Origin of the sequence: Escherichia sp. E14S1 (genome assembly GCF_004211995.1) — a bacterium.
Lineage (GTDB): Bacteria > Pseudomonadota > Gammaproteobacteria > Enterobacterales > Enterobacteriaceae > Escherichia.
Window position 1 is genome coordinate 1 of sequence record NZ_RHJQ01000023.1, and the last position, 115,343, is coordinate 115,343.

A 115,343-nucleotide genomic window follows, 5' to 3' on the forward strand; every position below is an offset into this window, starting at 1 on the left:
CTGCCAGGCATCAAATAAAACAAAAGGCTCAGTCGAAAGACTGGGCCTTTTGTTTTGTCTGTTGTTTGTCGGTGAACGCTCTCCTGAGCAGGACAAATCCGCCGGGAGCGGATTTGAACGTTGCGAAGCAACGGCCCGGAGGGTGGCGGGCAGGATGCCCCGCCATAAACGGCCAGGCATCAAATTGAGCGAAAGGAGACTGATGGCAAACGCAAAAACTGCCTGATGCGCTACGCTTATCAGGCTACATGGTTTATGCAATGTATTGAATTTGCATGATTTTGTAGGCCGGATAAGGCGTTCACGCCGCATCCGGCATGAACAAAGCGCACTTTGTCAGCAATCTGAAGGCCATCCACCAGGATGGCCTTTTTGCGTTGGTGCAGAAAAAAATGCCGGATGCGACGCTGGCGCGTCTTATCCGGCCTACTTTTGCATCCACTCCACCACAAAATCAGCCAGCCCCTCAATATCATTAATATCCAGTAACGCGACATCAAGATTAAGCGGCACATCACTGGCTACAGCAATAACATGTCTGTCTATCACTAATTCTTCTGGTCGATGTCCGGCACCATCGCGAAACAGCACAATCTTCGCGATCTCTTCATGCTTGAACCCTTCAACCAGAATCAGATCCAGCTTTGAGGTATCCATGCGACTTGCAAGAAAATTCAGATCCAACGCTTCTTCGTCTGGCGTCTCCGTTATTAGCGCCCAACGCTGCTGGCTGGCAACGATGGTTTGCGCCGCGCCAGCCTTGCGCAGCTCATAGCTATCTTTGCCCGGTTTATCGACATCCATATCATGATGCGTATGTTTAATCAGCCCCGGGCGGATCCCTCTGGCGCATAATACCGGGATAAGTTTTTTCAACAGCGTCGTTTTTCCGGTGCCGCTCCACGCGGCAAAGGCGAGTAGCGGTATCATTGTTTTTCCTGCCATCGGGCAAGCTCCTCTGGCGTATTCACGTTCACAAATGCTTCTTTACGGTCGCTAAAATCAACCGCGTGACCGCCAGCAAGATTCATAAATGCCATTACCCGGCGTTCTCCTGCTTGCAGATATTCCTGCAACAACGGCTCAATAGCGCGATTTACCAGAGCAATAGTTGGATGATCGCGTTCACCGTCATGGACCCACACAACAGGTGCATCTTTGCGCTGATGATTAAGCCGGGAGACTAAATCCTGGGGAATATAAGGCGTATCGCACGGACAAAACAGAAACCACTCACCTGCTTCCTGCTGCATTACCGAAAGCATTCCCGCCAGCGGGCCAGGATAATCCGCCAGTGAATCCGCTATTACTTTCAGACCACTTGCCTGATAGATTTCCTGATGACGATTGGCATTAACCACGACGTGAGACAGCTGCGTCATAAGCGCGTCAGCGACATGTTGCCATAATGGTTTGCCGTTTAATTCAAGCAATCCTTTATCTACGCCGCCCATTCGTCTGGCTTTACCGCCCGCCAGTATAACGCCTGTTATCGTCGTCATCAGATTCACCGATATCGCCTCTTTTATTGTGGGATTGACCCTGCTAACGTGTCTGTCTCAAGAGTAAGGAGCATTACTATGAAATGTAAACGTCTGAATGAAGTTATTGAACTCCTCCAGCCAGCCTGGCAAAGAGAGCCAGACCTTAACCTGCTGCAATTTTTGCAGAAACTGGCGAAAGAGTCAGGTTTTGACGGCGATCTGGCGGATTTGACGGATGACATTCTGATCTATCACCTGAAAATGCGCGATTCCGCGAAAGATGCGGTGATCCCAGGGCTGCAGAAAGATTATGAAGAAGATTTCAAAACGGCGCTATTACGTGCGCGTGGCGTAATTAAAGAGTAAAAGCTTGTAAGCGCTACCAACAAAATCATTGTGAAATGATATCCTTCATCATTCGTAATGTTTTCCGGATGATGGGATGAACAACAGCGCTTTTACTTTCCAGACACTACACCCGGATACCATCATGGACGCTCTGTTTGAGCATGGGATCCGGGTGGATTCCGGTCTTACCCCGCTTAACAGCTATGAAAACCGTGTCTATCAATTTCAGGACGAAGATCGTCGGCGTTTTGTCGTCAAATTTTATCGCCCTGAACGTTGGACAGCAGATCAAATCCTCGAAGAGCATCAATTTGCGCTGCAACTGGTAAACGACGAAGTTCCTGTCGCGGCCCCTTTGGCTTTTAACGGCCAGAACTTATTGATTCATCAGGGATTTTATTTCGCCGTTTTCCCAAGCGTCGGTGGTCGTCAGTTCGAAGCCGATAATATTGATCAGATGGAAGCGGTTGGGCGCTATTTAGGGCGCATGCACCAGACGGGGCGCAAACAGCTTTTTATCCATCGCCCGACCATCGGTCTGAATGAATATCTCATTGAACCACGCAAGCTGTTTGAAAATGCTACGCTGATACCTTCTGGGCTGAAAGCGGCCTTCCTTAAGGCAACGGATGAGCTTATTACCGCCGTTACAGCACACTGGCGGGAGGACTTCACCGTTCTGCGATTACATGGTGACTGCCATGCCGGAAATATTCTCTGGCGCGATGGTCCAATGTTTGTCGATCTGGATGATGCGCGTAATGGCCCTGCAATTCAGGACCTGTGGATGTTGCTGAATGGCGATAAAGCTGAGCAGCGGATGCAGTTAGAAACTATTATTGAAGCTTATGAAGAATTTAGCGAGTTCGACACCGCTGAAATCGGACTGATTGAACCTTTACGCGCCATGCGTTTGGTTTATTATCTTGCTTGGCTAATGCGGCGTTGGGCTGATCCCGCGTTCCCGAAAAATTTCCCGTGGTTAACCGGGGAAGATTACTGGCTGCGACAGACGGCGACTTTTATAGAACAGGCAAAAGTTCTACAAGAACCCCCTTTGCAATTAACACCTATGTATTAATCGGAGAGAGTAGATCATGAAAAAGATTTGGCTGGCGCTGGCTGGTTTGGTTTTAGCGTTTAGCGCATCGGCGGCGCAGTATGAAGATGGTAAACAATACACCACGCTGGAAAAGCCGGTTGCTGGCGCGCCGCAAGTGCTGGAGTTTTTCTCTTTCTTCTGCCCACACTGCTATCAGTTTGAAGAAGTTCTGCATATTTCTGAGAATGTGAAGAAAAAACTGCCGGAAGGTGTGAAGATGACTAAATACCACGTCAACTTCATGGGCGGGGAGCTGGGGCAATCTCTGACACAAGCGTGGGCTGTGGCGATGGCGCTGGGCGTAGAAGATAAAGTGACTGTACCACTGTTTGAAGGCGTACAGAAAACACAGACCATTCGCTCTACGGCCGACATTCGTGATGTCTTCATCAACGCAGGTATTAAAGGCGAAGAGTATGATGCAGCATGGAACAGCTTTGTTGTTAAATCTCTGGTCGCACAGCAAGAAAAAGCGGCTGCAGATGTACAATTGCGTGGCGTTCCAGCGATGTTTGTTAACGGTAAATATCAGCTGAATCCGCAGGGTATGGATACCAGCAATATGGATGTTTTTGTTCAGCAGTATGCCGATACAGTAAAATATCTGTCTGAGAAAAAATAATTTATTGTAATTTACATAAGGCCCGTGAATATTCACGGGCTTTTTTGTTGTTTAATCAATATAAATACTTTCTGATAATTCACCTCGTTTCTGGACATTTTAATATCAAGCGCGGATATTAAAAGTTTTGCTGTTTTATCAGGGAATAATAGAAATGATACGTAAGTCAGCCACAGGTGTTATTGTTGCATTAGCCATTATCTGGGGCGGTGGAACATGGTATGAAGGGACTCAAATCCAGTCTGGCGTCGAAAAATTTATTAAAGATTTTAACGACAGTAAAAAGAAGGGAGAGCATGCCTATGATATGACCGCCAGCTATAAAAACTTTGACAAAGGTTTTTTTAGCTCTCATTTTCAAATGCTTATTACCTTTGATAAAGGTGCGCCAGATCTCAATATCAAGCCAGGACAAGGTATTGCATTTGATGTGGATGTCGATCATGGCCCCTTGCCCCTATCAATGTTAAAAAGTGGCAATATCTTACCTGCTATGGCGGCAGCAAAAGTTAAATTAGTCAATAATGAACTGACACAACCGCTATTTATTGCCGCAAAAGATAGAGCGCCCGTCGAAGCAACATTGCGATTCGCCTTTGGCGGTTCTTTCTCTACAACTCTGGACGTTGCCCCAGCAGAGTATGGAAAACTCTCCTTTGGTGAAGGTCAGTTTACTTTTAATGGTGATGACAGTTCATTGTCTAATCTCGATGTTGAAGGCAAAGTCGAAGATATTGTTCTGGAATTATCGCCAATGAATAAAGTCACGGCGAAAAGTTTTACCATTAATTCTCTAATGCGATTAGAAGAAAAGAAATTTCCGGTTGGTGAAAGCGAGTCGAAATTTAATCAGATTAGCATTGTCAATCACGGTAACGAAGTTGCCAAACTCGACGCTTTCGTCGCGAAAACCACACTAGAGCGCGTAAAAGATAAAGATCATATCAATGTCAATCTGAGTTACGAAATTGATAAGTTAACAAAAGGGAATCAGCAACTCGGTAGCGGTCAATGGTCATTGATTGCTGAATCTATTGATCCCTTAGCAGTTCGCCAGTTTATCATCCAGTACAACATTGCGACGCAGAAGCAACTTGCAGCACACCCTGAGTTAGCAAATGATGAAGATGCACTGGAAGCAATGAATACTGCATTGTTCAAAGAGTATTTACCGTTATTACAAAAAAGTGAGCCGATCATTAAACTACCTGTAAGCTGGAAGAACGCTGTCGGTGAACTAAATGCTAATCTGGATATTAGTATTGCCGAACCAGCCCAATCGTCATCATCCACAAACAAAGATATTAAATCTTTCAATCTGGATATGAATGTACCGATTAATGTCGTCACTGAAATAGCTAAACAGCTTAATTTATCTGAAGGAATGGATGCTGAAAAAGCTCAAAAGCTGGCTGATAAACAAATCGGCGGAATGGCAACATTAGGTAAGATGTTTCAGTTAATCACAATTGACAACAATATCGCCTCGCTGCAACTGCATTATTTGCCAGGTAAAGTTGTTTTTAACGGGCAGGAGATGAGCGAAGAAGAGTTTATGTCTCGTGCCGGACGTTTAGTGCATTAAAATGATAACTCGCCTCTGCTAATACGGAGGCGAGTTATAGCTACTTATCATGATGCTGTGATGACATCAGTGAAGTCAGAAGTCGGTCTTTTTCCTGCCACAGTGTGTTCAGCCACTGCTGAAAATGACGTTTGAAGCTTTTGTCATTGATATAGTCGCCATGCAACTCTTCAGCAATAGGTTGTAAATCCACATGCACGACAATCCGCGTCAGTTTGCCACTTAACATATCGAAGAATGGCTGGCGGTTATTGTCCGGATAACACAGCGTAACATTGAGTAGTTTATCGAATTGTTTACCCAGCACATTCAGCGTCATCGCGATACCGGCGGCTTTGGGAGGCAGGAGATTTTTAAATGTCGAGTGGGTTTGCTGGTGTTTCTGTTCAGTAAAACGGGAGCCTTCAACAAAATTCACAATCGTGGTGGGATGCAGGCGAAACTTTTCGCAAGACCGACGAGTGGTTTCAACATCTTTACCGCGCCGTTCCGGATGACGTATCAAATAAGCGCGGGAATAGCGCTTCATAAATGGCATATCCAGCGCCCAGCACGCCAGGCCCAGGAAAGGCACCCAGGCCAGTTGCTGCTTGAGAAAATATTTGTTCATTGGAATATGCTTACGAAACAACACGCATAGTACAACAATATCAGCCCAACTGCGGTGGTTACAAATAAGCAGATACCAGTTCTTCTTACTTAGCCCTTCCAGTCCGCGAACTTCCCATTGCAGGTGTGGGTTAAGGTGCAGTAATAGCGCTAATCCTTCACACCAGCAATACATCATAAAATCACAAAAAAGCGATACCTTTCGCCAAATCACTGGCACAGGTAACAATAGTTTTACGATCCCGGCAATGATGATCGGGACAGAACAAAAAATGGTGACCAAAATGGTCAATACGATACTCACCAAAAGTGTTATCGCAGCGAGTATTCTCGTCATAATTAAATTATTCAAAAGGTTAGCCATAGACAGTGCGCTAAAGAAGCGCAAGGCGCAGATTTTAGCAGAAAACGGCCCAAATAACGGATGATCCTTAAATAGAAAAATAATTCATATCTATCCACATTAGAAAAAATCCCTATTACTCAATCACCAGCAATGCTTTTATTTTTAACTTTATGAAAAACAACAACAAACCTAATGCTGTAACAAGCATGATAATAAATTAAAAGTGATGTAAATAATTTATACACAAAGTTATCCACATGACGATTTGCGAGCGATCCACAAGATCTACAAAAGATTTTCACGAAAAGCGGTGAAAAACTCATGTTTTCATCCTGTCTGTGGCATCCTTTACCCATAATCTGATAAACAGGCACGGACATTATGGTTCAGATCCCCCAAAACCCACTTATCCTTGTAGATGGTTCATCTTATCTTTATCGCGCATATCACGCGTTTCCGCCGCTGACTAACAGCGCAGGCGAGCCAACCGGTGCGATGTACGGTGTCCTCAACATGCTGCGTAGTCTGATCATGCAATACCAACCGACGCATGCAGCGGTGGTCTTTGACGCCAAGGGAAAAACCTTTCGTGATGAACTGTTTGAACATTACAAATCACATCGCCCGCCAATGCCGGACGATTTGCGCGCGCAGATCGAACCCCTGCACACAATGGTAAAAGCGATGGGGCTGCCTCTGCTGGCCGTTTCTGGCGTAGAAGCAGACGACGTTATCGGTACTCTGGCGCGCGAAGCCGAAAAAGCCGGGCGTCCGGTATTGATCAGCACCGGTGATAAAGATATGGCGCAGCTGGTGACGCCAAATATTACGCTTATCAATACCATGACGAATACCATCCTCGGCCCGGAAGAGGTGGTGAATAAGTACGGCGTACCGCCAGAACTGATCATCGACTTCCTCGCGCTGATGGGCGACTCCTCTGATAACATTCCTGGCGTACCGGGCGTCGGCGAAAAAACCGCGCAGGCACTGCTACAAGGTCTTGGAGGCCTGGATACGCTGTATGCCGAGCCGGAAAAAATTGCTGGATTGAGCTTCCGCGGCGCGAAAACAATGGCGGCGAAGCTTGAGCAAAATAAAGAGGTGGCCTATCTCTCTTACCAGCTGGCGACGATTAAAACCGACGTTGAACTGGAACTGACCTGCGAACAACTGGAAGTACAACAACCGGCGGCTGAAGAGTTGTTGGGGCTGTTCAAAAAGTATGAGTTCAAGCGTTGGACTGCTGATGTCGAAGCAGGCAAATGGTTACAGGCCAAAGGGGCAAAACCAGCCGCGAAGCCGCAGGAAACCATTGTTGTCGACGAAACACCCGAAGTGACTGCAACAGCGATTTCTTACGATAACTACGTCACTATTCTGGACGAAGAAACTCTAAAAGCATGGATTACGAAGCTGGAAAAAGCGCCTGTATTTGCGTTTGATACCGAAACCGACAGCCTCGATAACATCTCTGCCAACCTGGTAGGGCTTTCTTTTGCTATCGAACCTGGCGTAGCGGCCTATATTCCGGTTGCTCATGATTATCTTGATGCGCCCGATCAGATCTCCCGCGAGCGCGCACTCGAGCTGCTAAAACCGCTGCTGGAAGATGAAAAGGCGCTGAAGGTCGGGCAAAACCTGAAATACGATCGCGGTATTCTGGCGAATTACGGCATTGAGCTGCGGGGGATTGCGTTTGATACCATGCTCGAGTCCTACATTCTCAACAGCGTTGCCGGTCGTCACGATATGGACAGCCTCGCGGAACGTTGGTTGAAGCACAAAACCATCACTTTTGAAGAGATTGCTGGTAAAGGCAAAAATCAACTGACCTTTAACCAGATTGCCCTGGAAGAGGCCGGACGTTACGCCGCTGAAGATGCAGATGTCACCTTGCAGCTGCATCTGAAAATGTGGCCGGATCTGCAAAAACACAAAGGGCCACTGAACGTCTTCGAAAACATCGAAATGCCGCTGGTGCCGGTGCTTTCACGCATCGAACGCAACGGTGTGAAGATCGACCCGAAAGTTCTGCACAATCATTCTGAAGAGCTCACCTTGCGTCTGGCTGAGCTGGAAAAGAAAGCGCATGAAATTGCAGGTGAAGAATTTAACCTTTCTTCCACCAAGCAACTGCAAACTATTCTTTTTGAAAAACAGGGTATTAAGCCGCTGAAGAAAACGCCGGGTGGTGCGCCGTCAACGTCAGAAGAGGTACTGGAAGAGCTGGCGCTGGACTACCCGCTGCCAAAAGTGATTCTGGAGTACCGTGGCCTGGCGAAGCTGAAATCGACCTACACCGACAAGCTGCCGCTGATGATCAACCCGAAAACCGGGCGCGTGCATACTTCCTATCACCAGGCAGTAACTGCGACGGGGCGTTTATCCTCAACCGATCCTAACCTACAAAACATTCCGGTGCGTAACGAAGAAGGCCGCCGTATCCGCCAGGCGTTTATTGCGCCGCAGGATTATGTGATTGTCTCGGCGGACTACTCGCAGATTGAACTGCGCATCATGGCGCATCTTTCACGAGACAAAGGCTTGCTGACTGCATTTGCAGAAGGAAAAGATATCCACCGGGCAACGGCGGCAGAAGTGTTTGGTTTGCCACTGGAAACCGTCACCAGCGAACAACGCCGTAGCGCGAAAGCGATCAACTTTGGTCTGATTTATGGCATGAGTGCTTTCGGTCTGGCACGGCAATTGAACATTCCACGTAAAGAAGCACAGAAGTACATGGACCTTTACTTCGAACGCTACCCAGGCGTACTGGAGTATATGGAACGCACTCGCGCGCAGGCGAAAGAGCAGGGATACGTTGAAACCCTGGACGGACGTCGCCTCTATCTGCCGGATATCAAATCCAGCAACGGTGCACGTCGTGCTGCGGCTGAACGTGCAGCCATTAACGCACCAATGCAGGGAACCGCAGCGGATATCATCAAACGGGCGATGATTGCCGTTGATGCCTGGCTACAGGAAGAGCAACCGCGCGTGCGTATGATCATGCAGGTACACGATGAACTGGTGTTTGAAGTTCATAAAGATGATGTCGATGCGGTAGCGAAGAAGATCCATCAGTTGATGGAAAACTGTACCCGCCTGGATGTGCCGTTGCTGGTGGAAGTGGGTAGTGGCGAAAACTGGGATCAGGCGCACTAAGATTTGCCTTAACAAGCCTTTTTTTCGTAACTAAGCAACATAACCAGCCACGATTTGTGATGGGTATTAGAAATTCCTATGCAACAACTGAAAAAAAATTACAAAAAGTGCTTTCTGAACTGAACAAAAAAGAGTAAAGTTAGTCGCGTAGGGTACAGAGGTAAGATGTTCTATCTTTCAGACCTTTTACTTCACGTAATCGGATTTGGCTGAATTTTTTAGCCGCCCCAGTCAGTAATGACTGGGGCGTTTTTTATTGTGCGAAAGAAAAGATCCGTATTGCCGGATACATTGTGCTTAACAGGCCTACGGTAGAAAATAGCTCATTGAATTTGCATGATTTTATGTGCCAGATACGCGATATCCGGCACATGCATAAGGGCTAGAAAATTATTCGCCGTCCTGCGTTTCTTCTACAGGCTGCATCTCGCTGAACCAGGTATCCAGTTTCTGGCGAAGCTTATCCACGCCTTGCTTCTTCAGAGAAGAGAATGTCTCTACCTGCACATCACCGTTAAACGCCAGCACTGCTTCACGCACCATATTCAATTGCGCTTTACGTGCACCGCTCGCCAGTTTGTCCGCTTTGGTCAGCAACACCAGTACGGCGATATTGCTGTCCACCGCCCACTCAATCATCTGCTGGTCGAGATCTTTCAGCGGATGGCGAATATCCATCAGCACGACCAGGCCTTGTAGACTCTGACGTTTTTCGAGGTACTCACCGAGCGCGCGCTGCCATTTGCGCTTCATCTCTTCAGGAACTTCCGCGTAGCCATAGCCAGGCAAGTCGACCAGACGTTTGCCCTCAGCCACTTCAAACAGGTTGATAAGCTGGGTACGTCCTGGTGTTTTCGAGGTACGCGCCAGGCTTTTCTGGTTAGTCAGCGTGTTCAGCGCGCTGGATTTACCTGCGTTGGAACGGCCTGCAAAAGCCACTTCGATCCCGGTATCGGAAGGTAAGTGGCGAATATCAGGCGCACTCATCACAAAATGCGTCTGTTGATAATTCAAATTAGTCAAAGCGGTCGTCTCCGTCAGTCAAAGCTTTGTGGCGATTATACCTGAACCACAATAAAAGACGGATTTTTCGGCGTGAACGGTGTAAGTAAATACCATGTACTTTGTGAGACATTGCCGATTGTTTTTATGCGAAATCGAAGAGAAATTTCTGCGACACATGTCAAATAGGCTAAATAAATCATGTGATTAGTTTTATACAATAATCTGAAAATGAGTAAATACTGATGATAGTTTATTGTTTGTTTAACACAGAAGCGTAAAGTAGCACCCATAGAGCGAGGACGCTAACAGGAACAATGACTCAGGATGAGGGTCAGGAGCGCCAGGAGGCGAAGACAGAGGATTGTCAGGAAGACAAACGTCCGGAGACGTCACTAAAGGGAAATGGAATCAACACGGAATGTTCCGGCTAATGGAAAAACAGGGTGTGTTGGCGGCCTGCAAGGATTGTAAGACCCGTTAAGGGTTGTGAGTCAGGAAAAAAGGCGACAGAGTAATCTGTCGCCTTTTTTCTTTGCTTGCTTTCTGTTAGATTCCGCCGCAAATCTATACTAAATAAAACGGCTAAAAGACGAATTGATATGAAACCATCATCTTCAAACTCACGCAGCAAGGGTCATGCAAAAGCGCGTCGTAAAACCCGCGAAGAGCTGAATCAGGAAGCTCGTGATCGCAAGCGCCAGAAAAAACGCCGTGGTCATGCACCAGGCAGCCGCGCAGCGGGCGGTAGCGCTACTTCGGGTAGCAAGGGCCAGAATGCACCGAAAGATCCACGTATTGGCAGTAAAACCCCTATTCCATTGGGCGTGACTGAAAAAGTCACCAAACAGCACAAACCGAAGAGTGAGAAACCTATGCTTTCACCGCAGGCGGAGTTGGAGTTACTGGAAACAGATGAGCGTCTGGATGCGCTGCTGGAACGTCTGGAAGCAGGCGAAACCCTGAGTGCCGAAGAGCAATCCTGGGTAGATGCCAAGCTGGATCGTATTGATGAGCTGATGCAGAAACTTGGCCTCTCTTATGACGACGACGAAGAAGAGGAAGAAGACGAGAAGCAAGAAGACATGATGCGTCTGCTGCGGGGCAACTAACGGATTGCCTGCGTGGGCCTTCCCGTTCTGCTGATAACCCTTCCGGTTATATGTTATCTGGTGTGGTTATTCGTTAAACTACAGCGGTTGTCGCGGCGACAAAAGTGGCTGCGCAACCGGCTGATGACCCGAAACGGGCATCCGCCGGTACGCCGTAGCCGCCAGAGACGCCATCGGAAGGAGTGAGCATGTCTGTACAGCAAATCGACTGGGACCTGGCCCTGATCCAGAAATATAACTATTCCGGGCCACGATACACCTCGTACCCGACCGCGCTGGAGTTTTCAGAAGACTTCGGCGAACAGGCGTTTTTACAAGCCGTGGCGCGCTACCCTGAGCGTCCCTTATCTCTCTACGTACATATTCCGTTCTGCCATAAACTTTGCTACTTCTGCGGTTGCAACAAGATTGTGACTCGTCAGCAGCACAAGGCCGACCAGTATCTGGACGTGCTTGAGCAAGAAATCGTCCATCGTGCACCGCTTTTTGCCGGGCGCAAGGTGAGCCAGCTGCACTGGGGCGGTGGAACGCCAACATACCTGAATAAAGCGCAAATCAGCCGCCTGATGAAGCTGTTGCGCGAAAACTTCCAGTTCAATGCCGATGCGGAAATCTCGATCGAAGTCGATCCGCGCGAAATCGAACTGGATGTACTGGATCATTTACGCGCGGAAGGCTTTAACCGCCTGAGCATGGGCGTGCAGGACTTCAACAAAGAAGTACAGCGTCTGGTTAACCGCGAGCAGGATGAAGAGTTCATCTTTGCGCTGCTTAACCATGCGCGTGAGATTGGCTTTACCTCCACCAACATTGACCTGATTTACGGCCTGCCGAAACAGACGCCGGAGAGTTTCGCCTTTACCCTGAAACGCGTGGCGGAACTGAACCCTGACCGTCTGAGCGTCTTTAACTACGCGCATCTGCCAACTATTTTTGCCGCCCAGCGCAAAATCAAAGATGCTGACTTGCCGAGTCCGCAACAAAAACTCGATATTCTGCAGGAAACCATCGCCTTCTTGACACAATCGGGCTATCAGTTTATCGGTATGGATCACTTTGCCCGCCCGGATGACGAGCTGGCGGTGGCCCAACGTGAAGGCGTGCTGCATCGTAACTTCCAGGGCTACACCACCCAGGGCGATACCGATCTGCTTGGGATGGGCGTTTCCGCCATCAGCATGATTGGTGACTGCTACGCGCAGAACCAGAAAGAGTTGAAGCAGTACTATCAGCAAGTGGATGAACAAGGCAATGCGCTGTGGCGTGGTATTGCGCTAACGCGCGATGACTGTATTCGCCGCGATGTGATTAAGTCGCTCATCTGCAACTTCCGTCTGGATTACGCCCCCATTGAGCAACAGTGGGATTTGCACTTCGCTGATTACTTTGCGGAAGATCTCAAGCTGCTCGCCCCATTAGCAGAAGACGGGCTGGTGGATGTGGATGAGAAGGGAATTCAGGTGACGGCGAAAGGTCGCTTGCTGATCCGCAACATTTGCATGTGCTTTGATACTTATCTGCGCCAGAAAGCGCGAATGCAGCAGTTCTCACGGGTGATTTAAATAGTGAATGGCGCTTCGTTTACTACGGTGATAAACGAAAGCGCCATCAATACACTGAGAACAAGGTTGCCTGATGCGCTACGCTTATCAGGCCTGCAAAACCTGTTGAAATTATTGCTTTTGTAGGCCGGATAAGGCGTTCACGCCGCATCCGGCATGAACAAAGAGCACTTCATCAGCAATCTGAAACTCAGCTAAACAGCCCAATCATCGCGGCACACAGCACGGCAGCAACGGCAGTTTGCGGCGTGTGGCTGTTAACTGCGCCACTTGATAGCAGATTAATTATTGATTCCAGCATAATGACACTCCCCCCGTTTTTCGGGCATGATCATACTGAACTTACCGGAACAGTAAAGCGCAAAATAACAGCAATTTGCGCTCAATAATCAATCTTTACATGGCGAGCCTGAATCACTCCATTCCAAGCTCTTTTAACTTACGCGTCAGGGTGTTACGCCCCCAGCCAAGTAAGCGCGCTGCTTCCTGTTTATGTCCCTGCGTATGTCGCAACGCGGTAGTCAGTAATGTCCGCTCCAACTCTGGTTGCGCTTCAGACAGCAAGTTTTGATGACCGGAACGTAGCGCCCGATCTGCCCACTGTGCTAACAGCGTTGCCCAACTGTCCGGCTGCATTTGTGAAGTGCTTTCCGGTACGGTTGATTCAAACAGTTCGCCAGGCAAATCCTGAATCAGCACTTCCTGTCCGGCAGCCATTACCGTTAGCCAGCGGCAGGTGTTTTCCAGCTGGCGCACGTTGCCTGGCCACGCCAGACGCGTCAGAGCGGCTTCAGTTTCCGGATGCAGCAACTTTGCTTCTACGCCCAGCTCGCGAGCGGCAACTTGTAAAAAATGGCGTGCCAGACGGGGAATATCTTCCCGACGCTCACGCAGCGGCGGCAGATGAACACGGATAACGTTCAGGCGGTGGAACAAATCCTCACGGAACTTGCCTTCCTGCACCCGCTGTTCGAGATTCTGGTGGGTCGCAGCGATAATCCGCACATCCACTTTCACCGGCGCATAGCCGCCAACGCGATAAAACTGACCGTCTGCTAGCACGCGCAGCAAACGCGTCTGCACATCCAGCGGCATATCGCCAATTTCATCGAGGAATAATGTGCCGCCATCGGCCTGTTCAAAACGCCCCTGACGAATGGTATTCGCGCCGGTAAACGCGCCTTTTTCGTGACCGAACAGTTCTGATTCGATCAAATCCTTCGGGATAGCCGCCATATTGAGCGCGATAAACGGCGCTTTGGCGCGCGGGCTGTGGCGATGCAGGGCATGAGCGACCAGTTCTTTACCGGTGCCGGATTCGCCGTTGATCAGCACGCTAATCGAAGAACGCGAAAGCCGACCGATAATACGGAACACGTCCTGCATGGCTGGCGCCTCGCCGATGATATCGGTCGTTGGGCCGTTAAGCTGAACATTACGCGGCTGCTGCTGTTCCTGGTAATGACTGATGGCGCGCTCAACCAGCGCCACGGCTTCGTCGATATCAAACGGTTTAGGCAGATAATCAAACGCCCCTTGCTGATAGGCGCTAACGGCGGCATCCAGATCGGAATGTGCGGTCATAATGATGACCGGAAGCATCGGATGGCGCTGTTTAATCTGCTTGAGCAGCGCCAGCCCATCCATTCCCGGCATACGGATATCCGACAGCAGCACATCCGGCGTTTTGCTCGCCAGTGCTTCCAGCACTTCTGCGCCGTTCTCAAACGTCGTACAGGTTAAACCCGCCCCAGCGAGCGCACGTTCAAGCACCCAACGGATGGAACTATCGTCATCGACTACCCAGACTATCCCTCGTTGCATAAACGTCACCTTTATTTCCTGATAGGCAGGTAAACCGAGAACTCGGTATGACCTGGCCAACTGGTAAATTCAATTTTGCCTGAATGCTGATCAATCAAATTACGGGCGATGGATAAGCCAAGCCCGGTGCCACCTTCGCGGCCGCTGACCATCGGGTAAAATAGCGTATCCTGCAAATGAGGCGGAATGCCCGGCCCGTTATCTTCCACATCAATTCGCGCCGCCAGCCGATAGCGCTCGCCGTGTAAGGTCAGTTGAAACGCGGTGCGGGTACGCAGAATGATTTCACCCCCCTCCGGCCCCAGCGCCTGTAGCGCATTGCGCACAATATTCAGCAGCACTTGCTCAATTTGATCCGGGTCGTGCGCCAGTTCCGGCAGGCTGGGGTCGTAATCACGAATCAACCGCACGTTGTCCGGCAGTTCCATCGACACCAGCGTCACCACGCGTTCAGCCACTTTGTGAATACTTTCGGTGACGCGTGTGCCAGGCAGCTGCGGCCCCAACAGACGGTCGACCAGATTTCGCAGCCGGTCCGCCTGTTCGATAATCACTTTGGTATATTCCAGCAGTGACGGGTCAGGTAATGCTTTGCTGAGCAGCTGTGCCGCGCCACGTAAACCGCCAAGCGGATTTTTAATCTCATGCGCAAGGCCGCGCACTAAATCACGGGCAGCAACCTGCTGGGCGTGTTGTAGCTGTTCCTGACTTAAGCGGCGCTGGTTATCCATCGGTGCCATCTCCAGCAGGATCATGCCGTCTGGCATGCGCTGAGCCGTCACAGAAAGGATATGCGAGCGACCGTCGATGACCAGCGTCACTTCGTTATCGGTAAAACCTTGCCCCGCCTCCAGACTTTCTTGCATCAGCTCGATATTTAATGAGAAGTAGCTCAACAGTTCCGGTAACGGTGTACCAAACAATTTGCGGGAGCTTTGGGCGAGCAGTTGTTGCGCGGCGGGGTTGGCGTAATGGATCGCCAGATTGTCATCAATTAACAAAATACTGTTAATCAGCGAGTTGAGGATCTGCCCAGCATCGGGCTGCGTGCCTGTTGCCATAAAGCAGTCTCCTGAACAGGTTGCACCATTTTAGTGCATTATAGCTTTTTACGGATAAAAAGCGCGAAGCATCACAGAAGTTACGGAGAAAAAAGCCCATGCAGAGATGGGCTACAGATAGCTGACAAACTTCACGTTGAAGAGCGACTTCACCTGCTCCGGCCTACCACATCATCACCGTGTAGGCCGGATAAGACGCATTTGCGTCGCATCCGGCGTGATGTGCTTGCCATCGATCCCAAGCCTGCCAGAGACAGGCGAAAAGTTTCCACGGCAACTAAAACACTTAGACGCTGTAGTACAGCTCAAACTCTACCGGATGCGGAGTCATACGCACGCGGTCATCTTCTTCGCGACGCAGAGCGATGTACGCATCGATCGCTTCATCAGTGAACACGCCACCGGCTTTCAGGAACTCGCGGTCCAGATCCAGTTCGTTCAGTGCTTCTTCCAGAGAGCCTGCAACCTGTGGGATCTCTTTCGCTTCTTCTGGCGGCAGGTCATACAGGTTTTTGTCCATGGCTTCGCCCGGATGGATCTTGTTTTTGATGCCATCAAGACCGGCCATCAGCAGGGCAGCAAAGCACAGGTACGGGTTAGCCGCCGGGTCCGGGAAACGGACTTCGATACGACGTGCTTTCGGAGAAGAAACCACCGGAATACGGATAGACGCAGAACGGTTACGCGCAGAGTAAGCCAGCATGACCGGTGCTTCGTAGCCCGGGACCAGACGCTTATAAGAGTTGGTGGTCGGGTTTGCCAGGGCGTTAATCGCTTTAGCGTGTTTGATTACGCCGCCAATGTAGTACAGCGCCTGTTCAGACAGACCTGCATATTTGTCGCCCGCGAACAGGTTAACGCCGTTTTTAGACAGCGACATGTGGCAGTGCATACCGGAGCCGTTATCACCGAACATCGGTTTTGGCATAAAGGTCGCGGTTTTACCGAAGCGGTGCGCCACGTTGTGCACGACATATTTGTAGATCTGAATTTCGTCGGCTTTTTTGGTCATAGTATTGAAGCGGGTAGCCACTTCGTTCTGACCAGCAGTCGCTACTTCGTGGTGATGGGCTTCAACCACCAGACCCATCTGTTCCATCACCAGACACATTTCAGAACGGATATCCTGAGCAGAGTCTACCGGAGGCACCGGGAAGTAACCGCCTTTCACTGCCGGACGGTGACCTTTGTTACCACCTTCGTATTGGGTGGAGGAGTTCCATGCACCTTCGATATCGTCGATAGCAACGTGAGAACCGGAGATAGATGATCCGAAACGGATGTCATCGAACAGGAAGAATTCTGGTTCTGGCCCGAACAGTACGGTGTCGGCAATGCCAGTAGAACGCAGGTAATCTTCGGCGCGCTTCGCAATAGAGCGCGGGTCACGGTCATAGCCTTGCAGGGTGCCAGGTTCAAGGATGTCGCAACGGATAATCAGGGTAGAGTCGGCGAAGAACGGGTCAATCACTGCGGTGGATGCGTCTGGCATCAGCACCATGTCGGATTCGTTAATGCCTTTCCAGCCACCAATCGAGGAGCCGTCAAACATTTTGCCTTCTTCGAAGAATTCAGCATTCACCTGATGAGCAGGGATAGTGACGTGCTGTTCTTTACCTTTGGTATCGGTGAAGCGCAAATCAACAAACTTCACTTCGTGCTCGTTCAGCATCGTCAGTACGTGTTCAGCGGACATACTTTAACTCTCCTGGATTGGTCATTGTCGTCGTGGTAACGAAATCTGCAATTATTTTGGCCGTGTCGCCGTAAAAAAGATAAAGCGAAATCTGTGCCAACTTTTAAATTGCCCCTAAAAGGCGTTATCATGCTTAACATCGTGCAAAAGGGCTGCACCATGATGTGAATGTTGCACCAATATAGTGCTTCAATGGAAACATTAAGCACCATGTTGGTGCAATGACCTTTGGATAACCCTTTTTATGCTCCGTGAAAGCGATCACAAAGGGACTCTGCAATACTTGTTTGCGGAGGATGTTTGTGATCCTGTTTTGTAGTGCGATTAATCCGTGTACAATAACGCGCTATTTCTAATGCCTGAGGCAAAGTTGTGATCGAAAAATTGCGTAATATCGCCATCATCGCGCACGTCGACCATGGTAAAACCACCCTGGTAGACAAGCTGCTCCAACAATCCGGTACGTTCGACTCTCGTGCCGAAACCCAAGAGCGCGTGATGGACTCCAACGATTTGGAGAAAGAGCGTGGGATTACCATCCTCGCGAAAAACACCGCTATCAAATGGAATGATTACCGTATCAATATCGTTGATACCCCGGGGCACGCCGACTTCGGTGGTGAAGTTGAACGTGTAATGTCCATGGTAGACTCAGTGCTGCTGGTGGTTGACGCATTTGACGGCCCGATGCCGCAAACGCGCTTCGTAACCAAAAAAGCGTTTGCTTACGGCCTGAAGCCGATTGTTGTTATCAACAAGGTTGACCGCCCTGGCGCGCGTCCTGACTGGGTTGTGGATCAGGTATTCGACCTGTTCGTTAACCTCGACGCGACCGACGAGCAGCTGGACTTCCCGATCGTTTACGCTTCTGCGCTGAACGGTATCGCGGGTCTGGACCACGAAGATATGGCGGAAGACATGACCCCGCTGTATCAGGCGATTATTGACCACGTTCCTGCACCGGACGTAGACCTTGACGGTCCGTTCCAGATGCAGATTTCTCAGCTCGATTACAACAGCTATGTTGGCGTTATCGGCATTGGCCGCATCAAGCGCGGTAAAGTGAAGCCGAACCAGCAGGTCACTATCATCGATAGCGAAGGCAAAACCCGCAACGCGAAAGTCGGTAAAGTGCTGGGCCACCTCGGTCTGGAACGTATCGAAACCGATCTGGCGGAAGCTGGCGATATCGTGGCGATCACGGGCCTTGGCGAACTGAACATTTCTGACACCGTTTGCGACACGCAAAACGTTGAAGCGCTGCCGGCACTCTCCGTTGATGAGCCGACCGTTTCTATGTTCTTCTGCGTTAACACCTCGCCGTTCTGCGGTAAAGAAGGTAAGTTCGTAACGTCTCGTCAGATCCTGGACCGTCTGAACAAAGAACTGGTACACAACGTTGCGCTGCGCGTAGAAGAAACCGAAGACGCCGATGCGTTCCGCGTTTCTGGTCGTGGCGAACTGCACCTGTCTGTTCTGATCGAAAACATGCGTCGTGAAGGTTTCGAACTGGCGGTATCCCGTCCGAAAGTTATCTTCCGTGAAATCGACGGTCGTAAACAAGAGCCGTATGAAAACGTGACTCTGGACGTTGAAGAACAGCATCAGGGTTCTGTAATGCAGGCGCTGGGCGAACGTAAAGGCGACCTGAAAAACATGAATCCAGACGGTAAAGGCCGCGTACGTCTCGACTACGTGATCCCAAGCCGTGGTCTGATCGGCTTCCGTTCTGAGTTCATGACCATGACTTCCGGTACAGGTCTGCTGTACTCCACCTTCAGCCACTACGACGACGTTCGTCCGGGTGAAGTAGGTCAGCGTCAGAACGGCGTACTGATCTCTAACGGTCAGGGTAAAGCGGTTGCGTTCGCGCTGTTCGGTCTGCAGGATCGCGGTAAGCTGTTCCTCGGTCACGGTGCAGAAGTTTACGAAGGTCAGATTATCGGTATTCACAGCCGCTCTAACGACCTGACTGTAAACTGCCTGACCGGTAAGAAACTGACCAACATGCGTGCTTCCGGTACTGACGAAGCCGTTGTTCTGGTTCCGCCTATCCGCATGACTCTGGAACAAGCTCTGGAGTTCATCGATGATGACGAACTGGTAGAAGTGACTCCGACCTCTATCCGTATTCGTAAACGTCACCTGACGGAAAACGATCGTCGTCGCGCTAACCGCGCACCGAAAGACGATTAATTTCGCTTTTCAGTCATAAAAAACCTGCCAGCGATGGCAGGTTTTTTTTTGCCTGTCGTGAGCGCTCACCAATGCGAGTATCTCCCTTATAAGTCTGTGGTTACGTCAATAGAGAGCTTTGTCACAATTATCTGCAAAGTCATACGCCGTTAATTGCTTTCTTTTTTGGCGTAAGCGTAAGATGCCTCATCTGGTTTAAACCAAAAGGATTAAACAATGACGGGAAATCAATCCACCGTAGAAAATGCAAAAGAGAAACTGGATCGGTGGTTAAAAGATGGCATCACTACGCCGGGTGGAAAACTCCCTTCAGAAAGAGAGCTGGGAGAGCTACTGGGCATTAAACGTATGACGCTGCGCCAGGCGTTGCTGAACCTCGAGGCAGAATCCAAAATCTTCCGTAAGGATCGTAAAGGTTGGTTCGTGACTCAGCCGCGATTTAATTACAGCCCGGAGCTGTCGGCGAGCTTTCAGCGGGCCGCTATTGAACAAGGGCGGGAACCTTCCTGGGGATTTACTGAGAAAAAACGTACCCGCGACATTCCTGAAACGCTCATGCCACTGATTGCAGTGACGCCGTCAACCGAACTCTACCGCATTACCGGCTGGGGGGCGCTGGAAGGACATAAAGTTTTCTATCACGAAACGTATATTAATCCTGAAGTTGCCCCTGGTTTTATTGAACAACTTGAAAACCACTCATTTTCTGCAGTCTGGGAAAAGTGCTACCAAAAAGAGACGGTAGTAAAAAAATTGATTTTCAAACCCGTCAGAATGCCGGGCGATATCAGCAAGTATCTTGGCGGTTCTGCGGGTATGCCTGCGATCTTAATTGAAAAGCATCGCGCCGACCAGCAAGGCAATATTGTCCAGATAGATATTGAATATTGGCGATTTGAGGCCGTAGACCTCATCATTAATCTGTAGGTGTTTTATGGTGACAATAAATAACGCAAGAAAGATTCTACAACGTGTCGATACTCTTCCTCTTTATTTACATGCCTATGCCTTTCATTTAAATATGCGGCTGGAAAGAGTGTTGCCTGCTGATTTACTTGATATCGCGAGTGAAAATAATCTGCGGGGCGTCAAAATTCATGTTCTGGATGGCGAGCGTTTTTCTCTTGGCAATATGGACGATAAAGAACTCTCTGCCTTTGGTGATAAAGCCCGCCGTCTGGACCTTGATATTCATATTGAAACTAGCGCCTCAGATAAGGCATCTATTGACGAAGCTGTCGCCATCGCGTTGAAAACCGGGGCATCGTCCGTACGTTTTTATCCACGTTATGAAGGTAATTTGCGCGACGTATTATCGATCATCGCTAACGATATTGCCTATGTACGGGAAACGTATCAGGACAGCGGCCTGACTTTTACGATCGAGCAGCATGAAGATTTAAAAAGCCATGAGCTGGTGTCGCTGGTCAAAGAAAGTGAGATGGAATCTCTTTCCTTACTGTTTGATTTTGCGAACATGATCAATGCAAATGAGCATCCCATGGACGCTTTAAAAACGATGGCGCCGCATATTACCCAGGTGCATATCAAAGATGCATTGATTGTTAAAGAACAGGGTGGTCTGGGCCATAAAGCCTGTATTTCAGGTCAGGGAGATATGCCATTCAAAGCGTTATTAACACACCTTATCTGCCTGGGCGATGATGAGCCGCAGGTGACGGCATATGGCCTGGAAGAAGAGGTTGATTATTATGCTCCGGCGTTCCGCTTTGAAGACGAAGATGATAATCCGTGGATCCCTTATCGCCAGATGAGTGAAACACCGTTGCCAGAAAAACATTTACTGGATGCGCGGTTACGTAAAGAAAAAGATGATGCAATTAATCAGATAAATCATGTGCGTAACGTACTACAACAAATCAAACAAGAGGCAAGCCATCTTCTGAACCACTAATAAGTTTTAACTCATACGCAGTTAATAAAACCATTCCATAAGAATGGTCGATATCTTATTGCCTTTAAAACAGTGATTTTAAAAATCGCTTAGGGGATGTTATGCTCACGAAAAAGAAATGGGCGTTATTTAGTCTATTAACACTGTGTGGCGGTACAATTTATAAATTACCGTCGCTGAAAGATGCGTTTTATATCCCGATGCAGGAATATTTCCATTTGACTAATGGTCAAATTGGTAATGCTATGTCGGTAAACTCATTTGTCACCACAGTGGGCTTTTTTCTGTCTATTTATTTTGCCGATAAACTACCGCGCAGATACACCATGTCATTCTCCCTCATTGCGACGGGATTACTGGGTGTTTATTTGACGACAATGCCAGGTTATTGGGGCATCCTCTTTGTCTGGGCGCTATTTGGCGTTACCTGCGACATGATGAACTGGCCTGTCTTGCTCAAGTCGGTAAGTCGATTGGGCAATAGCGAACAACAAGGTCGTTTGTTTGGCTTCTTCGAAACAGGGCGTGGCATTGTCGATACTGTGGTGGCATTTTCTGCGTTGGCAGTATTTACCTGGTTTGGCAGTGGCTTGTTGGGCTTTAAAGCGGGTATCTGGTTCTATTCCCTTATTGTGATTGCCGTGGGCGTTATCATTTTCTTTGTACTGAATGACAAAGAAGAGGCACCGTCCGTGGAGGTGAAAAAAGAAGACGAAGCATCGCAAAACACCAGTATGACCTCGGTGCTGAAAGACAAAACCATTTGGCTTATCGCTTTCAACGTCTTCTTCGTTTACGCGGTTTACTGTGGCCTGACATTCTTCATTCCATTCCTGAAAAACATCTATCTGCTACCCGTTGCGCTGGTGGGGGCTTACGGCATCATTAACCAATACTGTCTGAAAATGATCGGTGGACCGATTGGTGGCATGATTTCAGATAAGATCCTGAAATCACCGAGTAAATATCTATGCTACACCTTTATCATCAGTACCGCTGCGCTCGTACTGTTGATTATGCTGCCGCACGAAAGCATGCCGGTCTATTTAGGGATGGCGTGTACGCTGGGCTTTGGCGCGATTGTCTTTACGCAGCGCGCCGTATTCTTTGCACCTATCGGCGAAGCAAAAATTGCTGAAAATAAAACAGGCGCGGCGATGGCGTTGGGTAGCTTTATCGGTTACGCCCCGGCGATGTTCTGCTTCAGTCTGTATGGCTACATTCTGGATTTAAATCCGGGGATTATTGGCTACAAAATCGTGTTTGGCATTATGGCCTGCTTCGCATTCTGTGGTGCGGTGGTTTCCGTAATGCTGGTTAAGCGAATTAGTCAACGTAAGAAAGAGATGCTGGCGGCTGAAGCTTGATTAATGGCCGGATGTGCTTAATCCGGCCAACGAAAACAATACCAGCCTTATCAACCGTAGCCCGTATCCAGCAAAACAAAATTTTTTGCACCAGACTGATTGAGCTGGCCCTTGGGACGACTGTTTTGTCTTTTATGACGGGGTGAAGGTTAAGTTACGGTGGCTTGGTTAACTCGCGATGACCATGACCTCTTCTGCAAACAGTCTGGTGGTATTTGATAAACAGCCTGATGCCACCTGTGTTAATCCACTTACCCAGGCAACTAACGCCGGAATTAGCGGCACCAGAAAAGCCGCTGGTCATCGAAACTCGTTGGCAATTTATGCCTGAATCTTAACCATTCATCTATTGCGAAAAAGCCAGTGAAATTACTCTGCTTTTTCGCAATCAGCATCACAAGATTACCCTTATTGTCACATAGCCAAACCCATCCTTTCCCGCTACAGTTAATTTCTTGTGGCGAGAAAGGAGGCAAAAATGCTCTATATCTTTGATTTAGGTAATGTGATTGTCGATATCGACTTTAACCGTGTGCTGGGAACCTGGAGCGATTTAACGCGTATTCCGCTGGCATCGCTTAAGAAGAGTTTTCATATGGGGGAGGCGTTTCATCAGCATGAGCGCGGGGAAATTAGCGACGAAGCGTTCGCAGAGGCGATGTGCCATGAGATGGCTCTACCGCTAAGCTACGAGCAGTTCTCCCACGGCTGGCAGGCGGTGTTTGTCGCGCTGCGCCCGGAAGTGATCGCCATCATGCATAAACTGCGTGAGCAGGGGCATCGCGTGGTGGTGCTTTCCAATACCAACCGCCTGCATACCACCTTCTGGCCGGAGGAATACCCGGAAATCCGTGATGCTGCTGACCATATCTATCTTTCGCAAGATCTGGGCATGCGCAAACCTGAAGCACGAATTTACCAGCATGTTTTACAGGTGGAAGGTTTTTCACCCAGCGATACAGTCTTTTTCGACGATAACGCCGATAATATAGAAGGAGCAAATCAGCTAGGCATTACCAGTATTCTGGTGAAAGATAAAACCACCATCCCGGACTATTTCGCGAAGGTGTTATGCTAAAAACCATCCATGAAAAAGCCAGGTATCGTACCCGTCCGCTATGGGCCTGGCTGAAACTACTCTGGCAACGCATTAATGAGGACAACATGACCACCCTGGCAGGTAATCTTGCCTATGTGTCGTTGCTCTCATTAGTGCCGCTGGTTGCCGTTGTTTTTGCGCTTTTCGCCGCTTTTCCCATGTTTTCCGACGTCAGCATTCAGTTGCGTCACTTTATTTTTGCCAACTTTCTGCCTGCCACTGGCGACGTTATCCAGCAATATATTGAACAGTTTGTTGCCAATTCCAACAAGATGACCGCCGTCGGGGCATGCGGCCTGATCGTCACGGCGTTATTGTTGATGTATTCCATTGATAGCGCATTGAATGCCATCTGGCGAAGTAAACGGGTACGGCCAAAAATTTACTCTTTTGCTGTGTACTGGATGATCCTGACGTTAGGGCCGCTGCTGGCAGGGGCCAGTCTGGCGATCAGTTCCTATCTGCTCTCCCTGCGCTGGGCGAGCGATCTCAATACTGTCATCGACAATGTGCTGCGTATTTTTCCGCTGCTGTTGTCGTGGATCTCCTTTTGGTTGCTTTACAGCATCGTTCCCACCATCCGCGTACCGAATCGCGACGCGATTGTCGGCGCGTTTGTCGCCGCACTCCTGTTCGAAGCAGGAAAGAAAGGTTTCGCGCTTTATATCACCATGTTCCCGTCATATCAGCTCATTTACGGCGTGCTGGCGGTGATCCCCATTCTCTTTGTCTGGGTCTACTGGACATGGTGTATCGTCTTGCTTGGCGCGGAAATTACTGTCACTCTCGGGGAATACCGCAAACTAAAACAAGCAGCTGAACAAGAAGAAGACGACGAACCATGATTGCATTAATTCAACGCGTAACCCGTGCCAGCGTCACCGTGGAGGGAGAAGTGACGGGCGAAATTGGCGCGGGACTTTTGGTGTTATTGGGTGTCGAAAAGGATGACGACGAACAGAAAGCAAACCGTCTGTGCGAGCGTGTGCTCGGCTATCGCATTTTTAGCGATGCCGAAGGCAAGATGAATCTCAACGTGCAACAGGCGGGCGGCAGTGTGCTGGTAGTTTCCCAGTTTACCCTTGCCGCAGATACCGAACGAGGGATGCGCCCAAGCTTCTCCAAAGGCGCATCACCGGATCGCGCAGAGGCGTTATATGACTATTTCGTCGAACGCTGCCGTCAGCAGGAGATGAACACGCAAACAGGACGCTTCGCTGCGGATATGCAGGTATCGCTGGTCAATGATGGTCCCGTGACATTCTGGTTGCAGGTATGAGCCAGCTTCCAGGGGTGTCACGGGAAACAAGAGAGAGTATCGCTATGTATCACCTTCGGGTTCCACAAACAGAAGAAGAATTAGAGCGCTACTATCAGTTCCGCTGGGAGATGTTGCGTAAACCCCTGCATCAACCAAAAGGTTCGGAACGCGACGCGTGGGATGCGATGGCGCATCACCAGATGGTCGTCGACGAGCAGGGTAATCTGGTGGCAGTAGGGCGGCTGTATATTAATGCCGATAACGAAGCGTCCATTCGCTTTATGGCCGTTCATCCTGACGTGCAGGACAAAGGGCTGGGAACGCTGATGGCGATGACACTGGAGTCTGTAGCGCGCCAGGAAGGCGTTAAGCGCGTGACCTGTAGCGCCCGTGAAGACGCGGTAGAGTTTTTTGCCAAGCTGGGGTTTGTTAATCAGGGAGAAATCACCACGCCAACCACCACGCCAATCCGCCATTTTTTGATGATTAAACCCGTCGCCACTCTGGATGACATTCTGCATCGCGGCGACTGGTGCGCGCAGTTGCAACAAGCGTGGTACGAACATATCCCGCTGAGTGAAAAAATGGGCGTGCGCATTCAGCAATATACCGGGCAAAAATTTATCACCACCATGCCGGAAACCGGCAATCAGAATCCGCACCACACGCTGTTTGCCGGGAGTTTATTCTCGCTGGCTACGCTCACCGGTTGGGGGCTTATCTGGTTGATGCTGCGCGAACGCCATCTCGGCGGAACGATTATTCTTGCCGATGCGCATATCCGCTACAGCAAGCCGATTAGCGGCAAACCCCATGCGGTAGCCGACCTTGGTGCGTTAAGCGGCGATCTTGACCGTCTGGCGCGCGGACGAAAAGCGCGCGTGCAGATGCAGGTCGAAATCTTTGGCGATGAGACGCCGGGTGCAGTGTTTGAAGGCACGTATATCGTTCTGCCCGCGAAGCCATTTGGCCCGTATGAAGAGGGCGGGAACGAAGAAGAGTAGGGCGTTTTAATTATCAATAAACGCTTCAGCCGGGAGATTAAAACGCTCGCTTAACGCCTTGATATGACGAACGGTGAGCGCCCGGCGACCATTAAGAATATTACTCACATTGGATTTAGAGCCAAGTTCTTGTGCCAAATCAGCCGCCTTAAGCCCATGTTGATCCATGAGGATCCGTAACAGACTTACGCCGCGTGGGGTCGATGCTAACCGCTGATTGAAATGCTGAAATTCCGGAGCGTTATTTTCATATTTGCGGATCCGCGCGCTGAGCAATTCAAATAAAGGGTTTTCCAGATCGTCACGATCGACTAAAAACTCGATCAGTTTCAGCGCATTATGGTATTCCTCTTGATCTGCTTTAGGGCCACATAATGGGATGCCTTTTACTGCGTGGGCGAAGGTACTGACGAGCGTTTCAAAATTGGCCGAGTCTTCTGCTGGTGTGTGATGTGTTCTCATTTTTATGGCTCCGATACCAGGTGGTGAGTCGGTCGTATTCATTGTGGGTAACAATATGTTTGACAAAACATTTTTGGAGCCTGAAATCTATATAGGCTATAAGTCGTAAATGATTGCCTGCAATATTAATCACCCACCATTTATCTCTGTACTTAAAGTTATCCAGAGAGGAAATATATCTTTTCATCTCACCCGGATCGCTAAACGTTGTTTTTTCAAGAAGATTTAATAAATCAATAAGGGCATCTTCATAAAGTGGAAAACGTTTTATCGCCTCGTTAAAAGGCTTGTGGCTGATAACATGCATGGTGTAATTCCATTACGAGTTTTCAACCTGAAAACACTGTAAGGCAGACCTGTGATGTTTTCAAGTTGAAAATAATTTTTATCTGAATCCGGAGCTACCTTCCCGCTCTCCAGGCCACATCCCGTAGTGCCGATCGCGCGGCCTCACTGATACCACCTAACTGAAAAAATCCGTGGATAACGCCAGGGTAGCGTTGGCAGGTACATTGCACTCCTTGCTCGGTCATGCGGTGATACAACGCTTCGCCTTCATCACAAAGCGGATCATATTCTGCGGTAATGATATGAACAGTCGGCAAGCCATTAAAATCATCGCGCCATAGAGGACTGGCTTCAGGATGCTTGCGATCAATATCTGGCAGGTACATCTCAAAGCCGCTCAGTAGAGTATCGCGTGTAATGATGTAATCGTGACCATTGCGGATATAGCTTTCGAAATGCGCAGTCGCATCAAGCATGGGATAAATTAAAATGAGTTGTGCCGGTTGCCAGTTGCCAGCACGCTTTAATCGCAAAGCGGTCACCAGCGCCAGATGCCCACCTGCGCTGTCGCCTGCAAGGGTTATCCGTTGTTTATCAACGCCGAGTTGTTCGGCGTGCTGCCAGACTAATTCTGCACCTCGTTGCGCATCATCATGGGCGGCGGGGAAAGTATGTTCCGGTGCCAGCCGATACTGGACGGCAATAACCCGACATTGCCCGTAATAGGCTAACTGGCGCAGTTGGTTGTCGTGAGTTGCGAACCCGCCGCTAACAAAACAGCCACCGTAGTAATAAATTATCGTCGGGAGTAATGTCGGGGCATTCAGCGGTGACACTATTCGTAAGGTCATCCCTTCAAGTTCGATAGTCTGAATATCTACCCGCGTTTCTGTCTCACCCGCAAGGACAGCGATGGCGATATAGCCCTCCCTGCGTTGCGCAATACTTTGTTGACGCGATGAGGGGCGACCCGCAGCGATAAACTCTGCGACTAACTCTGCAATTCCTTTTTCCAGTGTCATAGTAGAACTCGTTTTGCTGTATGAATGTACAGCTTTATACGCCCGTTTTTGCTGGATGGATACAGGGAAATTCACGGGCGTGAAAAATCTGGAAAGCGTCTCGCAAAAACAAAACAACATGCAAAAATCCGCTTTTTTTTAATGATTTTCCGGCGTAATTTTCGCACATACATTAATGAGTAATATATGTAAGGTGGTAGCAATGGCGATGAATACGGTTTTTCTTCATTTATCAGAAGAGGCAATTAAACGGCTGAATAAACTCAGGGGCTGGCGTAAGGTTTCACGATCTGCAATTTTACGCGAAGCGGTAGAGCAATATCTGGAGCGGCAGCAATTCCCGGTGCGTAAAGCAAAGGGTGGCAGGCAAAGGTGTGAGACAGTAGGTGTTGATGATCAGTGTAAGGAGCATAAGGAATGACAAAAATTTTTTATTCTTGAATATAAAAAACCAGATGCCCTTATTCTGGTATTAATACAAGATTGTTTTACCTGAACTTATAATAACTGCAACTGTTACATCATATCTGGAAAACGCCTCGCAAAATACGAGAGATTTTGCGGGAATAGCAGGTGTCGTCACACCCTATGAGCTGTAATCCGGGCGACCTGCGCCACCCGGAAAACGTCAGAGATTACTCCCCTTCACCCGGAAACAGGAACGGGTTAATGGAACTGCGGGCGTAGCCTTCTTGCTCCATTCGCGCGTCCAGTACCAGAGAGGCGAGGTCATCTGCCACGGCTTCAACTTTCGGCTCTTTTTCCTGATAAAGAATCTTCAGGTAAGTGCCGCAGTCATCGCAGCTTTCGGCTTTAATCGCGGCCTGTTCGTCATCCAGCGACCAGTAGTGCAGTTTGCCGCTCTGCTCGCAGTTGCTGCATTTTACGCGCACCACGTGCCATTCGGTTTCACACAGGTTGCAGTGCAGGTAACGCAGCCCCTGAGTGGTGCCAATTTGCACCATGCTGGACACCGGCATAGAACCACAAACCGGGCAATATTGACGCTGTTCGCCGTATTCAGCGCGGGCTTTGCCGGGGATCAGATTGGCCATCTGCGCCCAGTAGAGCGACAGTGCAGCCCAGATAAACGGCGCTTTATCGCTGCTGACGGAAGAGAAATCAGAGGCAAACAGTGCGCTGGCCATATCTTCCAGCTCCTGGGTCGATGCCTTCTCCAGATTCTCAATCACCGCCAGCGCCGGGCCGCTCATTTCAGGTTTCAGTTCAGCAATCAGCGCCATCAGCAGTTTTTGCCAGTGCTTATCACGCGGCAGAACGTGAATATCCAGCGGTGGCTTGCCCTGTGCGCTGGCTTCTTTAATGCGCGCGGTCAGATCCATCTCCAGCGGATGGTCGTACAGCACCACTTCCTGGGCGTGGGCGATAAGCGCAGCAAAGCGCAGGTAATCACCCAGCGGATTATTTTCTGCCAGCTCGCGCAGACGCTCGGCGCGGCGGTTGTATAAATTTTTGAGCCGAGGGAACAATAACGGCGGAATCATATCCGCCGTACGTTTCTCGCTCGAACCCAGCTCATCTTGCGGGATTATGCGAATACTCATTCAGCTTTCTTTTCCGTTGTCTTGCGGACCTCACGGTACCAGCGCGGGTGATGTTTCTTCGCCCATGCGCTGGTAACCCATCCTTCCACCATGGCGGTAATCGTGCCTTTCACCCAAAGGGCGGCGTAGATATGCACCATGATAACCACAATTAACGCCACTGCGGCAAATGAATGCAGCATTAACGCGAATCGGATCACCGGGATTGAGAAAGCAGGCGCAAAATAAGGACGCCAGATAATCACACCGCTCACCAGCAGCAGGACCAGGAAAATAATCGCCGCCCAGAAAACGCATTTCTGACCGAAGTTATAACGCCCGGTGTCACCTACTTCCTCGTTGACGACGATCTTACGAATATTCTTCGCCCAAAAGATATCATCCCGATTGATTAGGTTGTGGTGCCAGTAACGGAAAAACATGATGATGAACGAGGCAAACATAACCACGCCGACAAACGGGTGCAGAATGCGCGCCAGCTGCGGTGTGCCCATGATTTGCATCAACCAGTTGAAGGAGGGGAAGAAAAACCCCAGCCCGCTCACCGCCGCCAGGATGAAACAGAAGGCGGTGACCCAGTGGTTGATACGTTCCGGCGCGGTGTAGCGCACGATGGTGTCACGTCGTTTCATTTGCGCTCCTCGTCTTTCTCTTCGTGCAGATTGTTCTCTTCCTCATCCGCACGGTTCGGACCGACACCCACGTAGTGGAAGATACTGGCCGCAAAGGTAGCCGCAAAGCCAACAGCCGCGAGCGGTTTCCAGATGCCTTTCCAGAATTTCACGGTTTGGCTGATTTCCGGGTTCTCCGGCAAGCCATGATACAGATTCGGCTTGTCAGCATGGTGCAGCACGTACATGACGTGTGTACCACCAACGCCAGCCGGATCATACAGACCCGCATTGTCGTAACCACGGGTTTTCAGCTCAGCCACGCGCTCGCTCGCCAGCGTTTTCATCGACTCTTTCGTACCGAAGTGAATCGCACCCGTCGGGCAGGTTTTCACGCAGGCCGGCTCTTGCCCAACCACCACGCGGTCAACGCACAGCGTACATTTGTAGACGCGGTTGTCTTCCGGGTTGAGGCGCGGAATATCGAACGGGCAGCCCGCAATGCAATAACCGCAGCCAATGCACTGCTCGGACTGGAAGTCGACGATACCGTTGGCATACTGAATAATTGCCCCTTCCGCCGGGCACGCTTTCAGGCAGCCTGGATCGGAACAGTGCATACAGCCGTCTTTGCGGATCAGCCATTCCAGTTTGTCGTTCTGCTCCACTTCCGAGAAGCGCATTACCGTCCACGATTTGGCGCTTAAATCATTGGGGTTGTCGTACACCCCAATGTTATTGCCGACGGTATCGCGAATGTCGTTCCACTCTGAACACGCCACCTGACAGGCTTTACAGCCGATGCAGGTGGTGACGTCGATGAGTTTCGCCACTTCTTCCTGGAAGTCCCGCGCCTGAGGCGCGGGGGTCAGACCGTTAGTCGCGGAGCGACGAATAATGTCTTGCGATTGATAAGCCATATGTCGTCTCCGTTATACCTTTTCCACATTCACAAGGAAGGACTTAAACTCCGGCGTCTGCGTGTTCGCATCACCAACGAATGGCGTTAACGTATTGGCAATAAAGCCTTTTTTTGCAACACCTTCATAGCCCCAGTGAATTGGAATACCGATGGTATCGATATCTTTGCCGTTCGCTTTCAGCGTGCGAATACGTTTGGTCACCACCGCTTTGGCTTTGATATAGCCACGGTTGGAGGAGACTTTCACGGTATCGCCCTGGGCAATGCCAAGTTTATTCGCCAGCGACTCACCGATTTCCACAAACTGCTCTGGCTGCAAAATCGCGTTCAACAGCGCGTGTTTGGTCCAGTAGTGGAAGTGCTCGGTCAGACGATAGGTGGTTCCGACATATGGGAACTTATCGGCTTTACCCAGAGCTTCGGCGTCGTCTTTAAAGATACGCGCAGCCGGGTTCGAGATAACGTTTGGATGCAGTGGGTTAGTTCCCAGCGGCGTTTCAAACGGCTCGTAGTGTTCCGGGAACGGACCTTCCGCCATCTTATCGAGGGCAAACAGACGTCCCATGCCTTCCTGCTGCATGATAAACGGCCCGACGCCACTGCCCGGAGGCGCTGCGCTGTAGTCCGGAATATCCCAGCCGGTCCACTTAGTGCCGTCCCATTTCAGCAACTGACGCTTCGGATCCCACGGGTTACCCTGCGGGTCTGCGGAGGCGCGGTTATACAGAATGCGGCGGTTAAGCGGCCATGCCCATGCCCAGCCCAGCGTGTTACCGAGGCCAGACGGATCGGCGTTATCACGACGCGCCATCTGGTTGCCTTCTGGCGTCCAGCTACCGGCGAAAATCCAGCAGCCACAGGAGGTCGTACCGTCATCGCGCAGTTGGGCGAACGAGCTAAGTTGTTGGCCTTTCTTGACGATAACCGCACCGGTTGCCGGATCGGTAATATCGGCCAGCGCCTTACCGTTACTCTCCATCGCCACTTCTTCTGAAGATGGCTCATGCGGAATGGCGTAGTTCCAGGTCATGTTCAGCACCTGGTCCGGGTTCGCGCCACCCTGTTCGGCATACATCTTGCGCAAGCGCAGGAAGATACCGGAGAGGATCTCGCCGTCAGTCAGCGCAATCCCCGGGGCGTCCGCACCTTTCCAGTGCCACTGCAACCAGCGACCGGAGTTAACGATTGAACCGTTCTCTTCCGCGAAGCAGGTCGATGGCAGACGGAACACTTCGGTCTGGATCTTCGACGAGTCAACTTCGTTCAGCTCACCGTGGTTCTGCCAGAAGTTGGAGGTTTCAGTATTCAGTGGGTCGATGGTCACGAGGAACTTCAGTTTCGACAGACAACCGATCACTTTGTTTTTGTTCGGGAATGAGGCAACCGGGTTAAAGCCCTGGCAGATATAGCCATTGACCTTGCCCTCTTTCATCATCTCGAAGTATTGCAGGACGTCGTAGCCTTTATCCCACTTCGGCAACCAGTCAAAGCCCCAGCTATTTTCCGCCGTCGCTTTATCACCAAAGAAGGCCTTCATCATGGAGACGAAGAATTTCGGGTAGTTGCTCCAGTAGTTAACCTGTCCTTCCAGCAGCGGTTTCGGCGTGCTGGCGGCGAGGTAGGTTTGCAGATCAGTCTGCTTCTCGCTTGGCAGCGTCATGTAACCTGGCAGGCTCTGCGACAGCAGCCCCAGGTCCGTCAGCCCCTGAATGTTGGAGTGACCGCGCAGGGCGTTAACGCCGCCGCCTGCCATGCCCATATTGCCGAGTAGCAGCTGGATCATCGCCATCGTACGAATGTTTTGCGCGCCAACGGAGTGTTGCGTCCAGCCGAGCGCGTAGAGGAACGAGGCAGTTTTATCGTGAGCACTGGTTTCGGCGATATATTCGCAGACTTTCAGGAACGCGTCTTTTGGCGTACCACAGATGTTTTCAACCACATCTGGCGTGTAGCGGGAAACGTGCTGTTTCAGCAAGTTCCACACGCAGCGCGGATGTTGCAGCGTGGTATCGCGTTTGGCGAAGCCGTTTTCGTCCAGTTCGTAGGTCCAGCTGGATTTATCGTACTTGCGTTTTTCCGCGTCGTAGCCGGTGAACAGGCCATCTTCAAAGCCGTAATCCTCACGCACGATCAGGCTGGCGTTGGTATAGGCTTCGGTGTATTCGCGGTTGAATTTTTCATTGTTCAGCAGGTACAGCAATACGCCTGACAGGAAAGCAATGTCAGTACCGGAACGAATAGGGGCATAGTAGTCAGCCACCGCCGCCGTACGCGTAAAGCGAGGATCGATCACAATCAGCTTCGCGCCGTTGTGAATTTTGGCTTCCATCGCCCAGCGGAACCCTACCGGGTGAGCTTCAGCGGCGTTACCGCCCATCACCACGACGAGGTTGGCGTTCTTGATGTCGACCCAGTGGTTGGTCATCGCACCGCGACCAAATGTTGGAGCAAGACTTGCTACCGTTGGTCCGTGTCAGACACGCGCCTGGTTGTCGACCGCGAGCATACCCAGCGCGCGGGAGAATTTTTGCGTTAAATAGCCGGTTTCGTTACTCGACGCGGAAGCACACAGCATCCCGGTGGAGAGCCAGCGGTTAACAGTCACGCCTTCGGCGTTTTGCGCAATGTAGTTAGCATCGCGGTCTTCTTTCATCAGTTTGGCGATGCGATCAAACGCCTCTTCCCAACTGATTTGCTGCCATTTATCAGAACCTGGCGCACGATATTCCGGGAACTTCAGACGGCTTTCGGAGTGGATGAAATCCACCAGGCCAGCGCCTTTCGGACAAAGTGCACCGCGGTTGACCGGGTGATCCGGATCGCCTTCGATATGGAAGATAGATGCTTTGGCGTTTTTTGCTCCGTCACCGAGGCTGTACATCAACAGCCCACAGCCTACGGAACAATAGGTGCAGGTATTACGGGTTTCGCGGGTGCGCAGCAGTTTATACTGCCGGGTTTCCGCGAGTGCTACGCTGGGTGCAAAACCCAGTGCCGCTGCCGTGGTGCCTGCCATACCGCCAGCGCAGATCTTAAAGAACTGCCTTCTGCTGACCTGCATGGATTGCTCCTTGTTTCGACATTGTCACGTCCCATTTACATTCGCTTGCTGAGTGTGCAGGGAGTGGGAGTTATTTTTCTTTGCGGAAGGGGCCGCAAAGGTCCAGAATTGGCTCAATTTCCCTCCATCCAGGAAGGGTTTGTAACAGAATACCATAATGTTGGTGTGTGTGTTCTTATCTGGTTAAGAGAAAGTGAAAAAAACACAGCAAAAAGAAACCAAAAATGTGACAAATATCACAGGTGTTCGTCAAATTGAGTTATGGCGGCGTGACGATTTACAACATCCACGGTTAGATGAGGTGGCGGAAGAAGTTCCCGTTGCGCTGGTCTACAACGGTATTTCGCATGTGGTGATGATGGCATCGCCCAAAGACCTTGAACTGTTTGCGCTCGGTTTTTCGCTTTCCGAAGGAATTATCGAAAGCCCACGCGATATCTTCGGCATGGATGTTGTTCCTTCCTGTAATGGTCTGGAAGTGCAAATCGAACTTTCCAGTCGCCGCTTTATGGGGTTGAAAGAGCGTCGTCGGGCGCTGGCGGGGCGCACGGGCTGTGGTGTATGCGGCGTGGAACAGCTTAACGACATCGGTAAACCGGTGCAGCCGCTGCCGTTCACCCAGACGTTTGATCTCAACAAACTGGATGATGCATTACGTCATCTCAATGATTTCCAGCCAGTGGGGCAACTGACTGGTTGTACCCACGCCGCCGCCTGGATGTTGCCATCTGGCGAGCTGGCAGGCGGACATGAAGACGTGGGCCGCCATGTGGCGCTGGATAAACTGTTAGGCCGCCGGGCGCAAGAAGGTGAAAGCTGGCAGCAAGGTGCGGTGCTGGTTTCCAGCCGTGCCAGTTATGAAATGGTGCAAAAGTCGGCGATGTGCGGCGTAGAGATTTTGTTTGCGGTATCTGCCGCGACCACACTGGCCGTAGAAGTGGCTGAACGCTGTAATCTGACGCTGGTGGGCTTTTGTAAACCGGGTCGGGCAACGGTTTATACCCATCCGCAGCGTTTGATTCATAATTAAAGAAATACCGCAATTCTGATTCTGGATTGCGGTTTTATTTTTCTATTAAATCATCCTCAATATATTATTCAGCATTTAAATAATAATTTCACCACAATAAATTATCTCGTTAATTCCGGTTCATATCGATATACTCCAGTCGCATTAATCCTTTAAGAATTAATCATTATTTATATAAAACATTTTGTTTTAATCATCGCGTCAATAAATAAATGTTTCCGATGCGTGAATGAAAATAACAAACCTTGCACCGGTTGTAAAAACAGCAATGTATTTTCAATAGTAGGTGATGGATTATGAGTATTGAAAAATGAGTACATTACAGTTACCTGGCAGTTCATATTCTACAGAAGTTAATTTAAACGGCTTAATTGAGGTGCTCAGTAAGCACCTTTACTCTACCCCCGTGGTTGCCGTGCGCGAGCTGGTGCAGAACGGCCATGATGCGATTGTGCGCCGCAGGATTGAGCAGCCCGATGCGCCAAAGGATAACGCGATTCGTGTGGTGGCAGACGTGGCGAAGTCCACCATCACCATTACCGATACCGGCGCGGGTCTGACAGAAAGCGAAATTCACGGCTTCCTGGCAACAGTGGGCGTGGGTTATACCCGAATGTTGCGCCAGCAGGATGACAACACCGGTTTAATTGGTATGTTCGGCCTTGGTTTCTTGTCTGCATTTGTACTTGCAAAAGAGGTCACGGTGTTGACCACATCCTGGCAAACGCCGGATCAGAGCTGGAAATACCACTCTACTGACGGGCAAAAATATACCGTTACGCCGCATCAGTCCTCGGAAACGGGTACGCAGGTGATTCTGACGCTCAAAGAAGAGTACAGCCATCTGGCGAGTAACAATTTGCTGAACCGCGTTCTTTCCCGCTACTGCATATTGCTGCACGAACCGGTCTATGTCGGCGATGCCAGCGAGCCGGTAAATAAACTTCAACCACCGTGGCGTGAAGTTGCCCCCGAAGGCGTAACCATGCACCGTGCGCTAGTACAGCGTAAAAATCTCGCCTTTGCCGCGCAGTTTGAATCCTCCTTCGAACCGATTTGCACCATTCCGGTGGTGCCCGCGGGAATGAGCGACGCGGTCGGGATTTTATGGATTCAGGATGGCGCGACCTACGGCACCAGCGATAACCGCAACCTGTCGTTGTTTTTGCGCGGTATGTTACTGGATGATGAAGCGCGTGAATTGTTACCGCCCTGGGCCGGATTTATTGGCGGCGTGATTGAGTCATCGAAACTGACGCCGACGGCGAGCCGGGAAGATCTTCAGCGGGACGAAACCTGGGTTGCGGTACAAGAAGCGTTAAAAGAGGCGCTGATCTCTGGTTTGTCCGATCTCGCACAAAATCAGCCAGAAATCTGGCGGCGTGTATTAATGCGCCACAACGAAGCGTTGCTGGGTGCGGCATTGTGTGATGACCGCCTGTTTGATTTGCTCAAAGATCGCTTGCAGGTGCCAACGTCAAAAGGGGCGCTGCTGGCGAAGGATTTACGCGTTAATAACAGTATTCATATTCTGTTAAGTCGCGACGGCGGTTTTGAAGAGATGTTGTTCCATATTCTGCAACGGCCTGTAGCCCGTGGCGATCGCTATGCGGTGGTGCCATTTTTACGCCGTTGGGCGCTGTTATATCACTGCCGGATTATCGAAGTCGGTACACAAACAGGTAATGAGCAGTTGTTCAGCCTGGCAGAATTACCCGAAGAGCAGGTGGCTTATCTGGAAGAGCATCTCTGCGATGGCGAGCAATTAATTATCTCCCGCTTCGAACCCGCTGTTTTACCGCTCGTGGTCACGCCAGACCGCGAAGCAGAATTAAAACAAATACTCGAACAGGATGACGCAGATAAACGTATCAGTACCGCAGCATTAATGCTGGCGCGGCAATTTACCTCGCAAATCCAAAAGACTAAAACCTCAAGTCTGTATATCAATCTTAATAACCCCTGTGTCATGCAACTGGTGACCGCCTTACAACACCATCAACAGCCAGCGGCAGCATTACGGTTATTAAAATCGCTGAAAGTGATTTTGTGCTCCAGCGGTAATAAAGAACAGCAGTGGGATTTACACCAGGCACTGGAAGATTTTACTCAGGTTATTCCTGTCTTAATTAATCAAGGAAAATAAAATGGATACATGGGAGTGGTACAACAAATATAGTCAGGAGTTGCGCGATGCCGGGCAAGAATATATTCCGCAGCTTATTGATGATTTTTCAGAAAGTGTTTTGCACCTGCAAATAGAAAAATGCGATTCGCTATTGCCGGAAATGAAAGCGCTGAATCAAGTAGCCAAAAATCCGTGGCTGGAAATATTTATCGGTCACTGGGAAATGCGTCATCGCCTGACTAACTATGAAGAAGGCGAAAAGGTGCTGCCAGACGTGGTAGCGCTGTTTGAAAAAGCGCATCGGGAAGAGGCGAAAGATTGCCCGCAGTCCATTTGCGTTACCCAGGATTTATCAGCCTGCTACGAAAATATTGATGCACCTGGCTGGGCGAATGAACGCATGGCAGTATGTGAGGAAACCATCGCGCGCATTGATCCGACCTGGAGCTGTTTTCAATGTTTGTCCACCGAATATGCCAGCGCACTGATAGATTCCAAAAGGGTAGAAGAGGCACTGGCGTACCTGGATCGGCAAATCGACGCGGTTAAAGCATCCGGTGATGATGATATTGAAGCATTATTGAATACCCGTGCCGATATTTTGATTGAACTACAGCGTTACGATGAAGCACGTAAATTAATTGATGAACTGGCAAAAGAGAACGATTACTGGGGACGTGATCGCATCAGTTATCACCTCAAAAAACTGTACATCATGGCGTTATGTGGGCAGGACGAAGAGGTCTGGGAGGAATTGCCTCGTTGGTCAGATCTGACCCCCTATTCGTGGGGCATGTGGGTGAAGATAATCACCGTGTTACTTCCCCGTCATCCACAAAGAAACAGCTGGCAGTTGGCGCGCATCATCCAACAAATATTGGAACATCGTTCGCAGGCCGGGGCGCACCGCAAAGCGGTTGATCTGGCGAAACTGCAAATTACCCTGGCGCTGGAGCGTGAATCCGTCTGGATTGCCAAAATGGCGATGAAACAGGCCCAGCGGCACATGCCAAAATTACGCGCGTTACTGGGCGTTGATCGCGAGTTTCTCGAACTTAGCGAAAAAATCGCCGCCAAAGAGGCGGAGTTGCTTGCTCGTCCGGTTGTAGAAGTACCTGAAAATAGCGATGAAGAAACGCAGCCAGATCCAGAAAAAGACGTAGAAACATTCCGTCGCGCTTATCTGAACACGCCAGATGATGCGGAATTGCTGGGCAAACTGGTCAATGCGTTAAACGCCTGTAATGCGATTAATGAGTCGATCGAACTTTTGCAACGCCACGTTGAAAGTCACCTTCAGGAAGATAACGGCCTTTGCTTCGATCTACTGGATCTCTTGCTTAACCGTGGCGATCAGCAAGCGATCGAGCACCTGGCGAAGCTGTATGAACAGGCGGGTCTGCTACATATGGCGCTGTGGTTCCGTGCGCGGGTGATTAACCAACAGGAAGACTGGAGTGAACTGGAGTCGATTGGGCAACAGTTGCTGCAAAACGAAAAAGGGCGTGAGTGGGTCGGCGTTTATCGCATGTGCTCCTGGGCAGCACAAAAACAGGAAGCCTGGGATCGACAGCTCGATTATTTACAACAATTGCAGCAACTGATGATTAGCCGTGAAGAAGATATTCGTAATCTCCAGTGGGATATCATGGCGACCGCCAGCATCCTGCAACAATGGGATCAGGTGCGTGCTATTGCTACTGAACTGGAAATCGAACTCACGGAAGGCGAAGGTTTTATTGATGAAAAATGGGGGCTGTTAAACATCCGCTTCCGGGAAAATTATGAATACCGCTATTACTATGCTCAACGTATTGGGCCGGTAACAGCAAGGATCATTGAGCCAACTTACCGCACCGATTATCCGCAACATGTTGATGAGGTTGTGGTTTTCGATACAGAAATGTTGAACACCCGACCTGAAGACGAAGAAGAGCAGAAGAATTTCACGCCACTTTATGGGTGTCTGAAAACCATTATCCCGACCGAGTACGGCGAGTCCTGGTTCTGCGAAGGTGTCATGCCTGGTGAAGAACAGTTTAATGCCTTCCGTGAGGCGCTCCGTGAACGAAACTGGTACTACTGGAGCAACAGTAATGATGACTATACGTTAACCGATAGTCATCAGGGAGAAGGCGCTGATCCTCTGCCCGCGTTCTATTTTGTTATCAGTGCGCCGCGTTCAGTTTCTAAAGGTGATATCGATAAGACCTTGCACGAATTGACCGCTGGCTGGGAACATCCGTTGTGCTGGTGGCGTCTTGCCAAAGAAGCCGGGGCGAATGAAGAGAAGCATGCCGCTATTGCCGAACGCTACGGGATGTAGTGCGTGATTAATGGCGGGGGGAGATGACACTCCCTCTCGCCAGGGTTGTGCCGTTAATTAAAATGAGTCCTGTGATTTAGAGATTAAATTACAGGACTCATTCATTTTGTGGATATTATAGATTTATTTATAAACAAAACACGCGTAGTGACATTTTCTTTTTTCCTTTATTATATTCACTCTCTTATCTATATATTTATAAGGCAATTAAATGAAAAGGAATTTATTATCTTCAGCTATTATTATCGCTATAATGGCCCTCGGTATCACCGGATGTGATGATAAAAAAACTGAAACAGAAACTCCCCCGCCCGCCAATAGTCAACCTGCCGCACCAGCCCCTGAAGCGAAACCTACTGAAGCTCCCGTTGCAAAAGCAGAAGCTAAACCTGAAACGCCTGCGCAACCGGAGGTGGATGAACAAGCGGTTTTCGATGAAAAAATGGATGTCTATATCAAGTGCTATAACAAGTTACAGATCCCTGTACAGCGCAGTCTGGCGCGTTATGCCGACTGGCTGAAAGATTTTAAACAGGGACCAACGGGTAAAGAGAGTCATGTTTATGGCATCTACGGCATTAGTGAATCCAGTCTTTCTGAGTGTGAAAAAGGCGTGAAAAGTGTTGTGGCGTTAACGCCTGAGCTGCAACCTATTGATGGCGTGGCGTTGAATTATATTAATACCGCAGTCGCGCTGGGGAATACTATTAATGAAATGGACAAATATTACACCCAGGAAAATTATAAAGACGATGCGTTTGCCAAAGGGAAAACGCTGCACCAGACATTCTTAAAAAATCTTGAATCCTTTGAACCTGTAGCAGAATCTTATCATGCGGCAATTCAGGAAATTAATGATAAGCGCCAGCTTGTGGAGCTGAAAAATATTGAACAAAGAGAAGGAAAAACATTTCACTACTACTCTCTGGCTGCCATGATTTCAGCGAAACAAATTAATAACCTGATATCGCAAGAGAAGTTTGATGCAGAAGCGGCAATGAAGAAAGTGGCTGAACTTGAAACGCTGGTGGCGCAAGCCAAAGAAGTGAGTAAAGACAGTATGAATTCTCTCTTCACAGGGGCAGCAGACCGATATCAAATTGCATCTAAAAAATATGTTCGTCGTATCAGAGATAAAGTCCCGTATTCTGACTGGGATAAAAAGAAACTTCAGGACGCAAACACAAGCTGGATGGTCGAGGACTCATATCCGAAATCATTACAAGCTTATAATGAACTGGTCGGTAACTATAATCGCCTGCGTTAAACGTTTCTGATTTTTGTGCGCAATGTAATCGGGAGTATATCAATTCATAGTACCGGGGCGATGAAGCCCCGGCGTGAGAGATTATTGCCCGTAATAAGCATTGGCCCCATGCTTACGCAGGTAGTGCTTATCTAAGAGTTCGTTTTGCATGGCAGGAAGCTGCGGCGCGAGCTGGCGTGAGAACAGGCCCATATAGGCGCATTCTTCCAGCACTACGGCATTATGCACCGCATCGGCGGCGTTTTTACCCCATGCGAACGGACCGTGAGAATGCACCAGCACCGCCGGAATTTGTGCCGGACTCCTGCCACGTTCTTCGAAAGTTTCAATGATCACTTTGCCGGTCTGGTATTCATACTCGCCGTTGATCTCCTCTGCGGTCATCTGGCGTGTGCAGGGGATTGCACCATAAAAATAATCGGCGTGTGTGGTGCCCCAGGCGGGGAGATCCAGCCCGGCCTGTGACCAGATAGTGGCGTGGCGCGAGTGGGTATGCACAATGCCACCGATTTCTGCATATCGACGGTAGAGCGCCAGATGCGTTGGTGTGTCGGACGAGGGCTTTTTGCTGCCTTTCACCACCTTACCGCTGGCGATCTCAACCACTACCATATCGTCAGCGGTCATCACGTCGTACTCGACGCCGGAAGGTTTAATCACCAGCCATTGCCGCGTTTCGTCTACCGCGCTGACATTGCCCCAGGTGAACGTCACCAGATGGTGAGCGGGAAGTGCCAGATTCGCCGCCAGCACGTCGGCTTTCAGTTGCTCTAACATATAAATCCCGCCTCCTGCATACGCGCTTCAATCCAGCGCCGCGCCTGAATAATCTCCAGCACCGGCTCTTTGGCTTTTTCGGTCCACATCTCAATCAGAAATGATCCGCGATAGTTCAGCTCATGCAGCGTTTTGAAGATGCCAACAAAATCGACACAGCCTTCGCCAAACGGCACGTCGCGGAACTGTCCGGGGCTTTGTTCGGTAACGGGTTGAGTGTCTTTCAGGTGGATTGCGGCAATACGGTCAATGCCCAGCTTCAGTTCGGCGGGAACATCATTGCCCCAGGCGCTAAGATTGCCGACGTCCGGGTAGACGGTGAACCACGGCGAGGCGAGCATCTCGTCCCACTTTTTCCATTTGCTGATGGAGTTCATAAACGCGGTGTCCATAATCTCCACCGCCAGCATTACTTGTGATGCCGCTGCCTGTTCTACCGCCCACGCCAGCCCTTCAGCAAAACGTTGCTGCGTGCCGTCGTCATGGTCTTCGTAATAGACGTCGTAACCAGCCAGTTGAATGGTGCGAATGCCGAGATCGCGCGCCAGGCGAATCGCTTTACTCATGATTTCCCGCGCCCGTTCGCGCACCGCCTCGTCCCGGCTGCCAAAAGGAAAGCGACGATGGGCAGACAGACACATTGACGGAATAGCAACGCCCGTTTCGATCATCGCGGTGACCAGTGAGGCACGTTGTGCGGCGCTCCAGTCAAGACGTGAAAGCCGTTCGTCGGTTTCATCCACTGACATTTCGACAAAATCAAAGCCGCAGCTTTTTGCCAGCACCAGCCGCTCCGGCCAGGAGAGATCTTTCGCCAGCGCTTTTTCATAAATCCCTAACGGATGATTACGCACGCGCGCCTCCCCAGATAGCATCGATTTGCGCATGGAAATCGCCAGCCACCTGCGCCGGATTTGCTGCGCCCGCCAGCGCCCGCCCGGCAATAAACGCCTTCACGCGGATATCTTTAAACAGCGGCAGGTCAGCAGGGGTAATCCCGCCAGTAATGGAAAGCTCAAGGCCGATATCGGAAAGCGCTTTCATGCGTGCCAGATCGGCTTCGCCCCATTGTTGCCCGCTGGCCTGTGCATCACGACCACGATGATAAATGGCCTGCCGCACGCCAATACGATGCCAGTCACGGGCGTCGTCCAGTGTCCAGTTACCAAACAGCTCTATCTGGATTTCACCGCCGCAGCGTTGCGCCATCGCGTGGCCTTTTTCTACCGTGGCGAGCGGCGCGGCGCAGATGATGGTCATCCAGTTAGCGCCTGCGCCAAAAGCCTGTTGCGCGAGTGTTTCACCAGCGTCGGCGACCTTCCAGTCAGCAACGATGATTTTGTCCGGGCACTGTTCGCGCAAGGCTTTCACCGCGCCAAGCCCTTCGTTTAAGCAGAGAATGGTACCCGCTTCAACAATATCGACGCTGTCTTTTAACAGCGTCACGTCGCGCTGCGCGGCTTCAAGTGATGAGTGGTCGAGGGCCAGTTGCAGAAGTGGTCGGCTCATAATGTGTGCTCCTTAATGCGGGCGTGATAACCCTGAAGTGCGGCAATGAGATGCTGATAGCGTTGGTATTTTTGTTGGTAAAGCTGATGGGCGGTCATATCCGGCAGCAGGGTGCGTACCGGGTGCTGTAAGTCACGTTGGGCTTCGCTGAAATTGCGATAAACCCCGGTGCCGACGCGGGCGGCAAGTGCTGCGCCAAAACAGCCGGTTTCTTCCACCTGCGGCAGCTCGATACGTAAGCCGCTAACGTCCGCCAGCATTTGCATCCAGACATCGGAGTGCGCCGGGCCGCCAGTCACGCGCAGGGTGTGAATATCGGTAAAACGTTCGCGCATCCGGTTGAGATGGGTCATATGGCTGAACACCACCCCTTCATAGATGGCCTGCAACAGATGCGCGCGGGTGTGAATGGCCTGCATCCCGTAGAAACCGCTGGTCATCTCGAGTCCGGCGTTGCTGCCGTACAGGAACGGCAGGAAAAAGAGATCGCCACCGGCTTTCGGCAAGCTGGCAACCGCCTGGTTGATCTCTGCAAACGAGATTTCTCCCCACTGTGCGGTAAACCATTCGAGGTTGCCGGAAGAGGTGGGGCTGGCTTCGTGAACGATAAATTCACCGTCATTAACGTAGCGGCCATAGACATACGGATGCGCTTCACCGTCACCTAAACCGCTGGTTATGCCGCTGGTCACCGCCCAGGTGCCCATCACCGCATTGAGGGTAAATTCGTCTTCGATCCCGGCGCAGAGTGCGGTAGAAACCACATCAAACAGACCGCCGACAACGGGCGTACCCGCTTTCAGACCGGTCAATGCGGCTGTCTGAGCGGTGATTTCCCCGCAGATTTCGGCAGATCCCACAACAGGCGGCAGGGCGTGGTTGATTTCACCGATCCCCAGCCAGTCGGTGAGACACGGGTCATATTTCCCAAGACTCATGTTGTAAAGATTGGACTCGGAAATATTGCTCTCTTCGCAGCCTTTCACGCCAGTTAAACACCAGCGCAGGTAGTCGTGCGTCATCATCACGCAGCCAATTTGCGTGTAGCGTTCCGGTTCGTGCGCTTTCAACCAGCGTAACAATGACACCGGATGCCCGGTCCATAAGGTCTGTCGGGTCAATGGGTAGAGTTTTTCCGGGATGCCATCTTCCTGCCAGCGACGAACGATTTCCATCGCCCGGCGATCCGAAGACAAAATAGCATTACCGAGCGGCTTGTCGTTTTTATCCAGTAAAAACAAACCTTTTCCCTGAGCGGAGATACCGATGCCAACAATTTGTTCCCCGCTGACGCCGGAATGGGTAAGCAGGGCGCGAATGACAGCAGTGCAGCATTGCCACAGTTCTGCCATATCGCGCTCTGCCCAGCCTGGCTGCGGGCTTAATGCGCATAGCGGCAGGCGCTGCACGCCTGCCTCCCGGCCTTCGCGGTCATACAGCCCGGCTTTCAGCCAGCTACCGCCACAATCTAACCCCAGCCAGTATTGCGTCATGGTTTATTGCACCTCATCCACGGCTTTCAGCAGGTCGGCGCCCTGCGGAACATCTTTAACAAACATGTCGCGAACCTGAGTACCCAGTGCGTCGCTAAAGGCTTTGCGATCGAGATCGGTAATAACTTCAACGCCAGCCGCTTTCATGCCATCGATGATTTTTTGCTGATTTTCGGCGACCAGTTTGCGCTGGTAATTGCCCGCTTCTTGCGCGGATGAGATAAGCACTTGCTGGAACTCCGGGCTTAAGCCATCAAACTTCGCTTTGTTGATTACCACCAGAAGCGGTGAATAGGCGTGGTGTGTCAGAGAAAGATACTTCTGCACTTCATAAAATTTTGCCGACCAGACGACGTTGATCGGATGCTCCTGGGCGTCGATGGTGCGGGTTTCCAGCCCGGTATAGACTTCGGCAAACGGCATCGGGATCGGGTTAGCGCCAAAGACTTTGAATGCTGCGATATTCATCGGGCTATTGTTGGTGCGGATTTTCAGCCCTTTCAGGTCGGCAGGCGTTTTAACCGGTGCGCGCGAGTTGGTGACATCGCGCCAGCCGTTTTCCCAGTAGGCCAGTACTTTCAGTCCTTTACCTTCAAGGGAGGCTTTCAGGTCATCACCGACTTTACCATCAAGCGTTTTATGCGCATGGGCGGTGTCGCGGAACAGGAAAGGAACGTCGAGCAGGTTCATCACCGGCGACAACCCGGCGAAGTTATTCGAGCCGGACATCTCCATATCAATAGTGCCGCCGCGCACGCCGCTAATCATCGCCTGTGCGTTACCGAGAGTGCTGTCCGGGAACAGTTTTAATTTCAGTTCGCCTTTGGTTCTCTCCTGTAATAATTCATTGAATTTTTTCGCCGCAATATGTTGTGAATCGGTTTGTGAGGTTTCATAACCGAAACGTAATGATTGCGCCGCCAGTGAAAATGTACTGAATGCAGCCAGGCCAGCAATGAATAATGCGTAGGTTACAGAGCGTAATTTCATAATATTTTCCTTTTAATTAATCCATTTCGAAGGGAGGATGATGAGATCGGGAATAAAAATAAATGCGGCTAATAAAGAATATAAAACCAATACGTAAGGGAAAACGCCTCTGACTGCATCATCAAATTTTAATCTCGCCACACCTGAAATAACGTTAAGTACATTACCGATGGGGGGTGTAATTAAGCCGATTGAACAGTTGATGATAAACATGACACCGAAATAAATCGGATCAATGCCAGCCTCTTTAACTAAAGGCATTAATACCGGAGTGAGAATTAACACGGTTGGTGTTAAATCCATAACCATGCCGACGATCAAAATTGCCAGCATAATCACGATAAACAACAAACGTGGTGAATCGACCAACGGTTGCAGTAAATCAGAAACCATCATCGGCAGTTCAGCAATGGTAATCAGCCAGGCGGAAACTTGTGCCGAGGCCACCAGAAACATGACCACAGAGGTCGTTTTCGCCGCGCCAATTAGCACATGCCAAAGTGTGGCGAAGGTCATTTCACGGTAAATAACTGTGGCGACAAACAACGCATAGAAAGCAGCAACGGCCCCGGCTTCGGTAGGGGTAAACAGACCGGAGCGAAAACCCCCAATAATGATGACCGGAAGAAACAGCGCCCAGATACCGGAGACAAAAGAGTGCCAGATTTCCTGCATTGTCGCTTTTTGCTGGCGGGGTAAATTAAGACGACTGGCCTGCCACCACCAGGTGAGCATCAGCGTTGCGCCCATCATAATGCCTGGGGCAATTCCTGCCATAAACAGTTTGCTGATGGACAAACCACTGGAAACGCCAAAAATAATAAATGGAATTGAAGGTGGAATAATGGGAGCGATAATCCCGCCTGAGGCAATTAGCCCCGCGGCCCGGTTGACCGGGTAGTTGGCGCTGCGCATCATCGGCACTAATAGCGCGGCAACGGCGGCGGTATCCGCAACGGCAGAACCGGAAAGACTTGCCATAATCATTGCCGCCAGAACACCCACGTAGCCCAACCCGCCAGGTTTATGCCAAACCAGTTTCATCGGCAGGTCAACAATGCGTTTTGACAAGCCGCCCGCATTCATGATTTCACCCGCCAGCACAAAGAATGGTATCGCCAGCAGGGAGAAACTGTCGGCTCCGTTCACCAGCGTTTGTGCCATGATCTGGACATCAAACATCTCCAGCCAGAACATTAACGCTGCGCCACATAACAAAAGTGCCCAGGCAATAGGCAAACCGATAGCAATGCCACCCAACAGGCAGCCCAGAAAAATCAGCACAGCCATGATTAAGCTCCTTGCGGTGGTGGCGTAACAGAATCGCTGCGCGAGATGAGTTGATATAAATGACGCAGTTCAAAGAAAGCGATAACAAGGCTGGTGGGCAGGCAAGCGGCATACATCAGGCCGATGGGCAAACCGAGGATCGGTGAATAATCGCTCCAGTCCTGAATTGTTTTTAGCGTTGCGCCCCAAGCCAGTGCACCACAAATAAATAAGATTAAGGAATGGGTGACCAGAGCGACTCGTCGCTGCCATGCGGGAGAGAGTTTCTCTACCAGAAAGGTGACCTGAACGTGGGCGTTATCCATAAAAGCCACAATTGCGCCAATAAATGTTAACCAGACAAATAAATAACGCGATAATTCATCTACAGATAAAATACTTGTCTGAAAACCATATCTTAAAATAATATTTACAAACACAATACAGGAGAGCACGGCGAGATTAATCGCCAGTATTGCTTCAAGTATTTTCTTCATAGCTATTCCTTTAGGCTATACCCGTCATACTTCAGATTGCATGTGATGCGATTTGAAATATTTAGGGTATATATATTTAGCGCAATGACATTACCTTGTCGTTCTGGCGTAGAAGAGTCTTCGGTTAATCCAGCGCCGTTAATGCAACCTTAACCACAACTTTTCGTATCTCAGAGGCTGCTTCCAGAATACAACCTGGTCGATGAACATCCTGAGGGAAGAAAATAGCGTAACTGCCGGGCGTCATTTGAATAAATGATTCTTTTTCACAATGGTGATAAAAAATAATATCGCGCTGTTCTAATAGGGATTCGCTGACTTTATTATTTCCGGTATCAATAGCAATACCGATTTTCTCTTCGCCCCATGCCAGATATTGAATATCAATATAGCGACGATGTACTTCTGGGCGATTTTTCTCCACCTGGCGCGTCGTTAAGTCGATAATTTGCGCAAAAATATTCTTGCCGTCGATTTCGACAACGCCCGGTTCCAGGGCGTTGAAGTCGGTAGCGCGCAGAAAATCGAGCGCCTTTTCAATGGCAGCGGGTAAACGGCACGGATTAGGCTGCGTGATATGTCCAGATATCATGGTCTATCTCCTTATAACGCCTGAATTTTTGCCCACACGCTGTCATCAACGGTAATACCGTTACGGCGGTTTTCTGCCAGCAAAGTAGTAAATTCGTGTCCGGGTAAACGAATAGCCTGGTTTTCGTCAGCGCGTTCGGCGGTGGTAACGTAATCCATGATGCGTTGCAGCTTGGCGTCGCGGGTGGTGCCTTCGATCAGTTTATCCACTTCAATGGCGATAAAGATTTGCGAAATGCCGTATTCGTCGCTGTTATCCTCGGTGACTTCAGCAACCGATGCGCCATCAGAAAGGAGAGTGGCGATCATATCCAGCACAATCGACATGCCCGAACCTTTCCAGTAGCCCATCGGCAAAATGCGGCGATTTTTCTCGATAACGCCAGGTTCTTTGGTCAAATTGCCCTCATCATCAAAGCCACCATCTACCGGGAGCTGACGACCTGCCAGGCGGTTAACTTCTAACATGCCGTAGGAAAACATCGACATCGACATATCGACCATCGTAATGGGTGAGGAAGGAATGGCTACGATCAGCGGGTTAGTGCCGATGCGACACTCTTTTGCGCCCCACGGCGGCATCACGGCGATGGAGTTGGTCCAGCAAATGCCAATATAGCCTTTTTCCGCCGCCTGCCAGCCGTAGCTGCCGCCGCGCATCCAGTGATTGGCGTTACGTAACGCCACCAGGCCAATTCCGTGACTGGCAGCCAGTTCGATGGCGCGATCCATCATCTTTTTCGCCGTCAGGTTGCCGATTGAGCGCTGAGCGTCCCACTGCTCAATCGCACCGAGGCTGGTCACGCGTTTGGGTTGGGCGTCAGGAATGATATCGCCGTTATCCAGTTGTTGAATGAAACGGGGGAAACGATTTACACCGTGGGAATAAACGCCGGACTCGGTGGTGCGGGCGAACATTTCCGCGCAGGCATCGGCAGTTTCGCTGTCAACGCCACGTGAAATTAAGACCTGATTAAAGGCCGCTTTTAACTGCTCAAATGTCACTTTCATCCCTGGCTTCCTTGTTTTTTTGAACGCTTTTTTAGCTTAAAATTCCACTATGCGAAATTTGATTTCAAATATATCGATCGCTTTTTAACAAAGCAATCCGCGCCATGATTTTCAAAAATCATATAAATCAAAATGTTATAAATTATCTGTCGAGATCGTGAACTACGACACACTTTGCGCTACCATCAGGACGCGACAAAATGGGGAAAAAGCGATGGGAAAAAATGAGAACGAGATGGCACAGGAAAAAGATCGTCCAGCCGGAAGTCAGAGCCTGTTTCGTGGGTTGATGCTGATTGAGATTTTGAGTAACTATCCAAACGGTTGCCCACTGGCGCATCTCTCAGAACTGGCAGGTTTAAACAAAAGTACCGTCCATCGTTTATTGCAGGGATTACAGTCCTGTGGCTATGTGACCACCGCGCCTGCCGCAGGGAGTTACCGCCTGACCACCAAATTTATTGCCGTCGGTCAAAAGGCCTTGTCTTCGCTGAATATCATTCATATCGCAGCCCCGCATCTTGAGGCGCTCAACATCGCCACCGGCGAAACCATTAATTTCTCCAGTCGCGAAGATGATCACGCTATTTTGATTTATAAACTGGAACCCACCACGGGTATGCTGCGTACTCGCGCCTATATTGGTCAGCATATGCCGCTCTACTGTTCCGCAATGGGCAAGGTCTACATGGCGTTTGGTCACCCGGACTACGTGAAGTCGTACTGGGAAAGCCATCAGAATGAGATCCAGCCGTTAACCCGCAATACCATTACCGAGTTACCTGCGATGTTCGACGAACTGGCGCACATTCGTGAAAGCGGAGTAGCGATGGACAGAGAAGAAAATGAGCTCGGTGTCTCCTGTATTGCTGTTCCGGTATTTGATATTCATCGACGGGTGCCGTATGCCGTGTCGATTTCGCTTTCGACATCACGGTTGAAACAGGTAGGGGAGAAGAATCTTCTGAAACCACTGCGTGAAACCGCTCAGGCCATCTCTAATGAACTGGGATTTACTGTCAGAGACGACCAGAGTGCAATCACATAACGCTTTAGACAGGTGACAAAACTTTAACATTTCCTTCGTTGGATCAAAGCAGTAGAGGGGCGCTCTCTGGCACTCTGCTGTTTTAGTGCAAAGGAGTGATCATGAACCGGTTTATTATTGCGGATGCGACGAAATGTATCGGTTGCCGTACCTGTGAAGTGGCTTGCGCGGTGTCGCATCAGGAAAATCAGGATTGCTCTGCGTTGTCGCCGGGCGAGTTTATTTCGCGAATTCGAGTCATCAAAGACCATACCTGGACCACTGCAGTAGCCTGTCATCAGTGTGAAGATGCTCCGTGTGCGAATGTCTGCCCTGTGGAGGCGATTCGCCGCGAACATGGGCATATCTTTGTTGAACAATCACGTTGTATTGGCTGTAAAAGCTGTATGCTGGCTTGCCCGTTTGGTGCGATGGAGGTGGTTTCGGCGCGCAAAAAGGCGAGGGCGATTAAGTGCGATCTGTGCTGGCATCGGGCGACGGGACCGGCCTGTGTTGAAGCCTGCCCGACACAGGCGTTGCAATGTATGGATGTCGAGAAAATCCAGCGTCAGCGGCTACAGCAGCAGCCTGTTTGAAACGTTTTTCCGGCGTTATTCAACGCCGGAATTGTGCGCTTTGTTTATGCCGGATGCGGCGTAAACGCCTTATCCGACCTACAAATTCAATTGATTGCAGAAATTATGTAGGTCTGATAAGCGCAGCGCATCAGGCAATTTTTAATGGCTTTCAGCCCAGGCGCGTTCAATCTCTTCCGCCAGAATCTTCACACCCGCCTCAATTTTCTCCGGCTCTGGTACGTAGTTCATGCGCATACATTGATGTGTATGCGGCCACGGTTTATCCAGCCCTGGGAAGAAGTTGTGGCCCGGCACCATCAGCACGCCGCGCGCTTTCAGGCGCTGATAGAGCTGCTCGGTGGTAATCGGCAAATCCTTAAACCATAACCAGAGGAATATTGCCCCTTCGGGTTTATGAATCAGGCAGCGATCTTCCGGTAAATAGCGGCGAATGATAGCGATAGTCTCCTGAACACGCTGGTAATAGAACGGCTTGATGACCGTTTCTGACAGGCGCAGTAGATCGTTACGCTTAATCATTTCACACATTATCGCCGGACCAATGCCGCCAGGCGCGAGGCTGATAATGCCGTTCATATTGGTGATGGCGGTGATGATTTTTTCATTGGCGATGATAATGCCGCAGCGCGAACCTGGCAGACCCAGCTTGGAAAGGCTCATGCATAGCACGATATTCGGATTCCACAGCGGGCGCGCTTCGCTAAAGATGATGCCCGGGAACGGGACGCCATAGGCGTTATCAATCACCAGCGGGATCCCGTGCTGATTCGCCAGCGCATCCAGCTTCAGCAACTCTTCATCGGTTATCACATTACCTGTTGGGTTCGTCGGTCGCGAGACGCAAATCATCCCCGTCTCTTCGCCAATGCGCAGATGTTCGAAATCGACGTGATATTTAAACTGGCCCTCTGGCAGTAGTTCGATATTCGGACGCGTAGAGACAAACAGATCCTCTTCCAGCCCGGCATCCGCGTAGCCAATGTATTCCGGTGCCAACGGGAACAGCACTTTTTTGATCCGGCCATCGGCACGGCGTCCGGCAAACAGGTTAAATAAGTAGAAAAACGCGCTCTGGCTACCGTTTGTTAGTGCAATATTCTGTGGTTCGATATCCCAACCCAGCTTCTCGCGTAACATACCGGAAAGCAGAGACAGCAGCTCCGTTTTCCCCTGTGGCCCATCGTAATTGCACAGCGCATCAGTGGCTTTGCCACTTTCCAGCATGTCGGTTAGCAGCGTCTGGAAATAGTCCTGCATTTCCGGGATCTGCGCCGGATTGCCGCCGCCAAGCATAATCGCGCCGGGGGTGCGTAAACCGTCGTTCAGATCTTCCATCAGCAGCGTAATGCCGGAGTGGCGGGTAAATTTGTCACCAAAAAGGGAGAATGTCATAGCGGGATATCTGTCGAACTCTGTAGCAAGGAAGGTAACAATAACGCTACATTTGCCAGGGTGCAAATCACGCTGTTGACGGTGGATTGACACTTTATGCTGTGGTTTTCTGTTAGGATGGTATTTTAGTCTGGGTGGCTTCCCGACGTACTGCCGCACGGGAAGCCGGAAAAGTTACTGTTGCCCCGCCCAGACGACCATTACTTTATCGTCGCCGTGTTCACGGACAAATCCGTACCCCTGTTTCAGCGAAAGCGCCGTTTGTTTGCCTGCGCCAATGGCTGGATGCCGTGCGCGGAACTGACTGATGCGCTGCCAGTGCGCGACGCTGGCGGCAGATTTACCACTGATATCCTGCCAGTTCATATCAGAACGTGTGCCTTGTAGGGGATCAGAACCGGTGGGACCGAACGGACGTAAGGATTCATCACCGTAAAAGATTTGCACTGCACCTGGCGCGAGTAACAATAACTCTGCTGCTTTGTCGCCCCCTTCGCGGAACAAGCGGGTATCATGCGAGGAGAGATAGCTCAACACATTGAAATCTTGCAATTTCTCGGCCATTTGCTGCCAGGTGGTATCCATCTGCGCCAGGCAATCGACCGCTTTCGCCGCCTGTTCCTGATAATCAAAATTGATCATCGCGTCGAATCCGTGGCGGTAGTAGTCGCTTTGCATTACACCATGGCCCCAGGCCTCGCCGGTCATCCAGAAAGGTTTGTCATCTAATGCTTTCTCGGGGTTAGCTTTTTTCCATTCGCGAAGTGCGGCGCTGGCCTGAGTTTTCAGTTGCTGCCAGGCGGGCAACTCAACATGTTTGGCGGTATCGACCCGAAAACCATCAATACCGTAGTCGCGGACCCATTGGCTTAACCAGTGGGTTAAGTAATCGCGCGGCGTATAGCCGTCAATGGCTTTGGCGTGGGTATCCGGTTTGTTTTTATAGAATACCGGCAGACCAGAAGCGGTAGTTGATTCGGTTTTGATATCCGGCAAAAAGGCTAGCGACATGGTGAGATCGTCGAATCCAGGATTGTCGTAATCGCCGATATCGGTACGGATCCAATTTTTCCCCCACCATTTATCCCAGCCTGTTTTGTCGCTGAAATTAATGTAATCGTTAAAGCCATGCCAGGTTTGCCCGGCGGTAGGTTTCCAGTCGCTCCAGTGGTCGCCCAGCGTTTTTTTCAGCTCGTCACCAGAAAGATATAACGCGCCGAACTGAAACTCCTGCATATCCGCCAGCGTGGCATAGCCGGTGTGGTTCATCACCACATCAAAAATAATGCGGATACCGCGCTGGTGCGCGCTATCAACCAGCGTCCGTAGATCGGCTTCGTTGCCCATATTGGCATCAAGATTCGTCCAGTCCTGTGTGTAATATCCGTGGTAGGCATAATGTGGGAAATCGCCTTTTGTACCGCCGCCGACCCAGCCGTGAATTTGCTCAAATGGGGCGCTTATCCATAAAGCATTGACGCCCAGCTGCTGGAGATAATCCAGTTTGTTGGCCAGGCCGCGTAAATCACCGCCGTGGAAAGTGCCAATTTCCTCCATGCCGTCTTTATGACGTCCGTAGCTCTGGTCATTGCTGGGATCGCCGTTTTCGAAACGGTCTGTTAGTACAAAGTAAATCGTGGCGTTATGCCAGTTGAAAGGGGCGGATGTGGCGGTTTCTGCCCGTTCCAGCAGTAGCAAGCCGTTACTGGTGGCGGCAGGTTGTAACGTTATTTGGCCGTTCTTCACCGTCGCGATTTGCTGGCTGTAATAATCCCGGACTACCGTACCTTCCGGGAAAGTGCCGCTGACATTAAGCGTCAGTGGTTTTCCATCCCATCTGGGGCATTCACGTGCCAGGTTCGCTACCGGTTCGGTGGTGTTCTGGACCGAAATCATCAACGTTGGTGTGCCGGAGCGGGTATCTATTTGCAGCGTATATTCACCGTTCCTGAACAATCGCCACTGAGGGGGCGTGCTGTCGCAAGGTTTGAGAGAAAGCATCTGATTGAGTTTTATCGCATCCGCAGGCTGCCAGCATTGTTGGTTAAAATTTAGCGTCAGCGGTCGCGTACCTTTGGTCAGCTGGGCATGACTAACAAATGTTCCTGCACTTTGTTCAGCAAAGGTTGGAAATCCCTGAGATGTCCAGTTGGCGGCAATGGCAACACTGGGCAGGAGTATCAGAAAACAGGCGGCAAGTTTCATAACGGATGAGTCCTTGTTGCTGCGAATTTCACCAGTTTGCCAGTGATAATACTGGTAAAACTCCTCCCTGATGAGGATTGCGGCAGGATGAGACGAAAGGGGGAGTATTTCACCTGAGATTTAAGCTTATTTTTTGCGATAAACCCCACATTTTCTGCGATTTAGCGCCAATCTGAACGGTTAACACGTGACATAGTTTCAGATTTGGACTATTCCTTGGGGTGCTCTTGACAGCTATTTTTGATATGATTTGAGATTCAACTCTCAAATTTGTGAAAAATATAAGGTGTTGGAATGATTAAATCCGACCAGGAGAACTGATGATTTTGACTCCCATACGACGATATGGGGCGATGATTCTTATGTTACTCACTCTGATGTTTTCGAGTGAGGTGTTAGCGAAAACGCACACGACAACAGCGAGTCAAAAGTCCCACATAACCAAAGCTAGTAATAAACAGGTAAGCAGTAAACAAGAGTATTCTCGCAATAGTGCAAAGAGCAGTTCACTTCCTGATTTGCGAAAATACCCTTCCGGAACACCAAGGAAAAAAGCGTTTCTCCGGACTGTAATGCCTTACATTACCAGCCAAAATGCTGCCATTACGGCGGAACGTAACTGGCTGATTTCAAAACAGTACCAGGGCCAATGGTCGCCTGCAGAGCGTGCGCGTCTGAAAGACATCGCCAAACGCTATAAGGTGAAGTGGTCTGGTAATACACGAAAAATCCCGTGGAATACGCTGCTTGAACGCGTAGACATTATCCCGACCAGTATGGTGGCGACGATGGCTGCGGCAGAAAGTGGTTGGGGTACGTCGAAGCTGGCGCGTAACAACAACAACCTGTTTGGCATGAAGTGCATGAAAGGGCGTTGTACCAATGCACCGGGTAAAGTGAAAGGCTACTCACAGTTCAGTTCTGTCAAAGAATCGGTGAGCGCCTATGTCACTAACCTGAATACGCACCCGGCGTACGCTTCGTTCCGTAAATCACGTGCACAATTGCGTAAAGCTGATCAGGAAATCACCGCCACAGCGATGATTCACAAGCTGAAAGGTTATTCAACGAAGGGACAGAGTTATAACAACTACCTGTTCGCGATGTACCAGGATAACCAGCGGTTAATCGCTGCGCATATGTAATTGTATTCCCTCGAGCCTTATCCGACTTGTTGGTCGGATAAGGCTTTTGCTCGCATCAGGTGGTTGTGCTGCGTTACCTGATGCGACGCTGGCGCGTCTTATCATGCCTGGCGGCTTTTCTCCTCCTGCTACAGCAGGACCTCGCTGTTTACATCGCGATACTCTTTCGGCGTTGTGTCATATGCTTTTTTAAATACAGAGTAGAAATATTGCAACGATGGATAACCGCACATTTGCGATATCTCGTTTATTGATAAGGTTGTTGAAATTAGCAGGCTGCGCGCTTTCTCCAGCTTCTCGGCATGAATCATTGCGTGTATGGTTTCGCCCACCTCTTCTTTAAAACGCTTCTCAAGATTGGAGCGTGATATGCCGACAGCGTCCAGTACCTGATCCACTTTAATCCCTTTGCAGGCGTGATTGCGGATGTAATGCATGGCCTGAATAACAGCCGGGTCGGTCAACGAACGGTAATCCGTAGAACGTCGTTCAATGACGCGTACTGGCGGGACCAAAATCCGCTGCAACGGCATCGCTTCTTTATCTAACAACCGATGCAGAAGTTTTGCCGCCTGATAGCCCATTTGCCGTGCGCCCTGGGCAACCGAAGAAAGCGCGACGCGAGAAAGATAGCGGGTCAGCTCTTCGTTATCGATGCCAATTACGCATAATTTTTCCGGTACGGGAATATGCAGATGCTCGCAAACTTGCAGAATATGCCGCGCCCGGGCGTCAGTAACGGCAATAATCCCGGTTTGCGGTGGCAGCGTTTGCAACCAGTCGGCCAACCGGTTTTGCGCGTGCTGCCAGTTTTCTGGCGCAGTTTCCAGTCCCTGATAAACGACACCACGGTACTTTTCTTCGGCGACAAGCTGGCGAAAAGCATATTCGCGTTCGGCTGCCCATCTTTTGCCACTCGACTCCGGCAGACCATAAAAAGCAAAGCGGTTAACGCCTTTTTCTTTTAAATGCAAAAATGCGCTTTCAACCAGCGCATAGTTATCAGTGGCAATGTAATGTACGGGCGGATAGCTTTCTGCCAGGTGATACGAGCCGCCAACCCCGACAATGGGGACGTCGACATCAGCCAACGCTTGCTCGATTTGTTTATCGTCAAAGTCGGCAATAACGCCATCTCCTAACCAGTCCTTGATTTTATCAATGCGGGCGCGGAAATCTTCTTCAATGAAAATATCCCATTCCGATTGTGACGCCTGTAAATATTCCCCCACACCTTCTACAACTTGACGGTCATAGGCTTTATTAGCATTGAACAGTAATGTGATTCGGTGACGTTTAGTAAACATGGTTCTTTTCCTGCTGAATCATGCAAAAACTCAAAACCGGCAACACGTTACCGGTTTTGAGAAAATTTTTATCAAAATCAGGAACGGCGTTTGGTTGCGGAGTCCATCCATACTGCCAGCAACAGAATCGCACCTTTGACGATATACTGCCAGAAGGTCGGAACATCCATCATACTCATGCCGTTATCCAGCGAAGCCATGATGAATGCCCCCATCACAGCCCCCGCAACACTCCCTACGCCGCCAGCCAGACTGGTGCCGCCAATCACGCAGGCTGCAATGGCATCCAGTTCGGCGATATTACCGGCAGAAGGCGAGCCTGCACCAAGCCGTGAACTGAGGATTAACCCCGCGATGGCCACCATCAAACCGTTGATAGCAAACACGACAAGTTTGGTGCGTTCTACGTTAATCCCGGAGAGTCGCGCCGCTTCCAGATTGCCGCCAATAGCGTAAATGCGCCGCCCGAAAGCTGTCCTTGTTGCCATAAACATGCCGCCGAGTAACAGCAACGTCAGCAGCAGGACAGGAGTAGGAACGCCACGGTAATCATTCAGTAGCCAGATTGCGCCTAATACGATGATGGCGGTCAAAGCCTGGCGACCGACCACCGCTGTAGATGCCGGAGACTGTAAACCCAAAGCTTGTCGGCGCATTCTTCCACGCCATTGCCAGCCGACAAAAGCCATTAAGCCAAGCGCGCCAATAATGAAACCGGTGCTGGCGGGTAGATAACTCTGTCCAATTTGTGACATCGCGGCGCTGGTGGGGGAAACCGTCGTACCGTTAGTGATGCCAATGAGGATGCCGCGAAATGCCAACATGCCCGCCAGAGTGACAATAAATGAAGGCACTTTGCGGTACGCGACCCACCAACCATTCCATGCGCCGAGAAGCAGGCCCAGAACCAGCGTCACAATAATGGTGAGCGGCAGAGGCCAGCCTAACCAGACGTCGCAGATAGCGGCGACGCCGCCTAATAGCCCCATCATCGAGCCGACCGAGAGGTCGATTTCGGCAGAAATTATGACGAACACCATCCCTACCGCAAGGATGCCGGTAATCGCGGTCTGGCGCAGCAAGTTGGAGACGTTACGGGCGCTTAAATAGGCGCCGTCAGTAGTCCAGGTAAAGAACAGCATGATGGCGATGATTGCTGCAATCATCACGAAGACTTGTAAATTCAGTGACTTCAGCACAGAGAAGCCACCGGATGTCGGTACGGCTAATTTCACTTCAGACGGATTGCTTTTCGACATGATGTTCGCTCCTCAATGCGGCTTCCATCACCTGCTCCTGAGTCAGGTTATGATTTATCAGGTTGGCTTTTAGTTTTCCTTCATGCATAACCAGTACGCGATCGCTAAGACCAAGTACTTCAGGTAATTCAGAAGAGATGACAATGACGGCTATACCCTGCTGGACGAGTTGGTTAATTAATTTGTAGATCTCGTATTTCGCGCCAATATCGATACCCCTGGTAGGTTCATCAAGAATGAGAATGCGCGGGTTGAGTAACAGACAGCGTGCCAGGATCGCTTTTTGTTGATTGCCGCCGCTTAAACGTCCAATAGCAAGTTCCGGAGACGACGTTTTCACTTTGAGTCGCTGGATTGATTCCAGAATACATTTTTGCTCTGCGGCATCATCAAGCTGGCTAATACCCCCGGTAAATTTACTGAGTGCGGCGAGGGTAATATTTTTACCAACTGCCATTACCGGAACGATGCCATCACGCTTTCTATCTTCTGGCACCATTGCAATACCCTGGGCGATGGCGTGCTGGCAATTACGAATATCCACTTGTTTGCCATCAATATAGATTTTCCCTTCCCATTGTCCGGGCCAAACGCCAAAAAGGCATTGAATAGTTTCGGTGCGACCAGCGCCGACCAGTCCAGCAATCCCCAGTATTTCGCCACGTTTCAGGGAAAACGAGACATCGTTAACCCGTTTAATATGACGATTAACCGGATGCCATGCCGTCAGATGTTCTATGCGTAATATTTCATCGCCAGTGGTATGTGGTTCGTTTGGGTACAGTGCCGTTAATTCTCGCCCAACCATCATGGTGATAATATCGTCTTCGCTCATTCCGGCTGCATCACGCGTACCTATGTGCTGACCGTCGCGAATAACACAAATTGTGTCGGAAATCGCTTTGACTTCGTTGAGCTTGTGAGAAATATAGATACATGCGATGCCGTGTTGTTGCAGATCGCGAATAATATCCAGTAAAACTGTGGTTTCCAGCTCAGTTAATGTGGCTGTTGGTTCATCGAGAATTAATAAACGCACCTGTTTATTTAGTGCCTTGGCAATTTCAACGAGTTGTTGTTGCCCAAGCCCTAAATCACCCACGCGGGTATCTGGTGAAATGGATAAGCTGACTTGCGCTAACAGTTTCTGACAGCGTAGCGTCATCAGGTCATAATCCATGACCCCATTGCGGGTTATCTCATTGCCAAGAAAGATATTTTCCAGCACGGTCAACTCTTTCACCAATGCTAATTCCTGGTGAATGATGGCAATACCTTTGCGTTCGGTATCGCGGATGTGACTTGCCTGTATTACTTCACCAGCAAAAGTAATTTCGCCTTCGTAACTGCCAAAGGGATAAATTCCGCATAGCACTTTCATTAATGTTGATTTACCAGAACCGTTCTCACCGCAAAGTGAGACGATCTCACCAGCATTTAGCCGTAAACTGACGTTATCTATCGCCTTTACGCTGCCGAAAGTTTTGGTAATGCTCTTCATTTCAAGTAGATAAGACATAACGACTCCACCTAAGCCAATCAGTTCATGCGGCATGGAGAGAAATCACGTCCCCGTTGTCGACAGGGACGTAACGCTTAAAGCTCGCTCTCCTTGTGGAAACCGTCTTTAATCACCGTGTCTTTGATGTTGTTTTTATTCACATCAATAGGTGTCAGCAGGCGGGATGGCACATCTTTCAGCCCATTATTCAGCGTGGTATCTGCTTTAGGTTGTTGATCGTTACCCAGTTCAACGGCAATTTCCGCGGCAGTATTTGCCAGAAGAGTAATCGGTTTATACACCGTCATGGTTTGCGTACCCGCAGCAATACGTTTAATGCCGGCGAGATCCGCATCCTGACCGGAAATGGCGACTTTCCCTGACAAACCTTGCGCGCTTAATGCCTGAATAGCCCCGCCAGCAGTAGCATCGTTAGAAGCAACAACAGCGTCAATTTTGTTATTGTTGGCGGTCAACGCGTTTTCCATAATTTTCAGCGCGTTTTCTGGTAACCAGCCATCAACCCATTGGTCGCCTACGACTTTAATTTTCCCGGAGTCGACGTAAGGTTTTAATACTTTCATTTGCCCGGCGCGGAAAAGCTTAGCGTTGTTATCCACCGGAGAGCCGCCCATCAGGAAATAATTTCCTTGCGGGACGATATCGACCAGCGCTTTTGCTTGTAGTTCGCCCACTTTTTCGTTATCGAAAGAAATATAAAAGTCGATATCAGCATCATTAATCATGCGGTCGTAAGCTAATACTTTAATGCCTTCTTGTTTTGCTTCTTTTACAACGTTGCTTAATACCTGTCCGTTATACGGAATAATGACAAGAACATCGACTCCCCGGTTAATCATGTTTTCAATCTGCGACATTTGAGTTTCTTCGTTGCCATTTGCAGACTGCACAAATACTTTTGCGCCGAGAGATTCAGCTTTTTTCACGAAAATATCCCGGTCTTTCTGCCAGCGCTCAAGACGGAGATCATCAATAGCCATACCAATTTTGACTTCTTTAGCATGTGCCGCAACGTTGGTTAGCAGAAGTGAGGTGCACAGGGTGAGTAAAATGTTCTTTATTTTCATGGTTCAGAGGCCTTCTTTTGTTAGAGGGTAGCTTTAAAAAGTAACAATCACCGCGTTAAACGTGACCAATTTTTAGCAACTAAATGGGGGAAAACAATTACAGATTTTTATCTTTCGATTACGATTTTTCGTTTATTTCTTGATTTATGACCGAGATCTTATTTTTGTTGGTTAATCGAATTTGTTGCATTTTTCTCTTCGAGTAATTACCCAATTTCATCATTCCATTTTATTTTGCGAGCGAGCGCACACTTGTGAATTATCTCAATAGCAGTGTGAAATAACATAATTGAGCAACTTAAAGGGAGTGCCCAATATTACGACATCATCCATTACCCGCGGCATTACCTGATTATGGAGTTCATTATGCAAGCTTATTTTGACCAGCTCGATCGCGTTCGTTATGAAGGCCCGAAATCCTCTAACCCGTTAGCATTCCGTCATTACAACCCCGACGAATTGGTGTTGGGTAAGCGTATGGAAGACCATTTGCGTTTTGCTGCTTGCTACTGGCACACCTTCTGCTGGAACGGGGCGGATATGTTTGGCGTAGGCGCGTTTAACCGTCCCTGGCAGCAACCTGGCGAGGCGCTGGCATTGGCGAAGCGTAAAGCAGATGTCGCATTTGAGTTTTTCCACAAATTACATGTGCCTTTTTATTGCTTCCACGATGTGGACGTTTCCCCGGAAGGCGCATCGTTAAAAGAGTACATCAATAACTTTGCGCAAATGGTCGATGTGCTGGCAGGTAAACAAGAAGAGAGCGGCGTGAAACTGCTGTGGGGAACCGCTAACTGCTTTACTAACCCACGTTATGGTGCGGGCGCAGCTACGAATCCCGACCCGGAAGTTTTCAGCTGGGCAGCAACACAAGTCGTTACGGCGATGGAAGCGACGCATAAACTGGGTGGTGAAAACTATGTATTGTGGGGCGGTCGCGAAGGTTACGAAACGCTGCTGAATACCGATTTGCGTCAGGAGCGTGAACAGATTGGCCGCTTTATGCAGATGGTGGTTGAGCATAAACATAAAATCGGTTTCCAGGGTACCCTGCTTATCGAACCGAAACCGCAAGAGCCGACCAAACATCAATATGATTACGATGCCGCGACGGTCTACGGCTTCCTGAAGCAGTTTGGCCTGGAAAAAGAGATTAAACTGAATATTGAAGCAAACCATGCAACGTTGGCGGGTCACTCTTTCCACCATGAAATTGCCACCGCCATTGCGCTTGGTCTGTTCGGTTCTGTCGATGCTAACCGTGGTGACGCGCAGTTGGGCTGGGATACCGACCAGTTCCCGAACAGCGTGGAAGAAAATGCGCTGGTGATGTATGAAATTCTCAAAGCGGGCGGTTTTACCACCGGTGGTTTGAATTTCGATGCCAAAGTACGTCGTCAGAGCACCGATAAATATGACCTGTTCTACGGTCATATTGGCGCGATGGATACGATGGCACTGGCGCTGAAAATTGCAGCACGCATGATTGAAGACGGTGAGCTGGATAAACGCGTAGCGCAACGTTATTCCGGCTGGAATAGCGAACTGGGCCAGCAAATTCTGAAAGGCCAAATGTCACTGGCGGATTTAGCAAAATATGCCCAGGAACATAATCTTGCACCGGTGCATCAGAGTGGTCGCCAGGAGCAGTTAGAAAATCTGGTAAACCATTATCTGTTCGACAAATAACGGCTAACTGTGCAGTCCGTTGGCCCGGTTATCGGTAGCGATACCGGGCATTTTTTAAGGAACGATCGCTATGTATATCGGGATAGATCTTGGCACATCGGGCGTGAAAGTCATTCTGCTCAACGAACAGGGTGAGGTAATTGCTTCACAAACAGAAAAACTAACCGTTTCGCGCCCACATCCCCTCTGGTCGGAACAAGACCCGGAACAGTGGTGGCAGGCAACTGATCGTGCAGTGAGAACGCTTGCGCGACAATATTCTTTGCAAGAGGTTAAGGCGTTAGGTATTGCCGGACAGATGCACGGAGCAACGTTACTTGATGCTCGGCAGCAGGTATTACGTCCAGCGATTTTGTGGAATGACGGGCGCTGTGCGCAAGAGTGCGCTTTGCTTGAAGCACGAGTCCCGGATTCGCGTGCTATAACCGGCAACCTGATGATGCCCGGATTTACCGCGCCTAAGCTGCTGTGGGTGCAACGCCATGAGCCAGATATATTCCGTCAGGTAGACAAAGTTTTATTGCCAAAAGATTATTTGCGTCTGCGTATGACCGGAGAGTTTGCCAGTGATATGTCTGATGCGGCAGGCACCATGTGGCTGGATGTCGCGAAGCGTGACTGGAGTGATGTCATGCTGCAAGCTTGCCAGCTGTCCCGTGACCAGATGCCAGCATTATACGAAGGCAGTGAAGTTACCGGGACTTTGCTACCCGAGGTGGCAAAAGCATGGGGAATGGCGGCAGCGCCCGTTGTCGCGGGCGGCGGCGATAATGCGGCTGGCGCGGTTGGTGTGGGTATGGTTGATGCCAACCAGGCAATGCTGTCGCTGGGAACTTCTGGTGTTTATTTTGCGGTGAGCGAAGGGTTCTTAAGCAAGCCGGAAAGCGCCGTACACAGCTTTTGCCATGCATTACCACAGCGTTGGCATTTAATGTCGGTGATGTTGAGTGCGGCATCGTGTCTGGATTGGGCCGCGAAATTAACCGGCCTGAGCAATGTTCCAGCCTTAATTACAGCTGCGCAACAGGCAGATGAAAGTGCCGAGCCAATCTGGTTTTTGCCTTATCTTTCCGGCGAGCGTACCCCGCACAATAATCCACAGGCGAAGGGGGTTTTCTTTGGCCTGACCCATCAACACGGCCCTAATGAACTGGCGCGAGCGGTGCTGGAAGGCGTGGGTTATGCGCTGGCCGATGGCATGGATGTCGTGCACGCCTGCGGTATTAAACCGCAAAGTATTACCCTGATTGGTGGTGGAGCGCGTAGTGAGTACTGGCGTCAGATGCTGGCGGATATCAGCGGTCAGCAGTTGGATTACCGCACGGGTGGTGATGTAGGACCTGCACTGGGCGCAGCAAGGTTGGCGCAGATTGCGGTGAATCCAGATAAATCACTCAGTGAATTGTTGCCGCAACTGCCGTTAGAGCAGTCGCATATGCCGAACGCGCAGCATCATGCCGCTTATCAGCCACGACGCGAAACATTCCGTCGTCTCTACCAGCAACTTCTGCCACTAATGGCGTAAACTTATCCCCTGCCTGACCGGGCAGGGATAATTCCTGTCTATATAAATTATCAATTCATTAGTATTCAATATGAATTTATTCTGAAAATCATTTGTTAATGGTATTTTTCAGTTTTGTCTTTCGTTGGTTAATCGTAATGTATCGCTGGTAGATACGGAGATCATTATGAAAACCTCAAAGACTGTGGCAAAACTATTATTCGTTGTCGGGGCGTTGGTTTATCTGGTTGGGCTATGGATCTCATGCCCATTGTTAAGCGGCAAAGGCTATTTTCTCGGTGTGTTAATGACGGGAACGTTTGGCAATTATGCTTATCTTCGTGCTGAAAAACTCGGGCAACTGGATGACATGTTTATTCGCATCTGCCAGTTAGTTGCGTTAATCACTATCGGTCTGTTGTTTATCGGTGTTTTAAATGCACCTATCAATGCTTATGAAATGGTGATCTACCCCATCGCCTTTTTTGTCTGCTTGTTTGGTCAAATGCGTTTGTTTCGCTCGGCATGAGCAACATAAAGCTCTTACACATTCAGGAATGAAAGGAATACTGTGATGGAAAACAAAATATCAACCTATTCTCCAGCATTTAGCATTGTGTCATGGATAGCGCTTGGCGGCGGTATTGTTACCTATTTATTAGGGCTATGGAATGCGGAAATGCAGTTAAATGAAAAAGGATATTACTTTGCTGTTCTGGTGCTAGGACTATTTTCAGCCGCATCTTATCAAAAAACTGTGCGGGACAAATATGAAGGCATCCCCACTACATCCATTTATTATATGACCTGCCTGGTTGTCTTTATCATTTCTGTTGCATTACTGATAGTTGGTCTGTGGAATGCAACATTATTACTCAGCGAAAAAGGGTTTTATGGTCTGGCCTTCTTTTTAAGTTTGTTTGGTGCAGTAGCAGTGCAGAAGAATATTCGTGATGCTGGAGTTAATCCAACAAAAGAAACTGTGGTTGTTCAGGAAGAATATAGCGAATAATCCTTGTAAGCCCGGTCAATGTGACCGGGCTTTTGCTCAACTTACGAATCTGTTGCGGTCGATTCGTTGCACCAGCACAGAAAGTAATAAGCTTGTGGCCAGCGTGGCGCAGAAGATCCAGATAATATCCAGTATTGGCCAGTTTTTAAGCTCAATCCCCCGGGTACGCAGCGCATGGATAATCAATGCGTGGAACCCGTATATACCTAAAGAATGGCGTGATATCAGCCCAAGCCCGGGAACAGTGCGTGTATCCAGCGTATTTTTTACCAGCGTCAGTAACGCGATTGCACAGATAAAAACCATCGGTCCGCAATAGAGATACCAGGTATCGGCAAAATTTCCTCGCCACTGTAATTCATATAATGTCCCGCGAGAGATAATAAATACCCCCGCAACAAACAGCGTGGCGCTCACCCACGACAGTGATTTATGTTGCGTATCCATCATGCCAATGGCGCGGCCCAACATGCCATACAGGATGTAGTAAAAAGTATCGCCATTGATATATAAGTTAATCGGTAGCCATTCGAAGCTGTCGATCTTCTTTGGCACTGTGTTTGGGTTAGCGATGATGCCAATCACCACCATTAGTACCAGCAACATTTTACCGCTAACGTTTTTCACCTGAACCAGCGGCGAAACCAGATAAATCACCGCAATCGCGAAGAAAAACCATAAGTGATAAAACACAGGCTTTTGTAGCAGGTTTTTCAGCGCTAACTCCACATTGATAGCGGTAAAAAGCGCAATGTAGATCAACGCGATGACACTATAAAACAGCAGGCATAAGCCAATACGCAAAAAATGACGCGGCTGGGCACTACGTTCGCCAAAAAAGAGATAGCCGGAAATCATGAAAAATAGCGGCACGCTGACACGGGAGGCAGAATTTAGAACATTCGCGATATCCCAGGTTACGGGGCTAACGCTATGGGCGTTGGTTACATACCAGGTGGTAGTATGAATCATCACCACCATTAAACAGGCTATCCCTCGCAGGTTATCAATCCAATAAATTTTGGGCTGCATCTGTGTCTCTGTAACTGGTTAAAAAAAGGTCTGACCGATAAATCATTCAGCTGGTGCACTGGAATAATCCGAGTTTTATCTCTACAGCTTATAGAGGCTTGAGGAAATTCGTTAGATTCAGCCACTATACCGATATTAATAATAAGACTCACCTGCAAATAAGACGGTAATTTAATGATGATGAACTCTTTCTTTCCAGCAATGGCACTTATTGTGTTAGTGGGATGCTCGACACCGCCACCCGAGCAGAAAGCACAGCGGGTAAAGGTTGAGCCGCTGCGTTCATTGAATATGGAAGCATTGTGCAAGGGTCAGGCAGCAAAACGTTATAACACCGGCGAGCAAAAAATCGACGTCACCGCCTTTGAACAGTTCCAGGGAAGCTACGAAATGCGTGGTTATACCTTCCGGAAAGAGCAGTTTGTCTGTTCTTTTGACGCAGATGGCCATTTTTTGCATCTTTCCATGCGTTAAGCCCTGCTTTTTCCCGTTTCGTACTGTATATCTTCCATCCAGCGGGTATACTGATCCCTTCCTTTAAATCCACACGTATCCAGCACGAAATAATATGCAAAAGTTTGATACCAGGACCTTCCAGGGCTTGATCCTGACCTTACAGGATTACTGGGCTCGCCAGGGCTGCACCATTGTTCAACCATTGGACATGGAAGTCGGCGCGGGAACCTCTCACCCAATGACCTGTCTGCGCGCGCTGGGGCCAGAACCGATGGCGGCTGCTTATGTTCAGCCTTCTCGTCGCCCGACCGATGGTCGCTACGGCGAAAACCCCAACCGTTTACAGCACTACTATCAGTTCCAGGTGGTGATTAAGCCATCGCCGGACAATATTCAGGAGCTGTACCTCGGTTCTCTGAAAGAGCTGGGCATGGACCCGACTATCCACGATATCCGTTTCGTGGAAGATAACTGGGAAAACCCGACGCTGGGTGCCTGGGGGCTGGGCTGGGAAGTGTGGCTGAACGGCATGGAAGTGACGCAGTTCACTTACTTCCAGCAGGTTGGTGGTCTGGAGTGTAAACCGGTTACCGGCGAGATCACCTACGGTCTGGAACGTCTGGCAATGTACATTCAGGGCGTAGACAGCGTTTACGACCTGGTCTGGAGCGACGGCCCGCTGGGTAAAACCACCTACGGCGACGTGTTCCATCAGAACGAAGTGGAGCAGTCCACTTACAACTTCGAATACGCGGATGTGGACTTCCTGTTCACCTGCTTCGAGCAGTACGAGAAAGAAGCCCAGCAGCTGCTGGCGCTGGAAAGTCCGCTGCCGCTGCCAGCCTACGAGCGTATTCTGAAAGCCGCCCACAGCTTCAACCTGCTGGATGCGCGTAAAGCCATCTCCGTCACCGAGCGTCAGCGCTACATTCTGCGCATTCGCACCCTGACCAAAGCAGTGGCAGAAGCATACTACGCTTCCCGTGAAGCCCTCGGCTTCCCGATGTGCAACAAAGATAAGTAAGAGGCGGCTATGTCTGAGAAAACTTTTCTGGTGGAAATCGGCACTGAAGAGCTGCCACCAAAAGCACTGCGCAGCCTGGCAGAGTCCTTTGCTGCGAACTTTACTGCGGAGCTGGATAACGCTGGCCTCGCACACGGCACCGTTCAATGGTTTGCTGCTCCGCGTCGTCTGGCGCTGAAAGTAGCTAACCTGGCGGAAGCACAGCCGGATCGCGAAATCGAAAAACGTGGCCCGGCAATTGCCCAGGCGTTCGACGCCGAAGGTAAACCGAGCAAAGCGGCAGAAGGTTGGGCGCGTGGTTGCGGTATTACCGTTGACCAGGCAGAGCGCCTGACCACTGACAAAGGTGAATGGCTGCTGTATCGCGCCCACGTGAAAGGCGAAAGTACCGAAGCACTGCTGCCGAATATGGTTGCGACTTCGCTGGCGAAACTGCCGATCCCGAAACTGATGCGCTGGGGCGCGTCTGACGTACACTTCGTGCGTCCGGTTCACACCGTAACCCTGCTGCTGGGCGACAAAGTTATTCCGGCGACGATCCTGGGCATTCAGTCCGATCGCGTGATTCGCGGTCACCGCTTTATGGGCGAACCGGAATTCACTATCGACAATGCCGATCAGTATCCGGAGATTCTGCGTGAGCGCGGGAAAGTCATCGCCGATTATGAAGAACGTAAGGCGAAGATTAAAGCCGATGCCGAAGAAGCAGCGCGTAAGATTGGCGGTAACGCTGACTTAAGCGAAAACCTGCTGGAAGAAGTGGCTTCTCTGGTTGAATGGCCGGTTGTGCTGACTGCGAAATTCGAAGAGAAATTCCTCGCGGTGCCATCTGAAGCCCTGGTTTACACCATGAAAGGTGATCAGAAATACTTCCCTGTGTACGCGAACGACGGCAAACTGCTGCCGAACTTTATCTTCGTTGCCAACATCGAATCGAAAGATCCGCAGCAAATTATTTCTGGTAACGAAAAGGTTGTTCGTCCACGCCTGGCGGATGCCGAGTTCTTCTTCAACACCGACCGTAAAAAACGTCTGGAAGATAACCTGCCGCGCCTGCAAACCGTGCTGTTCCAGCAACAGCTTGGCACACTGCGTGACAAAACTGACCGCATCCAGGCACTGGCTGGTTGGATTGCTGAACAGATTGGCGCTGACGTCAACCACGCAACCCGTGCGGGTCTGCTGTCTAAGTGTGACCTGATGACCAACATGGTCTTCGAGTTCACCGACACCCAGGGCGTTATGGGGATGCACTACGCGCGTCACGATGGCGAAGCGGAAGATGTCGCGGTAGCTCTGAACGAGCAGTATCAGCCGCGTTTTGCCGGTGATGACCTGCCGTCTAACCCGGTAGCCTGTGCGCTGGCGATTGCTGACAAGATGGATACCCTGGCGGGTATCTTCGGTATTGGTCAGCATCCGAAAGGCGACAAAGACCCGTTTGCGCTGCGTCGTGCCGCACTTGGCGTGCTGCGTATTATCGTTGAGAAGAACCTCAACCTTGATCTGCAAACGCTGACCGAAGAAGCGGTGCGCTTGTACGGTGATAAGCTGACCAACGCCAACGTGGTTGATGACGTTATCGACTTTATGCTTGGTCGCTTCCGCGCCTGGTATCAGGACGAAGGTTACACCGTTGACACCATCCAGGCGGTACTGGCGCGTCGTCCGACTCGTCCGGCAGATTTCGATGCTCGTATGAAAGCAGTATCGCACTTCCGTACGCTGGATGCGGCTGCAGCACTGGCGGCGGCGAACAAACGTGTATCCAACATTCTGGCGAAATCTGCCGAAGTGCTGAGCGATCGCGTTAATGCCTCTACCCTGAAAGAGCCGGAAGAAATTAAGCTGGCGATGCAGGTTGTGGTGCTGCGCGACAAACTGGAGCCGTACTTTGCTGAAGGTCGTTACCAGGATGCGCTGGTCGAACTGGCCGAGTTGCGTGAACCGGTAGATGCTTTCTTCGATAAAGTGATGGTCATGGTTGATGACAAAGATCTGCGTATCAACCGTCTGACCATGCTGGAAAAACTGCGCGAATTATTCCTGCGCGTTGCGGATATTTCGCTGTTGCAGTAATAACACTGTTATTAAATAGCCTGCCACTTGGCAGGCTTTTTTTATAGCTAAATAATACAGCTACCTTTAATAATTTTCTGCTGAATAAAAATTATCTCATATATTAATTTCATGAGATTTTTTTAGGATTTTATTAAGGAGAGGAAAGGAATTTATTACGCTAGAATAGCTGTGGGTGCTTGAGACTGTTTGTCTCAGGTATTCACCGAAAGGCAGACAGAGAAAAGCCCCACCTGACTATAAATCAAAGTGAGGCTACCTCTATGCCTGAACACCATAAGGTTAGCCTCTTACTCGTTGGAAATCAACACAGGAGGCTGGGAATGCCGCAAAAATACGGATTACTTTCTTTAATAGTGATTTGTTTCACGCTTTTATTTTTCACCTGGATGGTAAGAGATTCACTGTGTGAATTGCATATTAAACAGGGGAGTTATGAGCTGGCGGCATTTTTAGCCTGCAATTTGAAAGAGTAAGAGTCTTCGGCGGGAAGTTATTCCCGCCTTTCTTACGGTGTTGGGTATTCTCAATGCACCCTAATTTATTTCCTTGATGAATATTATTTAAAAAATGCGAATGGATTTGGCTATTAAATAGGTTTTTAATTGAGAACATGAATGGTTCGGAGCCTTCATGAATAAACTGCTTTTACTGTTGATAATGCTTTATCAACGACATCTTTCTCCTCGCAAAGGATATCGCTGTGCTTACAGTGTGTTGCACCAAACGCAGGGATGTTCGGGAGCGGTCAAAGAGATTATTCAACAGAAAGGTGTTATTGCAGGCTGGGGCGAGATACGTCAGCGTTTTGCAGATTGCCGACTTGCGGCACAGACAATCAGGCAGAAGCAACACCTGAACGAGGTTATACGTAAAAAGAAGAATAATGATTGTGATTGTTCCGGGTGTGATGGTGCGGCCTGTCGTGATTGCCATATCCCGGACTTTTGCCCGGACATCCCGGTGCCGGATCTGGATTGTTCCTGCGACTGTTCTTCTCTACATTTAAAGCGGTTTTTCCAATAAAAAAATCCCCGCCAAATGGCAGGGATCTTAGATTCTGTGCTTTAAAGCAGAGATTACAGGCTGGTTACGTTACCAGCTGCCGGGCCTTTAGCGCCGCTTTCGATGGTGAAGGACACTTTCTGACCTTCGTCCAGAGATTTGTAACCATCGTTCTGGATAGCAGAGAAGTGTACGAACACGTCTTTAGAGCCATCGTCAGGAGTGATGAAGCCGAAGCCTTTGTCAGCGTTGAACCATTTTACGATACCAGTCATTTTACCGGACATAGTGTATTACCTTTAATAATTAAGTGTGCCTTTCGGCGATATGGCGTGCTTTACAGATTTTGAAGCGTTAAAGGAAATGTGCACTACGAGGGGTATCAACGATAACTCTTGAAGGGACTTGCCTTACTACACTGCTTTAATGGTCTGTACGTCAAACCGTTGATGTGCATTAAGCCACGCATTGGAGGTGGATGCAACAATTATTTTTCAAATTTATGATTAATCGGTCGGAAAACGGCCCTGTCATCAGGACCGTAAACATCAAAAAAGTTAATAAAACTCTATTCCATCAACTGCTTACTTAATGCCGGATTGGCCTGAATCAGACGCATTAATTTTAGTTCAGCACTGGAAGGCTTCACTCGTCTGGATTCCCATTCCTTTACCATCGCAACGGATACGCCCAAAACACGAGCGAAATCATCAATTTTTAACCCCGTTCCTTTGCGTAATTGCTCAATCTCGGTACAGGGCGTAGGTCTGTGCATCAGGGTAATCTTCTGTGTTTCATCTTTAAAAACAATTTGTTCCAGGCTGCTCAACAGCTCAAGCATTGGATCTTTATATTCCATTGAAAACTCCTCAAATCACACTGCGGGATCGTGAATTGCATTGAAGCTCATTAAGAATAGTCGGGAAACACAGACTCAGCGGGAAGCAACCAGAGTGTGATTCGATTCAGCCTATCAATAACTGTGACTTATAGTTGCCTAACGATATGATTAATGCCGATATATTTCGCAGAATCCCGGATTGTAAAGATTCCGAAAATTTCACCTACCTAAGAGAAGTAAAGTCCTGGCTAAAAAACGCAATAGCAATGCCTGTTTTTAACAATGAAACAACAAATTAACCTTCCTTCATTTTCTACATCATTTTCCCAGGAAGATTATGCATAAAGGGTATCTTGCAAGCTTGTCCTGGACTATCCTTGTCACGTCAGACACGCGTGTGTCGTTGTGCGCTTTTTTTGGGTGAAAGGAGTAAGAAAATGGCGACAGGAAAGTCCTGCTCTCGCTGGTTTGCGCCTCTTGCGGCGTTATTAATGGTAGTTAGCCTGAGTGGGTGTTTTGATAAAGAAGGCGATCAGCGTAAAGCGTTTATCGACTTCCTGCAGAATACAGTGATGCGTAGCGGTGAACGTCTACCAACCCTGACTGCCGATCAGAAAAAACAATTTGGTCCTTTTGTCTCTGATTACGCGATTCTGTATGGCTATTCCCAACAGGTGAATCAGGCGATGGATTCCGGTCTACGTCCGGTTGTAGACAGCGTTAACGCAATTCGTGCACCACAGGATTATGTCACGCAAAGTGGTCCGCTGCGTGAAATGAACGGTTCGCTGGGTGTACTGGCGCAACAGCTACAAAATGCGAAGTTGCAGGCCGATGCTGCGCACTCTGCGCTGAAACAGACTGATGATCTGAAGCCGGTCTTTGATCAGGCATTCACCAAAGTGGTGACGACACCGGCTGATGCGTTACAACCGTTGATTCCGGCGGCACAAACCTTTACACAACAACTGGTAATGGTTGGGGACTATATTTCCCAGCAGGGTACTCAGGTAAGCTTTGTGGCGAATGGCATTCAGTTCCCGACTTCGCAGCAGGCGAGTGAATATAACAAACTGATTGCGCCATTACCGGCACAACATCAGGCGTTTAATCAGGCCTGGACCGCAGCAGTAACTGCAACCCAATAAAGAGTAAAAGCCCGGGAGATTTTCGGGCTTTTCTCCACGCAGTCGCGGTTATTCCGCGACTTGCGGATTCACACAGTTCTTCTCGACATTCCCTTGTAACGCATTAATCAAATTATCCACCGCACAGGCGGCCATGCCATAACGCGTCTCATGAGTAGCAGAACCAATATGTGGGACTGCGACGACATTTGCCATTGAGAGCAGCGGTGAATCTACTGACAGTGGCTCTTGTTCGAAGACATCCAGTCCGGCGGCGTGAATTTCCCCTTTCTGCAATGCCGCAATCAGTGCATTTTCGTCAACCACCGGTCCACGTCCTGCATTAATGAAGATGGCGGAGGATTTCATTTTGGCGAATTGTTCAGCGCCAAACAGGTGATGCGTTTCTTCAGTTAGCGGCAGGATCAGGCAAACGAAATCCGATTCTTGTAGCAGCGTATCCAGATCGCAATAACGGGCGTTAAAGCGTTCTTCAGCTTCTTTATGGTGGCGGCGAGCGTTATAGAGAATCGGCATGTTGAAGCCAAAGTGCGCCCGTTGTGCCAGTGCCATGCCGATCCGTCCCATCCCGACAATGCCAAGAGTTTTATGATGCACGTCGCTGCCGTACCAGTCCGGGCCAATGCTCGCGGTCCATTCGCCTGCTTTTACGCGTTCTGCTACCTCGACAACCCGACGCGCGGTACACAGCACCAATGCCATCAGTGTATCGGCCACCGTTTCCGTTAATACGGTTGGCGTATGCATTAGCAGGATTTTTCGGGCGGTAAGCGCATCGACATCGAAATTGTCGTAGCCTACAGAGATAGTTGATGTGGCACGCAGTTTCGGCATTTTGTCCAGCAACGCGGCATCAACATTTTCATTTGAACCTAACAAGCCCTCGGCTTCGGCAAAAATTTCCGCGTTTTGCGCGACGGTCTGTGGAGTGAGGTCTGTCACCTGGTGAACGGTGAAATGTGCTTGCAGGCGTTGCAGTAAATCATCAGGTAAGGCTTTGTAGAGGATAACGGACGGCTTCATGCTTCTCTCCATTCACTGATAAGGCGATCACCTTAGCCTGAAAAATGAAGCAGGAAAACCTAAGAATACCAGGTGATTGAATCACCACCTGGCATGAAAGTGATTACAGCGGGCTTAAGGTAATTTCTACGCGACGGTTTTGGGCTTTGCCTTCTGCGGTGCTGTTGCTGGCGATCGGGTTAGCCGGACCAAGACCCTGGGTACGAATACGGCTGGCGTCAACGCCCTGGGTAATCAACGCGCTGGCAACGGAATCTGCACGCTGCTGCGACAGACGCATGTTCAGGTCATGACCACCAGTGCTGTCGGTGTAGCCAATCACGTTAACCGCCGTTTTCGGGTACTCTTTCAGTACCATTGCAACACCGGTCAGGGTGTTAGCACCTGCTGGTTTCAGAGTGGCGCTGCTGCTGTCGAAGGTCACATTGTTCGGCATGTTGAGGATAATGTTGTCCCCGCTGCGCGTTACGCTAACGCCGGTGCCGCGCATTTTGTCGCGCAGTTTCGCTTCCTGCACATCCATGTAATAGCCAACGCCGCCGCCCAGTGCCGCGCCTGCTGCTGCGCCAATCAGTGCGCCTTTACCACGATCTTTCTTCGAAGAAGAGAGTGCGCCAATGCCCGCGCCAACGAGAGAGCCCAGACCCGCGCCAATAGCAGATTTACCCGCTTCGCGTTCGCCAGTGTAAGGGTTAGTTGTACAACCAGATACCGCCAGAGCGCCACTCACAACGGCGGCAATAAGATAAACACGTTTCTTCATTGTTAATCCTTAATAACCTTTTTATTCTTTGCCACGGGTTTCGTGGCGGAAGATTATGCCGTGTGAACATGAAGATTATTCCTGGGAATACTCGGAAATTTGTAAGTAATATTTAACTGCTCAATACATCTAACTTTTCAGGAGCCTTCGGTTTGGCCAACTCATCCTCACGTTATTCTGTTCTTACTGCCGCCCACTGGGGCCCAATGCTGGTTGAAACCGACGGTGAAACAGTTTTCACCTCGCGTGGTGCGTTAACCACAGGAATGGAAAACTCCTTGCAGAGTGCGGTTCGCGACCAGGTTCATAGCAATACGCGGGTGCGATTTCCGATGGTGCGTAAAGGCTTTCTTGCGTCACCAGAAAATCCACAAGGAATTCGCGGGCAGGACGAATTTGTTCGCGTGAGTTGGGATGAGGCACTGGATCTTATTCACCAACAACACAAACGCATTCGCGGAACTTATGGTCCGGCGTCGATTTTTGCCGGTTCCTACGGTTGGCGTTCAAATGGCGTGCTGCATAAAGCGTCAACCTTGTTACAACGCTATATGGCGCTGGCAGGCGGCTATACCGGCCATCTGGGGGATTATTCGACCGGCGCAGCACAGGCGATCATGCCGTATGTTGTGGGCGGCAGCGAAGTTTATCAACAGCAGACCAGCTGGCCGTTGGTGCTGCAACACAGCGATGTGGTGGTGCTGTGGAGTGCTAACCCTCTAAATACGCTGAAAATTGCGTGGAATGCGTCTGATGAGCAGGGGCTTTCTTACTTTTGTGCACTGCGTGACAGTGGGAAAAAGCTGATCTGCATTGATCCAATGCGATCGGAAACCGTCGATTTCTTTGGCGACAAAATAGAGTGGGTAGCTCCACATATGGGCACCGACGTAGCACTGATGCTGGGGATCGCCCATACGCTGGTGGAAAATGGCTGGCACGACGAGGCATTTCTGGCACGTTGTACCACAGGTTATGACGTCTTCGCCGCTTATTTGCTGGGCGAGAGCGATGGCATTGCGAAAACTGCCGAATGGGCGGCGGAGATTTGTGGTGTTGGCGCAGAGAAAATCCGCGAACTGGCGGCTATTTTCCATCAAAATACCACCATGCTGATGGCTGGTTGGGGAATGCAACGCCAACAGTTTGGCGAGCAGAAACACTGGATGCTCGTCACGCTGGCGGCAATGTTGGGGCAAATCGGTACACCAGGTGGCGGTTTTGGGCTTTCTTATCATTTTGCCAACGGTGGTAATCCCACGCGCCGCGCTGCGGTGCTTTCATCCATGCAGGGCAGTTTGCCGGAGGGCACCGATGCGGTAGATAAAATCCCCGTAGCTCGCATTGTTGAAGCTCTGGAAAATCCTGGCGGCGCGTATCAACACAACGGCATGAACCGACATTTTCCGGATATTCGTTTTATCTGGTGGGCGGGCGGTGCCAACTTTACCCACCACCAGGATACCAATCGCTTGATCCGCGCCTGGCAAAAACCGGAGCTGGTGGTGATATCGGAATGTTTCTGGACGGCGGCGGCGAAACACGCCGATATCGTCCTCCCCGCGACCACCTCATTTGAGCGTAACGATCTCACTATGACTGGTGATTACAGCAATCAGCATCTGGTGCCGATGAAGCAAGTAGTGCCACCGCGCGATGAAGCGCGTAATGATTTTGATGTTTTTGCTGAGTTAAGTGAGCGCTGGGAGAAGGGCGGCTATACACGGTTTACGGAAGGGAAAAGTGAGCTGCAATGGCTGGAAACGTTCTATAACGTTGCGCGGCAACGTGGGGCAAGTCAGCAGGTACACTTGCCGCCGTTTGACGAGTTCTGGGAAGCCAACCAGTTAATTGAGATGCCAGAAAACCCAACCAGCGAACAGTTTATTCGGTTTGCTGATTTTCGCCGCGCCCCACAGGCGCATCCGTTAAAAACTGCCAGTGGTAAGATTGAAATCTTCTCGCAGCGTATCGCGGATTACGGTTACCCTGATTGTCCAGGGCATCCCATGTGGCTGGAGCCGGATGAGTGGCAGGGCAACGCCGAACCGGAACAGTTGCAGGTACTTTCTGCTCATCCGGCGCATCGTCTGCACAGTCAGTTGAATTACAGTTCCCTGCGCGAATTGTACGCGGTGGCAAATCGAGAACCTGTCACCATTCATCCTGTAGATGCACAGGCGCGCGGTATACAAGATGGTGATACTGTTCGGCTGTGGAACTCACGCGGGCAAATCCTTGCCGGAGCGGTGATTAGCGAAGGTATCAAACCCGGTGTGATGTGCATTCACGAAGGGGCATGGCCGGATCTGGATTTTACTGCTGGCGGGATTTGTAAGAACGGTGCGGTGAATGTGCTGACCAAAGACCTCCCAAGCTCGCGGCTGGGGAATGGCTGTGCAGGTAACACGGCGCTGGCGTGGCTGGAAAAATACACTGGCCCTGAACTTACGCTTACGGCGTTTGATCCGCCTGCCAGTCCATAATCCAGGTAGGGAGTTGAGTTTCCTCCTGCCATGCGCAGTCGACAATGCGAAAGCCTTGCGCATGATAAAAACTTATCGCTGGTTGGTTTTTCTGGTAAACCTCCAGCAATAAATGGGGATGGCGTTGTTGCATATGTTGCATTAACGCCTTGCCGATACCGCGCCTGACAGCCTTCGGTGCGACAAACATCGCTGCCAGAAATCGCCCTTCCATTACGCTGACAAAACCGAGAAATTCACCGCTTTCTTCCCACACCCAGTTTTGTGCGTTAGCAAGATATGCATCACGCACCAGTGGAATGCAGTCACGCCAGTAACTCTCTTCTATAAAGGGATGTCCCCAGGTTGTGCTTTCCAGCCACAGTTCAAGGATCGCGGGCAGCTCAGAACGTTGCGCTTGTCTAATCATGCCTTATTCCCCGGATGGCAACAGCAGCCAACCACATGATCGTTCACCAGCCCACACGCCTGCATAAAGGAGTAACAAATCGTCGAGCCTACAAATTTAAAGCCACTTTTTTTCAATGCCTTAGAGAGTGCGTCGGAGGCAGGTGTCGACGAGGGGATTTCGCTCAACGTTGTGGCTTGTGTCACCTGTGGCTGATGATTTACGAACGACCAGACAAAATCGGCAAACGGTTCGCCGTTCTCTTCCATTTGCAGGTATGCACGCGCATTGCCAATAATGGCCTGAATCTTCCCGCGATGGCGGATAATCCCGGCGTCCTGAACCAGTCTTTCGACATCCTCTTCCTGCATTGCCGCAACTTTTACTGGATCGAACTGATGAAAACAGGCGCGATAATTTTCTCGTTTTTTGAGGACGGTAATCCAGGACAGCCCCGCTTGTTGACCTTCAAGGCAGATCATTTCGAACAGTTTTTTACTGTCAGTTTCAGGCACGCCCCACTCTTCATCGTGGTAGGCAATATAAAGCGGGTCCTGACTCACCCAGCCGCAACGTTCCATACTTTCCCTCGCTATGTACCTGTTCGTAAAAATTTCACCGGCTTTTCTTGACGCACCGGTGAAAAAGTCAATATTTAATACAGGACTACTATGCCCGATATCTTTCATACAATGACAATAATAATGCCGAATTCGGCTCTTCCCTGGAGTCGTGTTAATGATCATAAAAAAATGTGGTGGTCGCCAGACGTTAAGTCTACTGGCGAGCGTGGTAATCAATTCCTTTTTTCTCAGCACAGCTTACGCCTGGCAACAAGAATATATCGTTGATACGCAACCCGGACATACCACGGAGCGTTACACCTGGGATAGCGATCACCAACCGGATTACAACGATATTTTGTCGCAACGTATTCAAAGCAGCCAAAGAGTGCTGGGACTGGACGTTAATCTGGCGGAAGAAACGCCTGCGGATGTAACCAGCAGCATGAGTATGGGCTGGAATTTCCCTTTATATGAACACGTTACGACTGGCCCGGTTGCCGCATTGCATTACGACGGTACGACCACTTCGATGTATAACGAGTTTGGCGACAGCACGGCAATGCTGACCGATCCGTTATGGCATGCCAGCGTCAGTACGTTAGGCTGGCGTGTTGATTCCCGACTTGGCGATTTCCGCCCCTGGGCGCAAATCAGCTACAACCAGCAATTTGGTGAAAATATCTGGAAGGCTCAATCAGGCCTAAGTCGCATGACAGCGGCAAATCAGAATGGTAACTGGCTCGATGTGACCGTAGGAGCCGATATGTTGCTTAACCAACATATTGCCGCCTATGCCGCGTTATCCCAGGCGGAGAATAGCGCCAATGATAGTGATTACTTGTATACCATGGGCGTTAGCGCCAGATTTTAACGAATTGGTCACAATCAAAGCCCGGCAATAACAATCATTGTAATGATAGTGGGTGCTAACTCACTCAAATAATAATTTTAATGAATGTTTGTCATGTCATTCATTCCTTAGTTAAAGCATTTCATTCCGTTCTGATGGCATTTCATGCCGTTTTTCCCCTGGCATAAAATGCACTTCGTTATGGTTGTCGGCAGAGAATCTTCCAATTTACTACTGCAGGACACTGCCATGACACCTTCAAACTATCAGCGTACCCGCTGGCTAACCCTTATCGGTACCATTATCACCCAGTTTGCGCTGGGGTCAGTTTATACCTGGAGCCTGTTTAATGGCGCGCTCTCTGCCAAACTGGATGCGCCGGTCAGTCAGGTTGCTTTCTCCTTCGGCCTGTTGAGTCTGGGACTGGCAATTTCTTCTTCTGTTGCTGGCAAGTTACAGGAACGTTTTGGTGTCAAGCGCGTCACAATGGCTTCCGGTATTCTGCTGGGGGTAGGTTTCTTTCTTACCGCGCATTCCAACAGCCTGATGATGCTGTGGTTGAGCGCTGGTGTGCTGGTTGGTCTGGCAGATGGCGCAGGTTATCTGCTGACGCTCTCTAACTGTGTGAAGTGGTTCCCGGAGCGTAAAGGGCTGATCTCCGCGTTTGCTATTGGTTCCTATGGTTTGGGTAGCCTGGGATTCAAATTTATCGACTCGCATCTGCTGGAGACGGTGGGTCTGGAAAAAACCTTTGTGATTTGGGGCGCGATTGCGCTGGTGATGATTGTCTTTGGCGCGACGTTAATGAAAGACGCGCCGAAACAGGAAGTCAAAACCCATAATGGTGTGGTGGAAAATGATTTCACTCTGGCCGAGTCAATGCGTAAACCGCAATACTGGATGCTGGCGGTGATGTTCCTCACTGCCTGCATGAGCGGTCTGTATGTGATTGGTGTAGCGAAAGATATCGCGCAGGTTCTGGCACATCTCGATGCAATTTCCGCAGCCAATGCAGTGACGGTTATTTCTATTGCTAACCTTTCTGGTCGTCTGGTGCTGGGCATTCTGTCTGACAAAATCGCCCGTATCCGAGTCATCACTATTGGACAGGTGATTTCGCTGGTGGGTATGGCAGCACTGCTGTTTGCACCATTGAATGCAGTGACATTCTTTGCGGCGATTGCCTGTGTGGCGTTTAACTTCGGTGGCACGATTACTGTGTTCCCGTCACTGGTCAGTGAGTTTTTCGGTCTTAATAACCTGGCTAAAAACTACGGTGTGATTTACCTCGGTTTCGGTATCGGCAGCATTTGCGGCTCGCTTATCGCCTCACTGTTTGGCGGCTTCTATGTGACTTTCTACGTCATTTTTGCCCTGCTGATTTTGTCTCTGGCGCTTTCTACTACCATTCGCCAGCCAGAGCAGGAAGTATTGCGTGAAGCACATATTTAGAAATATGTGGCTACTGAAATAAATCCCACAGGGAGACGTCAGCGTCTCCCTTTTTTATAATCGAATATTAAATGAGCAATAATATTCATATAAAGAATGTGTTTTGTTATTTAATATAAATCATCAATATAAATATATTCCTAAAAACACAGTGGCTATTTGATGTGTTATTTGTAATTCATTGAAGTTGAAGTAAATTTAACTTTGTTACCAAAATACACCTTCAGTAAAATAATTTTATTTTTTAGCACCATTTGTATAATCTGCCCCCCCGTTGTTATGAACAACATCAAGCATATTTATCTATATAAATGGAGTTATAAATGAAAAAGGTTCTGTTTGCCTTATCTGCGCTTGCGCTGACCTCTACTTCCGTATTCGCAGCTGATGCGGGCGACGGTACTGTTAAATTCACTGGTGAGATTGTTGACGCCGCTTGTGTTGTGTCTCCAGACACTCAAAAACAAGAAGTTGTTCTGGGCCAGGTGAACAAGTCTGTGTTTACTGCTACTGGTGATAAATCCACAGCAACTCCGTTCAAAATCAAACTGGAAAACTGCGATATCTCCACGTTCAAAAATGTGGATATCAGTTTTAACGGTGTTGGTGATGCAGACAACAGCAAACTGATTTCTGTGAGCACTGAACCAGGTGCGGCATCTGGCGTAGGTATTGGTATTTATGATAACACCAATACGCTGGTTGAACTGAATACTGGGAAATCCAAAACTACTCTGAAACAAGGCCAGACCGTTCTGTATTTCACCGCTAACTATGTCTCTACTAAAGATGCAGTAACCATCGGTTACGGTAACGCCGAAGTCGACTTCAACCTGACTTACAACTAATCGAGCCTGACGGAACGATCATCTCTCAATGGCAACAGATTATCTGTTGCCATTATTCGCACCAATGACTCAGGGACCGAATCATGAAACGTATTAGCCTTGCCGTGCTGGCACTTTTAATGACCGCACAACAGTGTTTTGCTGGTGGCATAGCCTTAAGCACGACGCGTGTTATTTATGATGGCGGCAAGAAAGAAGCGTCGCTGACCGTTGAAAATCACAATAAAAATGAAGAGTTTTTGATCCAGTCATGGATTGATGATGTGAATGGCAATAAAAAAACACCGTTTATTATTACACCGCCATTATTCAAACTTGATCCCGATAAAAATAACGTCTTACGTATCGTCAATATTGAAGATACTTTACCTAAAGATCGTGAATCTGTTTACTGGATTAATGTAAAAGCGATTCCTGCGAAAAGCGCTGAAAATGAAAATAAAAACGTCTTACAGATAGCCGTTCGCACCCGTCTGAAGTTGTTCTACCGTCCGAAAGGCTTACCGGGAAGTAATCTTGAGGCAATGAAGCAGTTACGTTTTCAACGTCAAAATAACCAAATTGTGGTTAATAACGACTCCGCTTATAACCTGACCTTTAATCAGTTTTCCGTTAATGGACAAAAGATTGAACGGGCGGGAATGGTTCTCGCGAAAGGAAAGTTAAACATTAACCTTCCAGCCGGTACAGGCAATGCGAACGAAGTGAAATACAGCATTATTAATGATTTCGGTGTTGCTGGCGAAATGCTGACGAAGCCGATTAACTGATCCTTTTACAAGGCGCTTTTACTATGCATTGGATGCATTTACCTCTCTATCACTACAGAGCGCATTTTTCTTTCTCACTGCTGGCATTAACGATTGCCAGCTCGTTACCTGCGTATGGCGGAAAATTTAACCCTAAATTTCTCGAAAACGTTCAGGGTATCGATCAACACGTCGACTTGTCGGTATACGACTCACCTGTCGGCCAGCAAATACCCGGTAAATACCGGGTTTCGGTGTTTGTAAACGAAGAAAAAATGGCTTCCCGGACGCTGGATTTTAGTACCGCCAGCGAAGCGAAACGCAAAGCCAGCGGTGAGTCGCTTATGCCTTGCCTTAGCCGGGTGCAACTGGAAGAAATGGGCGTGCGTGTTGACAGCTTTCCGGCGCTGAAGATGTCACCACCGGAAGCCTGTGTGGCGTTTGATGAAATCATTCCCCAGGCCACCAGCCGCTTTGATTTTAATACTCAGACGCTGCATCTTTCCTTCCCGCAGGCGGCAATGATGATGACCGCTCGTGGCACGGTTGATCCTTCTCGCTGGGACGAAGGAATACCCGCGCTGTTGCTGGATTACAGCTTTAGTGGCAGCAATGGGCGCAATGAAGGAACAGGTTCATCTTCAGACTCTACCAGTGACAGTTATTACCTGAACCTGCGCAGCGGTTTGAACGTCGGTCCGTGGCGTTTACGTAATAACAGTATCTGGAACCGTACCGATGGCAAAAACCAATGGGATAACGTTGGTACATCGTTAAACCGGGCGATTATTCCACTCAAGTCACAGATAACACTGGGTGATACCGCCACGCCTGGCGAGATTTTTGACAGCGTACAAATGCGCGGGGCGTTACTGGCATCTGACGATGAGATGTTGCCGGACAGCCAGCGTGGCTTTGCTCCGGTGGTGCGCGGCATCGCCAAAAGCAACGCTGAAGTCAGTATCGAACAGAACGGCTATGTCATTTATCGCACTTTTGTTCAGCCGGGCGCATTTGAGATTAACGATCTCTACGCAACCTCCGGCAGCGGCGACCTGACGGTGATCATTAAAGAAGCCGACGGAAGTGAACAACGTTTCATCCAGCCGTTTTCGGCGGTGGCGATTTTTCAGCGTGAAGGGTATCTGAAATATAGCCTGGCTGCCGGTGAGTATCGTGCGGGTAATTACGACAGCGATAAATCGCGATTCGGGCAGTTTACCGCCATGTACGGCTTGCCGTGGGGAATGACCGCCTATGGTGGTGCATTGTTATCGGCTGACTACAACGCCTTAGCGCTGGGGCTGGGGAAAAACTTCGGCACCATTGGCGCGGTATCGGTGGATGTCACCCAGGCGAAAAGTCAGTTACGCAACAATGAAAAAGAGGAAGGCCAGTCTTATCGTTTCCTCTATTCGAAAAGTTTTGACGGCGGCACTGACTTGCGCCTGCTGGGCTACAAGTATTCAACTAGCGGCTATTACACCTTCCAGGAAGCGACCGATGTTCGCAGTGACGCCGACAGTGATTACCGTCGTTATCACAAGCGTAGCCAGATACAGGGCAACATTACTCAGCAACTGGGAGACTACGGCTCTGTTTATTTCAATATGACGCAGCAGGATTACTGGAACGTTGACGGTAAGGAGAACTCCTTAAGCGCTGGTTATCACGGTCATATTGGTCGGGTGAATTACAGTGTGGCCTATACCTGGACGAGAAGCCCGGAATGGGAAGAAGACGATCGCCTGTGGTCATTCAGTGTTTCGATCCCTCTGGGGGGCGCGTGGAGCAGTTATCGCATGACCACCGACCAGAATGGCAGGACGTCGCAACAGGCCTCTGTCAGCGGCACGTTACTGGAAGATCGTAACCTGAACTATAACGTTCAGCAGGGTTACACCAGTAATGGCGTTGGCTACAGTGGCAGCGTCAATATGGGGTATATGGGTGGCTCTGGCAACATCGACATGGGCTATAACTATTCCAAAGATAACCAACAGGTTAACTATGGCGTGCGCGGCGGTGTCATCGTTCACAGTGAAGGTATAACGCTTTCGCAGCCCTTAGGGGAAAGTCTGGCGATTGTTTCTGCTCCGGGCGCGCGTGGTGGACATGTGGTTAATAGCAGCGGCGTAGAAGTTGACTGGATGGGTAACGCGGTGGTGCCGTATCTCACGCCATATCGTGAAACCATTGTGGAACTGCGTAGCGACACGCTGGGGCAAAACGTTGAACTACAGGAAGCGTTCCAGAAAGTCGTGCCAACGCGTGGCGCAGTTGTGCGTTCCCGCTTTGAAACGCGCGTTGGTTACCGCGTATTGATGAGTTTAAAACAGGCGAATGGCAACGCTGTACCGTTCGGTGCTACCGCAGCATTAAGTGATGACAGCAAACCAGCCAGCAGCATTGTGGGTGAAGAGGGGCAGCTCTATATCAGCGGGATGCCGGAAGAGGGCGAGTTACAGGTGAGCTGGGGGAATGAGCAGGCGCAACGTTGCCGTGTGCCGTTCCGTTTGCCAGAGAAAAAGGACAATTCGGCTATCGTGATGGTTAATGCGGTATGTGAGAAATAAGGATATGCAGATGAGCTTTGTGAAATTAGTGTTTGGTGCTGTATTAATAACCTTAAGTTTATTTTCTACAAGTACTTATGCAGCGGATTGGGGACCCTGTCAGACTGATTCAGGAATACCTCACGACTATTGGTTTGATATAACGCAAACCATTATGGTCCCGACTGAAAATAAATCAGGTAAAATCGTCAGTATTCCATTTGATCTAGGGTATACTTATTCCGCTTATTGTCAGTGCCCTGATCCTATACCTCAAACGGGAGTAGTAACTAGATTTAAAGGAGAATCTACTCTTTTGGATTCAACTCCCCAGTCAAATTATTACAAGTTGAATAATAATATATCAGTATTAACGAAGATTTATATTTTTAGACGTGGGGATTATATTGTTCCATTTACGGACATTGATAATGTTACTCTTGGTCTGGAGTGTACGCGGGGATTGTCAACGGGTTGGACGACAGGGAGTAAAGGTAATGTATTAATAAAAATAACCAAGCCTTTTACTGGTGAACTGGATATTCCAAAAACTCAAATTGCTGCACTTTATGGTTCAAAAAAAGCTTCATCTTACGGCAGTATTCCAATGGCAACAGTAAGTATTTTGGGGAAAATCACTGTCACTCAAGGCTGTGAACTTGCCGCTGGCACCGTGCTGGATATTCCATTCGGAGAATATCAGGCCCATGACTTTAAAGGGCGTGCCGGGCAACCGCCACAAAATGTTCGGAAGGTACAAAAAGAACTGAGTTTTGACTGCAATAATATTTCAGATGGCGTTAAAATTTATCTCAGTATTGATGCAACACCGAATAATGCTTACCCCAGCGCAATTGATTTAGGTAACGCCGATGTTGGTGCAGTCATTGAGGACGGTAAAGGTAATATCCTCAAGCCGAATGACAGTAATAGCTTATTAGAAATGAATCCCGGTTCGCTGTACGAAGATGTCAAACGCAAAGCGACAACCACAATTACCGCTTATCCCGTTAGCACGACCGGAAAATTACCCGCTGCCGGTGATTATAGCGGCATTGCTACCATGCATGTCGAACTGGAGTAACAGCCATGAAGCGAACAATACTTGCGTTATGTCTGCTGCCTCTTTCCTTTTCGTCACTGGCGGCAACCACGGATTTAGGGCCGAAAGGAACGTTGAAATTCACCCTTAAAATTAGCCAGGGTGCTTGTGAACTGGTAAAAGACAATATTGAGGTAGACCTGGGAAGGGCTGTCCTTAAACAGCCGGTAAGAATCGGAACAGAACTTAATCCCACAACTTTTTCCATCGGTCTGAAAAACTGTAGCGAAGTGGTCAGAGCCTACGTCACTATGGACGGTACGCCCAATGCGGACGACCCGAATCTTTTTGCGCTGGATGCGGGTGGCGCTACGGGCGTTGGGCTGAAAATCAAAACCGCCGCGGGAGTACAACAGTTCCCGGAAAATACGCCACCGACACCGGTTGAGTTTGCAATTAACGGTGATGGCGCACATCAACTGAACTATATCGCCAGCTATGTGCCAATTCGCGCTGATGCAACCATTGGTCGCGCGGATGCAACGGTCGATTTTACCGTTCAGTACGAATAATTTCGCATCTTCGGGGCCAGGAAACTGGCCCTTTTTACTGCTTTTTGTAACGCTAAAGTCTTTTTTCATACTTGTATTTTTGTAAATTTGTGCTTCAAGTACACTCTTTCCCCACACTTTTTCCCTTTGCTGTGGTCTACTTATCAGCGTGTGCAGATTTTCCTTATCTGACGACCTTCGCACTTTTCCCTTGCCTGGCTTGAAAGGCCATAATGCAGGGTGTTATCACCTGTTTTTCCAGGGTTTGTTTGCATGAGATATATCAAAACGATAACGCAGCAAAAGCTAAGCTTTTTGCTCGCTGTCTATATCGGTCTGTTTATGAATTGCGCAGTCTATTTCCGTCGGTTTGACGGTTACGCGCATAACTTCACTTTTCTTAATGGCGTCTCGGCGGTTATCGAACTTGCAGGGACGGTTCTGGCAACCTTCTTCTTTTTGCGCTTAATTTCACTCTTTGGCAGAACGGCCTGGAAAGTGCTGGCTTCATTGCTGGTGCTGATTTCTGCCGGGGCCAGCTACTACATGACATTTATGAATGTCATGATTGGCTACGGGATTGTTGCTTCGGTGATGACCACCGACATTGACCTGTCGAAAGAAGTGGTTGGCTGGACGCTTATCGCATGGGTTGTACTGGTGAGTATTATCCCGTTGCTATTTATCTGGATGAACCGTTCACAAGACACTTTCTGGCGCCAACTTTGTACCCCGAAAACTCGCTGGCGTAGTACGCTTACCGTGCTTTTGGCGGGCTTGTTGGTATGGGGCCCAATTCGTCTGATGGATGTAGTGCAAAAGCGTGCAGACCGTTTGGCCGGAGTGGATATGCCAAGCTACGGCGGCGTGCTGGCGAACTCTTATCTGCCTTCGAACTGGCTTTCTGCGCTGGGGCTGTATGCCTGGGCGCAAGTGGATGAATCGTCAGACAATCGGTCGCTGATGAATCCGGCAAAAAAATTCACCTATACCCCGACGCAAAATCTCGACGACACCTATGTGGTTTTCATTATTGGCGAAACTACGCGTTGGGATCATATGGGGATGCTGGGCTACGAGCGCGATACCACGCCGAAGCTGGCCAAAGATAAAAACCTGGTGATGTACCGTGGTTATTCTTGTGATACCGCGACTAAATTATCACTACGCTGTATGTTTGTGCGTGAAGGTGGAACGGAAGATAACCCTCAACGTACGCTCAAAGAGCAGAACGTATTTGCGGTTCTCAAACAGCTGGGCTTTAGCTCTGATTTGTACGCCATGCAGAGTGAGATGTGGTTCTACAGCAACACCATGGCTGACAACATTGCCTATCGCGAGCAAATTGCAGCAGAGCCGCGTAACCGTGGGAAAGCGGTGGACGATATGTTGCTGGTCAATGAAATCGAGCGTTCGCTGGAGAAAAAACCAGAAGGTAAGCATCTGATTGTCCTGCATACCAAAGGTTCGCACTACAACTATACTCAACGTTATCCCCGTGAGTTTGCCCAGTGGAAGCCAGAGTGCTATGCCATTGACCGTAAATGCCCACGAGCGCCGATGATTAACTCATACGATAACTCCATCACCTACGTTGATCATTTTATCGACACGGTTATCGACAAATTCCGCGATAAGAAAGCCATTATTTTCTATGCAGCGGACCACGGTGAGTCAATTAACGAACGTGAGCACTTGCATGGCACACCACGTGAATATGCGCCACCGGAGCAGTTCCGCGTACCGATGATGGTCTGGATGTCGGATAAATATCTGGAGAATCCGGCCAACGCGCAGGCATTCGCGCAGCTGAAAAAAGAGGCGGATATAAAAGTGCCACGCCGTCATGTAGAACTGTACGACACCATTTTAGGTTGCCTTGGTTATACTTCACCGGACGGTGGTATCAACGAAAACAACAACTGGTGTCGAATCCCTCAGGCGAAGAAAGCAGAAGCTAACTAAATGCACTGCTGAGTTTCTCGCCGATCAAAAGGCATTTTGCTATTAAGGGATTGACGAAGGCGTATCTGAGCAGTAAGATGCGCCCCGCATTCGGTGATTGGCGCAGCCTGGTAGCGCACTTCGTTCGGGACGAAGGGGTCGGAGGTTCGAATCCTCTATCACCGACCAAATTCGAAAAGCCTGCTCACTGAGCAGGCTTTTTTGCATTTGTAGCCTCATGAGGATGAGAACCTCCGGGGGCAGGGAGGTTCGACTCGAGCGAAGCGAGAGAACGTTGCGCCAGCAACGGCCCGCAGGGCGAGCCACGAAGTGGCGAGTAATCCTCTATCACCGACCAAATTCGAAAAACCTGCTCAGTGAGCAGGCTTTTTTGCATTTGTAGCCTCATGAGGATGAGAACCTCCGGGGGCAGGGAGGTTCGACTCGAGCGAAGCGAGAGAACGTTGCGCCAGCAACGGCCCGCAGGGCGAGCCACGAAGTGGCGAGTAATCCTCTATCACCGACCAAATTCGAAAAACCTGCTCAGTGAGCAGGCTTTTTTGCATTTGTAGCCCATGAGGATGAGAACCTCCGGGGGCAGGGAGGTTCGACTCGAGCGAAGCGAGAGAACGTTGCGCCAGCAACGGCCCGCAGGGCGAGCCACGAAGTGGCGAGTAATCCTCTATCACCGACCAAATTCGAAAAGCCTGCTCAGTGAGCAGGCTTTTTTGCATTTGTAGCCTCATGAGGATGAGAACCTCCGGGGGGCAGGGAGGTTCGACGCGACGTAGGCCTGATAAGACGCGCCAGCGTCGCATCAGGCAAATGTGCCGCACTCATTGTCGGATGCAGCGTACCCGTCTTATCCGACCTAAACGGCAGCACACCACACATTTCCCTGCCAAATTTGCGCCCCATATCTCACTATCCATTAACGGATTTGTGACAGAAACCATTGTCTTTTTTTATATTTGCTTAAATCTTTTTTTGCGTTACTTATGGCTGGCGCTGGCATTTTCCGCTGTGCGGTTTAGCGTTCATGGTATTAATCGCTCAGATATCCACCTTTTCCTCAGATTTTTTTCATTAAATGCATAAAACTTAATCACCAATTGTTGCTAAATATTAAGCTGATTGTTCTGGTTATGTTGGCGTAGCACAAATTTCTCTGCTGCAAATAGTTGTTTGAAGTTTTTTTAATCTTTGTTTGTGGATTCTCACCGTTGGTGTAAATCCCGGTGGGCTGTATTGACGTTTTCACATTCTGTTGACAGATTGTAGGTCACGAGGGGCATTTTATGGAGGATCCGCACTGTAACACTGATGTTAATTAGTACGGCATCCCCACCTCATAACGTTGACCCGACCGGGCAAAAAACAAAAAAGGTCAGGCAGCGACAACCCATTGCAAAGGGTTAAAACAACAAACATCACAATTGGAGCAGAATAATGCGTATTTCCTTGAAAAAGTCAGGGATGCTGAAGCTTGGTCTCAGCCTGGTGGCTATGACCGTCGCAGCAAGTGTTCAGGCTAAAACTCTGGTTTATTGCTCAGAAGGATCTCCGGAAGGGTTTAACCCGCAGCTGTTTACTTCCGGCACCACCTATGACGCCTCTTCCGTACCGCTTTATAACCGTCTGGTTGAATTTAAAATCGGCACCACTGAAGTGATTCCGGGCCTCGCTGAAAAGTGGGAAGTCAGCGATGACGGTAAAACCTATACCTTCCATCTGCGTAAAGGTGTGAAGTGGCACGACAACAAAGAATTCAAACCGACGCGCGAACTGAACGCCGATGACGTGGTGTTCTCGTTCGATCGTCAGAAAAACGCGCAAAACCCGTACCATAAAGTTTCTGGCGGTAGCTACGAATACTTCGAAGGCATGGGCTTGCCGGAGCTGATCAGCGAAGTGAAAAAGGTGGACGACAACACCGTTCAGTTTGTGCTGACTCGCCCTGAAGCACCGTTCCTGGCTGACCTGGCAATGGACTTCGCTTCTATTCTGTCAAAAGAATATGCTGACGCGATGATGAAAGCCGGTACGCCGGAAAAACTGGACCTCAACCCAATCGGCACCGGTCCGTTCCAGTTACAGCAGTATCAAAAAGATTCCCGTATTCGCTACAAAGCGTTTGATGGCTACTGGGGCACCAAACCGCAGATCGATACGCTGGTCTTCTCTATTACCCCTGACGCTTCCGTGCGTTACGCGAAATTGCAGAAAAATGAATGCCAGGTAATGCCGTACCCGAACCCGGCAGACATCGCTCGCATGAAGCAGGATAAATCCATCAACCTGATGGAAATGCCGGGGCTGAACGTCGGTTATCTCTCGTATAACGTGCAGAAAAAACCACTGGATGACGTGAAAGTTCGCCAGGCTCTGACCTACGCGGTGAACAAAGACGCGATCATCAAAGCGGTTTATCAGGGCGCGGGCGTGGCAGCGAAAAACCTGATCCCGCCAACCATGTGGGGCTATAACGACGACGTTCAGGACTACACCTACGATCCTGAAAAAGCGAAAGCCTTGCTGAAAGAAGCGGGTCTGGAAAAAGGTTTCTCCATCGACTTGTGGGCAATGCCGGTACAACGTCCGTATAACCCGAACGCTCGCCGCATGGCAGAGATGATTCAGGCAGACTGGGCGAAAGTGGGCGTGCAGGCCAAAATCGTCACCTACGAATGGGGTGAGTACCTCAAGCGTGCGAAAGATGGCGAGCACCAGACGGTAATGATGGGCTGGACTGGCGATAACGGGGATCCGGATAACTTCTTCGCCACCCTGTTCAGCTGCGCCGCCTCTGAACAAGGCTCCAACTACTCAAAATGGTGCTACAAACCGTTTGAAGATCTGATTCAACCGGCGCGTGCTACCGACGACCACAACAAACGCGTTGAACTGTACAAGCAAGCGCAGGTGGTGATGCACGATCAGGCTCCGGCACTGATCATCGCTCACTCCACCGTGTTTGAACCGGTACGCAAAGAAGTTAAAGGCTATGTGGTTGATCCATTAGGCAAACATCACTTCGAAAACGTCTCTATCGAATAATTAAAAGCCATACCCGGTGGTGCTGTGCCTCTGCGCGCAGCGCCATCCGGCAGCAATACTTCATTCCCTGTCCGGCACGGGCGGGAATTGATTTGTGAGCAATACAGACACGCAGTTCCAGGCTGCGGGTCACTACAGAGAATCCGGGTTATGTTGCAGTTTATTCTCCGACGTTTGGGACTCGTCATCCCCACGTTTATCGGTATTACCCTTCTCACATTTGCCTTTGTCCACATGATCCCGGGCGATCCGGTGATGATCATGGCGGGCGAACGTGGGATCTCCCCAGAGCGTCACGCGCAATTGCTGGCAGAACTCGGCTTGGATAAACCGATGTGGCAGCAGTATCTCCATTACATTTGGGGCGTAATGCACGGCGATTTAGGCATTTCGATGAAAAGCCGCATCCCGGTTTGGGAAGAGTTCGTGCCGCGCTTCCAGGCCACGCTGGAACTTGGTGTCTGTGCGATGATTTTTGCTACGGCAGTCGGTATTCCGGTTGGTGTGCTGGCTGCGGTTAAACGCGGTTCCATTTTCGATCACACTGCGGTTGGCCTGGCGCTGACCGGCTACTCGATGCCGATCTTCTGGTGGGGCATGATGCTGATCATGCTGGTTTCGGTGCACTGGAACCTGACGCCTGTCTCCGGTCGCGTGAGCGACATGGTGTTCCTCGATGATTCCAATCCGTTAACCGGTTTTATGCTGATCGACACCGCTATTTGGGGTGAAGACGGTAACTTTATCGATGCCGTCGCCCATATGATCTTACCGGCGATGGTGCTGGGCACAATTCCGCTGGCGGTTATCGTTCGTATGACGCGCTCCTCAATGCTGGAAGTGCTGGGCGAGGATTACATCCGCACCGCGCGCGCTAAAGGGCTAACCCGGATGCGGGTGATTATCGTCCATGCGCTGCGTAACGCGATGCTGCCGGTGGTGACCGTTATCGGCCTGCAGGTGGGAACATTGCTGGCGGGGGCGATTCTGACCGAAACCATCTTCTCGTGGCCCGGTCTTGGGCGCTGGTTGATTGACGCACTGCAACGCCGCGACTATCCGGTAGTGCAGGGCGGCGTATTGCTGGTGGCGACGATGATTATCCTCGTCAACCTGCTGGTCGATCTGCTGTACGGCGTGGTGAACCCGCGTATTCGTCATAAGAAGTAAGGGGACATCATGTCACAGGTTACTGAAAATAAAGTGATTATCGCACCGGTGCCGATGACCCCGTTACAGGAGTTCTGGCACTATTTTAAACGCAACAAAGGCGCGGTTGTCGGGCTGGTTTACGTCGTCATCGTGCTGTTTATCGCGATCTTTGCCAACTGGATTGCGCCGTATAACCCGGCGGAACAGTTCCGCGATGCGCTACTCGCCCCGCCAGCCTGGCAGGAAGGCGGCAGCATGGCGCACTTGCTCGGTACAGATGACGTCGGTCGTGACGTTATGTCGCGCCTGATGTACGGCGCGCGCTTGTCGCTGCTGGTTGGCTGTCTGGTGGTGGTGTTATCGCTGATTATGGGCGTTATTCTCGGCCTGGTAGCCGGTTACTTCGGCGGCCTGGTCGATAACATCATCATGCGCGTGGTCGATATCATGCTGGCGCTGCCAAGTCTGCTGCTGGCGTTGGTGCTGGTGGCGATTTTCGGCCCGTCGATTGGTAACGCCGCGCTGGCGCTAACCTTCGTTGCCTTGCCGCACTATGTGCGCTTAACCCGCGCCGCCGTGCTGGTGGAGGTGAATCGCGATTACGTCACCGCGTCTCGCGTGGCAGGTGCCGGGGCGCTGCGCCAGATGTTTATCAATATTCTTCCCAACTGCCTTGCACCGTTGATTGTTCAGGCGTCGCTCGGTTTCTCTAACGCCATTCTCGATATGGCTGCTCTTGGTTTCCTCGGCATGGGGGCGCAGCCGCCAACACCGGAGTGGGGCACCATGCTCTCCGATGTGTTGCAGTTCGCGCAAAGCGCCTGGTGGGTCGTGACCTTCCCGGGTCTGGCGATCCTGCTGACGGTGCTAGCATTTAACCTGATGGGTGACGGTCTGCGTGACGCGCTCGATCCCAAACTGAAGCAGTAAGAGGTTCGAGATGGCGTTATTAAATATAGATAAATTATCGGTGCATTTCGGCGACGAAAGCGCACCGTTCCGCGCCGTAGACCGCATCAGCTACAGCGTAAAACAGGGCGAAGTGGTCGGGATTGTGGGTGAGTCTGGCTCTGGTAAGTCGGTCAGTTCACTGGCGATTATGGGGCTGATTGATTATCCAGGCCGCGTGATGGCAGAAAAGCTGGAGTTTAACGGCCAGGATTTGCAGCGTATCTCAGAAAAAGAGCGCCGCAATCTGGTGGGCGCCGAAGTGGCGATGATCTTCCAGGACCCGATGACCAGCCTTAACCCGTGTTACACCGTGGGTTTCCAGATCATGGAAGCGATTAAGGTGCATCAGGGCGGCAACAAAAGTACCCGCCGTCAGCGGGCGATTGACCTGTTGAATCAGGTCGGTATTCCCGATCCGGCATCGCGTCTGGATGTTTATCCGCATCAGCTTTCCGGCGGCATGAGCCAGCGTGTAATGATCGCTATGGCAATTGCCTGTCGGCCAAAACTGCTGATTGCCGATGAACCGACTACCGCGCTGGACGTGACCATTCAGGCGCAAATCATCGAACTGCTGCTGGAGTTGCAGCAGAAAGAGAACATGGCGCTGGTGTTGATCACTCATGACCTGGCGCTGGTGGCGGAGGCGGCGCATAAAATCATCGTGATGTATGCAGGCCAGGTGGTGGAAACGGGTGATGCCCACGCCATCTTCCGTGCGCCGCGTCACCCGTATACTCAGGCATTGCTGCGTGCATTGCCGGAATTTGCTCAGGACAAAGAACGTCTGGCATCGTTGCCTGGCGTCGTTCCAGGCAAATACGACCGCCCGAACGGCTGCCTGCTTAACCCGCGTTGTCCCTATGCCACTGACAAATGCCGCGCTGAAGAACCGGCGCTGAATATGCTCGCTGACGGGCGTCAGTCCAAATGCCATTACCCACTTGATGATGCCGGGAGGCCCACACTATGAGTACGCAAGAGGCCACCTCGCAACAACCATTGTTGCAGGCTATCGACCTGAAAAAACATTATCCGGTGAAGAAAGGCATGTTCGCGCCGGAACGTCTGGTGAAGGCGCTGGATGGCGTTTCGTTTACCCTTGAACGTGGCAAAACGCTGGCGGTGGTAGGTGAATCCGGTTGCGGTAAATCGACGCTTGGTCGGTTACTGACGATGATTGAAACGCCCACCGGCGGTGAACTGTATTATCAGGGGCAGGATTTGCTCAAGCACGATCCGCAGGCGCAGAAGCTGCGTCGGCAGAAAATCCAGATCGTCTTCCAGAACCCCTATGGTTCACTGAATCCGCGTAAAAAAGTCGGGCAAATTCTCGAAGAGCCGCTGCTTATTAACACCAGCTTAAGCAAAGAACAGCGTCGGGAAAAAGCCCTGTCGATGATGGCGAAAGTCGGCCTGAAAACCGAGCATTACGACCGCTATCCGCATATGTTCTCCGGCGGTCAGCGTCAGCGTATCGCCATTGCCCGTGGTCTGATGCTCGACCCGGACGTGGTGATTGCCGATGAACCAGTTTCTGCGCTGGACGTCTCGGTGCGTGCGCAGGTGCTGAATCTGATGATGGATTTGCAGCAGGAACTGGGGCTTTCTTATGTCTTTATCTCGCATGACCTGTCGGTGGTGGAGCACATTGCTGATGAAGTGATGGTAATGTACCTGGGCCGCTGCGTGGAGAAGGGAACGAAGGACCAAATCTTCAATAACCCGCGTCATCCGTACACCCAGGCGCTGCTCTCCGCGACGCCGCGCCTGAATCCGGACGATCGCCGCGAGCGCATCAAACTCACCGGTGAACTGCCAAGCCCGCTGACTCCACCGCCGGGCTGCGCCTTCAACGCCCGCTGTCGTCGACGCTTCGGCCCCTGCACCCAGTTGCAGCCGCAGCTAAAAGACTACGGCGGTCAACTGGTTGCCTGCTTTGCTGTTGATCAGGATGAAAATCCGCAGAAGCCTGCTGTATAACCCACCCGATGAGACCGGCTTTCATGCTGGTCTCATGTCAAATATGACCTTCTTGTGCTTTAACTATCACTTATAGATCTTTTTTGACCATTTTTATTGCCAGTGGATTATATATGAGCTAAATTATAATCATTAATAAAAAATGGTTCATTTATGATGCTTAACGAATTCCTTTAACCATAAGTGATCTTTTTTTGTCTTTTATCAATTGAAAGGTTCTTTAATGATCTACACGGGGACACAGAATCTGGCTCAAGAGTTGAAAGCGATCGGCGACCAGCTCCAGGAGTTGCAGAAGAAACTTATCCAGGGGCCGAATATTAGTCAACCACGCCCCCTCCGGACCATTGAGACTCCCCGCCATTTGGGGGAACAACTGAACGCACGGCGCAAAGAATTGGGCATTGATTTATACACCCTTGAACTACAAACGGGGATCTCAACGTCCACGTTAAAGCGACTTTTTAAGGATCCTGAACAGGTTAAATTCGGCAGTGTGTTTGCGGTGGCGAACGTTCTTGGAGTGAAACTATGCATCGACGAGTGAAAGTGTTGCTCTATGGTCAGGTAGTGGGTGAACTCTCTCAGAACGACAGTGGTTTTTTGTTTCAGTACGCCCCGGATTACCACGGACCGGCAATCTCAATCAGTCTGCCCGTCGCACAGCGTCAGTTTCCTAGTGAGACGTTGCATCCTTATTTTGCCTCACTGGCGCCAGAAGGATGGCTGCGTCAACGCTACAGCCAGATACAGCATCGTGACGAAAACGATCCGCTGGGAATGCTTATTGATAACGGCAAGAATCTGCTGGGGGCAATCCAGATTTTACCTTGGGAGGAATAATGGCGAATTGTCGCATTCTGTTAACGCCGCTGAATGAACGTGACGAACAGCGCGGATATTCGACACAAGGGTTGAAGCGCCTGAGCGGCACTGCAAAATTGAATCCTCGGCTGGGGTTTACGCGAACTCAGTTTGTGCAGGAACTTCCGCGTCAACAAAAAGGGATGAGTATTTCCGGTTACCAGCCCAAATTGCAATTAGTGCTGGATGAAGGAGAGTTCCGCGTCGTAGATCATCAGGGAAATTTTATCCTTAAGCCCTCTCCAGCCGACTTTCCCGGTTTGGCCGAAAATGAACATGCAACAATGACATTGATGTCTCGTTTGGGATTTGACGTACCTGTGCATGGCCTGCTGAGTTTTGCACCACAATCAGAGGAGGAGCTTGAATACGCGTTTGTTATCCGGCGCTATGACCGGGATGACAAGGGGCAGCCAGTGCATCAGGAGCAGCTTGATGGCGCGATGCAGATTACAGATAAATATGGCAAAACGGGAAATGATAACGAGCAATACGTCAGCTATGAAACGCTGGCCCGATTTTTAATTGCCCATGTTAACGACAACATCGCATTTAAAATCGATCTCTTTCGTCGCATTGTTTACGCCTGGTTGCTGGGTAATAACGACATGCATTTACGAAACTTTGGCTTAGTGTACTCCGATGGTTTGACGCCAGCGTTAGCGCCGGTGTATGACTTTGTTTCTGTCGCTCCCTATCCGGAATATTTTCTCTCAAACTATCTGGCGCTGCCGTTATTGATGCGAGAAGAAGGCGGTCGGGAACTGGCTCCTGGATTTGAAAGTGATTATGGCGAGTATATCGGGCAGGACTTTTTGCTGTTGGGTGAATCGATGGGATTAGCGCCCAGATTGCTGGAAAAACTCTTTCAGGATATACGTAAAGAAAATGCCATTGTTATGGAAACGTATGAACAGTCCTTTATGACTCAGGAGCATATCCAGGCTGTACTGAAATGCTATCGACATCGTCTGGGGCTGCTGTGAGCAGCCCCCGTTACTTTTACTCAATCAGCTTCAACAGCGGCGAAAAGCACAGCAAAATGCCATAAAACAGGATAAGCCATGTTTTTAGCCCGCGTAGTTTTTTCAGTTGTGAAACTTTAGAGATCAGGAAAAACGGAATCAGGCACGACACAATGCCATATAACGGGCTTCCTAACTGAAAGAACACCAGCACCGATACACGAAACGAAACCCAAATCGTCAACGTAATGACGATAAAAGCGCAAATTGCCAGAGTCAGCATACGCGAGTTAATTTTCTGGGTATCAATAATTCGGCTTAACAGATTGAGAATAATGCCTTTAATGGCCTCGTGGAAACCGAGGTAAATGCCAAAGAATGCGGTCAGTACGGCAAAGATATTCAGCACCGTAGAGGTGATATGAATGATATGCCCGGGGATCACCTGCGCGGCTAGTGCCAGTGCCGAGATATTTTGTTCAAAGGCAGAAACGGCTTCTTCGTGGCTAATTGAGAAGGTAAACGAAAAGGCAAAAAACAGGATCACCGCGATGAGCGTGATATAGCTAATCCGGTGGGTACGCAGCGCGAGCCGAGTTGCCAGTACTTTATCTGTTTCCCGTTTACGATAGGCAATATTCATCGGGTTAAGCACCTGAATAAATACCGCAGAGAAGAAACAAAATGGAATGGTGAGCAGGACGTCGCGGAAAAATACGGAGGCTTGTGGGAAGGCGGTTATATTGGCGAAATTCCAGTGCGGGATCATCGCAAAACCGAACACGACAATAATGCCGACTTTGACCACCACCATTGGCCCGGAGATCTTAAATAGCAACCTTTCACCACCAGACGCAATTGCCACCAGTACGGCGAAAATAGCGACTTTATAAAGTAGAGATTGTGAAAGATCGGCATCGGTTAAACCGAAGGTTTTCAGGTATGAGGCGCTGTCGAAAACAACGGAGAGAGAGTAGATAAAAATCCCGTGGATAATCATCAAAAAGTAGATAACCCCGAGGAAAATTCCCCAGTTTTTGCCCAGGTAATGACTGATAATATCTGTATAGTCATTACAGGAATCACTTTCCGAAAGTGTCTTTAAATAAATGTCCTGCACTATCCAGGTTGCCGGATAAGCAATGATTGCAGCGGTAATAAATACCCAAATCCCCTTCAGGCCAATTTGTACCGGCATCAGCACGGTTCCGGCACCAATCGCCATTCCTATACATAATAAAACCCAGCCGAAGTCATAGCGCGTAAACGGCAATTTGTGATCGTGTAATGGTTGTGTGTTGTGCTGCATAAAGTCCTGTCCAGAAAGAAGTCAGCCTCGTAAAAATGAATAACCCCAGCTTCTCTTGCGCAACAGGTAGAGAAGTTGAATACGCAGTGTGTAACGAATGAGACAACAGATTCACTGGGGAGATTGCGAGGAGGCGCAATTCTACAAAATTGCGCATTTCACTACCAGTCTGGAGTCAGCTCGGATATGAACTGCAACTATTGTAAACAAAGAAATTAAGCTGGAAGGCATCACGCAATGAGGAAAATTGCCGGATGCTGACGATAAAAAGCAATCGTAAAATCAGCGGCAAGCCGGAAGGATTCCGGTGAGGCGCAATGTTGCGGGGGCTTTATCCCCGGCGGCATTGGTTGCTGGAGAGAGAAAACCCCCGCACGTTGCAGGTGTTCACCTGACAACATCACGGGGGCCATTCTTGAACCCAAACAACTCAAGGATAGCCGCGAAACGTTGTCATTACAACAGAGGCGGCTATATGACGCTCGCAGAGTTGGGCATGGCCTTCTGGCACGATTTAGCGGCTCCGGTCATTGCTGGCATTCTCGCCAGCCTGATCGTGAGCTGGCTGAATAAGCGGAAGTAATATGCCATGCGGGCGTCAGGCTGCCGTAATGGCAATTTGCGCTCGGACCAGGCCGCAGGGGGAAACTCTGCGGCCTTTTTCGTAAGAAAAATGCAACGGTTGCAAGCGGATAATATTCTGCGGAATGCGCAGCACAGAGTGAAGAAGTGATGGATTTCGAAGCACAAAAACGGTCGTAGAATCAGCGGCAAGCCGGAAGGGTTCCTGTGAGGCGCAATGTTGCGGGGGCTGTATCCCTGGTGGCATTGGTTGCTGGAGAGAGAAAACCCCCGCACATTGCAGGTATGCACCTGACAACATCACGGGGGCTAATCTTGAACCTAGACCACTCAAGGATAGCCGTGAAACGTTGTCATTACAACAGAGGCGGCTATATGACGCTCGCAGAGTTGGGCATGGCCTTCTGGCACGATTTAGCGGCTCCGGTCATTGCTGGCATTCTCGCCAGCCTGATCGTGAGCTGGCTGAATAAGCGGAAGTAATATGCCATGCGGGCGTCAGGCTGCCGTAATGGCAATTTGCGCCCGGACCAGGCCGCAGGGGGAAACTCTGCGGCCTTTTTCGTAATTACTGCGGATAAGGCACCCAGTCGCCACCGTTCAGGCGAACATACGGTTTATTTTGATATTGAATGACCACCGCATTCGAGTTCTCGGAAACAGGCGCAGTCTGTGGTAATCCACTAGTGAGTTTTTTCCAGTCAACATTGTCTTCGGTGAAAATCTTGCCGTCGAGAACGCGAACCACCAGATCAGAGATTGCCAGGAAGCTGCTTGGTTGGTCGATGACAATTGGTGCGCCCTGATGTGGTGTTTTCATGCCGAAGAATTTCACGCCAACCGGTACATCAGTGATTGCCGGGCTGGGGATATCACGCAAACCAGAAACTTGCATTCTGTCACCTTTCAACGCGCCACCGTGTTCCGGTACTACGACGACCATCACTTTACGACCCGATTTCTCCAGTTCAGTAAAGAAGGCGTCCAGTTCATCAAAGAACTTCTGCGCTCGCGCTTTGTAATCCGCTGTTTTGCTGACGCCCGGATAATGGTTGCCGTCATGCAGTGGAAGCGTGTTGTAGAACGTGGCGCTACGGCTGTTTTTATCTTTTTCGGTAACGTCCAGCCAGCGGTTAAGCACGGCAGTATCGTCATAAACCGGCGAACCATCAAAGCCCAGCAAAATGACGGGAAGATTTGTTTGATCCATCAATTCGGTCTGCATACCGCCGTTTTCGCGAACTTCTTTCAGGAAGCCGCCAAACTGGCCGTTATGTCCCATCATCAGGTGCTGGGTAAAGCCCAGTTTTGACAAGTTATCGAACAGATAGCAGTCATTATTTGCTGGTTGATACAGATTGGTGTGCGATGGCTGACCGCAACTGGCGCGCAGCAGACGAATCGCCGCCGGACCGCTGTATGAGGTTGCAGAGTTGAAATTCTTGAACTCAATATCAAAATGCGACCACAACGGATGTGACATTAATCCGGCAGCTTCAATATCCGACCATGAAAGCGAACAGATATTAATCACCAGAAGCTCAAATGGCTGCGCATCCGCTGGCAGCGCGGATGGGAAGGTCGATTTACGTTTCGCCTCGGCGTTATAGAAATTATTCAGCCAGGCATTGAGGTTTGCGGTTGTCGGTGGTGCAGTTTGCGCTGGCATATCTCCAACTACTGGCGTGCCGCCGGTTGCCGCGACTGTTGCCGCAGCGTTACCGCCCGTCGTTGTTACCGTGGTGGTCGGTTGACCGGCTGGCCACAGGGAGAAACTTGGACCAGCCAGCGTAAGTACGTTCAGCCATACCAGAATGGCGACCACAAAAACGGTGATGCGAATCCATTGCGACAAGAATAACCAGGCCACTAACAAAACAAAGACAGCACCAATCATCTGCCAGTTAATAAAGCGCGTGACCAGATCGATTAAATAATCGGGACTAAAGCCTGCCACTTGTGACCCCTGGCTCATAATACTTTCCGGGCCAGGTAGCCAGGTATCATGCCAGAAGAGGGCAAAGCCGATTGGCAGGGCGATCCAGTGGCGCAGGCGATGCAGGCTGTAGCGCGGAATCGGCATCAGCAGGAACGCGGCAAATACCAGATTGAGTAGCGGATGGAAGTTAAGGTAGCCCGCCCACAACAGGCCGAACTTAACCAGAAAATAAAAGTTCCAGCCAGAAAGGCCGCGCCAGTATTGCCAGAGTGAAGAAGGCATAGCGGTATTTTGGGTAAATTGAGTCATTTTTTGGTAGCCCTGGCTTTTTCTGCACGGCGTAACGTACCGGCCGGTTTTACATAACGAGGTTTCGCAAATAACAAACGTAGGGTGTCACGAATGCGCCGTAGGGAATGGCGCGCCAGATAGCCCAGCGGGAAAAAAACAATCGCACAAACGATAATGATTTCAATGATATCGCTGATGGTCATCATGATGAATGCTCCACAGGATCACTCAACAGTCGCAGCGGTTCCGGTATTCGTCGCCAGTTACGCCCATCATGCTCGGCATTGATTACCGGCATGGAGGCCTGAGTTAAAGGCAGTGGCACCCCCCATTGTTCCGGGGCAAGTAAACGCATTTGCACCAGTTCAGCGCTGATTTGGTCATCTTCAAACCAGACCATGCGGTTAGAGAAAATGTCGCCAGTAGGTAACGGGAAAATGTGATTCAACGCAGTATCCAGATCGTTGATCCTGCAGAATGAGAGGAACAGGACCAGTCGATTTCCACCAACGGTCATAATGTCGCCAGTGCGATTTGGACGGCACAGCGTCAGGGCTTGCTCAACGCGGATGCCCGGTACTGGGCGTAAAGCGACCAGCACGCCTTTACCATGAGCAGGCAACAACGTGTTATTCATCATGTTATTGACCGCCTCACAGAACACATCCCACTTTTGAAAACCGCGCAGTTTCAGCGGTTGGGTCATGGATAGCAGGGTAGTGATATCTTCCGGAACATAGCGGCTGAACTTCTGCCCTTGCACGCTTTCAATCATCGTCAGACAACGGGAGAGCGGAGCATTCCACGGAATCACCATATTCGCACCGCAGGCCAACAACAAACGTTCATCCGTGGCACGCAGGCTGGCGGTATTTTCCCGCACGAGGATCTTCATCGCACTACCACGCTGGCGACGCAGGGTATGAATGCTGCGGGCCAGTGGTTCAATTTGCCCATTTTGCTGTAAAGAGAAAACGACGGTTGCAGCCTGTGCAGTCCGGGCTTCATTGAACAGAGTTTCGTTGTTGTCGAACAGTTGCCAGTGTTCTGATAAAGGGGGGGCGCCTTCCAGCACAGCAATATTGCTAAGAATGCGTTTTTCATCGCTGCGTGGTTGGATCTCCGCTTCTTCACGCTGAACTAACGTCCAGATACCCTCTTGCTGCTGAACGATGAGTTGCTGACGGGCGCTAACCCCTTTTTCGTTGCACCAGAAGGCGATATCCAGCAGATGTTGATCGCCCTGAAAACGCAAACTGGCAAGCCCAAAAAGTGAGCGGTATTCCTCCAGCAACAATGAAAATTGTTTATCGTTATTATTTCCTGGATTAATTACCAGCAGTGAGCAATGGTATAATCTGCTCCACTTGTTCATTTTATCCAGCCATGAACGAAGCCGCTCAGTTGGAATGTTTTGCCATGCATTATTGGCACAAACAAGAATGAAAAGATAATTTTCGGGATCAATAGAACATTGTAAATCACGGGGCAAATAGTATAGCCCCTTTTCATGATTTAGCATTGAAAATAATTTTATTTTTTCCGGTCCGTGAGAATCATCTAATTTGAAGGTTTTTTCGGGATCGTTATCCATGCTAATGACCGCGACTTTCGCGGTTTCAGCTTGAGAAGCCATCGTTTGATTCACAAGGCTGATAGCATCTTCTTGACGATCGACGTTAAACCACCAGACGCCGCCTGCTGGCATATGCCGCAACTCATCCCACAAAGATGAGATACCGATAGAGAATACAGGGTCCACAACGTCCCTCAAGTCACCATTTTGTCTGATTATTAGTTTACTAGCGAAAGCTAAGAAATAAACCTACCATTGAAATTAAAACTTATCAGATTTAGCATGTGAATCAATTTAGCAGGCTGGAAGCCTTATGATATCAGTCTTTTCGTTTTTTACTTTCGTTAGTTGCGTACATGAAAGTTAAAAAATGAACGGATTACGTATTGCCGTCTGGCATTATACGGGCAAAATTCTGTCGATTAGAATTGACTGATGCGTGGCGGGTATATTTTATCGAGATTAAGCATAATGAATAACAACGAACAGGATACTCTGCCTGATCCCGCGATAGGCTATATCTTTCAGAATGATATTTTGGCGTTAAAGCAGGCGTTTTCACTGCCTGATATCGATTATGCCGATATTTCTCAGCGTGAGCAGTTAGCAGCGGCGTTAAAACGCTGGCCATTGTTGGCTGAGTTTGCGCAACAGAAGTAGGGGAGTAGTGAATGGCCGTACTGGGATTACAGGGGGTGCGGGGAGGTGTGGGTACAACAACCATCACCGCCGCGTTGGCCTGGGCATTGCAAATGTTGGGAGAAAATGTCCTGGTGGTTGATGCCTGCCCGGACAATTTGTTGCGCTTGTCGTTCAACGTTGATTTTACCCATCGTCAGGGCTGGGCCAGAGCCATACTGGATGGTCAGGACTGGCGAGATGCCGGGATGCGCTATACCTCTCAGCTCGATCTGCTGCCTTTTGGTCAGTTAACCATTGAAGAGCAAGAGAATCCCCAGCACTGGCAAACTCAGTTGGGTGCAATTTGCGAAGGCTTGCAGCAGCTGCAGGCCAGTGGGCGTTATCAATGGATTTTGATCGACTTACCGCGCGACGCCTCGCAGATAACGCATCAAATCCTGAGCCTGTGCGATCACTCGCTGGCAATCGTTAAAGTGGATGCTAACTGCCATATTCGGCTGCATCAGCAAGCACTGCCTGCTGGCGCGCATATATTGATTAATGATTTCCGCATTGGCAGCCAGGTACAGGAAGATATTTACCAGTTGTGGTTGCAAAGCCAGCGCCGGTTACTGCCAATGTTGATTCATCGCGATGAAGCGATGGCTGAATGCCTGGCGGCGAAACAGCCGTTAGGTGAATACCGCAGTGATGCGCTGGCGGCGGAGGAAGTTCTGACGCTGGCAAACTGGTGCCTGTTGAACTATTCCGGTCTGAAAAAGCCAGTCGGGAGCGCGTCATGAGTATCTTGACCCGGTGGTTGCTTATCCCGCCGGTCAACGCGCGTCTTATCGGGCGTTATCGGGATTATCGTCGTCACGGCGCATCGGCTTTCAGCGCGACGCTTGGCTGTTTTTGGCTGATCCTGGCCTGGGTGTTCATTCCGCTTGAACACCCGCGCTGGCAGCGTATCCGCGCAGAACATAAAAACCTTTACCCACATATCAACGCTTCGCGTCCGCGCCCGTTGGATCCAGTCCGCTATGTCATTCAGACTTGCTGGTTGTTGATCGGCGCTTCACGCAGAGAGACGCCAAAACCACGCTGGCGGGCATTTTCTGGCCTGCAGAATATCCGTGGGCGTTACCATCAATGGATGGACAAACTACCAGAACGTGTCAGCCAGAACACGCAACATCTTGATGAGAAAAAAGAACTTGGCCATCTGAGCGCCGGAGCACGGCGTTTTATTCTTGGTGTTATTGTGACTTTCTCGCTGATTCTGGCGCTAATTTGCGTCACTCAGCCTTTTAACCCGTTGTCGCAATTTATCTTCCTGATGTTGCTGTGGGGCGTGGCGCTAATGGTGCGGCGTATGCCAGGGCGCTTCTCGGCGTTGATGTTGATTGTGCTGTCGCTGACTGTCTCGTGTCGCTATATCTGGTGGCGATATACCTCGACGTTGAACTGGGATGATCCGGTCAGCCTGGTATGTGGCTTAATCCTGCTATTTGCGGAAACTTATGCGTGGATTGTGCTGGTGCTTGGCTACTTCCAGGTGGTATGGCCACTGAATCGTCAGCCAGTACCGCTGCCGAAAGACATGTCGCAATGGCCGTCGGTGGATATCTTTGTACCGACCTACAACGAAGATCTCAGCGTGGTGAAAAACACCATTTATGCTTCGCTGGGTATCGACTGGCCGAAAGACAAACTCAACATCTGGATCCTCGATGACGGCGGCAGGGAAGAGTTTCGCCAGTTTGCGCAAAACGTGGGGGTGAAATATATCGCCCGAACGACGCATGAACATGCGAAAGCAGGCAACATCAACAATGCACTGAAATATGCCAAAGGCGAGTTCGTGTCGATTTTCGACTGCGACCACGTTCCCACACGCTCGTTCCTGCAAATGACCATGGGCTGGTTCCTGAAAGAAAAGCAGTTGGCGATGATGCAGACGCCTCACCACTTCTTCTCACCAGATCCGTTCGAACGCAACCTGGGGCGTTTTCGTAAAACGCCGAACGAAGGCACGCTGTTCTACGGTCTGGTGCAGGACGGTAATGACATGTGGGATGCCACTTTCTTCTGCGGTTCCTGTGCGGTGATTCGTCGTAAGCCGTTGGACGAGATTGGCGGCATCGCGGTCGAAACCGTGACTGAAGATGCGCATACTTCTCTGCGTTTACACCGTCGTGGCTACACTTCCGCTTATATGCGTATTCCCCAGGCGGCGGGGCTGGCGACTGAAAGCCTTTCGGCGCACATTGGGCAACGTATCCGTTGGGCGCGCGGAATGGTGCAAATCTTCCGTCTTGATAACCCGCTTACTGGTAAAGGACTGAAGTTCGCTCAGCGGCTGTGCTACGTCAACGCTATGTTCCACTTCTTGTCGGGGATTCCACGGCTGATCTTCCTGACCGCACCGCTGGCGTTCCTGCTGCTGCACGCCTACATCATTTACGCGCCTGCGTTGATGATTGCCCTGTTTGTGCTGCCGCATATGATTCACGCCAGCCTGACCAACTCGAAGATTCAGGGTAAATATCGCCACTCCTTCTGGAGTGAAATCTACGAGACGGTGCTCGCCTGGTATATCGCCCCGCCGACGCTGGTGGCGCTGATTAACCCGCACAAAGGCAAATTTAACGTCACCGCCAAAGGTGGTCTGGTGGAGGAAGAGTACGTCGACTGGGTGATCTCGCGACCGTACATCTTCCTCGTATTACTCAACCTGGTCGGTGTTGCTGTCGGCATCTGGCGTTACTTCTATGGCCCGCCGACTGAAATGCTCACCGTGGTCGTTAGTATGGTTTGGGTGTTCTACAACCTGATTATTCTCGGCGGCGCAGTAGCGGTATCGGTAGAAAGCAAGCAGGTACGTCGTTCACACCGTGTTGAGATGACCATGCCAGCGGCGATTGCCCGGGAAGATGGGCATCTTTTCTCCTGCACCGTTCAGGACTTCTCTGACGGCGGCCTGGGGATCAAGATCAACGGTCAGGCGCAGATTCTGGAAGGACAGAAAGTGAATCTGCTGCTCAAACGCGGTCAGCAAGAGTATGCCTTCCCGACTCAGGTTGCGCGCGTGATGGGTAACGAAGTGGGGCTGCAATTGATGCCGCTCACTACCCAGCAACATATCGATTTTGTGCAGTGTACGTTTGCCCGTGCGGATACATGGGCGCTCTGGCAGGACAGCTACCCGGAAGATAAGCCGCTGGAAAGTCTGCTGGATATTCTGAAGCTCGGCTTCCGTGGCTACCGCCATCTGGCGGAGTTTGCGCCTTCTTCGGTGAAGGGCATTTTCCGTGTGCTGACTTCTCTGGTTTCCTGGGTTGTTTCGTTCATTCCGCGTCGCCCGGAGCGGAGCGAAACGGTACAACCATCGGATCAGGCTTTGGCTCAACAATGATGATAACGCGATGAAAAGAAAACTATTCTGGATTTGTGCAGTGGCTATGGGGATGAGTGCGTTCCCCTCTTTCATGACGCAGGCGACACCGACGACGCAACCACTGATCAATGCTGAGCCAACTGTGCCTGCCCAGGCGGAGCAAAATCCGCGGGTCGGACAGGTGATGCCAGGCGTGCAGGGCGCGGACGCGCCCATCGTGGCGCAGAATGGCCCTTCGCGCGATGTGAAGCTGACCTTTGCGCAAATCGCGCCGCCGCCGGGTAGCATGGTACTGCGTGGCATTAACCCAAACGGCAGCATAGAGTTTGGTATGCGCAGTGATGAAGTGGTGACGAAGGCGATGCTTAACCTTGAATATACGCCGTCGCCATCACTGCTGCCGATACAGTCACAGTTGAAAGTCTATCTGAACGATGAGTTGATGGGCGTGCTGCCAGTGACCAAAGAGCAGTTGGGTAAAAAGACGTTGGCGCAAATGCCGATTAATCCGCTGTTTATCACCGACTTCAACCGCGTGCGGCTGGAGTTTGTTGGTCATTATCAGGATGTCTGTGAAAACCCGGCCAGCACAACGCTCTGGCTGGATGTTGGACGCAGTAGCGGACTGGATCTGACATATCAATCACTGAATGTGAAAAATGATCTGTCGCACTTCCCGATTCCGTTTTTCGACCCGAGGGATAACCGAGCCAATACGTTGCCGATAGTTTTTGCTGGTGCGCCGGATGTTGGTCTGCAACAGGCTTCGGCGATTGTTGCGTCGTGGTTTGGTTCGCGTTCTGGCTGGCGCGGACAGAACTTCCCGGTACTCTATAATCAGCTTCCGGACCGCAATGCGATTGTCTTTGCGACCAATGACAAGCGACCGGACTTCCTGCGCGATCATCCGGCAGTAAAAGCCCCGGTGATTGAGATGATCAACCATCCGGAGAATCCTTACGTCAAATTGTTGGTGGTCTTTGGGCGTGATGACAAAGATCTATTGCAGGCGGCGAAAGGCATTGCTCAGGGCAATATTTTGTTCCGTGGTGACAGCGTAGTGGTGAACGATGTTAAACCGCTATTGCCACGTAAACCGTACGATGCGCCAAACTGGGTGCGAACCGATCGTCCGGTCACCTTTGGTGAGCTGAAAACCTATGAAGAACAGTTACAGTCCAGCGGGCTGGAGCCGGCAGCGATTAATATCTCGCTGAACTTGCCGCCAGATCTCTACCTGATGCGTAGCACCGGTATCGATATGGATATCAACTATCGCTACACCATGCCGCCGGTGAAAGATAGCTCGCGGATGGATATCAGCCTGAACAACCAGTTCCTGCAATCTTTCAACCTGAGCAGTAAACAGGAGGCGAACCGCCTGCTGCTGCGGATCCCGGTGTTGCAAGGTTTGCTGGATGGTAAAACCGATGTCTCCATTCCGGCGCTGAAACTGGGGGCGACCAACCAGTTGCGTTTCGATTTTGAGTATATGAACCCAATGCCGGGTGGTTCGGTGGATAACTGTATTACCTTCCAGCCGGTGCAGAATCACGTCGTGATTGGTGACGACTCTACCATCGACTTCTCGAAGTATTACCACTTCATCCCGATGCCGGATCTGCGCGCGTTTGCTAATGCGGGCTTCCCGTTCAGCCGGATGGCGGATTTGTCGCAAACCATTACCGTGATGCCAAAAACACCAAACGAAGCGCAGATGGAAACACTGCTTAATACGGTGGGCTTTATTGGTGCACAGACGGGCTTCCCGGCGATCAACCTGACGGTGACCGATGATGGCAGCACCATTCAGGGGAAAGACGCCGATATCATGATAATTGGCGGTATCCCGGACAAGTTAAAAGATGACAAGCAGATCGATCTGCTGGTGCAGGCTACCGAAAGCTGGGTGAAAACGCCGATGCGCCAGACTCCGTTCCCCGGCATTGTACCTGACGAAAACGACCGCGCAGCAGAAACTCAGTCCACGCTGACCTCTTCTGGTGCGATGGCGGCGGTGATTGGCTTCCAGTCACCGTATAACGACCAGCGCAGCGTAATTGCGTTACTGGCGGATAGTCCACGCGGTTACGAGATGCTCAACGATGCGGTGAACGACAGCGGTAAACGCGCCACTATGTTTGGTTCCGTAGCGGTGATTCGCGAGTCCGGTGTTAACAGCCTGCGCGTTGGCGACGTCTATTACGTCGGTCATCTGCCGTGGTTTGAACGTTTATGGTACGCACTGGCGAACCATCCGATTCTGCTGGCGATACTGGCGGCAATCAGCGTGGTGCTGCTGGCATGGGTACTGTGGCGTCTGCTGCGCATCATCAGCCGTCGTCGTCTTAATCCGGATAATGAGTAATCGATGATGAAAGTTTTGCGTAGTGGGATCGTGACGATGCTGCTGTTGGCTGCCTTCAGTGTTCAGGCAGCCTGCAACTGGCCTGCCTGGGAGCAGTTCAAAAAGGATTACATCAGTCAGGAAGGGCGCGTCATTGACCCCAGTGACGCACGCAAAATTACCACCTCTGAAGGGCAAAGTTACGGCATGTTCTTTGCCCTGGCGGCTAATGATCGTACGACATTTGACAACCTACTTGACTGGACCCAGAACAATCTTGCTCAGGGGGCCTTAAACGAACATTTGCCTGCCTGGCTGTGGGGCAAAAAAGAGAACAGCAAGTGGGAAGTGCTGGACAGCAATTCGGCCTCTGATGGTGATATCTGGATGGCCTGGTCGTTGCTTGAGGCGGGGCGATTGTGGAAAGAGCAGCGTTATACCGACATCGGCAGCGCATTGTTAAAACGCATTGCGCAAGAGGAAGTGGTGACGGTGCCGGGGCTGGGGTCCATGCTGTTACCGGGAAAAGTCGGCTTTGCCGAGAATAACAGCTGGCGTTTGAACCCGAGTTATCTACCACCGACGCTGGCACAGTATTTCACCCGCTTTGGCGCGCCCTGGACTACGCTGCGCGAAACGAATCAACGTTTGCTGCTGGAAACTGCACCGAAAGGTTTTTCGCCTGACTGGGTGCGTTATGAAAAAGATAAAGGCTGGCAGCTGAAAGCTGAAAAAACGCTGATCAGCAGCTATGACGCCATTCGCGTTTATATGTGGGTCGGCATGATGCCAGATACTGATCCGCAAAAAGCACGGCTGTTAGCGCGTTTTAAACCGATGGCGACATTTACTGAGAAGAACGGCTATCCGCCGGAGAAAGTTGATGTCGCGACGGGTAAAGCGCAGGGGCAAGGGCCGGTAGGTTTTTCTGCGGCTATGTTGCCATTTCTTCAGGACCGTGACGCGCAGGCTGTACAGCGCCAGCGTGTGGCAGATAACTTTCCTGGCAGCGATGCCTATTACAATTATGTGCTGACCCTGTTCGGACAAGGCTGGGATCAACACCGTTTCCGCTTCTCGACAAAAGGTGAGTTATTACCGGACTGGGGCCAGGAATGCGCAAATTCACACTAAACATCCTCACACTTTCCCTCGGTCTGGCTGTGATGCCGATGGTCGAGGCGGCGCCAACCGCCCAGCAACAGCTACTGGAGCAGGTACGAGTTGGCGAAGCGACTCACCGCGAAGACCTGGTGCAGCAGTCGCTGTATCGTCTGGAACTTATTGATCCGAATAACCCGGACGTCGTTGCTGCCCGTTTTCGCTCTCTGTTACGGCAGGGTGATGTTGATGGGGCGCAAAAACAACTCGACCGATTGTCGCAATTAGCGCCGAGTTCAAACGCTTACAAATCGTCGCGGACGACGATGTTGCTTTCCACGCCGGATGGTCGTCAGGCATTGCAACAAGCACGATTGCAGGCCACCACCGGGCATGCGGAAGAAGCCGTGGCGGGTTACAACAAACTGTTCAACGGGGCGCCGCCGGAAGGTGACATTGCCGTCGAGTACTGGAGTACCGTGGCGAAAATTCCGGCTCGCCGTGGCGAAGCGATTAATCAGCTAAAACGCATCAATGCGGATACGCCGGGCAATACGGGCCTGCAAAACAATCTGGCGCTATTGCTGTTTAGCAGCGATCGCCGTGACGAAGGTTTTGCCGTACTGGAGCAGATGGCGAAATCGAACGCCGGGCGCGAGGGGGCTTCTAAAATCTGGTACGGGCAGATTAAAGACATGCCTGTCAGCGATGCCAGCGTGCAGGCGCTGAAAAAATATCTCTCAGTATTTAGCGATGGCGACAACGTGGCTGCTGCACAATCGCAACTGGCAGAACAACAAAAACAACTGGCCGATCCTGCTTTCCGTGCCCGTGCGCAAGGTTTAGCGGCGGTGGATTCAGGTATGGCGGGTAAAGCCATCCCCGAGTTGCAACTGGCGGTGCGTGCTAACCCGAAAGACAGTGAAGCGCTGGGGGCGCTGGGCCAGGCGTATTCTCAGAAAGGCGATCGCGCCAATGCGGTGGCGAATCTGGAGAAAGCCCTCGCGCTGGACCCGCACAGCAGCAACAACGACAAATGGAACAGCCTGCTGAAAGTGAACCGTTATTGGCTGGCGATCCAACAGGGCGATGCCGCGCTTAAAGCGAACAATCCTGATCAAGCGGAACGGTTATTCCAGCAGGCGCGCAATGTAGATAATACTGACAGCTATGCGGTGCTGGGGCTGGGTGATGTGGCGATGGCGCGCAAAGATTACCCTGCAGCCGAACGTTATTATCAGCAGACGCTGCGGATGGACAGCGGCAACACCAACGCCGTGCGCGGTCTGGCGAATCTTTATCGCCAGCAATCGCCGGAAAAGGCTGAAGCATTTATTGCCTCGCTCTCTGCCAGCCAGCGGCGCAGCGTTGACGATATTGAACGTAGTCTGCAAAACGACCGTTTGTCACAGCAGGCCGAAGCGCTGGAAAAACAGGGCAAATGGGCGCAAGCAGCAGCACTTCAGCGCCAGCGACTGGCACTGGACCCCGGCAGTGTGTGGATTACTTACCGACTTTCGCAGGATCTCTGGCAGGCCGGACAACGCAGCCAGGCTGATACTCTGATGCGCAATCTGGCGCAGCAGAAGCCGAACGACCCGGAGCAGGTTTACGCCTACGGGCTGTATCTCTCCGGTCATGATCAAGACCGGGCGGCACTGGCGCATATCAACAGCCTGCCGCGCGCGCAGTGGAACAGCAATATTCAGGAGCTGGTTAATCGCCTGCAAAGCGATCAGGTGCTGGAGACTGCGAATCGCCTGCGGGAAAGCGGCAAAGAGGCCGAAGCGGAAGCGATGCTGCGTCAGCAGCCACCTTCCACACGCATTGATCTCACCCTGGCCGACTGGGCGCAGCAACGGCGCGATTACACCGCCGCCCGCGCGGCTTATCAGAACGTCCTGACGCGCGAGTCGAATAACGTCGACGCCATTCTTGGTCTGACGGAAGTGGATATCGCTGCTGGTGACAAAGCGGCGGCACGTAGCCAGCTGGCGAAACTGCCCGCCACCGATAACGCCTCTCTGAACACTCAGCGGCGCGTGGCGCTGGCGCAGGCGCAGCTTGGCGATACCGCAGCGGCGCAGCAGACATTTAACAAGCTGATCCCGCAGGCAAAATCTCAGCCGCCGTCGATGGAAAGCGCGATGGTACTGCGCGATGGTGCGAAGTTTGAAGCACAGGCGGGCGATCCAAAGCAGGCGCTGGAAACCTACAAAGACGCGATGGTCGCATCTGGTGTGACCACGACGCGTCCGCAGGATAACGACACCTTTACCCGACTGACCCGCAACGACGAGAAAGATGACTGGCTGAAACGCGGTGTACGTAGCGATGCGGCGGACCTTTATCGTCAGCAGGATCTTAACGTCACCCTGGAGCACGACTACTGGGGATCGAGCGGCACTGGCGGATACTCCGATCTGAAAGCGCACACCACCATGTTGCAGGTAGATGCACCCTATGCGGACGGACGAATGTTCTTCCGCAGCGATTTCGTCAATATGAATGTCGGCAGTTTCTCCACCAACGACGACGGCACGTGGGACAACAACTGGGGGACCTGTACGTTACAAGATTGTAGCGGCAATCGCAGTCAGTCGGATTCTGGCGCAAGCGTGGCGGTCGGCTGGCGAAATGACGTCTGGAGTTGGGATATTGGCACCACGCCGATGGGCTTCAATGTCGTGGACGTGGTCGGTGGCGTTAGTTACAGCGATGATATCGGGCCGCTTGGCTACACCGTTAACGCCCATCGCCGACCTATTTCCAGTTCATTACTTGCCTTCGGCGGACAGAAAGACTCTCCGAGCAATACCGGGAAAAAATGGGGCGGCGTACGTGCCGATGGTGTGGGGTTAAGTCTGAGCTATGATAAAGGTGAGGCAAACGGCGTCTGGGCATCACTTAGCGGTGATCAGTTAACCGGAAAAAATGTCGAAGATAACTGGCGCGTGCGCTGGATGACGGGCTATTACTATAAAGTCATCAACCAGAATAATCGTCGCGTCACTATCGGCCTGAACAACATGATCTGGCATTACGACAAAGACCTGAGTGGGTACTCACTTGGGCAGGGCGGCTACTACAGCCCGCAGGAATATCTGTCGTTTGCCGTACCGGTGATGTGGCGTGAGCGCACGGAAAACTGGTCATGGGAGCTGGGCGCGTCTGGCTCATGGTCGCACTCGCGCACTAAAACCATGCCGCGTTATCCGCTGATGAACCTGATTCCGAATGACTGGAAAGACGACGCCGCTGACCAGACCAACGGTGGCAGTAGCAGCCAGGGCTTTGGCTATACGGCGCGGGCGTTACTTGAACGACGCGTTACATCCAACTGGTTTGTCGGCACGGCGATTGATATCCAGCAGGCGAAAGATTATGCGCCAAGCCATTTCCTGCTCTACGTACGGTATTCTGCCGCCGGATGGCAGGGCGATATGGATTTACCGCCACAGCCGCTGATACCTTACGCCGACTGGTAAGTTTTCAGATAGCGCCTCTCTTAATGCCGCTGCGATCGGGTATACTCGGGCGGCAGTCTGGGATTTCCGGGGGAGAGATAATTTGCGCGTTAGTCGTTCGTTAACAATCAAGCAGATGGCAATGGTGGCGGCCGTTGTTCTGGTGTTTGTCTTTGTTTTTTGCACCGTTTTGCTGTTCCACCTGGTACAGCAGAATCGCTATAACACGGCTACGCAACTGGAAAGCATTGCTCGTTCTGTCCGCGAACCCTTGTCCTCAGCCATCCTCAAAGGGGATATTCCCCAGGCGGAGGCCATTCTCTCCAGCATCAAACCTGCAGGCGTGGTCAGCCGCGCAGATGTGGTGCTGCCTAACCAGTTCCAGGCGCTGCGTAAAAGTTTTATTCCTGAACGCCCGGTGCCGGTAATGGTTACCCGACTGCTCGAACTACCGGTGCAAATCTCGCTGGGCGTCTACTCGTTGGAGCGCCCGGCAAACCCACAACCGATTGCCTATCTGGTGTTACAAGCGGATTCCTTCCGCATGTATAAGTTCGTGATGAGTACGCTCTCAACGTTAGTGACCATTTACTTACTTTTGTCGCTCATCCTGACAGTGGCGATTAGCTGGTGTATTAACCGACTGATATTACATCCTTTACGCAATATTGCTCGTGAGCTGAACGCCATTCCACCGCAAGAGATTATCGGTCATCAGCTGGCGCTGCCGCGTCTGCATCAGGACGATGAAATAGGCATGTTGGTGCGCAGTTATAACCTTAACCAGCAACTGTTGCAGCGCCATTATGAAGAGCAGATCGAAAACGCGATGCGCTTCCCGGTGTCGGATTTGCCAAACAAAGCCCTGCTGATGGAGATGCTGGAACAGGTGGTGACGCGTAAACAGACTACTGCGCTGATGATTATCACCTGCGAAACCCTGCGCGACACCGCCGGTGTGCTGAAAGAGGCGCAGCGGGAAATCCTGCTACTTACGCTGGTGGAAAAACTCAAGTCGGTGCTGTCGCCGCGCATGGTTCTCGCGCAGGTCAGTGGCTATGACTTCGCTGTTATCGCCAACGGTGTGCAGGAGCCGTGGCACGCTATTACGTTAGGTCAGCAAGTACTCACTATCATGAGCGAGCGCTTGCCTATTGATCGCATTCAACTGCGCCCACACTGTAACATCGGCGTGGCGATGTTCTATGGCGATATCACCGCCGAACAACTTTATGGTCGTGCTATTTCTGCGGCGTTTACCGCGCGTCATAAAGGGAAGAATCAGATTCAGTTCTATGATCCGCAGCAGATGGAAGCCGCTCAACAGCGGCTGACGGAAGAGAGCGATATCCTTAATGCGCTTGAAAATCATCAATTTGCGATTTGGCTACAACCACAAGTTGAGATGACCAGCGGCAAGTTAGTCAGCGCGGAAGTGTTATTGCGTATCCAGCAACCGGATGGGAGTTGGGACCTACCGGATGGGTTAATTGATCGTATTGAGTCTTGTGGACTGATGGTTACCGTCGGTCACTGGGTGCTGGAAGAGTCATGCCGACTGCTTGCCGCCTGGCAGGAGCGCGGCATTATGCTGCCATTATCGGTGAACATCTCAGCTCTGCAACTGATGCACCCGAATATGGTGGCGGATATGCTGGAACTGCTAACGCGCTATCGTGTTCAGCCAGGAACGCTGATTCTGGAAGTGACAGAAAGCCGACGCATTGATGACCCTCACGCGGCGGTGGCAATCCTTCGTCCGCTGCGCAACGCCGGAGTACAGGTGGCGCTGGATGATTTCGGTATGGGCTATTCAGGGTTGCGTCAGTTGCAGCATATGAAATCTCTCCCGGTGGACGTTTTGAAAATCGACAAAATGTTCATTGATGGGTTACCGGAAGATAGCAGCATGATTGCCGCGATTATCATGTTGGCGAAAAGCCTGAATCTGCAAATCATTGCTGAAGGCGTAGAGACAGAAGCACAACGTGACTGGTTGGCAAAGGCGGGCGTTGGTATTGCTCAG

Annotated in this window: 101 protein-coding genes, 1 tRNA gene, 3 other RNA genes and 2 pseudogenes (1 of these 107 running past the window's edge); 66 read left to right on the forward strand and 41 right to left on the reverse strand. The window is 50.4% G+C overall.

Features of this window, described 5'->3' with window-relative positions:
• A partial coding sequence (locus D9734_RS23385; RefSeq protein ID WP_205712825.1) for a hypothetical protein occupies positions 1-226 on the forward strand: 226 nt, incomplete at its 5' end.
• A gap of 200 nt (positions 227-426) precedes the next feature.
• On the opposite strand, the gene mobB is transcribed toward D9734_RS23385, so the two are convergent.
• Both mobB and mobA read right to left on the reverse strand, forming a co-directional pair.
• Positions 427-945 (reverse strand): molybdopterin-guanine dinucleotide biosynthesis protein MobB, encoded by a 519-nt coding sequence (mobB, locus tag D9734_RS19960; RefSeq protein WP_130209950.1) that lies wholly within the window; start codon positions 943-945, stop codon positions 427-429.
• Positions 927-1,511 (reverse strand): molybdenum cofactor guanylyltransferase MobA, encoded by a 585-nt coding sequence (gene mobA, locus D9734_RS19965; RefSeq protein WP_130209952.1) that lies wholly within the window; start codon positions 1,509-1,511, stop codon positions 927-929. The genes mobB and mobA overlap by 19 nt, the downstream gene beginning before the upstream one ends.
• 69 nt (positions 1,512-1,580) lie before the next feature.
• Here mobA and D9734_RS19970 point away from each other — a divergent pair, with 69 nt between their 5' ends.
• The 4 genes from D9734_RS19970 to D9734_RS19985 all read left to right on the forward strand — a co-directional run bounded on the left by D9734_RS19970 (position 1,581) and on the right by D9734_RS19985 (position 5,141).
• Positions 1,581-1,850 (forward strand): YihD family protein, encoded by a 270-nt coding sequence (locus D9734_RS19970; RefSeq protein WP_130209954.1) that lies wholly within the window; start codon positions 1,581-1,583, stop codon positions 1,848-1,850.
• A gap of 76 nt (positions 1,851-1,926) precedes the next feature.
• Positions 1,927-2,913 carry a stress response kinase SrkA gene (gene srkA / locus D9734_RS19975; protein ID WP_130209956.1) on the forward strand — a complete coding sequence of 329 codons (987 nt, stop codon included), beginning with the start codon at positions 1,927-1,929 and terminating at the stop codon, positions 2,911-2,913.
• A gap of 16 nt (positions 2,914-2,929) precedes the next feature.
• Positions 2,930-3,556 (forward strand): thiol:disulfide interchange protein DsbA, encoded by a 627-nt coding sequence (gene dsbA / locus D9734_RS19980; protein WP_064527999.1) that lies wholly within the window; start codon positions 2,930-2,932, stop codon positions 3,554-3,556.
• Between the two features lie 154 nt (positions 3,557-3,710).
• Complete coding sequence (locus D9734_RS19985; RefSeq protein ID WP_130209958.1) at positions 3,711-5,141, forward strand: DUF945 family protein; 1,431 nt, start codon at positions 3,711-3,713, stop codon at positions 5,139-5,141.
• A 40-nt stretch (positions 5,142-5,181) separates the two neighbouring features.
• On the opposite strand, the gene D9734_RS19990 is transcribed toward D9734_RS19985, so the two are convergent.
• Complete coding sequence (locus D9734_RS19990; protein WP_130209960.1) at positions 5,182-6,114, reverse strand: acyltransferase; 933 nt, start codon at positions 6,112-6,114, stop codon at positions 5,182-5,184.
• A 363-nt stretch (positions 6,115-6,477) separates the two neighbouring features.
• On the opposite strand from D9734_RS19990, the gene polA reads away from it, so the two are divergent.
• Positions 6,478-9,264 carry a DNA polymerase I gene (gene polA, locus D9734_RS20000; protein WP_130209966.1) on the forward strand — a complete coding sequence of 929 codons (2,787 nt, stop codon included), beginning with the start codon at positions 6,478-6,480 and terminating at the stop codon, positions 9,262-9,264.
• Positions 9,265-9,654: 390 nt separating this feature from the next.
• On the opposite strand, the gene yihA is transcribed toward polA, so the two are convergent.
• The gene (gene yihA / locus D9734_RS20005) at positions 9,655-10,287 is read right to left on the reverse strand and encodes a ribosome biogenesis GTP-binding protein YihA/YsxC (RefSeq protein WP_130209968.1); all 633 of its coding nucleotides are present in this window, start codon (positions 10,285-10,287) and stop codon (positions 9,655-9,657) included.
• A 296-nt stretch (positions 10,288-10,583) separates the two neighbouring features.
• On the opposite strand from yihA, the pseudogene D9734_RS20010 reads away from it, so the two are divergent.
• The 3 genes and pseudogenes from D9734_RS20010 to hemN all read left to right on the forward strand — a co-directional run bounded on the left by D9734_RS20010 (position 10,584) and on the right by hemN (position 12,940).
• A pseudogene (locus D9734_RS20010) lies at positions 10,584-10,750 on the forward strand (hypothetical protein).
• 118 nt (positions 10,751-10,868) lie between these two features.
• Complete coding sequence (gene yihI, locus D9734_RS20020) at positions 10,869-11,378, forward strand: Der GTPase-activating protein YihI (RefSeq protein ID WP_130209972.1); 510 nt, start codon at positions 10,869-10,871, stop codon at positions 11,376-11,378.
• Positions 11,379-11,566: 188 nt separating this feature from the next.
• Positions 11,567-12,940 carry an oxygen-independent coproporphyrinogen III oxidase gene (gene hemN / locus D9734_RS20025; protein ID WP_130209974.1) on the forward strand — a complete coding sequence of 458 codons (1,374 nt, stop codon included), beginning with the start codon at positions 11,567-11,569 and terminating at the stop codon, positions 12,938-12,940.
• A 190-nt stretch (positions 12,941-13,130) separates the two neighbouring features.
• Here hemN and D9734_RS20030 read toward each other — a convergent pair whose 3' ends face one another.
• The 4 genes from D9734_RS20030 to glnA all read right to left on the reverse strand — a co-directional run bounded on the left by D9734_RS20030 (position 13,131) and on the right by glnA (position 17,521).
• A complete protein-coding gene (locus D9734_RS20030; protein ID WP_064527982.1) occupies positions 13,131-13,241 on the reverse strand; it encodes a YshB family small membrane protein in 111 nt (36 codons plus the stop codon).
• A 113-nt stretch (positions 13,242-13,354) separates the two neighbouring features.
• A complete protein-coding gene (gene glnG, locus D9734_RS20035; RefSeq protein WP_088563506.1) occupies positions 13,355-14,764 on the reverse strand; it encodes a nitrogen regulation protein NR(I) in 1,410 nt (469 codons plus the stop codon).
• 11 nt (positions 14,765-14,775) lie between these two features.
• Positions 14,776-15,825 (reverse strand): nitrogen regulation protein NR(II), encoded by a 1,050-nt coding sequence (gene glnL, locus D9734_RS20040; RefSeq protein ID WP_000190577.1) that lies wholly within the window; start codon positions 15,823-15,825, stop codon positions 14,776-14,778.
• 286 nt (positions 15,826-16,111) lie between these two features.
• A complete protein-coding gene (glnA, locus tag D9734_RS20050) occupies positions 16,112-17,521 on the reverse strand; it encodes a glutamate--ammonia ligase (protein ID WP_001271717.1) in 1,410 nt (469 codons plus the stop codon).
• A 372-nt stretch (positions 17,522-17,893) separates the two neighbouring features.
• Between glnA and typA the strand changes: the two genes are divergently transcribed.
• The 9 genes and pseudogenes from typA (at position 17,894) to fabY (ending at position 26,363) form a co-directional block, all read left to right on the forward strand.
• Positions 17,894-19,717: a ribosome-dependent GTPase TypA gene (gene typA, locus D9734_RS20055; protein ID WP_001514692.1), complete on the forward strand. Its 1,824-nt coding sequence runs from the start codon at positions 17,894-17,896 to the stop codon at positions 19,715-19,717.
• A gap of 216 nt (positions 19,718-19,933) precedes the next feature.
• Positions 19,934-20,644, forward strand: a complete 711-nt coding sequence (locus tag D9734_RS20060; protein WP_130209978.1) for a GntR family transcriptional regulator — start codon at positions 19,934-19,936, stop codon at positions 20,642-20,644.
• Between the two features lie 7 nt (positions 20,645-20,651).
• Positions 20,652-21,632, forward strand: a complete 981-nt coding sequence (locus D9734_RS20065) for a TIM barrel protein (protein ID WP_130209980.1) — start codon at positions 20,652-20,654, stop codon at positions 21,630-21,632.
• A 101-nt stretch (positions 21,633-21,733) separates the two neighbouring features.
• Positions 21,734-22,999 carry an MFS transporter gene (locus tag D9734_RS20070; protein ID WP_130209982.1) on the forward strand — a complete coding sequence of 422 codons (1,266 nt, stop codon included), beginning with the start codon at positions 21,734-21,736 and terminating at the stop codon, positions 22,997-22,999.
• A 103-nt stretch (positions 23,000-23,102) separates the two neighbouring features.
• A pseudogene (locus D9734_RS20075) lies at positions 23,103-23,337 on the forward strand (aldose 1-epimerase); the annotation flags it as partial.
• Positions 23,338-23,477: 140 nt separating this feature from the next.
• Positions 23,478-24,077, forward strand: a complete 600-nt coding sequence (gene yihX / locus D9734_RS20080; protein ID WP_130209984.1) for a glucose-1-phosphatase — start codon at positions 23,478-23,480, stop codon at positions 24,075-24,077.
• Entirely contained in the window at positions 24,071-24,943 is an 873-nt protein-coding gene (locus D9734_RS20085) for a virulence factor BrkB family protein (RefSeq protein ID WP_130209986.1), read from the forward strand. Before yihX ends, D9734_RS20085 begins: the two co-directional genes overlap by 7 nt.
• The gene (gene dtd / locus D9734_RS20090) at positions 24,940-25,377 is read left to right on the forward strand and encodes a D-aminoacyl-tRNA deacylase (RefSeq protein ID WP_000560983.1); all 438 of its coding nucleotides are present in this window, start codon (positions 24,940-24,942) and stop codon (positions 25,375-25,377) included. Before D9734_RS20085 ends, dtd begins: the two co-directional genes overlap by 4 nt.
• A 44-nt stretch (positions 25,378-25,421) precedes the next feature.
• Positions 25,422-26,363: a fatty acid biosynthesis protein FabY gene (fabY, locus tag D9734_RS20095; protein ID WP_001297068.1), complete on the forward strand. Its 942-nt coding sequence runs from the start codon at positions 25,422-25,424 to the stop codon at positions 26,361-26,363.
• Positions 26,364-26,369: 6 nt separating this feature from the next.
• On the opposite strand, the gene D9734_RS20100 is transcribed toward fabY, so the two are convergent.
• The 3 genes from D9734_RS20100 to D9734_RS20110 all read right to left on the reverse strand — a co-directional run bounded on the left by D9734_RS20100 (position 26,370) and on the right by D9734_RS20110 (position 28,135).
• Positions 26,370-26,825 (reverse strand): helix-turn-helix domain-containing protein, encoded by a 456-nt coding sequence (locus D9734_RS20100; RefSeq protein ID WP_130209988.1) that lies wholly within the window; start codon positions 26,823-26,825, stop codon positions 26,370-26,372.
• Entirely contained in the window at positions 26,782-27,132 is a 351-nt protein-coding gene (locus tag D9734_RS20105) for a type II toxin-antitoxin system HigB family toxin (protein WP_130209990.1), read from the reverse strand. Before D9734_RS20105 ends, D9734_RS20100 begins: the two co-directional genes overlap by 44 nt.
• Positions 27,133-27,226: 94 nt before the next feature.
• Positions 27,227-28,135 (reverse strand): alpha/beta hydrolase, encoded by a 909-nt coding sequence (locus D9734_RS20110; RefSeq protein ID WP_130209992.1) that lies wholly within the window; start codon positions 28,133-28,135, stop codon positions 27,227-27,229.
• A 202-nt stretch (positions 28,136-28,337) separates the two neighbouring features.
• Here D9734_RS20110 and D9734_RS20115 point away from each other — a divergent pair, with 202 nt between their 5' ends.
• Positions 28,338-28,556, forward strand: coding sequence for a CopG family transcriptional regulator (locus tag D9734_RS20115; RefSeq protein WP_130209994.1), 219 nt, complete (start codon positions 28,338-28,340; stop codon positions 28,554-28,556).
• Between the two features lie 214 nt (positions 28,557-28,770).
• Here D9734_RS20115 and fdhE read toward each other — a convergent pair whose 3' ends face one another.
• Genes fdhE through fdnG form a run of 4 tightly spaced genes read right to left on the reverse strand, consistent with a single transcriptional unit; the run spans position 28,771 to position 34,294 of the window.
• Positions 28,771-29,700, reverse strand: coding sequence for a formate dehydrogenase accessory protein FdhE (gene fdhE, locus D9734_RS20120; RefSeq protein ID WP_000027708.1), 930 nt, complete (start codon positions 29,698-29,700; stop codon positions 28,771-28,773).
• Entirely contained in the window at positions 29,697-30,332 is a 636-nt protein-coding gene (gene fdoI, locus D9734_RS20125) for a formate dehydrogenase cytochrome b556 subunit (protein WP_130209996.1), read from the reverse strand. Before fdoI ends, fdhE begins: the two co-directional genes overlap by 4 nt.
• A complete protein-coding gene (gene fdoH, locus D9734_RS20130) occupies positions 30,329-31,231 on the reverse strand; it encodes a formate dehydrogenase O subunit beta (RefSeq protein ID WP_000331381.1) in 903 nt (300 codons plus the stop codon). Before fdoH ends, fdoI begins: the two co-directional genes overlap by 4 nt.
• A gap of 12 nt (positions 31,232-31,243) precedes the next feature.
• Positions 31,244-34,294, reverse strand: a complete 3,051-nt coding sequence (gene fdnG / locus D9734_RS20135) for a formate dehydrogenase-N subunit alpha (RefSeq protein ID WP_130209998.1) — start codon at positions 34,292-34,294, stop codon at positions 31,244-31,246.
• Positions 34,295-34,487: 193 nt separating this feature from the next.
• On the opposite strand from fdnG, the gene fdhD reads away from it, so the two are divergent.
• The 4 genes from fdhD to D9734_RS20155 all read left to right on the forward strand — a co-directional run bounded on the left by fdhD (position 34,488) and on the right by D9734_RS20155 (position 41,045).
• A complete protein-coding gene (gene fdhD, locus D9734_RS20140; RefSeq protein ID WP_130210000.1) occupies positions 34,488-35,324 on the forward strand; it encodes a formate dehydrogenase accessory sulfurtransferase FdhD in 837 nt (278 codons plus the stop codon).
• 310 nt (positions 35,325-35,634) lie between these two features.
• The gene (locus D9734_RS20145) at positions 35,635-37,470 is read left to right on the forward strand and encodes an ATP-binding protein (RefSeq protein ID WP_130210002.1); all 1,836 of its coding nucleotides are present in this window, start codon (positions 35,635-35,637) and stop codon (positions 37,468-37,470) included.
• Position 37,471: 1 nt separating this feature from the next.
• Positions 37,472-39,778 carry a tetratricopeptide repeat protein gene (locus D9734_RS20150; RefSeq protein WP_130210004.1) on the forward strand — a complete coding sequence of 769 codons (2,307 nt, stop codon included), beginning with the start codon at positions 37,472-37,474 and terminating at the stop codon, positions 39,776-39,778.
• Positions 39,779-39,989: 211 nt separating this feature from the next.
• Complete coding sequence (locus tag D9734_RS20155; RefSeq protein ID WP_130210006.1) at positions 39,990-41,045, forward strand: YiiG family protein; 1,056 nt, start codon at positions 39,990-39,992, stop codon at positions 41,043-41,045.
• An 81-nt stretch (positions 41,046-41,126) separates the two neighbouring features.
• Here D9734_RS20155 and araD read toward each other — a convergent pair whose 3' ends face one another.
• From araD to yiaK, 9 genes are all read right to left on the reverse strand, one after another.
• Complete coding sequence (araD, locus tag D9734_RS20160; protein ID WP_130210008.1) at positions 41,127-41,822, reverse strand: L-ribulose-5-phosphate 4-epimerase; 696 nt, start codon at positions 41,820-41,822, stop codon at positions 41,127-41,129.
• Positions 41,816-42,676: an L-ribulose-5-phosphate 3-epimerase gene (locus D9734_RS20165; RefSeq protein WP_130210010.1), complete on the reverse strand. Its 861-nt coding sequence runs from the start codon at positions 42,674-42,676 to the stop codon at positions 41,816-41,818. Before D9734_RS20165 ends, araD begins: the two co-directional genes overlap by 7 nt.
• Positions 42,669-43,331 carry a 3-keto-L-gulonate-6-phosphate decarboxylase UlaD gene (gene ulaD, locus D9734_RS20170; RefSeq protein ID WP_000089481.1) on the reverse strand — a complete coding sequence of 221 codons (663 nt, stop codon included), beginning with the start codon at positions 43,329-43,331 and terminating at the stop codon, positions 42,669-42,671. Before ulaD ends, D9734_RS20165 begins: the two co-directional genes overlap by 8 nt.
• Positions 43,328-44,824: an L-xylulokinase gene (gene lyxK, locus D9734_RS20175; protein ID WP_130210012.1), complete on the reverse strand. Its 1,497-nt coding sequence runs from the start codon at positions 44,822-44,824 to the stop codon at positions 43,328-43,330. Before lyxK ends, ulaD begins: the two co-directional genes overlap by 4 nt.
• 3 nt (positions 44,825-44,827) lie before the next feature.
• The gene (yiaO, locus tag D9734_RS20180; protein ID WP_130210014.1) at positions 44,828-45,814 is read right to left on the reverse strand and encodes a 2,3-diketo-L-gulonate TRAP transporter substrate-binding protein YiaO; all 987 of its coding nucleotides are present in this window, start codon (positions 45,812-45,814) and stop codon (positions 44,828-44,830) included.
• Positions 45,815-45,826: 12 nt separating this feature from the next.
• Positions 45,827-47,104: a 2,3-diketo-L-gulonate TRAP transporter large permease YiaN gene (gene yiaN, locus D9734_RS20185; RefSeq protein WP_130210016.1), complete on the reverse strand. Its 1,278-nt coding sequence runs from the start codon at positions 47,102-47,104 to the stop codon at positions 45,827-45,829.
• 2 nt (positions 47,105-47,106) lie between these two features.
• Complete coding sequence (gene yiaM / locus D9734_RS20190) at positions 47,107-47,580, reverse strand: 2,3-diketo-L-gulonate TRAP transporter small permease YiaM (RefSeq protein WP_130210018.1); 474 nt, start codon at positions 47,578-47,580, stop codon at positions 47,107-47,109.
• Positions 47,581-47,704: 124 nt separating this feature from the next.
• A complete protein-coding gene (locus tag D9734_RS20195; RefSeq protein WP_130210020.1) occupies positions 47,705-48,172 on the reverse strand; it encodes a YhcH/YjgK/YiaL family protein in 468 nt (155 codons plus the stop codon).
• Between the two features lie 11 nt (positions 48,173-48,183).
• Positions 48,184-49,182 (reverse strand): 3-dehydro-L-gulonate 2-dehydrogenase, encoded by a 999-nt coding sequence (yiaK, locus tag D9734_RS20200; protein ID WP_130210022.1) that lies wholly within the window; start codon positions 49,180-49,182, stop codon positions 48,184-48,186.
• A gap of 214 nt (positions 49,183-49,396) precedes the next feature.
• Between yiaK and yiaJ the strand changes: the two genes are divergently transcribed.
• Both yiaJ and D9734_RS20210 read left to right on the forward strand, forming a co-directional pair.
• The gene (yiaJ, locus tag D9734_RS20205) at positions 49,397-50,230 is read left to right on the forward strand and encodes an IclR family transcriptional regulator YiaJ (RefSeq protein WP_130210024.1); all 834 of its coding nucleotides are present in this window, start codon (positions 49,397-49,399) and stop codon (positions 50,228-50,230) included.
• Positions 50,231-50,331: 101 nt separating this feature from the next.
• Positions 50,332-50,805 carry a 4Fe-4S binding protein gene (locus D9734_RS20210; protein ID WP_130210026.1) on the forward strand — a complete coding sequence of 158 codons (474 nt, stop codon included), beginning with the start codon at positions 50,332-50,334 and terminating at the stop codon, positions 50,803-50,805.
• 141 nt (positions 50,806-50,946) lie between these two features.
• Here the strand turns inward: D9734_RS20210 and avtA are convergent, their stop codons facing one another.
• Both avtA and malS read right to left on the reverse strand, forming a co-directional pair.
• Entirely contained in the window at positions 50,947-52,200 is a 1,254-nt protein-coding gene (gene avtA, locus D9734_RS20215; protein ID WP_130210028.1) for a valine--pyruvate transaminase, read from the reverse strand.
• A 174-nt stretch (positions 52,201-52,374) separates the two neighbouring features.
• Positions 52,375-54,405, reverse strand: a complete 2,031-nt coding sequence (gene malS / locus D9734_RS20220) for an alpha-amylase (RefSeq protein WP_130210030.1) — start codon at positions 54,403-54,405, stop codon at positions 52,375-52,377.
• A gap of 320 nt (positions 54,406-54,725) precedes the next feature.
• On the opposite strand from malS, the gene D9734_RS20225 reads away from it, so the two are divergent.
• Positions 54,726-55,550 (forward strand): protein bax, encoded by an 825-nt coding sequence (locus D9734_RS20225; protein ID WP_130210032.1) that lies wholly within the window; start codon positions 54,726-54,728, stop codon positions 55,548-55,550.
• A gap of 128 nt (positions 55,551-55,678) precedes the next feature.
• On the opposite strand, the gene xylR is transcribed toward D9734_RS20225, so the two are convergent.
• From xylR to xylF, 4 genes are all read right to left on the reverse strand, one after another.
• A complete protein-coding gene (xylR, locus tag D9734_RS20230) occupies positions 55,679-56,857 on the reverse strand; it encodes a D-xylose utilization transcriptional activator XylR (protein WP_130210034.1) in 1,179 nt (392 codons plus the stop codon).
• Positions 56,858-56,934: 77 nt separating this feature from the next.
• Positions 56,935-58,116, reverse strand: coding sequence for a xylose ABC transporter permease XylH (gene xylH, locus D9734_RS20235; protein ID WP_130210036.1), 1,182 nt, complete (start codon positions 58,114-58,116; stop codon positions 56,935-56,937).
• Positions 58,094-59,635 (reverse strand): D-xylose ABC transporter ATP-binding protein, encoded by a 1,542-nt coding sequence (gene xylG, locus D9734_RS20240; protein ID WP_130210038.1) that lies wholly within the window; start codon positions 59,633-59,635, stop codon positions 58,094-58,096. Before xylG ends, xylH begins: the two co-directional genes overlap by 23 nt.
• Positions 59,636-59,712: 77 nt before the next feature.
• A complete protein-coding gene (xylF, locus tag D9734_RS20245) occupies positions 59,713-60,705 on the reverse strand; it encodes a D-xylose ABC transporter substrate-binding protein (protein ID WP_130210040.1) in 993 nt (330 codons plus the stop codon).
• A gap of 366 nt (positions 60,706-61,071) precedes the next feature.
• Between xylF and xylA the strand changes: the two genes are divergently transcribed.
• The 4 genes from xylA (at position 61,072) to yiaA (ending at position 64,910) form a co-directional block, all read left to right on the forward strand.
• Positions 61,072-62,394: a xylose isomerase gene (gene xylA / locus D9734_RS20250; protein WP_064527882.1), complete on the forward strand. Its 1,323-nt coding sequence runs from the start codon at positions 61,072-61,074 to the stop codon at positions 62,392-62,394.
• Positions 62,395-62,464: 70 nt separating this feature from the next.
• Positions 62,465-63,919 carry a xylulokinase gene (gene xylB, locus D9734_RS20255; protein ID WP_130210042.1) on the forward strand — a complete coding sequence of 485 codons (1,455 nt, stop codon included), beginning with the start codon at positions 62,465-62,467 and terminating at the stop codon, positions 63,917-63,919.
• A 166-nt stretch (positions 63,920-64,085) separates the two neighbouring features.
• Positions 64,086-64,427 carry an inner membrane protein YiaB gene (gene yiaB, locus D9734_RS20260; RefSeq protein WP_130210044.1) on the forward strand — a complete coding sequence of 114 codons (342 nt, stop codon included), beginning with the start codon at positions 64,086-64,088 and terminating at the stop codon, positions 64,425-64,427.
• Positions 64,428-64,472: 45 nt separating this feature from the next.
• On the forward strand, positions 64,473-64,910 hold the full coding sequence (gene yiaA, locus D9734_RS20265; protein ID WP_130210046.1) for an inner membrane protein YiaA: 438 nt from the start codon (positions 64,473-64,475) through the stop codon (positions 64,908-64,910).
• Between the two features lie 36 nt (positions 64,911-64,946).
• Here yiaA and wecH read toward each other — a convergent pair whose 3' ends face one another.
• Positions 64,947-65,942, reverse strand: coding sequence for an O-acetyltransferase WecH (gene wecH / locus D9734_RS20270; RefSeq protein WP_130210048.1), 996 nt, complete (start codon positions 65,940-65,942; stop codon positions 64,947-64,949).
• 174 nt (positions 65,943-66,116) lie between these two features.
• Here wecH and D9734_RS20275 point away from each other — a divergent pair, with 174 nt between their 5' ends.
• From D9734_RS20275 to yidD, 5 genes are all read left to right on the forward strand, one after another.
• The gene (locus tag D9734_RS20275) at positions 66,117-66,416 is read left to right on the forward strand and encodes a YsaB family lipoprotein (RefSeq protein WP_130210050.1); all 300 of its coding nucleotides are present in this window, start codon (positions 66,117-66,119) and stop codon (positions 66,414-66,416) included.
• Positions 66,417-66,510: 94 nt separating this feature from the next.
• On the forward strand, positions 66,511-67,422 hold the full coding sequence (gene glyQ, locus D9734_RS20280; RefSeq protein ID WP_001168547.1) for a glycine--tRNA ligase subunit alpha: 912 nt from the start codon (positions 66,511-66,513) through the stop codon (positions 67,420-67,422).
• A 9-nt stretch (positions 67,423-67,431) separates the two neighbouring features.
• Positions 67,432-69,501, forward strand: a complete 2,070-nt coding sequence (gene glyS / locus D9734_RS20285) for a glycine--tRNA ligase subunit beta (protein WP_130210052.1) — start codon at positions 67,432-67,434, stop codon at positions 69,499-69,501.
• Positions 69,502-69,824: 323 nt separating this feature from the next.
• Positions 69,825-69,977 carry a type I toxin-antitoxin system toxin HokA gene (gene hokA, locus D9734_RS20290; protein ID WP_001135725.1) on the forward strand — a complete coding sequence of 51 codons (153 nt, stop codon included), beginning with the start codon at positions 69,825-69,827 and terminating at the stop codon, positions 69,975-69,977.
• 157 nt (positions 69,978-70,134) lie between these two features.
• The gene (yidD, locus tag D9734_RS20295) at positions 70,135-70,527 is read left to right on the forward strand and encodes a membrane protein insertion efficiency factor YidD (RefSeq protein WP_130210054.1); all 393 of its coding nucleotides are present in this window, start codon (positions 70,135-70,137) and stop codon (positions 70,525-70,527) included.
• A 53-nt stretch (positions 70,528-70,580) separates the two neighbouring features.
• On the opposite strand, the gene cspA is transcribed toward yidD, so the two are convergent.
• Together cspA and D9734_RS20305 are read right to left on the reverse strand one after the other, a co-directional pair.
• Positions 70,581-70,793 carry an RNA chaperone/antiterminator CspA gene (gene cspA / locus D9734_RS20300; RefSeq protein ID WP_000014594.1) on the reverse strand — a complete coding sequence of 71 codons (213 nt, stop codon included), beginning with the start codon at positions 70,791-70,793 and terminating at the stop codon, positions 70,581-70,583.
• A 281-nt stretch (positions 70,794-71,074) separates the two neighbouring features.
• Positions 71,075-71,365 (reverse strand): HTH-type transcriptional regulator, encoded by a 291-nt coding sequence (locus tag D9734_RS20305; protein ID WP_130210056.1) that lies wholly within the window; start codon positions 71,363-71,365, stop codon positions 71,075-71,077.
• 419 nt (positions 71,366-71,784) lie between these two features.
• On the opposite strand from D9734_RS20305, the gene D9734_RS20310 reads away from it, so the two are divergent.
• A complete protein-coding gene (locus D9734_RS20310; RefSeq protein WP_130210058.1) occupies positions 71,785-72,495 on the forward strand; it encodes a DUF3053 domain-containing protein in 711 nt (236 codons plus the stop codon).
• A gap of 48 nt (positions 72,496-72,543) precedes the next feature.
• On the opposite strand, the gene ghrB is transcribed toward D9734_RS20310, so the two are convergent.
• Both ghrB and D9734_RS20320 read right to left on the reverse strand, forming a co-directional pair.
• Complete coding sequence (gene ghrB / locus D9734_RS20315) at positions 72,544-73,518, reverse strand: glyoxylate/hydroxypyruvate reductase GhrB (protein WP_130210060.1); 975 nt, start codon at positions 73,516-73,518, stop codon at positions 72,544-72,546.
• A gap of 103 nt (positions 73,519-73,621) precedes the next feature.
• Positions 73,622-74,281, reverse strand: a complete 660-nt coding sequence (locus tag D9734_RS20320; protein WP_000747625.1) for an OmpA family lipoprotein — start codon at positions 74,279-74,281, stop codon at positions 73,622-73,624.
• Positions 74,282-74,433: 152 nt separating this feature from the next.
• Here D9734_RS20320 and bisC point away from each other — a divergent pair, with 152 nt between their 5' ends.
• The gene (bisC, locus tag D9734_RS20325) at positions 74,434-76,767 is read left to right on the forward strand and encodes a biotin sulfoxide reductase (protein WP_130210062.1); all 2,334 of its coding nucleotides are present in this window, start codon (positions 74,434-74,436) and stop codon (positions 76,765-76,767) included.
• Here the strand turns inward: bisC and D9734_RS20330 are convergent.
• On the reverse strand, positions 76,736-77,176 hold the full coding sequence (locus D9734_RS20330; RefSeq protein WP_130210064.1) for an N-acetyltransferase: 441 nt from the start codon (positions 77,174-77,176) through the stop codon (positions 76,736-76,738). The two genes, bisC and D9734_RS20330, sit on opposite strands and share 32 nt — an antisense overlap.
• Complete coding sequence (gene tag, locus D9734_RS20335) at positions 77,173-77,736, reverse strand: DNA-3-methyladenine glycosylase I (RefSeq protein WP_130210066.1); 564 nt, start codon at positions 77,734-77,736, stop codon at positions 77,173-77,175. The genes D9734_RS20330 and tag overlap by 4 nt, the downstream gene beginning before the upstream one ends.
• A gap of 157 nt (positions 77,737-77,893) precedes the next feature.
• On the opposite strand from tag, the gene D9734_RS20340 reads away from it, so the two are divergent.
• The 20 genes from D9734_RS20340 (at position 77,894) to D9734_RS20440 (ending at position 96,705) form a co-directional block, all read left to right on the forward strand.
• Positions 77,894-78,592: an autotransporter outer membrane beta-barrel domain-containing protein gene (locus D9734_RS20340; protein WP_130210068.1), complete on the forward strand. Its 699-nt coding sequence runs from the start codon at positions 77,894-77,896 to the stop codon at positions 78,590-78,592.
• A gap of 228 nt (positions 78,593-78,820) precedes the next feature.
• A complete protein-coding gene (locus D9734_RS20345) occupies positions 78,821-80,023 on the forward strand; it encodes an MFS transporter (RefSeq protein WP_130210070.1) in 1,203 nt (400 codons plus the stop codon).
• Positions 80,024-80,346: 323 nt separating this feature from the next.
• Positions 80,347-80,871, forward strand: coding sequence for a long polar fimbrial major subunit LpfA (gene lpfA / locus D9734_RS20350; protein ID WP_130210072.1), 525 nt, complete (start codon positions 80,347-80,349; stop codon positions 80,869-80,871).
• An 83-nt stretch (positions 80,872-80,954) separates the two neighbouring features.
• A complete protein-coding gene (lpfB, locus tag D9734_RS20355; protein WP_130210074.1) occupies positions 80,955-81,641 on the forward strand; it encodes a long polar fimbrial biogenesis chaperone LpfB in 687 nt (228 codons plus the stop codon).
• Between the two features lie 23 nt (positions 81,642-81,664).
• The gene (gene lpfC, locus D9734_RS20360) at positions 81,665-84,196 is read left to right on the forward strand and encodes an outer membrane usher protein LpfC (protein ID WP_130210076.1); all 2,532 of its coding nucleotides are present in this window, start codon (positions 81,665-81,667) and stop codon (positions 84,194-84,196) included.
• Positions 84,197-84,206: 10 nt separating this feature from the next.
• Positions 84,207-85,259 carry a long polar fimbrial protein LpfD gene (lpfD, locus tag D9734_RS20365; RefSeq protein WP_240731110.1) on the forward strand — a complete coding sequence of 351 codons (1,053 nt, stop codon included), beginning with the start codon at positions 84,207-84,209 and terminating at the stop codon, positions 85,257-85,259.
• A 5-nt stretch (positions 85,260-85,264) separates the two neighbouring features.
• On the forward strand, positions 85,265-85,789 hold the full coding sequence (gene lpfE / locus D9734_RS20370; RefSeq protein WP_130210080.1) for a long polar fimbrial protein LpfE: 525 nt from the start codon (positions 85,265-85,267) through the stop codon (positions 85,787-85,789).
• A gap of 252 nt (positions 85,790-86,041) precedes the next feature.
• Positions 86,042-87,733: a kdo(2)-lipid A phosphoethanolamine 7''-transferase gene (gene eptB / locus D9734_RS20375; protein ID WP_130210082.1), complete on the forward strand. Its 1,692-nt coding sequence runs from the start codon at positions 86,042-86,044 to the stop codon at positions 87,731-87,733.
• Between the two features lie 91 nt (positions 87,734-87,824).
• Positions 87,825-87,901, forward strand: a tRNA-Pro gene (locus D9734_RS20380).
• Between the two features lie 35 nt (positions 87,902-87,936).
• Positions 87,937-88,070: non-coding RNA, RtT sRNA (locus D9734_RS20385), on the forward strand.
• Between the two features lie 35 nt (positions 88,071-88,105).
• Positions 88,106-88,239: non-coding RNA, RtT sRNA (locus tag D9734_RS20390), on the forward strand.
• Positions 88,240-88,273: 34 nt separating this feature from the next.
• Positions 88,274-88,407: non-coding RNA, RtT sRNA (locus D9734_RS20395), on the forward strand.
• Between the two features lie 754 nt (positions 88,408-89,161).
• On the forward strand, positions 89,162-90,769 hold the full coding sequence (gene dppA, locus D9734_RS20400; RefSeq protein ID WP_016262652.1) for a dipeptide ABC transporter substrate-binding protein DppA: 1,608 nt from the start codon (positions 89,162-89,164) through the stop codon (positions 90,767-90,769).
• A gap of 150 nt (positions 90,770-90,919) precedes the next feature.
• Positions 90,920-91,939 carry a dipeptide ABC transporter permease DppB gene (gene dppB / locus D9734_RS20410; protein ID WP_000938857.1) on the forward strand — a complete coding sequence of 340 codons (1,020 nt, stop codon included), beginning with the start codon at positions 90,920-90,922 and terminating at the stop codon, positions 91,937-91,939.
• Between the two features lie 9 nt (positions 91,940-91,948).
• The gene (dppC, locus tag D9734_RS20415) at positions 91,949-92,851 is read left to right on the forward strand and encodes a dipeptide ABC transporter permease DppC (protein ID WP_130210086.1); all 903 of its coding nucleotides are present in this window, start codon (positions 91,949-91,951) and stop codon (positions 92,849-92,851) included.
• A gap of 10 nt (positions 92,852-92,861) precedes the next feature.
• Entirely contained in the window at positions 92,862-93,845 is a 984-nt protein-coding gene (gene dppD / locus D9734_RS20420; RefSeq protein ID WP_001196445.1) for a dipeptide ABC transporter ATP-binding protein, read from the forward strand.
• Positions 93,842-94,855, forward strand: coding sequence for a dipeptide ABC transporter ATP-binding subunit DppF (dppF, locus tag D9734_RS20425; protein WP_130210088.1), 1,014 nt, complete (start codon positions 93,842-93,844; stop codon positions 94,853-94,855). The genes dppD and dppF overlap by 4 nt, the downstream gene beginning before the upstream one ends.
• Positions 94,856-95,078: 223 nt before the next feature.
• A complete protein-coding gene (locus tag D9734_RS20430) occupies positions 95,079-95,402 on the forward strand; it encodes a helix-turn-helix transcriptional regulator (protein ID WP_130210090.1) in 324 nt (107 codons plus the stop codon).
• Positions 95,387-95,698, forward strand: coding sequence for a HipA N-terminal domain-containing protein (locus D9734_RS20435; protein WP_130210092.1), 312 nt, complete (start codon positions 95,387-95,389; stop codon positions 95,696-95,698). Before D9734_RS20430 ends, D9734_RS20435 begins: the two co-directional genes overlap by 16 nt.
• Positions 95,698-96,705, forward strand: a complete 1,008-nt coding sequence (locus D9734_RS20440; RefSeq protein ID WP_130210094.1) for a HipA domain-containing protein — start codon at positions 95,698-95,700, stop codon at positions 96,703-96,705. Before D9734_RS20435 ends, D9734_RS20440 begins: the two co-directional genes overlap by 1 nt.
• A gap of 16 nt (positions 96,706-96,721) precedes the next feature.
• Here D9734_RS20440 and D9734_RS20445 read toward each other — a convergent pair whose 3' ends face one another.
• On the reverse strand, positions 96,722-97,993 hold the full coding sequence (locus tag D9734_RS20445) for an amino acid permease (RefSeq protein ID WP_130210096.1): 1,272 nt from the start codon (positions 97,991-97,993) through the stop codon (positions 96,722-96,724).
• Positions 97,994-98,468: 475 nt separating this feature from the next.
• Between D9734_RS20445 and D9734_RS20450 the strand changes: the two genes are divergently transcribed.
• Both D9734_RS20450 and D9734_RS23270 read left to right on the forward strand, forming a co-directional pair.
• Positions 98,469-98,576: a type I toxin-antitoxin system toxin Ldr family protein gene (locus tag D9734_RS20450; RefSeq protein WP_002431793.1), complete on the forward strand. Its 108-nt coding sequence runs from the start codon at positions 98,469-98,471 to the stop codon at positions 98,574-98,576.
• Between the two features lie 374 nt (positions 98,577-98,950).
• Positions 98,951-99,058: a type I toxin-antitoxin system toxin Ldr family protein gene (locus tag D9734_RS23270; protein ID WP_002431793.1), complete on the forward strand. Its 108-nt coding sequence runs from the start codon at positions 98,951-98,953 to the stop codon at positions 99,056-99,058.
• 85 nt (positions 99,059-99,143) lie between these two features.
• On the opposite strand, the gene bcsG is transcribed toward D9734_RS23270, so the two are convergent.
• Genes bcsG through bcsE form a run of 3 tightly spaced genes read right to left on the reverse strand, consistent with a single transcriptional unit; the run spans position 99,144 to position 102,579 of the window.
• Entirely contained in the window at positions 99,144-100,823 is a 1,680-nt protein-coding gene (gene bcsG, locus D9734_RS20460; protein WP_130210100.1) for a cellulose biosynthesis protein BcsG, read from the reverse strand.
• On the reverse strand, positions 100,820-101,011 hold the full coding sequence (gene bcsF, locus D9734_RS20465; protein WP_130210102.1) for a cellulose biosynthesis protein BcsF: 192 nt from the start codon (positions 101,009-101,011) through the stop codon (positions 100,820-100,822). Before bcsF ends, bcsG begins: the two co-directional genes overlap by 4 nt.
• Positions 101,008-102,579 carry a cellulose biosynthesis c-di-GMP-binding protein BcsE gene (bcsE, locus tag D9734_RS20470; RefSeq protein ID WP_130210104.1) on the reverse strand — a complete coding sequence of 524 codons (1,572 nt, stop codon included), beginning with the start codon at positions 102,577-102,579 and terminating at the stop codon, positions 101,008-101,010. The genes bcsF and bcsE overlap by 4 nt, the downstream gene beginning before the upstream one ends.
• Positions 102,580-102,852: 273 nt before the next feature.
• Between bcsE and bcsR the strand changes: the two genes are divergently transcribed.
• The 7 genes from bcsR to hmsP all read left to right on the forward strand — a co-directional run.
• Complete coding sequence (gene bcsR / locus D9734_RS20475) at positions 102,853-103,041, forward strand: cellulose biosynthesis protein BcsR (RefSeq protein WP_064527810.1); 189 nt, start codon at positions 102,853-102,855, stop codon at positions 103,039-103,041.
• Positions 103,042-103,052: 11 nt separating this feature from the next.
• Positions 103,053-103,805: a cellulose biosynthesis protein BcsQ gene (gene bcsQ, locus D9734_RS20480; protein ID WP_130210106.1), complete on the forward strand. Its 753-nt coding sequence runs from the start codon at positions 103,053-103,055 to the stop codon at positions 103,803-103,805.
• Positions 103,802-106,420, forward strand: a complete 2,619-nt coding sequence (bcsA, locus tag D9734_RS20485; RefSeq protein WP_130210108.1) for a UDP-forming cellulose synthase catalytic subunit — start codon at positions 103,802-103,804, stop codon at positions 106,418-106,420. Before bcsQ ends, bcsA begins: the two co-directional genes overlap by 4 nt.
• Before the next feature lie 10 nt (positions 106,421-106,430).
• Positions 106,431-108,770 (forward strand): cellulose biosynthesis cyclic di-GMP-binding regulatory protein BcsB, encoded by a 2,340-nt coding sequence (gene bcsB, locus D9734_RS20490; RefSeq protein WP_130210110.1) that lies wholly within the window; start codon positions 106,431-106,433, stop codon positions 108,768-108,770.
• A 6-nt stretch (positions 108,771-108,776) separates the two neighbouring features.
• Complete coding sequence (gene bcsZ, locus D9734_RS20495) at positions 108,777-109,883, forward strand: cellulose synthase complex periplasmic endoglucanase BcsZ (RefSeq protein ID WP_130210142.1); 1,107 nt, start codon at positions 108,777-108,779, stop codon at positions 109,881-109,883.
• Positions 109,865-113,338 carry a cellulose synthase complex outer membrane protein BcsC gene (gene bcsC / locus D9734_RS20500; RefSeq protein ID WP_130210112.1) on the forward strand — a complete coding sequence of 1,158 codons (3,474 nt, stop codon included), beginning with the start codon at positions 109,865-109,867 and terminating at the stop codon, positions 113,336-113,338. The genes bcsZ and bcsC overlap by 19 nt, the downstream gene beginning before the upstream one ends.
• 82 nt (positions 113,339-113,420) lie before the next feature.
• On the forward strand, positions 113,421-115,343 hold the 5' portion of the coding sequence (gene hmsP / locus D9734_RS20505; RefSeq protein ID WP_130210114.1) for a biofilm formation regulator HmsP. It continues 66 nt past the right edge of the window; the window shows 1,923 of its 1,989 coding nt (coding positions 1-1,923); it begins with the start codon at positions 113,421-113,423; its stop codon lies off the right edge, out of view.

What these genes read in the sequence shown, in the direction of transcription:
- mobB (WP_130209950.1), bottom strand. Translation starts at nt 945, where the DNA reads ATGGCAGGAAAAACAATGATACCGCTACTCGCCTTTGCCGCGTGGAGC.
- D9734_RS19970 (WP_130209954.1), top strand. Translation starts at nt 1,581, where the DNA reads ATGAAATGTAAACGTCTGAATGAAGTTATTGAACTCCTCCAGCCAGCC.
- srkA (WP_130209956.1), top strand. Translation starts at nt 1,927, where the DNA reads ATGAACAACAGCGCTTTTACTTTCCAGACACTACACCCGGATACCATC.
- dsbA (WP_064527999.1), top strand. Translation starts at nt 2,930, where the DNA reads ATGAAAAAGATTTGGCTGGCGCTGGCTGGTTTGGTTTTAGCGTTTAGC.
- D9734_RS19985 (WP_130209958.1), top strand. Translation starts at nt 3,711, where the DNA reads ATGATACGTAAGTCAGCCACAGGTGTTATTGTTGCATTAGCCATTATC.
- D9734_RS19990 (WP_130209960.1), bottom strand. Translation starts at nt 6,114, where the DNA reads ATGGCTAACCTTTTGAATAATTTAATTATGACGAGAATACTCGCTGCG.
- polA (WP_130209966.1), top strand. Translation starts at nt 6,478, where the DNA reads ATGGTTCAGATCCCCCAAAACCCACTTATCCTTGTAGATGGTTCATCT.
- yihI (WP_130209972.1), top strand. Translation starts at nt 10,869, where the DNA reads ATGAAACCATCATCTTCAAACTCACGCAGCAAGGGTCATGCAAAAGCG.
- hemN (WP_130209974.1), top strand. Translation starts at nt 11,567, where the DNA reads ATGTCTGTACAGCAAATCGACTGGGACCTGGCCCTGATCCAGAAATAT.
- D9734_RS20030 (WP_064527982.1), bottom strand. Translation starts at nt 13,241, where the DNA reads ATGCTGGAATCAATAATTAATCTGCTATCAAGTGGCGCAGTTAACAGC.
- glnG (WP_088563506.1), bottom strand. Translation starts at nt 14,764, where the DNA reads ATGCAACGAGGGATAGTCTGGGTAGTCGATGACGATAGTTCCATCCGT.
- glnL (WP_000190577.1), bottom strand. Translation starts at nt 15,825, where the DNA reads ATGGCAACAGGCACGCAGCCCGATGCTGGGCAGATCCTCAACTCGCTG.
- glnA (WP_001271717.1), bottom strand. Translation starts at nt 17,521, where the DNA reads ATGTCCGCTGAACACGTACTGACGATGCTGAACGAGCACGAAGTGAAG.
- D9734_RS20060 (WP_130209978.1), top strand. Translation starts at nt 19,934, where the DNA reads ATGACGGGAAATCAATCCACCGTAGAAAATGCAAAAGAGAAACTGGAT.
- D9734_RS20065 (WP_130209980.1), top strand. Translation starts at nt 20,652, where the DNA reads ATGGTGACAATAAATAACGCAAGAAAGATTCTACAACGTGTCGATACT.
- D9734_RS20070 (WP_130209982.1), top strand. Translation starts at nt 21,734, where the DNA reads ATGCTCACGAAAAAGAAATGGGCGTTATTTAGTCTATTAACACTGTGT.
- yihX (WP_130209984.1), top strand. Translation starts at nt 23,478, where the DNA reads ATGCTCTATATCTTTGATTTAGGTAATGTGATTGTCGATATCGACTTT.
- D9734_RS20085 (WP_130209986.1), top strand. Translation starts at nt 24,071, where the DNA reads ATGCTAAAAACCATCCATGAAAAAGCCAGGTATCGTACCCGTCCGCTA.
- dtd (WP_000560983.1), top strand. Translation starts at nt 24,940, where the DNA reads ATGATTGCATTAATTCAACGCGTAACCCGTGCCAGCGTCACCGTGGAG.
- fabY (WP_001297068.1), top strand. Translation starts at nt 25,422, where the DNA reads ATGTATCACCTTCGGGTTCCACAAACAGAAGAAGAATTAGAGCGCTAC.
- D9734_RS20100 (WP_130209988.1), bottom strand. Translation starts at nt 26,825, where the DNA reads ATGAGAACACATCACACACCAGCAGAAGACTCGGCCAATTTTGAAACG.
- D9734_RS20105 (WP_130209990.1), bottom strand. Translation starts at nt 27,132, where the DNA reads ATGCATGTTATCAGCCACAAGCCTTTTAACGAGGCGATAAAACGTTTT.
- D9734_RS20110 (WP_130209992.1), bottom strand. Translation starts at nt 28,135, where the DNA reads ATGACACTGGAAAAAGGAATTGCAGAGTTAGTCGCAGAGTTTATCGCT.
- D9734_RS20115 (WP_130209994.1), top strand. Translation starts at nt 28,338, where the DNA reads ATGGCGATGAATACGGTTTTTCTTCATTTATCAGAAGAGGCAATTAAA.
- fdhE (WP_000027708.1), bottom strand. Translation starts at nt 29,700, where the DNA reads ATGAGTATTCGCATAATCCCGCAAGATGAGCTGGGTTCGAGCGAGAAA.
- fdoI (WP_130209996.1), bottom strand. Translation starts at nt 30,332, where the DNA reads ATGAAACGACGTGACACCATCGTGCGCTACACCGCGCCGGAACGTATC.
- fdoH (WP_000331381.1), bottom strand. Translation starts at nt 31,231, where the DNA reads ATGGCTTATCAATCGCAAGACATTATTCGTCGCTCCGCGACTAACGGT.
- D9734_RS20145 (WP_130210002.1), top strand. Translation starts at nt 35,635, where the DNA reads ATGAGTACATTACAGTTACCTGGCAGTTCATATTCTACAGAAGTTAAT.
- D9734_RS20150 (WP_130210004.1), top strand. Translation starts at nt 37,472, where the DNA reads ATGGATACATGGGAGTGGTACAACAAATATAGTCAGGAGTTGCGCGAT.
- D9734_RS20155 (WP_130210006.1), top strand. Translation starts at nt 39,990, where the DNA reads ATGAAAAGGAATTTATTATCTTCAGCTATTATTATCGCTATAATGGCC.
- araD (WP_130210008.1), bottom strand. Translation starts at nt 41,822, where the DNA reads ATGTTAGAGCAACTGAAAGCCGACGTGCTGGCGGCGAATCTGGCACTT.
- ulaD (WP_000089481.1), bottom strand. Translation starts at nt 43,331, where the DNA reads ATGAGCCGACCACTTCTGCAACTGGCCCTCGACCACTCATCACTTGAA.
- lyxK (WP_130210012.1), bottom strand. Translation starts at nt 44,824, where the DNA reads ATGACGCAATACTGGCTGGGGTTAGATTGTGGCGGTAGCTGGCTGAAA.
- yiaO (WP_130210014.1), bottom strand. Translation starts at nt 45,814, where the DNA reads ATGAAATTACGCTCTGTAACCTACGCATTATTCATTGCTGGCCTGGCT.
- yiaN (WP_130210016.1), bottom strand. Translation starts at nt 47,104, where the DNA reads ATGGCTGTGCTGATTTTTCTGGGCTGCCTGTTGGGTGGCATTGCTATC.
- yiaM (WP_130210018.1), bottom strand. Translation starts at nt 47,580, where the DNA reads ATGAAGAAAATACTTGAAGCAATACTGGCGATTAATCTCGCCGTGCTC.
- D9734_RS20195 (WP_130210020.1), bottom strand. Translation starts at nt 48,172, where the DNA reads ATGATATCTGGACATATCACGCAGCCTAATCCGTGCCGTTTACCCGCT.
- yiaK (WP_130210022.1), bottom strand. Translation starts at nt 49,182, where the DNA reads ATGAAAGTGACATTTGAGCAGTTAAAAGCGGCCTTTAATCAGGTCTTA.
- yiaJ (WP_130210024.1), top strand. Translation starts at nt 49,397, where the DNA reads ATGGGAAAAAATGAGAACGAGATGGCACAGGAAAAAGATCGTCCAGCC.
- D9734_RS20210 (WP_130210026.1), top strand. Translation starts at nt 50,332, where the DNA reads ATGAACCGGTTTATTATTGCGGATGCGACGAAATGTATCGGTTGCCGT.
- avtA (WP_130210028.1), bottom strand. Translation starts at nt 52,200, where the DNA reads ATGACATTCTCCCTTTTTGGTGACAAATTTACCCGCCACTCCGGCATT.
- malS (WP_130210030.1), bottom strand. Translation starts at nt 54,405, where the DNA reads ATGAAACTTGCCGCCTGTTTTCTGATACTCCTGCCCAGTGTTGCCATT.
- D9734_RS20225 (WP_130210032.1), top strand. Translation starts at nt 54,726, where the DNA reads ATGATTTTGACTCCCATACGACGATATGGGGCGATGATTCTTATGTTA.
- xylR (WP_130210034.1), bottom strand. Translation starts at nt 56,857, where the DNA reads ATGTTTACTAAACGTCACCGAATCACATTACTGTTCAATGCTAATAAA.
- xylH (WP_130210036.1), bottom strand. Translation starts at nt 58,116, where the DNA reads ATGTCGAAAAGCAATCCGTCTGAAGTGAAATTAGCCGTACCGACATCC.
- xylG (WP_130210038.1), bottom strand. Translation starts at nt 59,635, where the DNA reads ATGTCTTATCTACTTGAAATGAAGAGCATTACCAAAACTTTCGGCAGC.
- xylF (WP_130210040.1), bottom strand. Translation starts at nt 60,705, where the DNA reads ATGAAAATAAAGAACATTTTACTCACCCTGTGCACCTCACTTCTGCTA.
- xylA (WP_064527882.1), top strand. Translation starts at nt 61,072, where the DNA reads ATGCAAGCTTATTTTGACCAGCTCGATCGCGTTCGTTATGAAGGCCCG.
- xylB (WP_130210042.1), top strand. Translation starts at nt 62,465, where the DNA reads ATGTATATCGGGATAGATCTTGGCACATCGGGCGTGAAAGTCATTCTG.
- yiaB (WP_130210044.1), top strand. Translation starts at nt 64,086, where the DNA reads ATGAAAACCTCAAAGACTGTGGCAAAACTATTATTCGTTGTCGGGGCG.
- yiaA (WP_130210046.1), top strand. Translation starts at nt 64,473, where the DNA reads ATGGAAAACAAAATATCAACCTATTCTCCAGCATTTAGCATTGTGTCA.
- wecH (WP_130210048.1), bottom strand. Translation starts at nt 65,942, where the DNA reads ATGCAGCCCAAAATTTATTGGATTGATAACCTGCGAGGGATAGCCTGT.
- D9734_RS20275 (WP_130210050.1), top strand. Translation starts at nt 66,117, where the DNA reads ATGATGATGAACTCTTTCTTTCCAGCAATGGCACTTATTGTGTTAGTG.
- glyQ (WP_001168547.1), top strand. Translation starts at nt 66,511, where the DNA reads ATGCAAAAGTTTGATACCAGGACCTTCCAGGGCTTGATCCTGACCTTA.
- glyS (WP_130210052.1), top strand. Translation starts at nt 67,432, where the DNA reads ATGTCTGAGAAAACTTTTCTGGTGGAAATCGGCACTGAAGAGCTGCCA.
- hokA (WP_001135725.1), top strand. Translation starts at nt 69,825, where the DNA reads ATGCCGCAAAAATACGGATTACTTTCTTTAATAGTGATTTGTTTCACG.
- yidD (WP_130210054.1), top strand. Translation starts at nt 70,135, where the DNA reads ATGAATAAACTGCTTTTACTGTTGATAATGCTTTATCAACGACATCTT.
- cspA (WP_000014594.1), bottom strand. Translation starts at nt 70,793, where the DNA reads ATGTCCGGTAAAATGACTGGTATCGTAAAATGGTTCAACGCTGACAAA.
- D9734_RS20305 (WP_130210056.1), bottom strand. Translation starts at nt 71,365, where the DNA reads ATGGAATATAAAGATCCAATGCTTGAGCTGTTGAGCAGCCTGGAACAA.
- D9734_RS20310 (WP_130210058.1), top strand. Translation starts at nt 71,785, where the DNA reads ATGGCGACAGGAAAGTCCTGCTCTCGCTGGTTTGCGCCTCTTGCGGCG.
- ghrB (WP_130210060.1), bottom strand. Translation starts at nt 73,518, where the DNA reads ATGAAGCCGTCCGTTATCCTCTACAAAGCCTTACCTGATGATTTACTG.
- D9734_RS20320 (WP_000747625.1), bottom strand. Translation starts at nt 74,281, where the DNA reads ATGAAGAAACGTGTTTATCTTATTGCCGCCGTTGTGAGTGGCGCTCTG.
- D9734_RS20330 (WP_130210064.1), bottom strand. Translation starts at nt 77,176, where the DNA reads ATGATTAGACAAGCGCAACGTTCTGAGCTGCCCGCGATCCTTGAACTG.
- tag (WP_130210066.1), bottom strand. Translation starts at nt 77,736, where the DNA reads ATGGAACGTTGCGGCTGGGTGAGTCAGGACCCGCTTTATATTGCCTAC.
- D9734_RS20340 (WP_130210068.1), top strand. Translation starts at nt 77,894, where the DNA reads ATGATCATAAAAAAATGTGGTGGTCGCCAGACGTTAAGTCTACTGGCG.
- D9734_RS20345 (WP_130210070.1), top strand. Translation starts at nt 78,821, where the DNA reads ATGACACCTTCAAACTATCAGCGTACCCGCTGGCTAACCCTTATCGGT.
- lpfA (WP_130210072.1), top strand. Translation starts at nt 80,347, where the DNA reads ATGAAAAAGGTTCTGTTTGCCTTATCTGCGCTTGCGCTGACCTCTACT.
- lpfB (WP_130210074.1), top strand. Translation starts at nt 80,955, where the DNA reads ATGAAACGTATTAGCCTTGCCGTGCTGGCACTTTTAATGACCGCACAA.
- lpfC (WP_130210076.1), top strand. Translation starts at nt 81,665, where the DNA reads ATGCATTGGATGCATTTACCTCTCTATCACTACAGAGCGCATTTTTCT.
- lpfD (WP_240731110.1), top strand. Translation starts at nt 84,207, where the DNA reads ATGAGCTTTGTGAAATTAGTGTTTGGTGCTGTATTAATAACCTTAAGT.
- lpfE (WP_130210080.1), top strand. Translation starts at nt 85,265, where the DNA reads ATGAAGCGAACAATACTTGCGTTATGTCTGCTGCCTCTTTCCTTTTCG.
- eptB (WP_130210082.1), top strand. Translation starts at nt 86,042, where the DNA reads ATGAGATATATCAAAACGATAACGCAGCAAAAGCTAAGCTTTTTGCTC.
- dppA (WP_016262652.1), top strand. Translation starts at nt 89,162, where the DNA reads ATGCGTATTTCCTTGAAAAAGTCAGGGATGCTGAAGCTTGGTCTCAGC.
- dppB (WP_000938857.1), top strand. Translation starts at nt 90,920, where the DNA reads ATGTTGCAGTTTATTCTCCGACGTTTGGGACTCGTCATCCCCACGTTT.
- dppC (WP_130210086.1), top strand. Translation starts at nt 91,949, where the DNA reads ATGTCACAGGTTACTGAAAATAAAGTGATTATCGCACCGGTGCCGATG.
- dppD (WP_001196445.1), top strand. Translation starts at nt 92,862, where the DNA reads ATGGCGTTATTAAATATAGATAAATTATCGGTGCATTTCGGCGACGAA.
- dppF (WP_130210088.1), top strand. Translation starts at nt 93,842, where the DNA reads ATGAGTACGCAAGAGGCCACCTCGCAACAACCATTGTTGCAGGCTATC.
- D9734_RS20430 (WP_130210090.1), top strand. Translation starts at nt 95,079, where the DNA reads ATGATCTACACGGGGACACAGAATCTGGCTCAAGAGTTGAAAGCGATC.
- D9734_RS20435 (WP_130210092.1), top strand. Translation starts at nt 95,387, where the DNA reads ATGCATCGACGAGTGAAAGTGTTGCTCTATGGTCAGGTAGTGGGTGAA.
- D9734_RS20440 (WP_130210094.1), top strand. Translation starts at nt 95,698, where the DNA reads ATGGCGAATTGTCGCATTCTGTTAACGCCGCTGAATGAACGTGACGAA.
- D9734_RS20445 (WP_130210096.1), bottom strand. Translation starts at nt 97,993, where the DNA reads ATGCAGCACAACACACAACCATTACACGATCACAAATTGCCGTTTACG.
- D9734_RS20450 (WP_002431793.1), top strand. Translation starts at nt 98,469, where the DNA reads ATGACGCTCGCAGAGTTGGGCATGGCCTTCTGGCACGATTTAGCGGCT.
- D9734_RS23270 (WP_002431793.1), top strand. Translation starts at nt 98,951, where the DNA reads ATGACGCTCGCAGAGTTGGGCATGGCCTTCTGGCACGATTTAGCGGCT.
- bcsG (WP_130210100.1), bottom strand. Translation starts at nt 100,823, where the DNA reads ATGACTCAATTTACCCAAAATACCGCTATGCCTTCTTCACTCTGGCAA.
- bcsF (WP_130210102.1), bottom strand. Translation starts at nt 101,011, where the DNA reads ATGATGACCATCAGCGATATCATTGAAATCATTATCGTTTGTGCGATT.
- bcsR (WP_064527810.1), top strand. Translation starts at nt 102,853, where the DNA reads ATGAATAACAACGAACAGGATACTCTGCCTGATCCCGCGATAGGCTAT.
- bcsQ (WP_130210106.1), top strand. Translation starts at nt 103,053, where the DNA reads ATGGCCGTACTGGGATTACAGGGGGTGCGGGGAGGTGTGGGTACAACA.
- bcsA (WP_130210108.1), top strand. Translation starts at nt 103,802, where the DNA reads ATGAGTATCTTGACCCGGTGGTTGCTTATCCCGCCGGTCAACGCGCGT.
- bcsB (WP_130210110.1), top strand. Translation starts at nt 106,431, where the DNA reads ATGAAAAGAAAACTATTCTGGATTTGTGCAGTGGCTATGGGGATGAGT.
- bcsZ (WP_130210142.1), top strand. Translation starts at nt 108,777, where the DNA reads ATGAAAGTTTTGCGTAGTGGGATCGTGACGATGCTGCTGTTGGCTGCC.
- bcsC (WP_130210112.1), top strand. Translation starts at nt 109,865, where the DNA reads ATGCGCAAATTCACACTAAACATCCTCACACTTTCCCTCGGTCTGGCT.